The following is a 115343-nucleotide window of genomic DNA, read 5'->3' on the forward strand; positions in this document are numbered from 1 at the left end:
TTTAATTTTTAATTGATACGCTGGTGTAGCTCAATTGGCAGAGCAGCTGATTTGTAATCAGCAGGTTGCGGGTTCGAGTCCCATCACCAGCTCCAACCAAATCTGGAGGGGTTCCCGAGTGGCCAAAGGGGGCAGACTGTAAATCTGTTGTCGACGACTTCGAAGGTTCGAATCCTTCTCCCTCCACCATAATCACCTAACGGTGAGTGAAAAGTGAATAGTGTAAAGTTAATAGCAAGATAAGCATTTCTAACTTTTAACTTTTAACTTATTTATGCGGGTGTGGCGGAATTGGCAGACGCACTAGACTTAGGATCTAGCGGTTTATCCGTGGGGGTTCAAGTCCCTCCACCCGCACCAATTAATTGCGGAAGTGGCTCAGTGGTAGAGCATCGCCTTGCCAAGGCGAGGGTCGCGGGTTCGAGTCCCGTCTTCCGCTCCAATAGAATCATGGTGGGTGTAGTCAAGTGGTTAAGACACAGGATTGTGGCTCCTGCATTCGTGGGTTCGAATCCCATCATCCACCCCATAAAAAAACAATGAGTTATTAATAATTAGTAATGAAAAATTAAAAATTATAATCAAAAAATAAATATTTAATATAAAGTAAATTTACAATTTGTAAGTTTGCTTAATTAATTAAACATTACACATTTAACATTTCTCATTGATTTACATTGGGATATAGCCAAGTCGGTAAGGCAACGGACTTTGACTCCGTCATCCGCAGGTTCGAGTCCTGCTATCCCAGCCATAGGTTTGACCCATTAGCTCAGTCGGTAGAGCACCTGACTTTTAATCAGGGTGTCCCGCGTTCGAGTCGCGGATGGGTCACCATTTTTTGAATATTTAAGGCGGCATAGCCAAGTGGTAAGGCAGAGGTCTGCAAAACCTTTATCCCCAGTTCAAATCTGGGTGTCGCCTCCAAACATGCGCCCATAGCTCAGCTGGATAGAGTGCTTGACTACGAATCAAGAGGTCGGGAGTTCGAATCTCTCTGGGCGCACCATGGTAAACCCTGTAAGCATAATGATTACAGGGTTTTGTGATTTTTGTAATTAGTTGAATAAGATGTTAGCATGGGTTTGATAGGGAAGCTGATGAAGCATCAAGATTTTATCTGTCTGTATTTAAAATTCAATGCTAAAGCATAAAACCACTCTAAATAATACACCATCTGGAACAGTGGATAGATTATTTAAGTTTAAACCAGCAGTATCATTCTGAATTACCTGTAGCTCGAAGGAAGAGGTAACTATGGAAGGTATTGTTGGCGGAGGCAAATGAAATAAATTAAAAAGGTAAAATAAGTATAATCTATTAAACAGCTTAGGGTTCGAACCTAAGCTGTTTTAATTGTAGTTATTGATAAAACAAAATATTCTTGACAAAGGATAAACTCCCATGGTAGTATGGTGATAATGAATAGTGTATTAGGTGGTGTGAATATGGAGTGGATAATAGATCAACCCAGCAATGGTAATTCTGTAAGTGATTATGTATACGAAGTGTTGAAAAAAAACATTGTGGGCTTTAATGTAAAACCTGGTGATAGGATAAGTGAAAATGAAATTTCTGAATTACTTCAGGTAAGTAGAACACCTGTAAGAGAAGCATTTATTAAACTGGCAAAGGAAGATTTACTATATATTTTGCCTCAAAGAGGTACTTATATATCCTACATAGACTTAGATGAGGTTGAAGAAGCAAGATTTATCAGAGAAAGTTTAGAAAAATCAGTTATTGAGCTTGCAACAAAACAATTTTCTGAAGATGCATTATTTCTCTTAGAACAAAACGTAACAACCCAAAAAAATAAAATAGAAAAAAAGGCTTACGGAGAGTTTCTAGAATTAGATGAAGCATTTCATAAAACTATTTTTCAAGAATGCAATAAGGGAAGAACATGGTCTGTAATAGAACAGGTAAACAGCCAATATAAGCGAATTAGGGTTTTAAGCTTTATTGCTAACATCAATTGGGTTCAAACAATTGAACAGCATCAAAGTATAATAGAAGCCATAAGAAGCAATGATACAGAAAAGGGACTGCAAATAATTGGAGAACACTTGAAAAAACTTAACATAGAGAAAATGGAGCTAAAGAGAAAGTATCCTGAATATTTCAAATAATAAGTATTAAACAAGATGTTTTAACACAAGCAGTGAGTAACTTCCATGGTAGTGTGGTACCAATTAAACTGTATGATTTCTTGGTTTTTTCCTAGTAACTAAAATACATAATGGCAATATGTTCCAAGGAAAAAGCTTGAGATTTCAAATATAATGATTTTAAAACAAAAGGAGGAGAAGTATGAAAAAAATACTAAGTATTGGGATAACGGTTTCACTACTGGTGATGCTATTGATGGGATGTAGCTCAGATACTGGTGAGACTGCTGGAAGTAAAGGAGCCGATGATGTGGTTACTCTTAGACTAGCACATAACTTAAATGAGCAGCATACTGTTCATTTGGCACTAGCTGAGTTCGGAAGGTTAATCGGAGAAAAATCAGAAGGTAATATGAAGGTAGAAATTTATCCAAATGCACAGTTAGGGTCTGAAGAACAAGTACTAGAGCAATTACAAGTAGGTGGTATTGCAATGACTAAGGTTTCTGCCGCTGCCCTTACACCTTATGCAGATGGTTATAATGCTTTCACTCTACCTTATGTATTTGCTGATGAAGATCATTTCTTTACTTCTATGGAATCTGACGCTGTAAAGGAACTTTATCAAGACACTCATGATAAAGGGTTTATAGGTTTAACCTACTATACATCTGGTGCACGTTCCTTCTATACTGTTGACAAGCCTATTCTACACCCTAGTGATTTAAGAGGTGTAAAAATCCGTGTGATGGGCTTTCAATCTCAAACAGATATGATGCAAGCCCTTGGTGGTACCCCTGTTGGTATGCCTTACGGAGATGTGTACACTTCATTACAATCAAGAGTTATTGATGGCGCAGAAAGTAATGAAACAGCCTTAACAAATGGTAAACATGGAGAGGTTGCGAAGCATTTTTCTTATGATGAGCATACAATGATTCCCGATATAGTAGTAATCAGCTCTAAAGTATGGGATAGCCTTACTGCTGAGCAAAAAGCAATTTTACAAGAAGCAGCTGTAGAGTCAACTGAATATCATAAACCATTATGGAATGAAGCAATTGCAGAAGCTGTAAAGGAAGCAAAGAAAGATATGGGAGTAACCTTCCATGAGGTTGATAAGGGTCCATTCCGTGAAGCTGTAGCTTCTATGCTAGATGAATATGGAAAAAAATATCCTGAAGTGAAAAGTCTATTAGATAGCTTTAAGGCATTAGAGTAGCAACTTAAAAGTCCTAGCTTTATGCTAGGACTTTTACTAAAAAGGAGAGGAATGAAATGCTATATCCTAAAATAACAAACTCAAGAAACTTGATTAATTTATCTGGGGTTTGGAATTTCAAAGCTGATTATAGAGAAGAAGGCTATAAAAATCATTGGTATAAAAATGGATTAAAGGATTATGAACTAATGCCAGTACCAGCTAGCTATAATGATATTACAGTTGATGCAAAGCTGAGAGATTTTGTGGGAGATGTATGGTACGAGAAAAAGATTGTAATACCAAAACCATGGCAAAATGAAAATGTATTTATTAGAGTAGGAAGTGCCAGCCACAATTCAAAGGCTTGGATTAATGGTATCTTAGTAAAGGAGTATACCGGTGGTTTTTTGCCATTTGAAAGCAATTTAGAAAATGCAATAAAATATGGAGAAGAAAATCACATTGTTATTTGTGTTAACAATGAGCTAACATGGCAAACCTTTCCCCCAGGAGAAGTATATTATTTTGAAGATGCTGATGGTAACAAAAAGAAGAAGCAAAGGCAACAACATGATTTTTTCAATTATAGTGGTATACATAGACACGTATACTTATATACCACTCCTAAGACTTATGTTAAAGATATCACTATTAAAACTGATTTTGAAGAATCCTTAGGGAAAATACATTATGACGTTATTACTAATAAAATTGCAGAAGAAATTAAAATAGAGGTTTACGATGAAGAAAACCAATTGGTGGCAGTTTCAACTGGTGAAAGTGGAAAAATTGAAATTAAAAATGTAAAGCTATGGAAACCAAATAATGCTTATTTATATAGCTTTGTTGTAAAACTCAATTCAAATCATACATTGATAGATCAGTATAGCTTAAATATTGGCATTCGAAAAGTACAGGTAAAAGATGGCCAGTTCTTAATAAATAATGAACCTTTTTATTTTAAAGGATTTGGTAAACATGAAGATATGGATGTAAAAGGGAAAGGGTTGGATGATGCTATTAATATAAGGGATTTTAACCTATTAAAATGGATTAATGCAAACTCATTTAGAACCTCCCATTATCCTTATGCAGAAGAAGTATTAGACTTAGCTGATCGATATGGAATTGTTATTATAGACGAAGTTCCCGCAGTTGGAATGTTAGGACAAGCTGTTCCTGCTGTAGGAGAATTAGATGGTGTATTTACAGAAGAAAAAATAAATAACGAAAGCCTAAAAGAACATATAAGATTAACAAGAGAAATGATTGCCAGGGACAAAAACCATCCATCAGTAGTTATGTGGTCTCTAGCAAATGAAGCTTCTGTTATGGAACCAAAGGCGGAGTCATATTTTCAAAAGCTAGTAGAAGAAACAAGAAAAATCGATGACAGACCTTTATTAAATGTTAACTTAATGTTGATTGAGCCAGGAAAATGTAATGTATCAAAGTATTTTGATGTCATAGGGCTAAACTTGTACTTTGGTTGGTATTCCGAAAGAGGAGACATTGATGCAGGAAAAAAACGCTTAATGAAATGGTTAAAAGACTGTTATGAAGCAGACAATAAGCCTATTTTACTGTCGGAGTATGGGGTTGATACGGTTGCTGGACTCCATAAAGAACCAGCTATTATGTTTAGTGAGGAGTTTCAAGTTCACTTCTTGAAAGCATATCATGAAATCTTTGATCAACTTCCCTTTGTCATTGGGGAACATGTATGGAATTTTGCGGACTTTATGACGGGGCAGGATATCGTCAGGGTTGATGGGAATAAAAAAGGGGTTTTCACAAGGCAAAGACAACCAAAGATGGCAGCCCATTATTTAAGGGAGCGATGGGGAAGCTTAAAAAACACCTATACTAAGTAATTATGTATTGGAGGCAGAAAAATGAATAAATTCAAAAAAATTATGAATAACTTACTATCGTATCTTACAGCTTTTCTATTAATTGTTATGACAGCCCTAGTTTTATGGCAAGTGTTTACCAGGTATATATTAAATAATCCTAGTGTATTCACTGAAGAATTAGTTAGAATAATTTTAATATGGTCATCCTTCTTAGGAGCATCCTACGCCTTCGGAACAAGACAGCATATGGCACTAGTGTTTTTTAAAGAAAAGTCAAAGGGACTTAAGAAGAAAGCTATTTATGTATTTATTGATGTGATGATTTTGGGTTTTGCTATATTAGTTTTAATCAAGGGGGGCTATCAGCTAGCCTCAGGAGTTATGGGAATAAAGACCCCTATTTTAGGTATATCGAGGGGACTGATATATATGATAGCACCGTTTTCAGGAATTATCATTACCATCTATCAGCTTATGAATATAAAAGAAGATATTGAAATGGTAGATTAGTTAAGAAAAAATAGCTGTTAATGATTTTAATTTTAGTTTAAAGGAGTGAAAAAAATGGATGTAGCTTTACAGGCAGCATTGGTGCTATTTATTACATTTTTAATACAACTAGGCATTGGTATTCCTATTTCCATAAGTATAGTTATTTCTTCGCTAATAACAGCTTTAACGACTATACCAATGGATATTGCCTTATTCACAGCAGCACAAAAAATGGTAACAGGAATAGATAGCTTTTCATTATTAGCTGTTCCACTTTTTATTCTTTCTGGAAACATTATGAATAATGGTGGAATTGCAAGAAGACTCGTTAATTTTGCTAAGGTTATAGGTGGAAGACTACCAGGTTCATTAGCCCATGCGAATATATTAGGAAACATGCTATTTGGTTCGCTATCTGGATCTGCTGTAGCTTCGGCGGCAGCTATTGGTGGTACGATGACACCTATTCAAAAAAGTGAAGGTTATGACGTTTCATATTCTGCAGCAGTAAATATTTCATCATCTCCTACAGGTATGCTGATTCCACCTAGTGGTAGCTTGATTTTATATTCTTTAGTAGCTGGTGGAGTATCAATATCTGCATTATTTATAGCAGGATATGTACCAGGGTTCTTAATGGGGTTAGCAACCATGGTGGTAGCTTATATTTATGCAAAAAAGAATAATTACCCTGTATCTGAAAAGGTTAGCCTATTACAGGGGTTCAGAATATTTTTAGAGGCTATACCCAGCTTAATGCTAATAGTAGTTGTTATTGGAGGTATTGTATTTGGAATCTTTACAGCCACAGAAGGGGCAGGAGTGGCTGTAATTTATACATTAGTTTTGTCACTAATATATAGAAGTATAAAATGGCATGATATGAAGGAAATATTACTAAAAACAGGTGTGACAACAGGAGTAATTATGTTTTTAGTTGCTGCTTCTTCAGCAATGTCATGGATTATGGCATATACCGGAATACCTCAGGCAATCAGTCAGGGGATTATGTCTATATCAGAAAATCCCATTATTATTCTATTAATTATGAATATTACATTGTTAATTGTGGGCACATTTATGGATTTAACTCCTGCTATACTGATTTTTACGCCGATATTCTTGCCTATAGCAACACAGATTGGATTACATCCAGTACATTTTGGTATTATATTAGTATTTAATTTATGTATTGGAATTATTACACCTCCTGTAGGAAGTGTACTGTTTGTGGGATGCAGTGTAGCAGAAATATCTATTGAGGAAGTTATAAAGCCATTACTGCCATTCTTTGCTGCCTTAATAGTTGTACTGTTATTAGTGACTTATATTCCAGCTATTAGTTTATTATTACCTAAGCTATTTGGCCTAATATAAAAATATAAGGAGTGTAAAAATGATACTTAAAAATTATCCCTTTCAGTTATTAAAGGAAGAAAATAATGTTTTAGAATTCAAGTTGGTGGATGGTAATACTTGTGTAAAAGTATTTGTGTTGGAAGAAAATATAATTCGTGTGTTGTTTGTTGAAGAAGAGCTTAAATTAAACAAAAGCTGGCTAGTGGCACCTGGGATGGGTGACATAGAAAGAGAAGGTAGAGATAGATTAGATATTTCCCCCTTTTCACTCCCAAGTTATACATACCAATTAATTGATGATAAGTGTACTATTGAAACTTCTAAGATAAAGGTAATATTTAATTTAAATGGAATGAAGGCCACTTGGTATGCAAAGCTTGAAGGCAAAGAAGTGGAATTCGCAAAGGATAGAAAGACACAGGCATATAACTTAAATGATTCCTTGGGAAGGGGACCCTATCATTATCTAGAGAGAAATTTAAATGAGCAATATTATGGACTTGGAGAAAAGTGTGGCAAAACTGATCGACACGGAAAGAGATATAGAATGATGAGTGTTGATCCAATGGGATACGATGCAGAATTTACAGATCCCCTTTATAAGCATATTCCCTTTTATATAACTAGAAATAGTGACACAGGAATATCCTTCGGCTTGTTCTATGATAATTTATCCACTGCTATTTTTGATATGGGCAATGAGCTGGATAATTATCATGGCTATTACCGTTACTATAATGCAGAAGATGGAGACCTAGATTACTATTTAATCTTAGGGCCACAGTTGAAGGATGTAACAGAAAAGTTTTCATGGCTGACGGGTAACACTATTTTTTCACCAAAATGGAGTATTGGCTATTCTGGATCCACCATGTCCTATACAGATGCACCAAATGCACAGGAGCAACTACAGAATTTTATTAATGACTGTGAAAAACATGATATTCCTTGTGATTCCTTTCAGTTATCTTCAGGCTATACTTCCATAGGCAACAAGCGATATGTTTTTAATTGGAACTATGACAAAGTACCAACACCCAAAAATATGACAGAAAGCTTTCATGAAAAAGGTATTAAGCTCTGCGCAAACATTAAACCGGCCCTATTAATAGATCATCCTATGTTTGAAGAGTTAAAAAATAATAACATGTTTGTTTTAGATAGAGAAGGTAAAGAACCAGAAGTTGTTCAGTTTTGGGATGAATTAGGAACTTATGTTGACTTTACAAACCCTAAGTCCTACGACTGGTGGAAACAGCAAGTAACAGAAAAACTATTGGAATATGGCATTGACTCTACATGGAACGATAATAATGAGTATGAAATTTGGGATGCAGAAGCAAAGGCTAATGGATTTGGAAAGGAAATAAATATATCTCAAATAAGACCTCTACAGCCATTACTAATGATGAAGGCTTCCTATGAAGCTCAAAAAGAGTATGCACCTAATATAAGACCATACTTGATTTCCCGTTCTGGATGCCCAGGAATGCAAAGATACGTTCAAACCTGGTCGGGAGATAACAGAACCTCCTGGAAAACAATAAAATACAATATTCAAATGGGTATAGGACTAAGCATGTCTGGTATTTATAACATAGGACATGATGTAGGTGGGTTTGCAGGTGCTGCACCTGAACCAGAGTTATTTGTAAGATGGGTGCAAAATGGAATATTTAATCCTAGGTTTACTATTCATTCTTGGAATGATGACTCTACAGTTAATGAGCCATGGATGTATCCATCAGTTACACATTATATAAGAAACCTTATTAAATTTAGAACCAAAATCACACCATATATCTATAACCTGCTTCATCGATCTTACAAACACTACGAACCTATGATAAGACCAACATTTTATAACTTTGAAGAGGATTCCAATACCTTTGAAGAGAATGATGATTTCATGCTAGGTCCGGATATGCTGGTGGCTTCTGTGGTAGAAAAAGGTGCATACGAGAGAAGGGTATACTTACCTGTTAATCAAGTAGGTTGGTACGACTTTCATACAGGCTTATGGTACAGTGGTGGTGAAAGAGTTGTTATACCAGCACCTTTAGACTATACACCACTATTAGTTAAGGCTGGAGCAATTATTCCAATAAATGATGCCGCAATTCAATTTGATACAAAGAGCCATGACAAACGAGGGTTTAATTTATTCCCCCATAAAGAAAATGGAGAAAGCACCTATGAATTATATGAGGATGATGGTATCAGCAACAAGTACTTAGAAGATATATATACCATTGTGAAGGTAAAAATGATTTCTGATAAAGACACCATTACTGTAGAAATTTCTAAAGAAGGTAAATATCAGCTTCCATATAAAGAGGTAAGATTCTACCTTCCAAAGGGTGAAGTAAGAAGGTTGATAATCAACGAAAAGACATATGAATTTAACAATAATAATGTCTACAACGTACCAATAGACTAAATCTGAAGGTGATTGAAATGAAAAAATTTATGGATGACAACTTTTTATTGAATAATGAAGTAGCTATGGAGCTATATCATAAGTTTGCTAAAGAAATGCCAATTTATGATTATCACTGCCATCTATCACCTCAGGAAATCAGCTCAAATAAGCAATACCAAAATATTACAGAGCTATGGTTAAGTGGCGACCATTATAAATGGCGGGCTATGAGGAGTAATGGTATAGAAGAAAAGTATATTACAGGAGAGGCTAATGATTACGAAAAATTTATGGCGTGGGCAAAAACAATATCTATGTGCATAGGAAACCCTCTATTTCATTGGACTCATTTAGAACTTCAAAGGTATTTTGGAATATATGATGTATTGAATGAAGCTACAGCTGAAGATATATGGAAGAGATGTAACGAGCTTTTAAAGAGGGATGATTTTAGAGCAAAGGGCCTTATTGAAAAGTCAAATGTAAAGGTGATATGCACTACAGATGATCCAGTAGACTCCTTAGAGTATCATAAAAAAATAAAAGAAGATAAAGAATTTCAAACAAAAGTGCTACCTACTTTTAGGCCTGATAGAGGGTTAAATATTGAAAGAGATATATTTGACTCTTGGCTTCAGGAGCTTTCAGAAGTATGTCAAATGAGAATTGAAACCTATACTGAGTATTTAAAGGCTTTAGATAACAGAATAGAGTACTTTCATGAAGTAGGCTGTAGAATTTCTGATCATTCCCTTGAAGAAGTTAGTTATTTTGAAGCTAAATTAGAGGAAGTAGAAAAAATATTTTCTAAAAGATTAAATAAAGGAAATTTGAGTCGGGATGAAGTTAAAAAATTCAAAACCTACACACTAAATTATCTTGGTAAAAAATACAATGAATACAGCTGGGTTATGCAGCTTCACATGGGAGCTTTGAGAAACAATAATACAAGAATGTTTGCTTTGCTCGGCGGAGATGCTGGATTTGACTCAATAAATGATCAATGTATAGCAGAGCCTTTATCAAGAATCTTAGATGCCTTAGACACGGAGAACCAGCTACCTAAGACCATATTGTACTGTTTAAATCCTAAAGACAATTATGTAATTGGTACAATGCTTGGAAATTTCCAAGGGGGTAATGTAGGTGGAAAAGTTCAATTCGGTTCTGGCTGGTGGTTTAACGATCAAAAAGATGGCATGATTAATCAAATGACATCCTTGGCTAGTTTAGGACTGCTGGGTAGATTTGTTGGAATGCTAACAGATTCAAGAAGCTTTATTTCATATACTCGACATGAGTATTTCAGAAGAAGCCTATGCAATTTAATAGGACAGTGGGTAGTAGATGGCGAGGTCCCCTATAGCCTAGATCCTTTAGAAGATATGGTGAAGAATATCTGTTATAACAATGCTGTAAATTATTTTGACATTGAATTATAAGGGGCTGATAAAATTGGAAATGACTTTTAGATGGTATGGGGACAATGACCCTGTTACTCTCAAATATATTAAGCAAATTCCCAAAATGGCAGGGATTGTTTCTGCCATATATGATATACCAGTTGGAGAACCCTGGCCGATGGATAAAATCATAGAATTAAAAAATAAAATAGAGGCTGAAGGGTTAAAGTTATCTGTAATTGAAAGTGTACCAGTACATGAAGATATTAAACTCGGAAAATCAACTAGGAATCAATATATTGAAAACTACAAGACTACTATTAGAAGATTAGGAGAAGCTGGAATTAAGGTTGTATGCTATAATTTTATGCCAGTATTTGATTGGACAAGAACAGACCTAGAGTATCAGCTACCGGATGGATCTACAGCTTTAATTTTTAATGAAAATATGGTAGAAAAAATGGATCCATCAACAGGAGAGTTAAGTCTTCCAGGATGGGATACTAGCTATACTAAGGAAAGCATGAAGGCATTATTAGATGAATATAAAGAGATAGATGAAGAAAAGCTTTGGGGAAATCTTGAATATTTCTTAAAGGAAATTATACCAGTAGCAGAAGAATCAGATGTAAAAATGGCTATACATCCTGATGATCCACCATGGTGCATCTTTGGACTTCCAAGAATTATAACAAAAGAAGAAAATTTAGAGCGATTTTTAAGTTTAGTGGATAATCCTTATAATGGACTAACCCTTTGCAGTGGCTCCCTTGGTGTATCTAAAGATAACGATATGGCAAGGCTTGTAAGGAAATTTGGTAAAAAGATTCATTTTGCCCATACAAGAAACGTCAAAATTACAGGACCCAAATCCTTTGAAGAAGCAGCTCACCCATCTGAGTACGGTTCTTTAGATATTGTGGAAATCTTAAAGGCATATCATGAAGTGGGTTTTGATGGACCTATGAGGCCTGATCACGGTAGAATGATTTGGGGTGAGGAAGGAAAACCCGGATATGGTTTATATGATAGAGCTTTAGGAGCAATGTATCTAACTGGAATCTGGGAGACTTTAGAAAAGACCAAGAAATAAAAGGAGTGTTAATATATGTTACCCTTTAAAATTGATTTAGAAGAAAAAGTAATAGTAGTAACTGGTGGTGGTGGAGTTCTGTGTAGCATTTTTGCAGAAGCCTTAGCACAGTGTGGGGCTAAAATTGCTATATTGGACTTAAAGGAAGAAACAGCTGTAAAAACAGCTGATAAAATCTCAGGCAATGGTGGAACGGCAATTGGAATAGCTGCTAATGTACTGGAGATAGAAAGTTTAGAGAAAGCAAAAAAAATAATCAATGAAAAATTTGGGGCTGTTGATATATTAATTAATGGAGCTGGCGGAAATCACCCAAAGGGTACAACCACTAAAGAGTATTTATATAAAGAAGACTTAAAAGACCATAGTGATATAACAACCTTTTTTGATTTGGATCCAAAGGGAATAGAGTTTACCTTTAACTTAAATTTCATAGGGACTTTATTACCTAGTCAGGTCTTTAGTAAAGATATGATAGATAAAGAAGGAGCTTGTATCATCAATATTTCCTCTATGAATGCTTATACACCTCTAACTAAGATACCAGCCTATAGCGGTGCAAAGGCAGCTGTTAGCAATTTTACCAAATGGCTGGCTGTACATATGTCGAAGGTAGATATTAGAGTAAATGCTATTGCTCCTGGCTTTTTCTTAACAAAGCAAAATGAAAAGCTTTTATTAAATGATGATGGTAGTTTTACAGAACGAGCTGAGAAGATAATCAATCAAACTCCAATGGAGAGATTTGGAAAACCAGAGGAGTTAATAGGTACTCTATTATGGTTAGTTGATAATAAAGCATCAGGCTTTGTTAATGGTATTACTGTACCTGTAGATGGTGGTTTTTCATCATATTCTGGTGTGTAATTAGCTAACCTGTAGAAGTATAAGCTAATAACAATAAGCTAAATTATAGTTCAAGCTCTCTAAAAAAACTCATAGAAAACCTGCTAAATAGTAATTATTGGCAGGTTTTTGTTTTTCTACATGCATAATGTTTACTCTCTCATAACCACAAGGAAAACCTATTGGTGAAAATTTTATAAAGGAAATATGGGTTAAATGAAGAATATAGTAGATTTGCAATAAGTATTTGATAGAAAAATTCTACAGCCTATGATGAGAAAGGAGATAAGAGTTGAAACCATTTACAAAATCACTAAAGCTTATTTTGAACCTTAGTATGATAGGGATTACACTTCTTTTACTCTTATTTATTACTAATCAGATAATTCAGATTGTATCCTATGCATCAAATATAAATATTTTATTGGGGAGAACCCTTCTAGTTCTATTGATAGTTTTTTTTGGGAGTATAATACTTATACCAATTGTAGGTTTTATTAAGTTACCATCACCTTTAGTACCCCCAGATAGATCTGACGAAGGTGCCTATAAGAAATATCAAAAACAATTAATCTATAGATTATCTACAAATAAATATTTAAGAGAGGAAGGTTTGGCTGTAAATAAAAAATCAGAGTCAATGGACGATATACAAAAAGCCATGGAAACCCTTAATGCAAAGGCTACAGTTATTATAAAAGAAAGTGCATCTAAAACATTTTTTACAACTGCCATTTCACAAAATGGAGCATTAGATGGTATCTTCGTTCTAATGACCCTTTTACATATGGTGTGGAAGATTTCCCACCTATATAATCAGAGACCAAACTTTAAAGATATTTGGATACTATATGTAAATGTTGGAGCAACAGTTATTATGGCTAGAGAAATAAATGACCTGAATTTATTAGATGAACAACTTGAGCCAGTGATTACTTCTTTATTGGGGGGCACAATAGTCAACATTGTTCCAGGAACCACAATGGTTACTAATTTAATAGTTAACTCAATTATTGAAGGGTCTGCCAATGCTTTTTTGACCCTGCGGGTTGGAGCTATTGCTAAAGGCTATTGTAGTTCTATGGAGCCAGTGAATCGAAAAAAGCTTCGCTACTCTGCAACCTTAGAAGCCTGTAGTATGCTGGGTAATATAATTCATGAAAATTCTTTTGCTATTACAAAAGCCTTTGTGGAAGCAACAGGTAAAGCAGCTAATAACACTTTTAAATATGGAAAAACAAAAGTAGAACAGATGGTTAAGAATAAAAGTATGTTTAGAAAAAAAGATAAAGCAACTTTATAAAAGCCCTTATAAGCACAAGAGCTTTCTTGCAATAAAATCACATAAAAATAGCATTTGAAGATGGCTTAGAACCAAATATTCTAAGCTTTTATAATATTATATTGAGTATACCCCAAGCATATCTTAACAAGATTTAAAATATTTCAATAAAGGTTTTATCAAATTTTACATGGGTAATAATAAAATAATGTAGGAATGACCCTAAAGACTTAGGGACATATATCCCTAAGTCTTAGGGGGCATATGACTCTTTATGAAAAACCTTCTCAATATGAATTGAAAACAAAGAAACATTAACATATAATACTGTTTAGTAATTAACGATTAGATACTTACTAACAGATTCAAATTAGGGAGGAAAAAATTTATGAAAAAGTTTTTAGTTTTATTATTAGCTTTAGCTCTAACATTAACATTTGTTGGATGTACGTCCACAGACAATAGTGATCCTTCTGCACCAGCAGGGGAAGTTTCCACTTCATTGGAAGGACGATATGTTGGTTATTCATGGCAAGGAGAGTCTAAAGGAGAAACACTTGAAGACGCAAGCCAATATATTGAAACTATTCTTGAATTGGATGAAAAGGGTATTATAAAAGATGCAAAAATGCGCTTTTTTGTTAAGAAGGATGGATACTGGACTACTCGTCAAAGTGGAAATGCCTTCGTTGATGTAGATTTTTCAGTAGAGCCTACCTTTGCAGTACCAGGAGATGACTACAAAGCAGGAGATTCTATGTTTACTATTTATACAGCAGATATGATGTCCTTTTATGCAGTAGCTGTAGATAATAATGGTGTAGCAGCCTTTGCCATAGTTGATCCTATCACTAGATATCAGTATGAAATGAAGTTTACTACAGATTTTGATTTTGAAACAGCTGTCGGTGAGTTAACAATTGGAAGTGGTATGAGTGTACCAACAATCAGGACTTCTGGTTCTGGTATGGTGAAACCATCTGAATGGGATTCTTTAGCAGATAAAACGATATTCAACATTAGTCCATGGTCTCATGTTGTTAATGATGTAGGTGTTTTAGCTGGAATTACTAACGAATCTACAGCTAAGGAATTACTTGAAGCATTAGGAGTAGAATTTGATGGAAACAAGCCTCAGCCAAAATCTGTGGAATATGGATACTTTGGCTTAGGTGGATGGACTGGTAACTTCAGTGCTATAGAAGAATCGCTTATTGGTCAAGATGCAACTCAATTAACATCTCTAGTTGATTGGACTAATGCACGTTATGCTGGAGCTATTAACGATAAAAACCAGTTTGGAGTAGATGTTCAGTCAGGAGCAACAAGAACTGTACAAAACTCTATTGATGGGATTTCTGGAGCAACAGTTAGAATTTCAAGAGAAGCAACATCTTACCAAAGAGCATTAGTGAATGCTGGTATTATCGATGAAGCCGACGTTATTATCGGCAGATTCTAAATAAATTTACCCACCATAAGAATTAATATATAAATTAGGAGAACCCTGTAAGCTTTCTTACTGGGTTTTTCTAATAAGGAATTTTATACAGCTGTAATACGAAACAACCTTTATTTGTCTAATTTAGAAGAAAGTTATTAAAGGAAAAAACCACTGATTATAGAATAGTATACATTGCATATTAAATTATAAGGATATGGAGACTAATAGCATGAATATACCCTACAATGTTAAACGATTTATTTCATTTCTAATTATAGTATCTATTGGTATACTAATTATTTTTGGTATTGTTGTATGGCGGTATAACTGGAATATGAATTACTTCTTTAATGAGAAAACAATACCCTTAGAGGGAGAATTGGTAACGGATGATGAGTATCTGACCATTATTCCTAAAGAGATTGTATTAAACCATAAAGGAATAATTTTGAGGGCTGAGTATCGATTATCAGAAGAATTGAAGGAGAATGGATTTTATATAGGGGCATTCCATTTGCCTCGTTTAATGCTTGAAAAAAATCCCAAGGACAATCATATGTTATACTCTTATGCACCAGGGCAAATGGCTAAGTCGGCATACTCAAAGGATGGGGAGGAAGGGACATATTTAGAATACTTTTACCCCTATAAGGATATAGACTTTAAGGAGGGAGATAGTCTACAATTAAACTTAAGTTCTGCTGACCTTCTAAAAGAAATAGAGGAAGTATTTCCCATAGAGCTTAATAATTGGGTTGATATACCGATTGAGGAACTGGCGGAATACAAAATTCGCATAGTTAAACAAAAAGAAGATTCTTTAATAGTGGAGACTTCACTTAGGGGAAAGACAGGAAATTATATGAGTATTAAGGATAGTGTTTATAGTATTGTTGGTGATCAGGAGATTAAAACAGGTAATGGTGGAGGCAGTGGCACAGGGCAATTGAATTATTATAGCTTTAAAGGAAATTATCAAGTTGATCAGTCTTTTTGGCAAGGAGACCATTATGTGCATTTGTATTATATTTCAATGGAAATTGGGCCTTACTATGAAAACTATCCACGTTTAATGCTAATTGAGGGAGAATAGTGGATGATGTAAAGAAGTAATGATTTGTGGCGTAGCCACCATTGCAGCCAGCTTTCAAAATCTGTTGATTCAAAATACAATAGTGACGGATGGCAATTATCATGCATCCTTTTACAATGTAGCCTATGGTGATAGCAAATATATAACAAATAACGTGTCAACCATCCATTCAATATTAAGTAAGGGATTAGGCTATTCCAGTTTTCAACAGTCCAATAATGAAAATAAGCCATACATTTACTTGTATGCTTATAGTGAAACTGCTTTTAATAATTTGCCCATAAACCTTAAAGAGGGTTTTTCAGACTGCTGAAAAATTTTCTGCTTCTACATGAAAAAATTAAGGAGGTTCATTAATTTTTATTGATTTATATTATAAGAAAATATATCATCTAAGGAGGAGTTACAAATTACTTAGGAGGATTAAGATGATTAGAGAATTAAGAATAGAAGACAAAGCTTTGTTTATTTCAATGGTTAAGGACTTTTATGAATCAGAGGCGGTACTTCATAATATTCCTATTGAAAATACAATCAATACCTTCAATGAAATAAACTCCAGCTCACCCTATATTAAAGGATATTTAATGGAAGATCAAGGAGAAGCAGCTGGATATGGACTTGTAAGTTTTACATATTCTAACGAAGCCAATGGTTTGGTTGTTTTAATTGAAGAACTATATATAAGAGAAAATTTCAGGGGTTTAGGATTTGGAGGTAAGTTTATAGATTTTATAATAATGGAGTTTTCATCTCAAGCAAAACGATTTAGGCTTGAATTATCAAAAAAAAATAAATCAGCAGAAAAGTTATATTTACGAAAAGGATTTATACCATTGGAATATAATCAAATGATATATGATTTATAGTGTATTATATTGTTTGTTGAGAATAATAGTTTGTGTTCCTATTAAAGCAAATACTCATTGGTAATAATCACATTTCAATGGAAATAGGGCCTTACTATGAAAACTATCCACGTTTAATGCTAATTGAGGGAGAATAGTGTATGATGTAAAGAAGTATAAACTAAAAAGAGTGTGAATGGAGCTGCCTATTAATTATTAAGATAGGTAGCTTTTGTATTCTATAGGAGTATTAGGGATATATAAAGAATTAAGGCTTAGATAAAAATATTAATATTATATTTTAATTAGTATTGTATATATTTTATATCTGTTATATACTATGTATAACAGATATAAAACAGGAGTGGATAATATGTTTTTACAAATACAATTTGAATCAGAGATACCAATTTATCAACAAATTAAAAATCAAGTTATAAGAGGAATAGCTATAGGAGAATTACAGCTAGGTGAAGATCTGCCCTCCGTTAGGCAATTAGCATCCGATATTGGCATCAACTTTCATACTGTTAATAAGGTATATAACCAGTTGAAGCAGGAGGGCTGGGTAGTAATTCATAGAAAAAGTGGAGTTATGATAAATCCAGATTTGAATGTGGGAAAAACCCAAGAATATATTGAGTCACTAGATGACCTTTTAAAGATTACAACAGCAGAAGCATTTTTAAGGGGATTATCTAAAGAAGAGTTTATTGCGCTGATTGATAAAAATTATGATAGCTACAATTCTAAAGGGGGGAAATAATATGTTTTTTCATATATTTCTTATAAATTTATTTACAGTGTATATACCACTTTTAATTATAGGGTATTTTATGCCTAATTTAATAAAGAAAACCCTATTGTTTGGAGTTGTTATACCAGAGGAGGCAAGTAAAAGTGCCGAGGCTTTATATTTAACAAAAATATATAAAAGAAATTTTGGGTTATCGGCGGGACTATTCAGTATTTTAATAAATGTTATAGCCTTCAAAAACCAAAATCCAAACATTTTAGCCTGGGGTGTTATGATATTATTAGGCTTAATGTCTGCCAACTATGTTTATATACACAATAAAGCCAAGGAGTTAAAGATAGAAAAGGGATGGACAGTTAATAAAAAGCAAATAGTAGTTGTAGACACATCCCATTCAACAGATAAAGGCTTCATATCACTTCATTGGTTTTGGCTACCAACCAGTATATTTATATTTACATTATTATTTACTATGATCCAGTATCCCCATCTTCCAGAACAAATACCAACCCACTTTGACTTCTATGGCAACCCTACTACCTATAAAGCTACAAGTTTTACAGCTGCCTTTGGCTTACCATTAGCTCAAGCTGGAATGACAGCAATGTTTTACTTTATTTTAAAGATAATTAAAAGGGTGAAGCCCAACATAAATCCAGCTAAGCCTAAAACTTCTTCGATTCAAAATAAGATAGCAAAACGTTACTGGGGTATATATCTTTTATTTGTTTTGGCTGTTTTAAATACACAGTTTGCTTATATTCAGTTGAATGTATTGCAGGTACTAATACCATCTATGATAACAAATTTCATCATACAAGGATTCTCAATTGGTGCACCATTGCTGGGTGCAATAGTTGTGTCATTAAAGACAGGTCAAAGTGGTAATAGAATTAAGGTTGAAGAAGCAGAAGAAGCAAGCGACAATATCATCGATAGAGAGGACGATCAGTTTTGGAAATGGGGAATGATATACTATAACCCTCAAGATCCAAGCTTGTTTATAGAGAAGAGGTTCGGAATAGGATGGACCATCAACTTCGCTAGACCAGCGGGGATGGCATTTATCTGTATCACTTTATTAGTAATTTTGGCATCACTGCTTATACCTGTATTATCAAGATAGAAGTTAATAAAGGAGAGAATTTGAAAAATGAAAAGAGCAATAAAGTAATATATATGTATTTAAATAGTAATAACAGGTTTTATATTAAAATAATTGAGGTGTTTTTATGAATGGCATATTGATTGTAGAAGATGATAAGACCATCGCTATGGGAATAGAATACTCTTTAAAGCAGGAAGGCTTTGAAACTCATATTTGCCATAATGCTAATGATGCAATTGATATCATTGAGAGAACTGATTTTTTACTAATTATTTTGGATGTATCACTTCCTGATGGCAATGGCTTTGACTTATGCAAAATTATTCGAGAAAAGGGCGATACACCGGTTATTTTCCTCACAGCATGTGACGATGAAGTTAATATAGTTATGGGATTAGATATGGGAGCTGACGATTATATTATTAAGCCCTTTAGAGTGAGGGAGTTAATTTCCCGCATTAAAAGCATATTGAGAAGATCCAATAAAAAAGCTAATAGTGGTGAGTTTATCAACATAGGAGATATATCAATTAATACAGCCGCAGCAAAGGTATATAAAAAGGATAAAGATATTCTCCTTACAGCCTTAGAATATAAGCTTTTACTTACCCTTGCCAATAGTGAGGGTAAAATACTTTCAAGAAATCAAATATTAGAGGGAATATGGGATGTTGCTGGCGATTTTGTTAATGACAATACACTAACTGTCTATATCAAGAGATTAAGAGAAAAGATTGAAGATGATCCCCACAACCCGCAAATTATAAAGACCATTAGAGGTTTAGGTTATAAGGTGGGTGAGTAATATGAAGCTTTCAAAAAATCCTGAAGTGAAAAGGCTACTGATGATATTTGCAGGTATATTTATTTTATTTATAGCCATAGCAATGTTAATGATTTATACAAGCACATGGTATTACAATAAATCAGTTCAATATAATAATGCTGCTATTCTGGGTGCTATAGTAGAGAAATACCCAGATGCTGAAACAGAAATTATAAATCAGATAACCAGCATCGATACAGGTACTGCTGAAATTGGACAAGCAATTTTATCTAAATATGGAGTTGATGATGAAAATCAGTTATTTTTGGAATTGGATATTGTAAGAAGGAGCCTTAAAGTGAATCTCACTTTGTTTCTTCTACTTACAATACTTATATCTTCAGCGTTTATATTGTTATTTATAGTTTTTTTGAAGAAGCTTTACTCAAGAATTACTGAAGTAACAAAGTATGCAATGAATATTCAAGAGGGAAACTATACTCTAGATATTCGAGATAATTGTGAGGGAGATATAAGTATACTTAAAAATGAAATTTATAGAATAACCACTATGCTAAAGGAGCAAGCAGAAAGCCTAGAAATGGATAAAGTGGCCCTTGCTAATTCGATTGCAGATATTTCTCACCAACTCAAAACGCCAATGACTTCTATGAACATGTTAAATGATCTATTGGCAAATAACCCAACTGAAGAAATGAAAATTGAGTTTTTAAATAGAATAAGATCCCAGCTTACAAGAATGGAGTGGCTTGTTGTTTCGCTTCTTAAATTATCAAAGCTTGATGCAGGTACCGTAATCATGAAAAAAGATAGCATCAATGTCAAAAAACTAGTAGAAAAAGCTCTAGAAGCAGTTAGTATTCCTCTAGATATTAAAATGCAATTGGTTGAAGTTAAAGGAGATGGTGATTTAAATATTGTTGGTGATTTCAATTGGTTATGTGAGGCCATAATAAATATACTTAAAAATTCCATAGAGCATACCCCTGAAAATGGGCTAATACAAATAGAATTTGAAGAAAATCCAATATATACTATTATTTCGATTTCAGATAATGGAGCCGGCATTGCCAATGAAGATATACCTTACATATTTAATCGCTTCTATCGAGGGAAAAATGCAAGGGAAGAAAGTGTTGGTATAGGCCTTGCTATGGCAAATACCATAATAGAAAAGCAGGGTGGAAATATTAATGTAGTAAGTCAGCAGGGTAAAGGAACAGAATTCTCAATTAAATTTTATAAGAGTGTTTTCTAAGTCAATCCCTTTATTAAGGTGACAAAATAGTCACTAATAAAGTCACTGAATAGTCATTTTAGGCAGATATAATTGAGTTATAAAAATCAAAGGAGTAGAGGAAAATGGAAATATTAAAAGTAGAAAATCTGTCTAAAATCTATGGAAAAGGAGATATACAGGTAAAGGCTTTAGATGATGTATCCTTTAGTGTAAAAAAAGGTGAGTTTGTAGCAATAGTAGGAGCATCGGGATCTGGAAAGTCTACCCTTTTGCATGTTCTTGGAGGGGTTGATCGACCAACAAATGGCAAGGTATTTATAGATGGTACCGATGTATATGAAATGAATGAATCGAAGCTTGCAATATTTAGGCGTAGGCAAATAGGCCTCATATATCAATTTTACAATTTAATCCCTATTCTAAATGTTGAAGAGAACATAACATTACCATTACTTTTGGATGAAGGAGAAGTAGATAAAGATCAGCTAAGTGATATACTAGCAACATTAAATCTATCTAATAGGCTTCATCACCTGCCCAATGAGCTTTCAGGGGGACAACAGCAGAGGGTTTCAATAGGAAGAGCACTATTTAACAAACCTGCCCTTGTTTTAGCAGATGAGCCTACAGGTAACCTGGACAGTAAAAATTCAAAGGAAATAATTGATCTACTGAAATACTCAAATAAGCAATACAATCAAACCCTGATTATTATTACCCATGATCATCAAATAGCCCTCCAGGCAGATAGGATGATTACCTTAGATGATGGACACGTCATAAAGGATGAGGTGATCAGAGGATGAATGTATTAAAGAAACTTACATTGCAGAATTTGAGATTTAATAAAAAACGAACTATTGTAACTATTATTGGTATAATTCTTTCGGGTGCAATGATTTGTGGCGTAGCCACCATTGCAGCCAGCTTTCAAGACTTGTTGATTCAAAATACAATAGTGACGGATGGCAATTATCATGCATCCTTTTACAATGTAGCCTATGGTGATAGCAAATATATAACAAATAACGTGTCAACCATCCATTCAATATTAAGTAAAGGATTAGGCTATTCCAGTTTTCAACAGTCCAATAATGAAAATAAGCCATACATTTACTTGTATGCTTATAGTGAAACTGCTTTTAATAATTTGCCCATAAACCTTAAAGAAGGACGTCTGCCAGAGAAAAAGGGTGAAATACTCATAACAGAGGATATAGCCTCCAGTGGAGGACCTGCATATAAGATTGGGGAAACAATTTCATTAGCAATTGGTAACAGAAAGGGTAATGGGAGGTTTTTATATCAGGATACACCCTTGACAGAAGCCGAGGAAATAGATGTAATTTTTAATGAAGAATTTATAGTTACTGGAATAATATATCGTCCTCGAAATGAATATTATTCTACACCAGGATTTACTGCTGTATCTTATCTAGATGAAGATCTATTGGATAACGAGGATATTGTTAATGTATCCATCCTTGTAAAGAACCCCAAGAAAATTTTCGAAATAGTGCCTAAGATGGCAGCAGATGCAGGAGACGTAAGCTTTAGCTATAATAATGAGCTTTTGAAATGGATGGGTATAACTCAAAATAAAGCCTTTAATAATATGTTTAATACAATTTCATTAATAATAATAACCCTTGTTGTAATAGGCTCTGTGGCAGTAATCTATAATGCCTTTGCAATATCTGTTAGCGAGAGAAAAAAGCAATTTGGTATGCTCTCAAGCGTTGGAGCTACCTCTAACCAAATTAGAAAAATGATATTTTATGAAGGCGCAATATTGGGGTTAATTGGTATTCCTATAGGAATTATTTCTGGGATAATAGGTATTGGAATTACCTTGAAGATTGTTAATAAACTTTTGATCAATTCCATGTTTAATCATGACATTGTTTTAAGACTAATCGTTTCTCCATATGTAATTCTAACAACAGTTCTATTTATGACTATTACAATATTTATGTCTGTGTATATCCCAGCAAAAAGAGCTTCTAAAATATCGCCAGTAGAAGCCATTAGACTGAACACTGATATAAAAATAAAAGGAAAAAAACTTAGAACCTCAAAACTAACTAGATATTTATTTGGAATTGAAGGTGAGTTGGCCCTCAAGAATTTAAAAAGAAATCGTAGAAGATATAGAGCTACAGTTTTCTCACTATTTATTAGTATTGTGTTATTTGTATCCTTTTCATCCTTTATGAAGTATGGCTTCATAACAAGCAACATGTACTATGGAGGAATACATTATGATGTAATGGTGACAAAGAATGAAAACACAATAGAAGAGAAAATGGAGTTTTATCAAAATATTGCTGAGCTTAATGATGTGGAAAGATATTCTATATTAAGAAGAATCCATACTTCCACTAAGACTCCTTACTCGCAATTAAGCTCATTTGTTCAAAAACATATAGTAGATAATGAATCATACTCCATGAATGAAGATGGAAGCTACAATCATGAAATCTACATCGTAGCTGTAGGGGAGGAAGAATTTCAAAGGTTTGCAGCAGAAAACCAACTGGATATTTCTGTGTTTAAAGATACAAAGGAACCTAAAGGAATTCTAATTAATAAAAATATAATAGCTGGTCGTATTGAATATAATCCAATGAATATAAAAACGGGAGTGAACCTGTACCTAAAGGATAACTATGAGGATGGAATTAATCCACCTGCTAATATAGCAATCAATATAGGTGCAGTAACAGATAATATTCCTCTGGGAGTTCCCTACACATTTTATATGGCAGCCAATTTATTAGTTTCAGACGAAGTGTTTGACTCTATCAAAGCTTTACTTCATGAAGAAAGTAAAGTAATGGCAGATAACACAAATATGCTTATTCAAACAAATAATAGTGAGGATATTATTAAGGAAATAAAAGCTTTAAACCCAAATGATACAGAATCTTCCCTTTCTATTAGGGATATTACCCTAATGAAGGCTGAGATGAAGCGAATAATGACTTCCATTGCAATTTTTCTATATGGCTTTGTATCTCTAATCACCTTAATTGGTGTAACCAATATCTTCAACACCATCAGTACAAATGTAGCCCTGCGACGAAGGGAATTTGCAATGCTTAAATCAGTTGGATTAACACCTAGAGGCTTTAACAAAATGATTAACTATGAAAGTATTTTCTATGGACTTAAGTCTCTTTTATACGGATTGCCTGTTGGTGCTCTGATTAGTATGTGGATGTACAATGCCTTTGACAATATATTTGATTTTAGATTTGTACTACCTTGGCGGGAGATGATAATTTGCATTTTTGGAGTCTTTATAATTGTCTTTATGACGATGATGCATTCAAGTGCAAAACTGAAAAAAGAAAATATTATTGATGCCTTAAGGGAGGAAAATCTGTAGTATTTGTGTTAACAATAATATTATAATTATAATCAAAAAGGACCTAAGTTGGTTTTAGCCAACTGGGTCCTTTTTAGCGTATATTAGAAGCAAAACAAGAACTTATATGTGGAAATGTTTTCATTTCCAAATAGATTTACTGGAATTTTATCAGTTGTAATATTGGCGGAGAATAATATTGCAATTTGCAATTTCGTGAATAAGATAATATTATCAATGCTTTGGTGGGATGAACCGAAATATTGTGAAAATTATTTTTATAAAAGAAGGAGTTTTTGTTTATCTGTCGAATTTGATTATATGAAAACATTTTCATATTTTGACTAAACTTTAATATTGATAAATTAGCGTTTTCTAATTATATTTTAAGAAAATACTTACAGGAGGTAAATATGAATAGTATAAAAGATGTAGCCAAATTAGCTAGTACATCTATTACGACTGTATCGCGAGTAATTAATAACAATGGATATGTTAAAGAAGAAACCAGACAAAGAGTTTTAGAGGCTGTAAGAGAGTTAGAGTATAAGCCTCTAGAGAGGACTGATTTAGAAAAGGAGACAAAAGCTATAGGGCTTATAGTTCCCAATATTGAAAATCCTTTTTTTGGTAAGGTTGCAAAGTATATAGGAAAGGCTGCTAATCAATATAACTACAACATACTTCTCTTCAACATAGATATAAGTGAAAACCTTAAAGATGATTTTCTCTTAGATTTAATGGAAAAACGTGTAGATGGATTGATTTATGCATCCTCTCAACGATGCTTAGAAGCAATTAATAAAGCTAAAGAGAAAAATATTCCTTTTGTACTTTTAGATAGAGAAGTTAAAAATGAGAAAATAAGTACAGTATTTATTGATAATAATTATGGAGCATTTTTAGCAACTGAACATCTAATTAAACTTGGCCATAGAAACATTGCCTATATAGGTGGACCAATAGATATGGAGGTTTCCAATAAGAGAAAAGAGGGTTATATGAAGGCTCTTAATGAGTATGGAATAAATATCGATAAAAGCCTAGTAGCATACGGTAATTATAAGATGCAAAGTGGATATGATTGTATGAATAAATTATATATAGATAATAAAGGGATTACTGGTGTTATTGCTGCAAATGACTTGATGGCAATAGGTGCTCTGAATTACTTAAATCGATCTGGGGTCAAAGTGCCTGATGAGATTGCCATTGTAGGGTTTGATAACATTGAAATGTCTGAAAGCATAATACCTTCCCTTACTACTATTGAATATCCAATTGAAAGAATGAGTGAAAGAGTTATTGATTTAATTCTGAAGCAAATAAAAGATAAAAATACAAATGTTGAGATGGTAACTTTGTATCCTAAACTATTGGTAAGAGAAAGCAGTAATTATTCTAGAACTGTAGAGTTAGAAAATCAATTTTAGTTAATTGAGGAAGGAGGAAAATAATGAAAAAAAAGTGGGCATATCTTTTAATGGCTCCAGGCTTAATCGTCATAGTGGCATTTCTAATAATTCCGATACTAAGTAGTATATTGCCTACCTTTCATGACGGTGATTCTTTAACATTTAGTTCATATACTGATTTTTTTAAGGATAGCTACTATAATCAAATATTTATGAGAACCCTAAGAATATCAATAATAACTGTAGTTATTTGTGCTATCCTTGGTGTTCCTACAGCATATTTCGTATCAAAGAGCAATAAAAAAATCAGAGGTATTCTTATCGCTTGCACCATATTTCCTTTGCTTACAAACTCTGTAATACGTTCCTTTGCTTGGATAACTATATTAGGGAGGAATGGAGTCTTGAACAATGCTTTATTAACCCTGAATTTAATAGCTGAGCCCAAAAGGCTTTTGTATACAGAAGGTGCAATAATAGTTGGAAGTGTATATCTTTTTTTACCATTAATGATAGTATCCCTTGTTGGTGTAATGGAAAATATTGAAGGTGAGTTATTCGAGGCAGCAGAAAGCTTAGGGGCAAGTAAAATAAAAGCCTTCTTCAAGGTGATTCTTCCGTTAAGTGTTCCTGGACTTATAGTTGGATGTGTATTAGTATTTACAGGTGCCGCTTCAGCCTACACTACTCCTCAACTCCTTGGGGGTAATAGAAAAATGGTGTTATCAACATTAATTTATCAACAGACAATGACCCTTGGAGATTGGTATGGAGCTTCAGTGGTAGCTACAATAATGATAGTTACTAGTATATTGGTTATGGGAACCATCAACAGATTGGCAGCAAAGCTAAACGAAAGGGGTGTATAGAGTGAAGCAGAATAAAGGTTTATTTGCTTTTGTAATCTTAGTCTATTCATTTCTATTTATACCTATTATAATTATAGCCGCTACCTCCTTTGGCAGTGAAAGCTATGTTGCTTTTCCTCCAAGAGGCTTTAGTCTAAAGTGGTATCATAATGTTTTTACAACAGAGAGCTTTATAAGGACATTTAAAATTAGTATGGAGGTATCTGTTCTGGCAACACTTATTGCACTAGCTTTGGGAATCCCCGGTGCTTATGCGTTAACAAGGTTTGATTTCAAAGGGAAAACTCTTTTGAAGAATTTTTTCTTTTCACCTAAAATAGTACCGGGTGTAGTTACTGGGTTTGTAATGTTTCAGTTTATAGTGATTAACTTAAAATTACCTATATACTATAGTCTTTTGTTGGGGTTATCAATTTTTGAAATTCCATATGCAATCAGGGTAATTGGTTCAAGTTTAGAGATGGTGGACTATACAATGGAGGAAGCAGCCATGAGTCTTGGAGCCAGTAGGTTACAAACTTTTTTCAGGGTTGTATTTCCTAACATTACATCAGGAATTATTGCTTCATTTATGCTTTCTTTTATTAGTGCATTTAACAATGTTCCCGTGACATTATTTTTATCCGGGCCGGGGATTAGTACACTACCAATTACAATGATGAACTATGTAGAGTATAATTACGATCCTACAATATCTGCACTCTCTGTACTATTAATGCTTATGACAATTGGAATTATGTTTGTTGTTGAAAAAACTCTTGGAATAAATAACTTGTAAGCTAGGAGGGATTAAATGCCATTACTAAGTTTAAAAAACATAGATGTATCATATGACGGTAAAACTAACATATTAGAAAAACTTAACCTAAGCATTAATAAAGGAGAATTAGTATCTCTTCTAGGGCCCAGTGGATGTGGAAAAACTACTACCTTAAGGGTAATTGCAGGATTTATCGAGCCAGTTGGGGGACAGTTTATTTTAGAAGATCAAAATTTTACTAAAATACCAGTTCACAAGAGGAATTTTGGTATTGTATTTCAGAGCTATGCATTATTTCCACATCTTACGGTTTTTGATAATGTTGCTTTTGGTCTTAAGATGAAAAAAATATCTAAAGATAAGATTAAGGATTTGGTAGATTCAATACTTAATACTGTCGATTTATCCAGTCTATCACAAAGATACCCAAAGGAACTATCAGGTGGACAAAGACAAAGGGTTGCCATAGCTAGAGCACTTGTAATCGAACCTAAGCTATTGCTGCTGGATGAGCCATTAAGTAATCTTGATGCAAAGCTAAGGTTAAAAATGAGGGTTGAAATTAAAAAGCTACAGCGGCAAATGGGGATTACTACAGTATTTGTTACTCATGATCAGGAAGAGTGTTTTTCAATATCAGATAAGGTAGCAGTAATGAATGCTGGCGAGATAGAACAATTCGATACACCAGAGAACATTTATTCAAATCCTTCCACTGAATTTGTAGCAAGATTTGTTGGTTTTGAGAATTTCATAGATTTAAGTAATATATCAGGTAATGAGTTTCATGCCAAAGGAGGAAAGAAGTTTACCATCAATAGCAATAGAGATATTACTAAAGAGAATATAAAAGGTACCATTAGACCTGATGACATAGAAATTGTTGATGAAAATAGTAATAAAGAGAATTTAATTGATGGAAGCATTGATGTGAGAACTTATTTAGGAAAATCTTATCAATATAATATAAAGACCGATTTAGGCACCTTAGTTGTAAATGGTAGTAATAACAACGTTTACAGCCAAGGTGATAATATAAAGCTTTATTTACCATCAAGCAAAATTATTTTAGTTTAAAAAAGGAGGAAGTTGTATGAAAAAGTTTCTGTCGGTAGTTTTATTAGTTAGTTTGGTATCAATGATATTAGTGGGTTGTGGAGGCAAGGTGGAGACGCAAAATCCAGATGGACCTACAACATTAATAATTTCTAATTGGGGTTTTTCTGAGGATGAACTATTGGAAAATATATTTAAGCCCTTTGAAGAAAAATTCAATGCTAAGATTGTTCTAGATACAGGGAATAATTCAGAGCGATTAATAAAGATAAGAAGTAACCCCAACAATAATGTTGATCTTATTTATTTAGCACAAGCTTTCGCACAAGAAGGTTTTGATGAAGGGTTATTTGAGACAATTGATTACAATAAGATTCCTAATGCTAGTCAATTAAATGAAAAGGCTAAGGAATTAACTATTGAAGGTCAAGGACCAGCCTATACGGTAAATCGACTAGGAATAATTTATGATAAAGAAAAATTGGGCTTTGAAATTGAATCCTTTGAAGACTTGTGGAGACCAGAGCTACAGGGAAAAATATCAATTCCTGAAATAACTACAACATTCGGCCCTGCTGTACTTTACATTGCTTCACAAAAAGCAGGAGTTGACATAACAACAGATAACGGCGAGGCTGCATTTAAAGAGTTAGAAGCGCTAAAGCCCAATATTGTTAAAACTTATTCTAGATCTTCTGATTTAGTAAATATGATGGGTAGTGGAGAAATAGTAGCTGCTTTAGCGGCAGACTTTGCTTATGCATCAGTTAAAAATAGTTCGCCAGAGGTTGTATTCATCGATCCTATAGAAGGTTCCTATTTAAATTTTAACACTATTAATATAGTAAAAGGTTCTAAGCAAATAGATTTAGCTTATGAATTTATTAATTATTTAATCTCAGAAGAGGTACAAGTTAGAGCTGCTAAAACTATTCCAGATTCACCTGTTAATGTTAACGCAAATTTAACAGATGAAGAAGCTGAATTCTTAACCTATGGAGAACAAATAACTAAATCTAACCTTATAGATTTCAAATTTGTAAATGAAGTCATGGCTGATTGGGTTAACACATGGAATAGAACACTAAATCAATAAGCTAATAACATAAGTATCTACGACAAAAGCTCTAAACTCAATATATAATTACAGACTGAGGCTAATCCAATCCCCCGATAAAGGTAAAAAATCAACAGAATTCATTGTTCATAAAATCATAATAATTTGTTTAATGAATATAATGTTGAGGCTTCAGTCTGAGTCGTAGATATACTTAGCTATTAGAAAGTGGAAGGAATGAAGCTTGTGACCAAACTGATGATCAGGAATGTAAATATAGTAACTATGAATAAAGATAAAGAAATAATTGAAGATGGTTTTGTGATCATTGAGAGAGATAGCATCACATATATCGGCAGTAGTAATGAAACGAATGAACATAATGTAAGTAATGATTATAATATAATAGATGGAAAAGGTGGCATTCTAATGCCGGGTATGATCAATACCCATACTCACGCTTCCATGATTGCCTTTAGAAGTTTAGCAGATGATGTGCAGGACAGGTTAACAAAATATATATTTCCGTTAGAAAATATTATGGTGGATGAGAAACTAGTATATAGTGGAGCTAGATATGCAATCTGCGAAATGCTTTTAGGCGGGGTTACGACTTTTTGCAATTCGTATTATTTTGAAGATGAAGTTGCTAAAGCAGCAAAAGAGATGAGTATAAGGGCAGTTTTGGGTGAAACAGTTGTTAACTTTGTTGCTCCCGATGCTAAAGAGCCATATGAAGGATTAAAGTATGCTGAACGGTTTATTGAAAAATGGAAGGGTGATGATTTAATTACTCCTGCAATTGCCCCCCATGCTCCATATACAAATGATAGTAATAAATTAATAGAAGCATATTCTTTGGCAAGAAAGCATGATGTACCTATAATAATGCATGTTGCAGAAATGGATTATGAGCAGAAAAAATATGCTGAAGAATATAATATGACACCAGTGCAATATCTAGACAGCCTTGGAATACTAGATGAGAACTTTATTGGGGCCCACTTAATTAATGTATCAGATGAAGATTTAGATATTTTGGAAAATAAAGGAGTTGGAATAAGCCATAATGTAGGATCTAACTCCAAAGGTGCAAAGGGAGTTGCACCAGTAGTAAAAATGTTTAAAAGGGGAATGAAGCTAGGGCTTGGCACAGATGGACCAATGAGCGGTAACACTCTAGATATAATAACTCAAATGTCTTTAGTGGGTAAAATCCATAAACTTTATAACATGGATAGAACAATATTTCCTGCTATTGAAATTGTGGAGATGGCTACTATTGGTGGAGCAAGGGCTCTAAATATTGACAATGTAACTGGTTCTATAGAAGTAGGCAAAAAAGCAGACATGGTAATAATTGAAACTGAGTCTGTAAATATGTGTCCTATTTATGATTACTATTCTGCCTTAGTGTATTCAGCTAACCCTTCCAATGTAGAACTGGTAATAGTGAATGGTGAAGTATTAGTAAAGGATAAAAAGCTAATTAAAAATGATTTAATGGAAATTAAAAATGAACTACTTCAGATGAAGGATAAAATATTAGAAGTATCAAAAAGACTATAATTTGCAAATTGATATAAAAGAACTATGACTTCATAACTAAGAGGTTATAGTTCTTTTTATTATCGAAGTAAAATATTAAAATTCTTAAAATATACTAGGTAGTAATTTAATGGTATACATGGAAAAGACATAGAGTGCTGTATTTCTATTTAATATGTTATAATATTGTTAGATAATAATGAAAAATCAGTAGTTTAAGCATTATATTTGAAGTGTATCTTTTTTAAATAATACATATTGCTCTATATCATCAGATTTAAAGGAACAAGATTAATGAATATTAGAATTAAAAAATTTAACTCAAAATATTTACTTATAAATCCAGAATAGGAGTGACAAAAAAATGGAAAGAAAGATCAAAATATTAACATGGCTAGTAGTTGCCAGCTTGGCAGTTAATGTGTATAGTTTTTTACGAGCAGATAGGATGGAAAACAATTTTATAGATCGACTAAATAATCTTGAGCGGAATGTCACTCATACATTAGGAAATGAGACCAGGAGTTTTTATTACCACCTGAATGAACTAAAAAATGCAAATGAGTGGGTTATATCAAAAAGCTTTCAACCTATTGCTGAGGTCTCTTCTCCAAATGAGTTGCATTTTGATTTACAGTGGACATTAAGTGAGGTAGAAAAAGATGCCAATGTTTTACTTTTATATAGGTATAAAAATCAACCAGACTGGTTAAAAGTATTAGCAGACGATATAGGAATTAATGAGTTTTCTGCACCATTGATTTTGTCACCGGATAATGATTATGAATACAAAATAGTATCAGAAGGTAGTCTTATTAAAGCAACTGAGGCAATTGAAATTTCATCGGAATATTATAAGCCTACTCCCTTAAATAATAGTGGGTCAGGGTCGTCATCTTCCAATGGTAAGTTATCTAGCTTTGATATCTCATATTCTCAACTGCATCCAGCTTTATTTGATTTTTATATGATAAAGGACGTTGAGGCAAAACTTTATATTGACAATGAGTATGAGAGTATTCCATTAAGAGTGAGTAATATGTATGATAGAAAAGAATGGAGTCTTGATTTTCCTACTGAGTACCTAGTGACAAAACCTACGGCTATAATTCTAGTAATTGAATATGAAGATGGTGCTATTGTAGAAGAAGATCGTACAGATGAGGTATTAGAAGCCATGGAAAGGATGAGCCAGTGACCTATTATGTATTGCAAAAGGAGGAATATAATTGCGTAAAGATATAGTAGAGCTATGGGGTGTAATAATAGGACTAGTAATAGGCTTTATTGTAGCTAAGGTATACCAAATCTGGGCTATACTTTTTATATATCAGGGAAGTAGATATGCTGGAATAGATGGTTGGTTTAATACGGCACTATGGGATGTTGCCACTAGAAATCCCTTGGCTTTCTTAATTGTTGTGGAGATAATTTTTGCTGTGTTAGGATATCTGTTTGTTAAGACTTTTTTTAAACATATAATGTAATTCAGGACTTAGTCATCACTCTTTTGACTAAGTCCTTTTATTCTAGTTGGCCCTTCAAGATTTTAACAATTCAATAGGAGCCTTTTCCTTATTAACATTCAATCTACTATTCATATACACTGTAGCAACAGCAGTCAGTATAATCATAGATACAGCTGTAATTAGATGCGTAGAATGTATATCTCTAGAATCTTTTAAAATACCCATCAATGGCAAAGTTATGGCAGCTGCAATGTTGGTACCCAAGCTATGAAACGAAAGAATTGTAGCCCTCTTGTCGGTAGGTATATGTTTGTTAAGATACTTTGTTATAATTGGTCTGTAAAAACCTCGCGCAGCCTGTTGAAGAAGAATAGCCGCTACTCCAATCCACATCTTTATCAATCCAAGCAATATGAAAGATACTATTAATAATAGCGCCATAGAAACCAGTGTTCTTGGTTTGGTTTTTTCCATGAAAACATGACTTTGCTTTGAAGCAAACGCAGCTACAAAATTGAATATCATAAATATTACTCCAAAATATTTCACGGGTATGTTTACTGACTCCATGTAAGGCTGAAAAAACCAAAAGCCAGTTCTATAAAATGCAAAAAATACCATGGAGAATAAAACAATCGCCTTTAGTTTTTCATGGGTTAAAACATATTTTCCACTTTCAATAATTTGCTTCAAGTATTTTACCCTGGTATTTTTTTTATTGTGTATGGGAGGCTCCTTAAAAAATATAGTTATAAATATTGTTAAAATAACAAAGCCAATAGATATCATCAGTGGTAGATAAATGTTCTTTTCATAAACAAAGCCTGCAATAACCGAGCCAATAGCCTGGGCATATAAGGCTAGAGAACGGGCGGCTCCTTCAATCCTTTGGTACTCGCTTTCCTTGCGTAGTAATTTTAAAGAATCATATATAATTGCGTTATCTGCACCAGATTTAAAACATATACCTATACTAAATATTACTTCTGCTATAGCAAAGGTTAAGAAGCTACTTCCTACTATATACATAGTTAAGCTTACAACCCATAATGCAAGGCCGATTATAACACTCAGCTTTCGACTGTATCTATCTGCTATAGCACCAGTTGGCACTTCAAACAGTACAACTGCAAAGGCTGCAATTGATTGAAGCAGCATTATTTCTGTAAAAGAAAGACCTTTGCTTATTAAATACAATACAATTATAGGACCAAGTATCAAAAGCTCTGTGAATGTTGAGTAGAAATAATAGGTTTTTATGTTTCTTTCTAAATTCATTTCGATTCCCTCCCTTTAAATACCCATTAAACTCTCTGGATGTTCTTCAAAAAAGTGAATAAAAAAAGTCCACAGAATCACAATGGTAGTGACTCCGTAGACTTATCTACGTGTAGAAATGGACTTCCTGTACCGCTTACATAAATATTTATGCTTAGATACACTCACTAATATTAAATAATTTTAGCATATAAGGGAAATAATTGTAAAGGGGAAATTTTAGATATTTTAGAAACATGTTTAATTTCAATCAAAAGTACTGATTAATATAGTTATAATGGGTAAAAATAGAAAAAAATTCAATGGAGGTAAAATATGTATGGATGTTATTGAAAAAAATCTGAATTATTTTATTGAGAACCATAAGGAGATTTATGAGGCTTATGAAAGTTATGGACATAAACTGCATGAAGAGGGTGGACCTCTGGATGAAAAGACCCGTTGGCTCATTAAAATAGCTATTTCAGCCTCTTGTCAGTATGAGTTTGCCCTCAGAACTCATATTAGGAAGGCTCATCGTTGTGGATGTACAAGGGAAGAAATTGAACATGCCATTCTATTAGTAGCTCCCAGCGGCGGTTTTCCTAAGATGATGCAGGCATTACTAGTTATGAGGGATGAGCTGGAGAATTTATAAATACGTTTGAAATGGGTAAAGAAAAAGGCTTTTAAGAGGAGAATACATCTTAAAAGCCTTTTTTAATAAATATTATATTAATTAAATATTTGTATATAGCTGATCATAGGCGATAAATCCCATAGCATTAATATTCATGCCTGATAAATGCTTGTGATAGGCCACCCCTGACTTAGGATGAAATAGGTAAACCCAAGGTGCTTCTTCCTTTAATAATAAACTAATTTTAGTATATATCTCTAATCTTTTTGATGGATTTAGCATTTCTTTCGCCTGTGACATTAGCTCAGAAACCTCTGGATTATTGTAGCTAGTAAAATTACCAGTACCATTAGGAGTAAATATTGGTTGAAGAAAGTTATCCGGGTCACCATTATCAGCAACCCATCTTGAAACAAATATATCACAGGTTAAGTAGCGTTTGTTTCCAACAAAATCGCTGCTGGCATAGTCACTTAATTTTATTTTAATTCCTATAGCTTCTAAGTCTTCACATACACATTTTAATATTTTTTCAAATATTCCACCTTGATTTCCATCTCTTGCGGCAAGATGTAAAGAAAAGTTGCTTATACCTGCGTTTTTCAACATTTGTTTAGCCTTTTGAGGATTATACTCATATGGCTTTATTGCTTCTCCTCCCAGCATTAAGGAGGGCATAGGGGAGGAGGATATAGAACCTAATCCGCCTAATGCATTCTCTACAATTCTTTCTTTGTTTATTGCATAATTAAGTGCCTGTCGAGCCTCTTTATTATTAATAATAGGATGGTTGGAATGCATATTAAACCCAACGAAATAAGATGCCAGCATATCATTAACATCTAGATTCATATTTTTCTCCATAACAGCCTTATATAAAGTGGCATTATCAACCTTAATATAGTCGTACTCCTTATTAATAAACCGTTGACCTATGCTTTTTACGTCAATAATAAGCTCCAGTGATTCTATATATGGTTCACCAAGATAGAAATCCTTAAAGGCCTTCAAATGAATAACCTTATCATTAGCAACCTCGATGGTATAGGCTCCACACCCAACTATATCACCATTATTTTTGAAAGCTTTTTTTGAATATATAGGACACACCACTTGTCCTATATTCAATAGGAAGCCGGCGGAGGGAGATGTTAAACGAATTCTAATTACGTGAGGATTTATGATTTCTAACCCTGAAATTTTTTGAGCTTTTCCAGTTGAAAACTCCTCAGCACCTTCAATATCAAATAGCATCCAAGTATTAGGTGATTTCAGCTTCGGATCTAAAAGACGTTCATAAGAAAAAATAACATCATCTGCTGATAGAACATCTCCATTATGGAATTTTACTCCCTTGCGAAGCTGAAATTCCCAAGTAATCTGATCATCTAAGACTCTCCAGCATTTTGCTATTCCAGGAGAAACCTTTGTATGTTCATTTATTAATGTTAAAGTAGAATGTACATTTTTAAAGACTTCTGCCTCTGTTGCATCTAGACATTTCATTGCATCTATTGTACTTAATGGATAGGCAGCATTGGATTTTAACTTGGTACTAGAAACATCCTCAGATTTTAATTCCTTCATTAAACTATCATTATTAGAGTTCAGCTCAGTAGATAGCTTTTTAAGGGTTTTTAAAGATGTACTGGTGTATTCAGTATTAAGAAGGGTTGTTTCCACTTTATTAATCAGCATAGAAAATTGCTCGTTCATTGCATATGTTGATTCAACAACATGCTCTAGTGAAGAATTTTGCTTTGTAACAGCATGATTTATTTCATCTGACACTGCAGAAGTTTCTTCTGCTGCTTTAATTATGGTTTCAAAAACAGATCTGGAATTATTTGAAAGGGTTCTTCCAATATTTACCCTATCTTCGGTTTCATTCATTAAGGCACTTGTATTATTAATACTTTGCTTAATTTCAGTTAATATTTCATTAATATGAGTAACTGATTCTATGCTTCTGGTGGCCAGCTTTTTAACTTCATTGGCAACAACAGCAAAGCCTCTTCCTGCATCCCCTGCTCTAGCAGCTTCTATAGAGGCGTTTAAAGCTAATAAATTAGTACTATCAGCAATATCCTTAATTAATGTCAGTAATTCATCTACATTCTGAGATTTATTATATAGCTCACCAACTGCTTGCTTTACTGTTGTCATGGAGGACTGAATATTATCCATAGATTCTAGAGATTTATCGATTGTTTTTGATCCTTCCTTTGCTACAGTAAGGGTTTGATGAGTTATTCCCTTGGAATTTTCTATGCTTGCAAAAACCTCCTCTGCCAGTGCAGAGTAATTACTGATTTCATCGACAACTAATTCAATTGATTTCAATTGTGATTCTATAGCCTTACTAATTCCTTGAGTAGTGTCAATTAAACTACTTGCTATTACACCTGTTTCATCTATTCGATTAGTCAGCTTTACAACCATTTTCCTTTGATTGTCTTTTAATACTGTTATGCTGGTAGGGATATGCTTATTAACATCATATTTGGTTTCTGCCTGCTTTAACTGTTCATCTGTTATAAGATCCTTTTTTTTAAAAAACATACTATGCCCCCTTTAGGAAATCTTTGGATTTAACTAATTATGTTAATTTTCTACATATTTTAACATAATCCTTTATAATATTTTAATAACATATTATTAACTTAAATAATACTAAAAAGATTTCTAATAAGAAATAAAGCAAATTAAAAACATTAAATAGATAATACTTATGTGTTTTATATCACTCTAGTGATAACCAAATTAATTATATTAAAATTTTCAAAAAATATTGAAGAAATATTTTAGTATATGTATAATAATTATAATAATAATAAAAAAACTTGTAAATGCTGAAGATAGTTATTTATAAAAGATATATATGAGGGGAGAGGTTTAATGGATAAAGAATTAGGTATAAAAATAAAAACGTTAAGAACCTCTAAAAACTTTACCTTAAAGGATTTAAGCGAAAAGACTAATTTATCAATAGGTTATATTTCACAGCTAGAACGAGGGCTAACATCTGCTGCCATATCAACCTTAAATAATATAGCAAAGGTGCTGGAGGTGGATTTATCCTATTTCTTTTCTGTATATAAGGAAGATAACAAAAGAATTATACGAAGCTATGAACAAAAAGTTACCCTTGTAAGAGATCCTCTGTACATATATTATAGCTTAGCAAATAGAGGAGAATGTAAGGATTTTACCCCTGCTTTAGTCAACCTACTTCCCACAATAGATGCCTCTGAAGAAACATTACCCTATAGTCACGATGGAGAAGAATTTATTTATGTACTGGAAGGAATTCTTACACTATTTATTGGAGATGTTAGACATGACCTATATCCCGGAGATAGCTACCATATAAGCTCTAACACACCCCATAATTGGTGTAACTACACAAGTAAGCTGGTGAAAATACTTACAATTAACTCAAAATATAACTTTTAAATTAATTGGCTTAAGAATAAAAAAGGAGGATTTAAAAGATGAACACTGGTAAATTACAAGATTTAAGAAAGCTAATGGAAGTAATAGGACTTGACGCATATATCATACCAAGCGCTGATCCGCATCAAAGCGAATATATTCCTGATCATTGGAAGGCCAGAAGCTGGATTTCTGGGTTTACTGGCTCAAATGGTACTGTTGTAGTTACTAAAGAAGTAGCAGGTTTATGGACAGATGGAAGATATTTTATTCAAGCAGAAAAACAACTGGCTGGTTCTGGAATAGATTTGTTTAAAATGAATGAGCCAAATGTATTAAACTACCCAGATTGGCTTAATAGGATGTTAAATGAAGGATCTTCAGTTGGCTTTGATGGAAGAGTTATGTCGGTATCAAAAACTAAAGAGCTAGAAAAAAAGCTTAAGGGTAAGAATATTAAGCTCAAGAAGGATGTAGATCTTATAAGTCTACTATGGACTGATAGGCCAGAAACTCCTTTGACACCCATTTTTATACATGATACAAAATTTGCGGGACAAACAATTGAAGATAAACTTCAAGATGTAAGAAAAGAAATGAAAAATAAAGGTGTAGATTACTATATAATTTCAACCCTAGATGCTATTGCTTGGTTGTATAATATTAGGGGGAGAGACATACCCAATAACCCTGTTGCTTTATCCTATGCCATCGTTTCTGAAGAGAGTGCCCTGCTATTTATCGACGGTAGAAAGATAGATGATGGAATAAGAAAATACTTAGAAGATCAAGGTGTTTTAACAATTGAATATAATGATATAGTATCATACGTTAGATCTATCCCCGTAAACTCAACCATTTATTTTGATCCAGATAAAACAAATACAATGGTTCATGATGCTCTAGATGATGAATGTAATAAAAAGAAGGGTAAGGATATTATCACTTATCTTAAAGCAATAAAAAATACCACTGAAATTGAAAATTTAATAAACTGTCAAACAAAAGATGGGGTAGCATTGGTTAAATTTCTGCACTGGCTTGACTGTAATATAGACAAAGAGGAGATAACAGAAATATCAGCTGCAGATAAATTGGAATTTTTTAGAACTCAACAAGAAGACTTTGTTGAACCAAGCTTCCAATCAATTACTGCTTATAAGGACCATGCAGCTATGATGCATTATAATCCAACCTTAGAGGGGCAGTACTTATTGAAAAAGGAAGGTATGTATTTGATTGACTCAGGGGGACAATACCTTGATGGCACCACAGATATAACTAGAACTATTGTATTAGGGGATATTACGGAAGAAGAAATGCGAGACTTCACCCTAACTTTAAAGGGGCATATTGCATTATCTAAAGCTATTTTCTTATATGGAGCCACAGGCTCTAACTTGGATACTATAGCAAGGCAGCATCTGTGGACAGAAAAAATTAATTATAATTGTGGAACAGGTCATGGAGTAGGATTTTTCCTTAATGTCCATGAAGGACCCCACAATTTTAGTCAACTACCAAATAATACTAAACTGGAAAAGGGTATGGTTATTACCAATGAGCCAGGAGTATACAGAGAAGGTAAGCATGGCGTTAGAATAGAAAATACCTTACTTGTAATTGAGGATGAAAAGAATGAGTTTGGACAGTTTATGAAGTTCAAAACTATATCTTATTGTCCAATAGATTTAAATGGTATAAATGTTGATTTGCTTACTACTGAAGAAAAAACATGGCTAAATAACTATCATCAAGAGGTAAATAAGGTCTTGTCTCCTTATTTGGATGGTGAAGAAAAAGCTTGGTTAGATAGGAAGACTATGAAGATTTAACATATCAGTATATGGGAACCTAGAAATATAAAGCTTCAGACAAAAATTAATATAATAAAGGATATTAGGAGAGAATCTTCTAGTATCTTTTTTATTGCGTTTGAAAGTCCTAAATCAACCATCAAATTTTTCTATAGAACATTGAAGATTAATCAAATATTTCTATTTGTTGGCAACATAGCCATTTGTTATAATTCAATTGCTATGTATTTAACAAAAAACGGAGGTATAATCATGAAAAAAATTAACTTGTTAATATGTTTATTTCTAGTATTTAGTTTAATGCTAACAGGATGTAATAAAGCAGATACCACTTCAGGCAACGATGATTTTAAGGCTGAAATCATGTTTAGTGGTTCATCTACACTAGCTCCTGTAATTTCTAAAGCAGCTGAAGAATTTAAAGAGCTACATAAAACTTGGGATAATGTTGATAAATCTTTTCCAAATGAAGAAATATCAATATTTGTTTCTTCAGGAGGCTCCGGAGCGGGAATAAAGGCTGCAATAGAAGAAACCGCAGACTTTGGATTGACAGCAAGAGCAGTTAAGTCGGATGAAAAGGAAGCCCTTGGAGAGCATCAAGAATATACACTAGGGGTAGACGCTCTAACAATTTCGTTAAACCCTGAAAATCCGATTCTGGAATTTAAGGACAATTTCACTTCTGAAGAGCTTCAAAAAATATTTTCAGGTGAATATACTCATTGGAATGAAGTAGATGATAGGCTACCAAATACTGAAATAGTTGTTGTAATAAGAGATATTGGCGGAGGTGCCCACGAGGTTTTCCAAAGTAGTATAATGAAGGATATTGACGTTCGACAAGATGCAATACAATCTCCATCAATGGGTGCATTAGTTACTAAGATAATAGAGAATAAAGGAGCAATAGGATATGCTTCTTTTGGAGCAGTTAATATTAATGAAGGAAAAATTATTCCTTTAAAGGTTGATGATGTTGAGCCTACTATAGAAAATATATTAAATGGTTCATATAAAATAAGTAGACCCCTTATCGTTGTAAAAAAGGGAGAACCTACTGAAGCAGAACAAAAATTCATTGACTTTTTATTTTCTACAAAGGGTGTAGAAATAATTGAAGAATTAGGCTTTGTTCCATCCAATTAGTTTTAATTAATTATTAAATCAGAGGAATATATGTTCCTCTGATTTTGCTTGCTTTAGTAAAGTATTTATATCAGACTTAAAGGAAGTGGCTTTCTATGCATAAATTTATTGAAAAAGTATTTTCTTTATTTATTAGACTAATGGCATTTATGTCCATATTCCTTATCATATTTATAATCTTCTTTATATTAAAGGAAAGTTTAGTTTTTTTCAGACAGGTTTCATTTTTAAGCTTTATTACAGGGAAAATCTGGAGACCTGTATCTGTGAATCCTTCTTATTCAATTTTTCCTATAATATTATCTACAATTTTTGTGTCCTTAATAGCCATTATAATAGCTTTGCCCATAGGAATAGGTTGCGCACTTTTTATATCTAATTATTTAGATGAAGGCTTAAGGCATTTTGTAAAGCCATACATCAATATTTTATCTGGAATTCCTTCGGTGGTATATGGATTCATTGGATTTTTAGTCATCGTTAAAAATTTTGAGGTTAAACTAGCCTTCTCCTCAGGTGAGAGTATATTAGCAGGGGGAATACTACTTTCAATTATGATTCTGCCCTTTATAATATCCACCTGTGATGAGTCTATGTTTAATATTAAAAATAAATATTTAACAACATCTCAAGCTTTAGGTGTATCCAAATGGTATATGATAACAAAGCTTATATTGCCTACAGCAAGAAGGAGCATTATAGCATCTATAATACTGTGCTTAGCAAGGGCAATGGGAGAGACGATGGCAGTAATGATGGTTATTGGCAATTCACCAATTATGCCAAAGCTTTTAAGTAAGGGTCAAACAATCCCCTCCCTGATAGCACTTGAAATGGGTGGTGCCCAGGTTGGAAGCCTACACTACCATGGGCTTTTTGCAGCAGGATTAGTTTTAATGCTTTTATTACTCTGCATTAATATAATATTATACTTCTTACAAAGAAAATTAAATTTTTAGAGGGTGTAAATAATGAGAAGGTATGCACAAGGATATTTTATAAAGCTATGGTGTGTTTTAAGCGGAATTATTGTTTTATCACTTATATCATACATAATAATTTATATTATTATTAATGGAATCTCTGTCTTAAATCTCAGCTTCATTTTTGACAGTCCCAAGGGGATGCCCCTTGGTTCAGAGGGAGGTATATATCCAGCTATAATAGGCAGCCTATACCTTACCCTTATTGCATGCTTTTTTGCTTCAATACTAGCCATTTCTACAGCAATTTACCTCTTGTTTTATTGTAATAGCATTAAAATTTCCAATCTTATTCATCTTGTTATTGGATGTATTGCTGGAATACCTTCAATTATTATAGGAATGTTTGGATATACTCTATTGGTATATCAATTGAGGCTAGGCAGATCTTTAATCGCTGGGGGAATCACCCTTGGTATAATGATCTTTCCTGTGATTGAAGTTAAGGTAGAGAGAATAATATCTGAGATTGATAGTTATATAATTAGTTCATCATATGCATTGGGGGTTTCAAAGACCTATACTTTTTTTAGGCTAGTGCTGCCAGCCTGCAAAAGAGATATTATAGCCTCAATAGCCCTTGCAGGAAGCTATGCGATGGGTGCTACTGCTCCAATTATACTAACATCAGCGGTTATGTTTGCTCCAACTCCTAAATCCCTTACATCTCCAGTTATGGCGTTACCCTATCATCTTTACTTATTGATTTCAGAAAGCATTTCCATACAAAATGCATATGCTACAACATTTGTACTTATTTCTATACTACTTACTATAAATATTATAGCCAGCTTAGTCGCTAAAACTGGGAGGTAATAAAAAAATGGATACAATTATAAATATAAATAGTTTATCTGTTTCCTTTAATAATAAAAGTGTGCTTAAGGATATAGATTTAAATATTATAAAAAATAAGATTACTGCAATTATTGGACCTTCAGGGTGTGGTAAATCAACCCTATTAAAAACCCTTAATTATATGACCTATGAGGATCAATTTGCAAATATTAACGGAGACATATTATTCAATAAGATAAATATTAAAGAAATTCCAAAAGAAGACCTGAGAAGAAGAATAGGTTTAGTATTTCAAAATCCAACACCTTTTCCCATCTCTATATACAAAAACATGGTATATGGTCCTGTTTATTATGGAAAGAAGGACAAAAAAAGTCTTAACATTCTAGTAGAGGAAAAGCTGAAAATATCAGGCTTGTATGATGAGGTTAAGGAAGACTTAAATGCTTCTGCTTTAAAGCTATCTGGAGGTCAACAGCAAAGACTTTGTATTGCAAGAGCTTTAAGTGTTGAACCGGAAGTAATTTTATTAGATGAACCCTGCTCCTCATTGGACTTAAAAAATACTGCCAATATAGAAAAAATGTTAAAGAACCTTTCAGATGATTATACTATAATAATTGTTACCCATAATTTGTCACAGGCTAAAAGAATATCTGATTATACCGCCTTCATATTAAATGGAGAGCTAATAGAATATGGAGAAACTCAAGAATTATTTACTAAGCCTAAAGACGAGAGGACTCAAGAATACATCGATGGAATATTTGGTTAAGGGAGGGTATTAACATGCTTGAAATTAATGTGCCAGGAAGAGATACTTATCAAATAGCTAACATAGTTTTTGATTATAATGGAACCTTGGCAACTGATGGGATAATTAATGATGATATTAGAGAGGCTATAATACAGCTTAAAGAGCTTGCAAATGTATATGTAATAACAGCAGATACCCACGGAAATGTGAAGCAGCAGTGCAGTGGTTTAGGAGTAAATATAACTACATTTCCAACAGGGGATGCAGCAACCTACAAAAAGATAATTGTGGAAGAGTTAGGAGCAGATAAAACCCTATGTATAGGTAATGGATATAATGATATTGAAATGTTTAAGTCGGCCATCCTAGCCATTGCCATCATTGGCAGAGAAGGGTGCTCTGGTAAGCTAATAGAGGTAGCTGACATTGTTGTAACTTCAATAGAAAATGCTATTCAAATAATTTTAAAGCCCAAAAGAGCAATAGCTACTTTAAGGGGATAGAACCTCTTTAATCAAAGTATAAGCTAATTCTTACTTATATTAGTTCAAATTAAATAAATAAAGTAAAGGGCACATTAAAGGTGCCTTTTTGTTTTTAAAGATAAATAAGTGACGATGATGAATAGTGGAATGGCAGAAATTGTTTCTATTATTCCAGGTGTTAAGCTAACTGCACCAAACATAATTAGCTATAGAGCAAATACAATTACAGAGGCATATCAGGTTCTAATGTGTACCACATTAATTGCCAATAATACTTTATAGGAAAAATAAAAGAGCCATCCTCAAAGTTATTAATTTCTTTTTGGATAGCTCTTTTAAATTTTTTGCGATTATATTTTGAATCACCGATAACTCCACACCCGCTATAAACACCTGGCATACTTCGATTTAGTTTGTTGGCTGATTTGATGAATGCTTCCTTTCCACTTAATTTAATGCTTTCCTTCTTCATATTAAGATTTTTCTTTTTCCCCATTGTTCTACCTCCAATATTTTGGCTTCTTCTATATTTTATCATAAAATATCTATTTTATATAGATGCTAAGATATTCTACTTAACATAGTATAGTATATAAAATAAATTTCAAATAACATATTATCAAAATTAAGTCAATATATTGACAATTGGTAAGAAATTTTATATAATAATGATAATCATTATCGGTAAGAAATATACAAAGGAGGAATTTACATGAAAGCTCTATTGGTTGGTGCGGATCGACTTGGAAATATTCCTAATATACTTATGGAGTACGGAATTGAAGATTTTACCCATTGGACAGGAAGAAAAAAAGGAATGCGTAATTATGAAATACCCACAGAAACAGATATGGTCATTGTTTTTTATGATTTTATTGAGCACAATATAACACAAATTGTTAAAGAAAAGGCTAAGCAAAATAATATACCATGTGTTTTTTCAAGAAGGGCATGTAGTGATTTATCAAAACAACTAAATAACTGTAGTGGATGTGCATTCAATAAGAAACAATAAAAAATTTTTTTACTGACTGTTGAGAAGTGTTATCAATTGAATCCTACATAAATAGATAGTTGACTGCTGAAGGAGGGAGGAAAGCATAATGGGAGGAGAATTAAACCATTGTTATTGTCTGAATAAAAATAGCGAATATGAATTTATCAGATGGATTATTGAAGCTTTGGGTCCAGTTTTATTAGGTGTAAAGCCATCTGAAATCTTAAGCTTTCCTGGTAATGACCTTATTAGTATTAGAAAAAAAGAAGAAGTAAAAAGTATAATTAACATAAGCTCAAAGGTTTGTTATAAAGAGTTTAACACATTAAATGGATGTAGTAAGATACTGTTTTATAATTACCTACTGCTGGAGGACACCCTTAGAGAAAATAGGAATTTAAGATTTTTAAAGGGTCATAACTATCCAAAGGAATACAATTTAGACAATTATTTAAATCATATGATCGAAAAAATGCAAAATGGAGTAATACCCCATGAGATTGGTGTATTTCTAGGATATCCTTTGAAGGATGTAATTGGTTTTATGGGTCACCCCTCCTTAAAATTAACTAAGGTGTGTGGATGGAAGGTTTATGGTGACACAAGGCTATCAGACAAAAAATATAGGGAAATTATTAATGCTAAAAACCAAATAAGGACAATGCTTCAAATCAATGAACCTGAAGAAATAATTCAATTAGCTTAAATGTGTCTAGAATATCGGACACATTTTTTGTGTATAAACTACAAAGGTTGATCATTAAGTTGAGGGTTAGACTAGATTCTAGTTAAATCAGAGAAAATTTTTGTATGTAATAATATGGATTGTTGACAAGTGAAATATCCTATGCTATACTATCAATTACAGTGTTGAAATATAGTCATAGCCTTGGTAGTAGTGGGTTATGCAATAGGAATTGGAGAGGTGTCCGAGCGGTTTAAGGAGCTGGTCTTGAAAACCAGTGACTCCGAAAGGGGCCGTGGGTTCGAATCCCACCCTCTCCGCCATTTAGAAGTCAGAGGGCAGAAAGCAGAGTGCCAGAAAACATAAAAGATAAATTGAATTTCTGTAAGAAATTCAGACTTTGAAATCAGGCAAACTGAACTCCGACATCTGATATCCAATATGGAGAAGTACTCAAGTAGGCTGAAGAGGACGGTTTGCTAAACCGTTAGGTCGTGTATGCGGCGCGCGGGTTCGAATCCCGCCTTCTCCGCCATTAACCCAAAAACCCTATATTATAGGGGCCTTTAGCTCAGTTGGTTAGAGCGTCCGGCTCATAACCGGTAGGTCCGGGGTTCGAGTCCCTGAAGGCCCACCAATTAAATAACAGAAGGTAGATGGCGGAATGCTTATAACAAGCACTACCTAACGAGTTATATTCAAAAGTCAGAGTACGGATTATCCATTACTCTGACTTTTTATATATCTATTGAACATATGGAGTTCTTATAGCCATAGTTATTATTTCTAAAATTAGACCTTCAAAAGGTTGCAGGTTAGGTGAGTGTATGTCTACATGTAAAAAGTGTTCCTCATAAAGCTGCTCATTATTTTGATAGACTTGATTTTCTCTTGATATATTCAATACCCTTAAATCGATAAAATGAATTTTTTTACCACTGTTTAACTTTGTATTAAATAAAGGTATGTCTAGTTTGAAGCTACCTAAGGAAGGATCCCAAAAGAAACTAAAGCCTTGATGATAGTGCTTTAATTGAGGCAAATTATTATTTTTAGAAGATCTTCCAACTAATGTTATAGCTTTAGACTTAAAAGAAAAATCAGTGGGAAAAAATGAAAAGCTAATTGCTTCATCATCTAAGTGTACTATATGCTGCCATTTTTTATAAACTTCTTCAGGAATAAATTTAAATATATCTAGTACTTTCCCTAAATAGTAAATATCCTCATAGTTATGCAATAGTATTTTTTCTAATAACGCTGCTGACCTTTTTTTTGTAAACTGGTTATAAAGTCTAACACTATCTTCTCCGCTAATTATGTCTTTTCTGTTTATTCCTAAGTATTTTTCTACTGTTTTCAGCTTGAAGTTGTCAATTTTTAAATACTCTTTATTCTTCCTAAGGTGCTTTAAAATATCAATATGCTCTAAGGTCTCCCCGGGCCATTCTAATTTATGTTGAATAAAGCGTTCCTTTAAAAAAGGACAATCGAAGGTGGCACCATTATATGTTATCATTGTGTCGAAGTTACTTATGTCCTTCATGAACTCTAATAGTATTAAACCTTCTTCTGAAGAGTCTTCAGCAAATAATTGTCTAATTTTAATTTGACCATCCTCAGCAAATAAATAACCTATAAGAATTACTTTATTATGATATTTACTAAGCCCTGTTGTTTCTATATCGAAAATAACTGTGTTATTACAGCTTACATATTGATAAACGTATTTAGGTATAATCAATTGTTCTTTATGAGTATATTCTTTAATTATCATAATGACCTCCGAAGATTATCTATAATAATATAATATCAAAAAAAATCTGTTTGGGAAATAAGCTATAAAATATAGAAATTTCTAGTATATTGTTATAATATGTAAATTGAGGGTATAAGGATGAGGAAATATTATATGTCATACAAATGTAAAACAAAACTTCTGTTACATATGATACTATATAGCTGTAAATAATTTACAGCCTAGTACAAGGGGGTAGTACCTAATGAAGGGTGTTATTAGAACAATTCTATTAATTGCTTTGATTTGTATTTTCAGTATTCAGTTTACTATGTCAATGGTTATATTTACAGATTTGGATAATCATTGGGGTAAAGAGCACGTTAATTGGGCAGCAAATACAATGGAGTTAATTGATGGCTTTAATGATGGAACATTTAGACCTGATGACATAATGACTAGAATAGATTTTATTCTAGCATTAAATACATTACTTGTGAAAAAGAATATTTATCAAGATGTAGGGTTACATTTTGGTAAAGGTATTAATATATCTTACACTGATGTAGACAGGTATCACTGGGCATATGGTGAGCTTGCTATACTGGCAACCTACATTTCTGAATATGGCAATGCTGATATTGAGATTAAAGAAATTTTTACAGAGGATACATTTAATCCCAATAAACCTATTAATAGACATGAAGTGTTATTGTTATCTAGAGCAGTTACCACACCACCAATAGAGGATCATATTATTAGCTTTAAAGATGTAGATGCTAATATACCAAACTATAATCTGATAATTGAGTCGGTTAATAATGGAATTTTAAGAGGCTATTCTGATGGAACTCTAAGATTAGATAAAAACATTACAAGGGCTGAAGCTGCAACAGTTTTGCGTCGAGTAGCAACTGATGTAAATTATCTAGCAGACAAGTTTCTTGTCTATGAGGATATTAAATCCAGAAATATTGGAATAGAACTTCCAATATTTCAACAAATAGATGAACATGAATCTCAATCACAGCTTCATCAACGCTTCATTGATGCAATTACATCTATTCAATATAGTGCTTTTGTTGGACATATACCCTATCATGAAAGACACTTGTATGATATGCAGCCAATAGAAACCCTCTGGGGCTTAAAAAACCAAAACTATTACAATGTTATAGGAAACAATTATTATCTTATTAAGTATGACAAGGATTTAGTTATGGAAAGAAAAAAAGAATTGGTAAAGGAAGGTCTTCAGCATCTAAAGCTGAATGTAAACTCTAGTTTTGATGGATTAATAAGCTTTTTATCAATAGCAGCTGAACTACTTCCCATGGAGGAAACAATGAATGCTGCAGAAGCTACCTTTAGACAATCTGATAATAGCAAAACTAAGTTAGAAACTGGACTCTTTATTATGAGTCAATATATGGCTAATAATGAAATGGATAAAGGTTTAAACATACATAGAAGTCTTTTAGAATATGAATTTGCTGATGATATTAAAGCTCAAATAATTAGAAACTATGGATATCTATTATATAGTTTGAAGGGTGCAGATGAAGCCATCAGAATTTTAAAAGATCTGAAAGACGAAATGGATTTAGATTTCAATGAATTAAACCCTAATGCAATAGAATTTACTTTTAATGGTTTGATGAAACAAATATTAATACAGAGTAAAAATTAATAGTAATACTCTGTATATAATTTAATAAAACTAGTCATTGCCATTAGCAAATTAAGAAAATGAGTCGGACAATTGAAGTAAACCCCAAATGTCTGACTTATTCTATCTCACAACCTATAGCTTCTATTTGTCTTTCTAATTGAAATATGATAAACTTTAAAACTGCAGATTTAATTAAAATATGCTTGTAGAGGGTGTAAGCTTTGGATTTATATAAATATTCCTTAAACAATAAGCAGCTGGAGGCTGTAACTCATAAAGATGGACCTTGTATAGTCTATGCTGGTCCAGGCTCTGGAAAAACAACTATAATAACACATCGCATTGGTAATTTAATAAAAAATCATAATGTGTCTGGTGAAAACATACTAGTAATAACCTTTACCAAGGCTGCTGCTGAGGAGATGCGTTTGCGTTTTGGTAAGCTTATGGGAGGTAGCGATGGAAAAGGAGTTAATTTTGGCACCTTTCACGCAGTATTTTATAAAATTATTAGACGTTATTTTGGACTAGAAATGTCAAATATTATAAATGAAAAGGATAGAAGAAATGTAATAAAGAATATTATAAAAACACTTGAGGTGGAAAATCCATATAATGATGATTTAATTAAGGAAATTTTACAGGAAATAGGGCTTTATAAAAGTAATCACTATTTAGTTGGTAATTATTCTTCTAATGTACTATCAGACAATGATTTTCAAAGGGTAATTGATTGTTACGAAGCCTACAAAAAGGACTTAGGGAAAATAGACTTTGATGATATGTTAACTAAATGCTACGATATATTGAGTAAAGAGAGAAAACTTTTAGAAAACCTAAGAAATCAATTTCAATATATTCTGATTGACGAATTTCAGGACATTAATGCTATTCAGTTTGAAATTATAAAAATGCTCTCAGCACCAAAAAATAATATTTTTGTAGTTGGTGATGATGATCAATCTATTTATAGCTTTCGAGGTGCCAAACCAGAATTTATTTTGGAATTTGAACAGATCTATCCTGACTTAAATAAAATCTCCGTTCAAAGAAATTATCGCTCACAGCAGGCTATAATTATTGCTGCAAATCAGCTGATCTCAAATAATAATTTTCGTGTAAATAAAAATATGGAGCCGACTATTACAAGTTCAAAAACAATTGAATACTACTCACCTCTAAATAGAGAGGAGGAGAATAGAAGGGTTTTTGACATAATAACTGACGCTGTGAAAAGGGGACATCAGTATAAAGATATTGCAGTTATCTATCGTACTAACCTATTGGCAAATGGGCTGGTGGATATTTTATTAGATAATAAAATACCCTTTATCTGCAAAGATCAAATTGATAATATTTATGATCACTGGATAGCAAGGGATATTATTGCATATATGAAGGCCGCCCATAATCAACTGGACAATAATAGCATAATAGCTATAATAAATAGACCAACTCGCTATGTTACAAAGAAATCCATAAGAGAAGCCAGTGAATATCATAAGGACCTAATTACGTCTTTGAAGCTGAAGGGAGGACTTTTACCTTACCAGTTGAAGCTAGTTGAAGAGTTAGAAGTTGACTTGAAATCACTAAGGCACATGGAGTTTAAGGAAGCAATTTCTTTTATACGGAAAAAGATAGGCTACAATCAATATATAGTTAATTATTGCCTAGAGAAAAATATACCAAGCAATGGTTTTTTCGATATTCTTGATGAGTTTGAGGAAGCATGTGGAAAATATAAAGACCTTAATTCTTATTTTGCTGGTATGGAAGCCTTTAGAAATCAAATAAGAAATAAGCCAAAGGACAATGACGACAACAGAGTGTCATTACTGACCATGCATAGTGCAAAGGGCTTAGAATATGAAGTAGTTATTATAACAAGTGCTATTGAAGAAATTGTTCCCCATAGTAAATCTGTTTCTTGTAATAAAATGTTGGAGGAAGAAAGACGACTCTTCTATGTGGCTATTACCAGAGCAAAGGATGAGCTTTATATTTTATCACCTAAAAACAGATATGATAGAAAAGTGGAGGCTTCAAGATTTATTGAAGAAATGAAATGCTACCAAATGGAGAGAAGTAGGTTTTTTAAAGGAAAAGAAATAATTCATAAGGCATTTGGACATGGGTCAGTTATAGATATTATTGATAACATACTTAAAATACGATTTTCATCTAATGAAATCAAAGATTTTGATCTTGATACCTGTATAAAGAACAATATATTCAGATAAGATTATAAAAAAAAATCCCAATTTATTATTGGGATTTTTGCTATGGTTACTTAATATTAAGTCTATAACTCTTAGCTCTTATTTTAAATTTAGATTTTCATTCTTCAATTTTCAATTCTCAACTTTTCATTTTCAACTTTTAACTTTTAACTCTTATTTAGGCCCATATTGATTATGCTCCATTATCTGTTTGACTTCATTTAAGCTTTGAGTAACTGCCAAGGCTAGCATTAGTTTGATTCTAGCCTTTTGACCAGGCAAATCTCCACCTAAAATCACTCCTAAATTCCGTAGGCTTCTACCCCCACCCTCATATCCATAGGTATCTAATACCCGGCCAGTAGGGCACCTAGAAACCATTACCACGGCAACATCATTATTAATGGCATAGGTTATACCATCAATCATGCCGGGGGGAACATTACCTCTGCCCATAGCTTCCAGTATAATTCCTTTTGAGCCTGAATCAACACAGAACTTTAATAGGCGTGAATCCATTCCTGCCACACATTTAACTAGATCAACGTTTGGTATAATAGAGTCTGTATAAATATGTTGACGGCTTACTATATCCCTATGTAGAATTACTTCATCATTATCAACAATACCTAATGGACCAAATTCTAAAGATTTAAAGGTATCTAAGCTTAAGGTATTGGTTTTAGTGACTTCACTGGCAGCATTTACTTCATTATTCATAACCACTAAAACACCCTTGCCCTTAGTTTGTGGCGATATAGCAGTACATACAGCAGCGGCTAAATTGCTTGGACCATCATATCCTAGTTCAGAAGAATTTCTCATGGCTCCAGCTATTACTACCGATTTATTTGAGTCGATAGTTAGATCCAATAAAAATGCAGTCTCTTCCAAAGTATCTGTACCATGAGTTATTACTACTCCATCAATATCCTCCCTCTGAAGGGTATCCATCACTAAGCTTCTTAAATCCATCATCAGAAGGGGATCAATATGAGGACCAGGTAGAGTTGAAAAGTTAATTGTTTCAATGCTTGCATACTTATCAATATTTGTTACCAATGAAAGAATTTCTTGGTTAGAAAGTGATGGAATTGCAGCTCCGATTCGTGGATCTATAGACATAGATATAGTGCCACCTGTAAAAATAACAGCAACTTTGGGCTTATCCATAATAAACCTCCTTTAAAGAGTATATAAAAGCTTTTTTATTTGTTTCAACAATATTATATATTATAGTGTTGCATTTGTGAATTAGCATAAACCTCTTAGATCATTAATTTTTTGCAAAAAAAAAGAGCTGGGGTTCGTCGCCCAGCTTCACATCTATAACGACGTGAATCAAAAGGGGTATTGGGAAAATAAAAAATTTAATAAATCGAGGTTACCAGGGGGATAACCACAGCTTTATTATAGCAAATTTCGACAAAGTTCGCAACAATATAATTTATAATCATATTTAATTAATAAGCATTATTATAGCAAATAACAATGTTTTTTTATATTGTATAATATTGTATAATAACTTAAAGAGATTTAATTATGGACTGGGAGGTTTTGATATTGGGAAAAATAGAAATGATTATTAGTAATTTGCAAAAAAGGAAAATTCCAGCAAAGTATTTTGAAAAAGCAGAGGATGCGAAGAAGGCCATACTTGAAGAAATAAAGAAAGAAGAAGTAGTGGGTATTGGCGGCTCAATGACAATTCATGATATGAAGCTGCACGAAGATCTTATAAAGGCAGGGAATCCTGTTCATTGGCATTGGTTGGTTGAGCCTTCTGAACGTAATGGGGTTAGACAAAAAGCTGCTACAGCAGATGTATACTTAACAAGCACCAATGCATTAACTGAGGATGGAGAATTAATAAATATTGATGGTGTTGGTAATCGTGTAAGTGGTATGTTTTATGGTCCAAAGAGGGTAATTGTTATATGTGGAATAAACAAAATATGTAGTGACATTATTTCTGGAATAGATAGAATTAAAAACTCAGCCTGTCCACCAAATGCAAAAAGATTAGGACTTAAGACTCCATGTGCAGAAACTGGAATATGTAATGATTGTTTAAGTCAAGATAGAATGTGTAATATAACAACAATTATAAATCACAAGCCTATGACGGTGGATTTAAAGGTTTATATAGTAGGTGAAGAGCTAGGATATTAAGTAGGAAATCCCAATTATTATTGGGATTTTAGACTGATGAAAACCCCTCATCTTCTTCGTTGCTTCGAATACCTAGCACCCTTACGTATTACGTATACGCTGCAGTCGCTAGGTTTTCTTGAGCCTTGAATCTGTGGCATTTTGATCAGTCTTCATTTTGATGACTTTGTCATCAACCTGAAATCCCAATTGTTATTGGGATTTTTGTATGTACTAATTTAATCATATACAATTGTTAGATTAGAATTAAATCTAATGCTTAATGAATACAGCATTAAATGCTTTTATTAAGGCTTCTACAGCATCTCCTTCTTCAAAACCTGCATCTTGCAAGCTATCCTGAGTCATCACAGACGTCACCATTGGTGAGTGATCAATCATAATCAGTATCCTCATAAGATGAAACTATAATGTAGGGAATATGTAGCTACTTAAAAAAGCAATTTTGGTTATAATAAAACAAAGGAAAACTTTACAAATTAAGATTAATTAGATATCATAAAAGCTGTAATCTCATAGATTGAAGGTGAAGTTTTTGGAAGCATATTTAGATAACGCTGCAACAACAAAGGTAAAGCCCGAGGTAATGGATGTAGTAAAAATAGCCATGACTGAGATGTATGGAAACCCATCATCTTTACATAGAAAAGGTGTAGAGGTAGAAAAAAGTATTAAAGAGGCAAGAAAAATAGTCGCCAAAGCCATTGGAGGTAAAGATCAAGAGATTTATTTTACCTCTGGTGGGACAGAGTCAAACAATATAGCTATTAGAGGTATGGTAGAGGCTACTAGAAGAAGGGGTAACCATCTTATTACTACTAAAATAGAGCACCCTTCAGTGTTAAATACATTTCAGTATTTAGAAACAAAAGGCTGTAAGGTTACTTATCTGGACGTTGATAAAAGGGGCTTTATATCATTACAGCAATTGGAGGATACAATAGCTGAAGATACTGTATTAGTAAGCATAATGCATGTGAATAATGAAACAGGGTCGATTCAACCCATTAAGGAAATCTCACAATTAATCAAGAGGCGAAATAAAGAGATACTATTCCACATTGATGCGATACAGTCCTTTGGAAAAATACAATTTAACGTAGAAGAAATTCAGTTAGATGGATTATCTATAAGTGGACATAAAATTCATGGTCCTAAGGGTATAGGAGCCTTATATATTAAAAAAGGTGTGAAGGTAAAACCAATTGTAACTGGTGGAGGTCATGAATTAGGAATAAGACCAGGAACCGAAAATGTACCCGGGATATTTGGACTAGGTGAAGCTGTAAAATTAATTTTTACTGATCAAAATCAATACATAAAGAATATATCCTCTTTAAAAAATCATTTTTATAGCTGGCTTGATAACCAGTTAGAAGGAGTAACCTTTAATTCTGAAAATAATGATAGCTTTGCCCCCAATATACTTAATGTGTCTTTTAGTGGTGTAAAAAGCGAAGTGCTTCTCCATAGTCTCGAAGGGGAAGGAGTTTTTGTATCGTCAGGTTCAGCTTGTTCTTCAAAAAAAAGAGGCTATAGTCATGTTTTAACAGCTATGGGTTTAAAGGATGAACAAATTGATAGTGCCATACGGTTCAGTTTTAGTGATACTAATACAATTGAACAACTGAATTATGCTTTAGAAAAGATCGAAAAACATGTCAGCTATATCCGCAAAATTATGAAGAGGTGATCTGCTTGGAAAGAGTGGTAATAATAAGATATGGTGAAATTATGCTTAAAGGTCAAAATAAAAAGTTTTTTGAAGATAAATTAGTAAAGCATATACGATTTGCATTAAAGGATATGGGTGACATAAAAACCTATAAAAAGGATAGTCGTATTTATGTAAATGTAGAGGATTTTGACGAGAGACAAATCATACAACGGGTAAAAAAGATTTTCGGTGTTATTCTCGTTAGTGGGGCAATAAAGCTTCCTGTAGATTTTGATTTGATAAAAAAAATAGCCCATGAGGAAATTCAAAAAAAGATACTAACAGAGGGTGCAAAAACCTTTAAAGTAGACAGTAAAAGAGTTGATAAAAAGTTCCCATTAAAGTCACCTGAAATTAGCAGAGAAATAGGTGGGTTTATTCTTGAAAATCAAGAAAATATTACTGTAGATGTACATAAGCCGGATGTAACTGTTTATGTTGAGGTTAGAGAAGAAGCCTATATATTTACAGAAAAGGTCCAAGGCTATGGAGGACTACCTATTGGTTCAAGTGGTAAGGGCTTACTTTTACTTTCAGGGGGAATTGATAGCCCAGTTGCTGGATGGCTTGTTGGCAGAAGGGGTTTAGAAATTGATGCTATCCATTTTCACAGTTACCCATTTACCAGTGAGAGGGCTAAGGAAAAGGTTTTAGACTTAGCTAAAATATTAGCCATCTATATTGGCAAATTTAAGATATACTCTATTAATTTATTACCTATTCAGCAAGAGATTAATGAAAAATGTCGTGAAGAAGAGATGACAATTATATCTAGAAGATTTATGATGAAAATAGCAGAGAGAATAGCAGAAAAAACTGATGCAAAGGCTTTAATAACGGGAGAGAATATAGGTCAGGTTGCAAGTCAGACTATTGAAAGCTTACATACTACTAATTCAGCAGTCAATCTACCGGTTTTTAGACCTCTAATTGCTATGAATAAGGTAGACATAATAGACATAGCTAAAGATATTGGAACCTACGAAACCTCTATTCTACCCTTTGAGGATTGCTGTACAGTTTTCTTGCCAAAGAGACCCCTTACAAAGCCAAGGCTTGAAAAGATTTTAGCTTCAGAAGAAAAGCTTGATGTAGAGGCTTTAATTGAGGCCGCAATTGATAATATGGAGATTGAAAGAATTTATATTGATTAAATAGTAAATGAAGGGAGATGAAAGGGTGGATAATATAAATTTTACTCACTTTAATGAAGAGGGTAGAGCCAAGATGGTGGAGGTTGGCGAAAAGTTAAACACAAGGAGAGAAGCTATTGCAAAGGGAAGCATTTTTATGATGCCGGAAACCTTAGCTAAAATAATAGATAAAACAATAAGTAAAGGGGACGTTTTGGCAGTATCACAAGTAGCTGGTATTATGGCAGCAAAAAAGACAAGTGACTTAATCCCCATGTGCCACAATATTATTTTAACAGGGGCAGATATTAACTTTTCAATTGATAAAGACAATAGTAGAATTGATATTGAAGCAGTAGTTCGTACAACCGGTAAAACAGGTGTGGAAATTGAAGCATTAAATGCGGTTTCAGTTTCAGCTTTAACCATTTACGACATGTGCAAAGCTGTTGATAGAGGTATGAGAATCACTGATATTCGACTGGTGAAAAAAACTGGTGGTAAATCAGGGGATTATATAAGAGAAGATTAAAGAATAGGGAGATGCTTCTGCAGCTCCCTATTTTAACCAAGACTAACATCTAAAAACATCATAATAACAAAGCCGATCATCAAACCATATGTGGCTATTCTTTCATAGCCATGTTTTTGTGTTTCAGGTATTATTTCGTTACATATAACATACAGCATGGCTCCTGCTGCAAATGCTAAAGCATATGGTAAGACAGGACTGGCTATATGTACCAAGGCTACCCCTATAACACCACCAATTGGCTCAACTAAGCCAGTTGCTAAGGCAATTAAAAAAGCTTTTGTAGCAGAATATTTCTCCCGTATTAGAGCAAGTGCTACAGCCAAGCCCTCAGGAATATTTTGTAGACCAATAGCAATAGCTATTGTTAAACCATTACCGATATCTCCATTACCAAAGCCTACACCAACCGCCAGGCCTTCTGGAAAATTATGAAGGGTGATGGCGATAACAAAAAGCCATACCTTTCTTAACTGGTTAGATTCACTTCCATTGGGGAGTTTAAGAAAATAGTTATGGGGTGAATATTGATCCATTAAATCTAAAAAAATACCACCAAGAAGAATACCAATTACAGCAATGGTAGCTCCTCTTCTGCCATGTCCGCCATATTCAATGGCTGGAATAATTAGGCTAAAGCATGTAGCTGCCAGCATAACTCCTGCAGCGAACCCCAGCAGAATATCAAGTGCTTTATGGGAAATTTTTTTAGTGAAAAAAATAGGTATTGCCCCTAAACCTGTGCATAAGCCCGCCAAAATACTTGCAGCAAGACCTATGGTAATAATATTATATTGAGATAAGTAATCTACCACTAATTACACCTCCATATTTCACCGCTTAATATATATCATATTTAAGGCTACAAAATTTGGTTACCATAAACTTAATTACACAAATATTTTTTAGAGAATGCTATATAATAAAGATGTAAAGGATAGATTATTATGAATAAATTGACAAGAGAATTCTATAATCGAGATACTCTAGATGTAGCCAAGGAGTTACTAGGTAAGCATTTGATTATTATAGAAGGTAATAAATCCAGCACCAGCAAGATTGTTGAAACAGAAGGATATATAGGATCAATTGATAAAGCAGCCCATAGCTATCAGAATAAGAGGACTCCAAGAACAGAGGTTATGTTTGGTCCTCCAGGCTATGCCTATGTATACTTGATTTATGGAATGTATTATTGCCTAAACATAGTAACTGAGGCTGCTGGAGAGTCTGCAGCTGTATTAATTCGCGCAGTGGAGCCCATAAGTGGGGTAGAAGAAATGTCTATAAGAAGATATAAAAAAACCATTGACCAACTTAATAGAAAAGAAATTTCAAATCTAACCAGCGGCCCAGGAAAGCTTTGTATGGCCTTAGGGATTAATAAATCACATAATGGAATGGACATGTGTGGTGATTCAATTTACTTAACATATGGAAGTGATGAAGAACATGAAATAGTTACTTCTAAACGTATAAATATTGATTATGCTGAAGAGGCAGTGGATTATCCATGGAGGTTTTATATTAAGGACAATCCATTTGTTTCGAAATAATTGTAGAGGTTAAAATTAAATAATCTTCTGATAGTTAGAAAACGAAAAATAAAACAAAAAAAGGGAGTCAGAAGAATCTGACTCATTGAGAGTTGAACTACGATGTAGCTAATTGAATTTTTTCATAATCAAAGTCAAGGTTATTCTTTATAATTTTATAGGTCAAAACAGTCAGATCTGTCGATTTTTCGATATTATCGACATAAATGGGTTCTGAGATAATAACCTGTACTTTAGCAGGAGTTATTTTATTATTATTTGCCTCCATAATTTTATAGGAGCCTTTAATTGTTACTGGTATTATTGGAACATTTGCTTTTGTAGCCATTTTTAGACTTCCAGGCTTAAAGGGTTGAAGCTGACTACCCTTACTACGGGTTCCCTCTGGAAATATCACCATAGATTGACCAGACTTTAAAACTTCTATAGCCTTAGTAATAGCTCTTAATGATTGTCTTAAATCCTTTCTATCAATGAATACGCATTCTAAAAATTCCATCCATCGATTTATTATAGGTAGTTTCTTTAATTCAATCTTTGCTACGAAGCTAATAGACTTGGGCAAAGATGAAAGTAGTATAGGGATATCAAAATTACCCTGATGATTACTAACAAAAAGAACAGGGCCGTCAGGAATATTTTCCAAACCTAAAACTTCAACATTACTACCTGTCAATAGTACAAGCTTTTTAGCCCAGTTATGAGCTAAGTTTTGAGTAAAATCTCTTTTTTTCTGGATTTCATCTTTTTTAATAAAATACTTAACCCTTGGAATTGAAAAAGCAGTACCAAGAGTGTAAATCCAAAAATAAATAAACCATAAGATTGTCCGCATGATGGTCCCCCCTTACTTAACAAGAAAATATATAATATTATTTTAATATTAATGACATAAAATATCAAATATACAAAATAATTTTTAGAGGTTATTTAACATTGATATCGAAAAATCCAATATATGTTGGATGAATAAATTAAATGAAAGGATGAAATTATGAGTAACTTTAATATTGCTGTATGTCAAATGCTTGTGGGTGAAGATAAAAATAAAAATTTAGAAAAAGCAGAGAAGATGATTCGCAGGGCAGTATTAGAAAAAAATGCTAAAGTTATTGTTTTGCCTGAAATGTTCAATTGTCCATATGACAACTCGTATTTTCCTCAGTTTGCTGAAGAGGTACCTGGCCCAACTACTGAGATGTTGTCAAAAATAGCAAAGGAACTGAAGGTGTATATTGTTGGAGGGTCAATACCAGAACAATCAGGCTCAGAAATATATAATACTTCTTTTATTTTCAATGATGAAGGGGAAATAGTAGGGCGACATAGAAAAATACATTTATTTGATATAGATATTGAAGGGGGAATAGTCTTTAAAGAGTCTGATACTCTTGGTCGTGGCGACGAAATTACTGTAGTTGATACCCCCATGGGGAAAATTGGAGTTGCAATCTGTTATGATATTAGATTTCCAGAGTTGATTAGGCTTATGGCCTTGAATGAAGCAAAGATTATTATAATACCCGCAGCATTTAATACAACAACAGGCCCTGCCCATTGGAATGAGCTGATAAAGGTAAGAGCATTTGATAATCAGGTATATCTTGTGGCAGCATCTCCAGCAAGAGACCTGGAGGCTAGCTACCATGCATACGGCTATTCTTCAATTATAGATCCATGGGGCAAGATTATTGATCAATGCAGTGAAGTAGAGGCTATTATTAGCGGTGAGATTGATATGGATTATTTAAACAAGGTTAGGAAAGAACTGCCACTTTTAAAGCATCGCAGGACAGACCTGTACCATTTGGATTTAAGATAAAGGAAAAAAGTAATAGTTGGTGGGTCGTTTGATTAAACGACCTTTATCTTTTTGGAATTATATAATATAAGCATCAAAAAAAAGGAAAATGCTATACTCGTGTTTAATAATAAAATGGATAAAATTAACATAGGAGGTGTTTTATGAAGAAGGGGATTATAGATCGTTTCGAAGGGCAATATGCTGTGGTAGAAATTGATGGAGGCTTTCAACATATTGAAAGGGGTAGCCTGCCTAGGGGTGCCAAAGAAGGAGATGTCATAAAAATAGATGGAAGTAAAATACAAATAGATAGTGAAGAAACAAACAAACGAAGGGTAAATATAAAGAAATTGATGGATAGTTTATTTAAATAATCCAATGCTGGTAAAACTTACACCCGTTGATTTCATATACATTAACCGTTTTTTATGCTAAAATTTTTGTGACAGATAGAAAGGTTGATGATCATGATAAAACAGATTTTAAAAACAAATAAATATGTTTTGTATTCAATTGGTGCTATCCTGGTAATCTCTCTAATGGCTTCGTTTGTACTCTTTTTTCAAACTGAGGAAGCTAACAGTGATAATTTAATTGGTATTGAAGAGAAACAATATGATGAAACCAATGAAGAAGCCAATGGGTTAGAGTTGGCAGACTCAGCAGAGGATAAAGATGATGAGTTAGCAGAGGCGGAAGAGGAGAAGACAGATACATACCCGCCGGATAAATTGCAAAAGAACGAAAAAAATAAAACTGAAGTAAGTGTAGAGGTAGAAACAGAGATTATAGAAGCTGAAAAGCCTGAAACTGAGGAAGAAAAAGCTAATCTTAGTCCTATTACTTCTGATCAGTACATTGTGCAAAATAATGATACTCTATATGTAATTAGTCAGAGAGCTGGCTTATCTATAGAGGATATTAAGAGCTACAATAGAATGAATTCTGATAGTATAATGGTAGGACAAGTATTACTTCTGAAAAAGCCAGAAGCACCTGTAGGGGAAACCTCTCCACCTATCTCTAGGGGCACAGTGAGAGATGATGATCTTTATTGGTTAAGTAGAATTATACATGCCGAGGCACAGGGAGAACCTTATAAAGGCAAGGTAGCAGTGGGGAATGTAGTACTAAATAGAGTGAAAAGTGATGAGTTCCCCAATTCTATTTATGGAGTTGTATTTGACAAGCAGCATGGATATACTCAATTCTCCCCCGTAATAGATGGTACAATTTACAATACACCAAATAGTGAGAGTATCGAGGCTGCTAAAGAAGCATTAAATGGGGCAAAACCAGTAGGAGATGTTCTATATTTTCTTAACCCTAGAAAATCAACTAACTTTTGGATTGTAGAAAATCGTAAATTTTTCACTACTATTGCTGATCATGATTTCTATTATTAAACTACTTTTCTAAAACTCCAGATAAGGTCACTTATCTGGAGTTTTTTATTATTAATTGTAATCAATATGCTAGTTTTAGCCAGTATGGTACAATATAATAGTGTTTTTAAGTTCTTAAATATATTGGAGGTTAAATAGTATGGAATTGATAAAATGTAATAATTTAGGCTATGCCTATAAAGAAAATAAAGTTTTAGAGCATATTAACTTTTCTGTAGAAAAGGGAGAGGTGCTGGGGGTTTTAGGACCAAATGGTGCTGGAAAATCCACACTTATGACGATATGTGCAACACTTCTTAAGCCATCTGAGGGGGAAATAGTTTATTATGGTGACATCAGCATAGATTATAAAAAGCTAAGAAGAAAGATTGGCTTTGTACCACAGGAAATTGCATTATATGAAGAATTGACCCCAGCAGAAAATTTATATTTCTTTGGGAAACTTTATGGATTAAAAAGAGATGAGTTGAAGTTACAAGTTGCTCATGCAGCAGAGCTAACTGGTATAGCTATTAATGAAAGAAAAAAAATAAAAGAATTGTCCGGTGGAATGAAAAGAAGGGTGAATATTGCTGCTGCTATAATAAACTCTCCAGAAATTCTGATTATGGATGAACCAACTGTCGGTATTGATATTCAATCTAGAAGGGAGATTCTTATGGCGGTAGGGAATATGATGGAAAGTGGAAAGGCAATTCTTTATTCATCCCATTATTTTGATGAAATAGTAAAGGTATGCTCAAAAATATTAGTATTGAAGGATGGAAAAGTATCTGCCTATGGAACCAGTAACGAACTTATTCCTAAGCATGTACAAGGAGATGTATCCTTAGAAGAGAATCGTCTATTAGACTCATTTTTTCTTTAGATGTTGAGAAATAATAACTATTGTGTTACTATGAATAATGTAGAAAAATCACACTTAGGGGGAAAACAGATGAAAAAAAATAAAATAATGTCGATTATGATAGTGATGCTACTGGTGAGTGCACTTATTTTAACAGGTTGCACTAAAACTAGAAGCACTAAAGAAGTACTTAAAGATGTCTTTGCAAATGAAGTAGAAATTACTTCTGCTGAAGGCAAAATAGAAATGTCTCTGAATGTAAATATGGAAGGCTTTGATGTTACTACTGTAGACGATCCTCAAATGCTAATTGTAATGAATATGTTAAACAACTTAAAAATAACAATGAATTATGCTACTGATCTAGAGCTTGAGAAATCTGCTATAGACTTTAATGCTGATATGGGTGGAATGTCCTTCTCTGGAAAGATTTTTACATATGATGAGAAGATAGCAATTCATATGCCTTTCTTAACTCAATTTCTAGGTGACCCAAGATTAGCTAGTGGTTATATAGTTATGAGCCTAGAAGAAATAGCCGAAATGCAAGGTAGTACCTTAAATATTTCTGATACAGATAAAACTAAGGAATTGGTGATGAGCTTAATAAACTCAATTATCTCTGAACTAGATGATAAAGCTCTTAGTAATAATGGATCCTCTACTATAGAGGTTGGTGGGCAATCGGTTAAGGTTGACGAAATTCAAATTGATATCGGTAAAGAAGAAATAAAGAGCATTGCACTAACCACTATTAATCTATTGGAGGATAAAGATTTTAGAGATTTGGTATTTGAAATGGCGCAAGCCTATGATCCATTCTTATCAAGACAGGACTTTGATGAAGAACTAGACAGCTTAAATTCAGCAGAAGCTACTGAAGAAATAAACAATGCCTTAGAGGAAATAGGAGAAATTATTGACTTTAACAAGACAGGGATTAAAACCCAGCTATTCATTGATAAAAATGATAACGTGATTAGAACTATTATGAAAATGTCTCTGGCAATTAACGATGACGGAGAAGCATTCGAGGTTACCTTCAATGTAACAGATGACAAGTGGAACATAAATAAGCCTGTAACAATCGATATACCTGATATTAATGAAAGTAATAGCTTAGATTTATTTGAAATATTATTTGGTGGATTTTTGGGATATTAAAACTGTATTTCTTATAACACATTAAAAGATGAAAAGCTGGTTGCAATGCCAGCTTTTTTCTAACAAGAATTTTGGGGTGATGATATTTTGAAAACAATAATAGCTATAGCATTCAATCAAATAAAAACAATTTTCTACGACTGGAAAAAGCTATTATTATATGCTTTCATTCCCATAATACTTCTAATCTTTTTATCTATGGGTTTTAGCAATCTATTTGAACAGGGTATATATTTAGAACCCTTTGAAGTGATCGTAGTAAACCAGGATACCCATCATCTATCTTCTCTTCTGGTTTATCAGATTAAAGAAGATAAAAATCTTGCAAGTCTAGTAAATGTAACTGTATTGGATGGTGAAGAGGAGGCAATGGAGCTTGTTAGAGAGAATCAAGTGGTGGCAGCTGTCATTATTCCCGATGGCTTTATAAATAGCTTAGAGCGGGGAACAAACCATTCAGTGAAACTGATTACCAGCTTAACTCAACCGGTGAAGGCTCACATGATAAGGTCGATTATGGAAAGCTATATGAAAAGCGTATCGGCAGGCCAAAGCGCTGTAAATACAGTATGGGATTACTACATAGAAATGGGTATGGACAGTAATGAACGTAGAGAAAAAATTGAAAATGTAATAAATGATATAACATTAAGGGCTTATTTTGTAAGAGGAAATACAATACAGAAAAAAACTATACCAGGTGTAAATAGTATCCCGCCGTTGGTTTTTTATGGTGTCTCCATAGTTTTGGTTATAGTTATGTTAAGTGCAATATCTTATGGTAGGCAAATTATTGAAGATAGAAAAAAAGGGTAATAGAGCGTGTTATTCTGACTGGAATATCAGCAAATCTATATTTTATGGGTAAGTTTTTTGGATTGTTTGTTATTGGTTTAATTCAAGGGGCCATTTTGTTTATTCCTCTAGCATATTTGCTAGAGGCAAACTATAATATAGCATGGATATACACATGTGTAATACTAATAACTACAGCCTTTATAATTTCATCTGTCACAATGGCTGGAATAACTTTTATTACCAATGGTGAAAAATTTCAATATATAGGAAATTTTGCAATTCTTGTTTCTGCCATTATTGGAGGTGGCTTTATACCTCATATTTATCTGCCTGAGCTTGTTAAATCCATTTCACCATTAACTCTACACTATTGGGTAATGGGAAGTGTGATTAGTTTTTCTGGTAAGCAAAATTATGAAGGATTACAATCTCTGGCTACTGTAATACTCTTTGCTATATTTATTTTGATGCTATCCTATTTACGTTATACTAAAGCTAAGGAGTGGCAATTAGGATGAAGACCTTAAACATCGCATTTTTTAAGCTTAAGGCACTGGTGAAATTAAAATCTGCATGGCTTACAATACTGGTTATTCCTATAATATTTACATTTATTGCAGGTGGTATTTACAGCCCCAAAACAACAGCAGAAACTATTCCAATAGCCATAGTTGATGAAGATAATAGCCAATATTCTAATTTTCTCATAGGCCTTATAAAAGAAGAGGGGCTATTGGAGGTTATAGAAGCAGATATAGCTTACGGACTAGAGCTTGTAAAAGATCATAAGGTAGAAGGAACCTATATCATTAAAGAAGGCTTCCAAAGCTTAATTAGGAAGGATTTAAATCCCCAGATGGAGGTTATCAAGTCATCAAATTCCTATGGAGCAGATGCCATTAGTGAAATAATTGCCAGTGGATTAGTCAGACTTCAATCTAATGCAAGGGCCGCCAATATTATTATTAAAGAATATGAAAAGAGACAAGAACTTAATGATCAGGAAAAAGAGCGATTATGGGAAGAGATATTTAATCATTCAGAAGGGTATTGGTATCCTCAGCAATTAATGAAGCTGGATTATCAATCGTTATATTTTAATCAGGAATCAGCTGACAAAGGCAGCCCGGTTGGTTTTTCAGAAGGACCATTTGGTGTGATATTAGTTTTCATAGCGTTATCAGGCATATATGGGTTAGGGTCATTCTCAAATGAACTTAAATTAGGAACATTTAAAAGACTTTACTTAATTACCAATTCAACGAGGGCATTAATTATTGGTAATTTAGCACCGTTAGTAGTAATACTTTCTCTTCAAGCTTCAATTTTGTTTTTTGCTCTAAACAAATTTTATGGAATATACACAGATATTTCATTATTAAATCTAATAATAACTGTGTTAGCTTATATAATTCTAACTGCCTGCGGAGTGGTTTTATTATCAACATTTTCAATAAAGGAATCACAGCTACAAAATAGATATGCAATATTTGTTCTTATATCCTCTATAGTTGGAGGTAGCTTCTGGTCGGTAGACTTAATGCCATCGAACTTGAAAATGGTAGCAGGACTAACCCCCCAAGGTATTACAATGGAAATGTTCAAAATGGCAAATTTGGGCAATTTAAAAATGCTTATGATTTACTTTGTTGCAATTATTATTGTTTCTTTATTATTGCTATTATTAAGTAAAAAAAGAATAGAGACCTATCTTAAGTAAAAAAAAGCCTCCATAGTACACTCAAACTGTTGAAAATAACCCAGCATCCCTACGTATTTCGTAAAGGTGCTGGGTTTTCTTGATCCTGTTTGTAGTTAATTGACTTTTTTAACTTGCTTGCTCATTTTCCAGTGTACTAAATAATATTCTTCTTACATCACCGACTAAGTAAAGGGATCCGGTAAATATTGTTGCTTCTCCGGTTTCTACTGTTTGTAAAGCTGTAATTACTGAGTCTTCAATTGAATTGGTTATTAGAATCTCCTTGCCATAACCAGCAGCTAAAAAAGCTAATTCTGATGGATCGATGGCATTAGGATTATTTGGTTTTGTGACAATAACTCGCTGACAAAGCGGTACAAGTTTATTTAACACCCCTGTAACATCTTTATTATTAAGCATACCTATAACTAAATTAAGCTTCATATCCTTAAAATACTTTTCTATTGCCATTGCCAAAACCTCAGCCCCTTGAAGATTATGGGCTCCGTCAATTAAAACTAAAGGAGATTCATATACTAATTCCAGCCTACCAGCCCAGCTGTTTAATAATACCCCCCGACATATGTCATCGTCTGTTATATCAATCAAATTGTTATGACGTAATACAAGGGCAGTTTCAATTGCTATTGCAGCATTATAAATCTGATGAAGTCCTAACATTTGAATTTTAATATCCGGCAACGCAGAAAATCTATTTTCATATTTAAATACTTGTCCCTTTAAACTCTCTTCTATAAGAAGTATACCTTCTTTTTCAACTCTATAGGTTAGTGCACTTTTTTCTTCGGCAACTTTTTTAATTACAGCTTCTACCAAAGGCTCCTGCCAATGGTAAACTACTAATCCTTTTGGTTTAATAATACCTGCCTTATGAGAGGCTATAACCTCCAAGTTATTACCTAATACATCTATATGATCTATAGCTATAGGAGTAATTACTGAAATCAATGAGTCTTCAATTACATTAGTGGCATCATATAAACCTCCTAACCCTACTTCTAGTACAACATAATCTACATTTTGATTATTATAGTAAACGAAGGCTAGTAATGTCATTAAATCAAACATTGCAGGGTGAGGCATCCCTTCTTCTATCATAGGATCTATAATCTCTTTAATCATAGAAAAATTTAAAGCGAACTCATCTTGAAGAATATTTAGACCGTTTATTCTTAGTCTGTCAGTATAGCAATGGAGATGGGGAGATGTAAATAAACCAACCTGATATCCACCTGCTATTAATATACTGTGAATAAATGAAGAGGTTGAGCCTTTGCCATTGGTACCAGCGACATGAATGTATTTTAGATTTTTATGGGGATTATTTAATTTTGTCAATATAGAGCTAAGCATTTCCAGTGTTAATCTAGTACCATGGGAGTGAGAAAACTCAATGTATTGGATAGCCTCATAAAATTTCAATCGGATTCCCTCCTAATCATAATTTTTCTAAATTTATAGTGGAGCAAGATTAATTATACTACCAGCGTGTCTCTCCAGCAATAGGGAAAAAAAGAGAATTTATAGCTTGTTTTAGGGAAATTTGTTATATAAAAAAGAAATGAAGAAAATATCCTTAAAATTGGATGAAAAAAATAAAATAACTCTGAAAGCAACTATTTTGAAAGAAAGACATAAAGATTGGTTATTATAATAAGATATATTAAGAAAATTATGAAGGAGGATATTTAATGCCAAGTTTTGCTAATCCATTTCAAGGTAATATTAACAGGAAAATTTCTAAGGAAGAATTAATTCAAGCAGTTAGGTTAGATATTGCAGGTGAACTAGAAGCAATATTTGTTTATGATGCCCATGCCATGGCAACAGATGATCCAAGAGCAAAAAAAATATTAGAAGACATTAGAGACGAAGAAAAAGCCCATGTAGGAGAATTGATGGAGTTATTAAAAATACTTGATCCTAGAGAAGCTAAATTTTTTGAAGAGGGGGTTCAAGAGGTACGTGAAATGATGGAGGAGCTAGGAAATGAGGGATTTTTAATATCTGAGGAGAAGAAAAGTAAAGCCCTTAAAACCGTGGGAAGTCTGTTAGAAAAATAGGAGGTGCAATATATGGAATACTTATTAAGGGATGATAGTCCATTTAGCCATGAAGTGTGGGATGAAATAGATAAAATGGTTGTTAAGGTAGCCTCTGAGCAACTGGTGGGAAGGCGATTTTTATCTATTTATGGTCCGTTAGGTTCAGGTGTACAAAGTATTGCTTTTGATCAGATTAATTATCAAGAAAAGGGAGAAATTGATCTATTTGGAGATGAGGAATCATATGAAATTTCTCCTGAAAACAGAAAATTTGTTGCTCTGCCAATGATTTATAAAGACTTAATTATATCCTGGAGGGATGTTGAATATAGCAAGCAATTTCATATGCCCTTAGATTTATCAACTATTGCTGCAGCCACTGCTGCCTGTTCAATGAAGGAAGATTATTTAATATTCAATGGTAGTAAGGAATTCAGCAGTAAAGGACTTTTAAATGCAGAAGATAGACAGATTATAAAAAAGGAAGACTGGAAAATTGGAGAAAATCCCTTTAAGGATGTTGCCAAGGGTCTTCAACAATTAATTGGAAAGGGAGTATATGGTTCCTGTGCTTTAATTACCAGCCCGCAGCTATATGTTCAAATGCAGAGGATTCAAGAGGGCACTGGAATTTTAGAGCTAAATAGAGTTAAGGAGCTAATTGATGGGAGAGTGTATCAATCACCTGTAATTACAGAGAATAAAGCTGTTTTAGTAGCAATGGGGCCACAGAATATGGATTTAGTAATTGGACAAGATATGGTTACCGGTTACATTGGGCCAGAGCAATTAAACCATAAGATGAGGGTCATGGAAACACTAACATTTAGGATAAAAAGGCCTGAAGCTATAGTAACCTTTGAGTAGTACGCAAGATGATGAGAGTAGTATTTTTAACAAATAATATTGAAAATCAGTTGACAGGGTGTTTCTAGATATGATAAACTACCTACAATACACAGTTAAATACTAATTAATAGATAGAGGTGCACCGAAGAAGAGTATATGTTAGGTGTTAAGAGGGGAAGTCCTCAATACTAGCATAAAAAGGCTGACGTGCCGAAATAGTCAATTTACTTTCAATTTGACTGTTGGGTGTCTGGTTAATAACTAGGCAACTGTCATAGAATACATTCTATGGAGTGCTATTTGTTGATAGTGATAATATATATGCGTTGAAAACCATATTGTGGTTTTCATTCGTTATTTTTTTATTGCTTTAACAAACTCCTTTTAGAATATTCTAGGGAGTTTTTTTCTTTTTTTAGCACTTAATATACAATAGAAACTATATTTGTGCTATATCATAAGATAATAAGAACACAACCTATTCTATTAATGTAACAAAATTTATTTATCAATAAAATTATAAGACGGAAGGGGAATATTATTATGGGTTTAATTGTTGGTGTAGTTGGTGCAACAGGTGCAGTGGGAAGAAAGATGTTACAAATATTAGATGAAAGAAAATTGCCCATCGATCGATTAAGACTTTTTGCATCAGAAAAATCGGCAGGCACTACTGTTAGCTTTAGAGGGGAAGAAATTCAAGTTGAATTACTAACTGATGAAGTTATGAAGGATACTTTTGATTATCTATTGTTTTCAGCTGGTGGAGGAGTTTCAGAAAAATTTGCTCCAATTGCAGCTGCAGCAGGAAATATTGTTATTGATAATTCATCACAGTGGAGAATGACAGAAGGGATACCGCTAATAGTACCAGAAGTGAATCCTCATGTTTTAAAGGGGTACCGCGGTATAATTGCTAATCCAAATTGTTCAACTATTCAAATGGTGGTGGCTTTATCACCTCTCCATAAGAGATATGGAATGAAGCGTATAGTAGTATCTACTTATCAAGCAGTATCAGGAAGTGGTTTTAAGGCTATTCAGGAGCTGGAAAACCAAACAAAGGATGAAAACCATCCTAATGAAGTTTACACAAGAAAGATCTTTGGAAATTGCATACCTCATATTGATGTTTTCAACGAAAATGGATTTACTAAAGAAGAATTGAAAATGGTATATGAAACACAGAAGATATTTGATAATAAAGATATTCAAGTAAATGCTACAACTGTAAGAATTCCTGTTTACTATGGACACAGTGAATCGGTATATGTTGAATTTGAAGAAACACCAGATGTTAATGAAATTAAAGAGATCTTATCAAATTCAGAAGGAATTGTATTGATGGATAACCCTGAAGAAAACTGTTATCCAACACCACTTGAAGTAGAAAACACTGATGCTACCTATGTGGGAAGAATTAGAAAGGATTTATTTAATCCAAAGGGTATTTCTTTATGGGTTGTAGCAGACAATTTAAGAAAAGGTGCAGCTACTAATGCTGTTCAAATTATAGAGGCTATGGAAAAAAATAATTTATAAAAAGGAGCGGTTTTAGTATGTTTAATGGTTCTGGAGTAGCTATAGTTACCCCCTTTAAAGGGGCACAGATAGACATAGAAGCCTATAAAAAACTTATAGCGTTTCATCTTGAAAATAAAACACAGGCTTTAATTGTACTTGGAACTACAGGAGAAGCTTCAACCATAAGTCATAATGAACGAGAATTATTGATTAAGACCGCCATCGAAAAGGCAGGGGGGAAAATACCTGTAATTGTTGGTACTGGTTCAAATAGTACAGAAGCAACAATAAATTATACAAAAGAGGCAGAGCAACTGGGGGCAGACGGTGTATTAGTAGTTACACCCTACTACAATAAGGCTACACAAAAAGGTTTAATAGCCCACTATACAGAAATTGCTAAGTCAACCAAGCTACCAGTTATTTTATATAATGTGCCTTCACGAACAGGGGTTAATATTTTACCTGAAACAGTTGCAGAGCTGGCTAAAGTTGAGAATATCATTGCTATAAAAGAGGCTAGTGGAAACATATCTCAAATATTAGAGGTAAAGAGACTGACTCCTAATACCTTTAAAATATACTCAGGTAATGATGATCAGGTGATTCCTATTTATAGCTGTGGTGGTCATGGTGTAATATCTGTTTCAGCAAACATCATACCTGGTGAAATGCAAGAAATGTGTAGGGCATTTATGGAGGGTAGGGTAGATGATGCATTAAATCTACAGTTAAAATATAAGAAGTTAATAGATTGTTTATTTATTGAAGTAAATCCTATTCCAGTTAAGGCAGCTTTACATGAAATGAAATATATAGAAAATCAACTTAGATTACCTTTAACAATGATGGAAGAAGAGAATTTTAAAAAACTTAAAAATGAAATGAAGGCCCAAAACATTATTTAAAGGGAGTGATCTATTTGAATTTATATATATGGGGTATTAACGGCAGAATGGGACAGAACATTTACCGTTTAGGAAAAGAAGATTCATATTGGTCAAATATTGCTGGAGTTAATAGAAATAATCCAGTTGAGAGAATTGACTTCAAGGCTGATGTTGTTATAGATTTTTCTCATCCCTCCGCAATTGATCATGTACTGAAGTATTGTATTGATAACCAAACTCCATTGGTTATTGGTACTACTGGCTTTGAAGAGGAAGGACTGTTGAAAATAAAAAATGCATCAAAGCTTATCCCTATACTACATGCTACAAACATGTCCTTAGGAATGAACATAATGTTCTCACTGGTGGAACAGATTTCAGCTATGCTACAAAACAAGGTGGATATAGAGGTAATTGAAGCCCATCATAATAGAAAGATGGATGCACCATCAGGGAGTGCACGAACAATTGTTGAAGCCATAGAAGCAGGTCTGGGGACAAAGACAAAACACCAGCATGGTAGAGAAGGCCAGTGTCCACGGGAAAAGGGTGAAATTGGTATTCATGCCATTAGAGGAGGAAACATTGTAGGACTTCACGAGGCCCATTTCATAAACGATTTAGAAACGGTTAAAATTGTTCATGAAGCCCATGATCGGTCAGTATTTGCCCAAGGAGCATTAGAGGCAGCAAAATATATAGCAGGTAAGGCCAATGGTTTGTACAATATGAAGAATGTATTAGGATTAAACTAAGGAGTAGACTAAGGAATAGACTAAGGAGGAAAATATAATGGATGCAAAAACAATTATTGAATACATTGGTAATAGTGAAAAAAAGACTCCTGTTAAAGCCTATGTTAAAGGTGAAATGGAAAAGATAAATTGGAGTCAGTATGAAATAAAAAACTTTGTTACAGGAACCACTGCCATATTGTTTGGAGAGTGGAAGGAAGTTTCTCAACTCTTGGAGGATAATAAAGGACTTATAGAAGATTTTGAAATAGAGAATGATAGAAGGAATTCCGCAATTCCATTATTAGATTTAAAGAATATACATGCTAGAATTGAACCTGGTGCCTTCATACGTGAAAAGGTGGAAATAGGTAAGAATGCTGTTATTATGATGGGTGCTGTTATAAATATTGGAGCAATCATCGGTGATGGTACAATGATAGACATGAATGCAATAGTTGGAGGAAGAGGTATCATCGGTAAAAATTGTCATGTTGGTGCCGGAGCAGTTGTTGCTGGAGTTATAGAGCCTCCATCGGCTACTCCAGTTATTATTGAAGATGATGTTGTAATTGGTGCGAATGCTGTTATTCTTGAAGGTGTGAAGGTAGGGAAAGGATCTGTAGTAGCTGCTGGTGCTGTAGTTACACAAGATGTTCCTGAAAATGTTGTGGTGGCAGGTACTCCTGCAAGGATAATAAAAAATATTGATGAAAAAACCAGGTCAAAGACAGAGATTGTTGAAGTGCTTCGCAATTTAAAGGAAGCCTAATCCATGAATATAGTAGTACAGAAATATGGTGGAACCTCTGTAGGATCTGTTGATAAAATTAAAGCAGTTGCAGACAAAATCATAAAGAAGAGAGCTGAAGGCTTTCAAGTAGTAGTTATAGTATCTGCAATGGGAAAAACAACAGATGAGCTATTATCTTTAGCAAAAGCGATTTCTGATACACCTGATCCAAGAGAAATGGATATGCTATTGACAACAGGTGAACAGGTTGCAATTTCACTGTTGTCCATGGCTTTAATTTCAAAGGGACATTCAGCTGTATCCTTTACAGGACATCAATTAAATATTCAAACCACATCACTTCACCAAAAAGCACGTATTAAGGATATTAGTATTTCAAGGGTGATTGAAGCATTTGAGGATAATAAGATTGTTGTTGTTGCAGGTTTCCAAGGAGTAACTGACAATCATGAATATACTACATTAGGTAGAGGTGGCAGTGATACCTCAGCAGTTGCTCTGGCTGCCAAGCTGGGGGCAAGATGTGAAATCTACACAGATGTAGAGGGTATTTATACTATGGACCCTAGAAAGCTGACGAAGGCAAGGAAAATTAATAAAATAAGTTATGCAGAAATGATGGAAATGGCCAGTTTAGGCGCAGGGGTAATGCATTATAGAGCAGTAGAAATGGCAAATAAGTATAAAATACCTCTATATGTGGCTTCAACCTTTTCTGAAGAACCAGGCACCATCATACAATTTGAGGGGGAAGACTCGATGGAAGAAACAGTAATAACCGGTATGGCTTCTAACTTAGAGGATATTCAAGTTACAGTAATAAATCTACCATCCTCCACAGGTAATCTTTATAGATTGTTTGGACAACTGGCAGACAGGGAAGTCAATGTAGATATGATTTCACATATGATAACTGAAGATGGGAAAATGTATGTGAGTTTTACAATTCCCAAAGAAGATCTATCAATAGCAGAAGACATTATAAGTAATTGGCAGCAGGAAATTCCTGAGATTAAATGGGAGATCAATAAAAATATAGCTAAGATCTCTGTGGTGGGCTTAGGTATGCGGACTCATTCAGGGGTAGCTGCTGGAGTTTTCAAAATAATGGCTGAGAATAATATAGAAATTAAAATGGTAACAACATCTGAAATAAAAATTACCTGGGTAGTAGATAGTTGCCTTGAAGAAAAGGTAATCACTCTAATAGGTAAAGGATTTGGGTTGGTGACAGTAGAATGAAGGAAAAATGGATACAGCTAGATGCAGAATACCTTTTACCTACCTACGATCGCCTTCCCATTGTAGTGGAAAAGGCTAAAGGAATGTATATAACCGATGAAGATGGGCAGAGCTATCTTGATTTGTTTTCAGGACTAGCTGTAAACATACTTGGCCATTGTCATCCACTACTGGTGGAGGAATTAGAGAAACAATCCCAACAATTTTCACATATCTCTAATTTCCTTTATAATAAGCCCGCCATACTATTGGCTGAAACCCTTGTACAAAATTCTTTTGCAGGAAAAATTTTTTTTGCTAATTCTGGCGCAGAAAGTACTGAGGCAGCAATTAAATATATTCATAAATATGGAAAAGACAAAGGTAAAAATGGAATTATTGTATTTAAAAATAGCTTCCATGGTAGAACAAGTGGGGCAATGAAGCTAACAAGAATGGCTTCTGTTCAACAGGATTTTTCAACAATTGACGAGGCTGTTTATGAGCTTGATGAGCAAGATATTGAAAAGCTTAAGGATATCATATTAAACCAAAAGCCTGCTGCCTTTTTATTCGAGCCGATATCTGGTTCGGGGGGAATTGAAGTTATTACTAAGGAATTTATGGAAGCAGCAGAAGCCCTTTGTAAAGAACATGGAGTTCTTTATTGTGTTGATGAAATTCAGACAGGTATGGGAAGAACAGGAAAGCTGTTTGCCTATCAGCATACTTCTGTGAAGCCAGACATTCTTTTGTTTGCCAAGGGTGTAGGAGGAGGATTACCACTAGGAGGCATTTTGGTGGCCAATGAAATTTCTCATTATTTTAAGGTGGGCGACCATGGAACAACCTTTGCACCTAACCCAGTAAGTGCCTCTTTAGGACTGAAAACTATAGAAATTTTACAAAATGGACTTATTAACGAAGTGCCTGGCAAGGAGCTCTATTTAATTAATAAGCTAAAGGAAGTAAAGGAACAATTTCCCCAATATATTGGTGAAATTAGAGGTAAGGGCTTTATGCTGGGGGTAGTGATTAATGGTAATGCAAATCAATTAAGACTTCAATTTATGGAGAGAAACATTTTGGTTAATATTACCAATGGAAACATTTTGAGACTGCTTCCCCCACTAATAATTAATTATGATGAAATAGATACATTTGTTAATTATCTTATAGAAATACTAACAGAATGGAAGGGGCACTAATGATTAAATACTATAATAATCACCTTACTGTTGAAGACATAACAATAGCAGAGATAGCTAAGGATAGACCTACTCCCTTCTATCTTTACTCGTGGCAACAAATAGTTAAGAATATAGAAAGAATTAAAAGAACATTTGAGGGTTTAGACTATCACATATCATTTGCTGCTAAGGCCAACAATAATTTATATCTTCTTGAAGAGTTGAAAAATATTGGTATAGGAATTGATATTGTTTCTGAAGGAGAGTTTGAATCGGCTAAAAGAGTTGGCTATGATCCAGCCAATGTTATTGTAAATGGTAACGGAAAAACCAAGTCGTTTTTGATGGATATGCTTTATTACCAACCGAGGGCATTAAACATTGATTCCAAGGAAGAGTTAGAGAGGTTAGAAGAACTTGCAATTAAAGAAAATAAGTCGATAGTTATAGCCCTTAGGGTTAATCCTGATGTTGATCCTATTACTCATCCTTATATTTCTACAGGATTAAAGAAGAATAAATTTGGAATGGACTTAGATACAGCCAGCAGCTTGATTAATAAGTATTATCAACATCCACTGGTGCAGATTCAGGGGCTTCATATTCATATCGGTTCTCAAATACTAAATATAACACCCTATGAAGATGCTTATGGTAAGATTTATGAATTTATAAAAAGCTTAAATAATCATCAATTGACCTTCATAAATATCGGAGGTGGTTGGGGTATCGACTATTTAAAAAGTGGCAAGGAATTTCCACTAGAAGATTATCGTCTACGGGTAATACCAATCATTAAGCAGATGAATTTACCTGTTATTCTAGAGCTGGGACGTTTCATTATTGGTAATGCTGGAGTACTTGTAGGAAGGGTGGAGTATGTAAAGAAAACTCCCTATAAAACCTTTGTCGTTACTGATGCTTCAATGGCAGATTTAATTCGTCCAAGCTTATATGATAGCTATCATCACATATATCCCCAGCATGATACAGGGGATGAAGGCAAAATAGATATTGTAGGGCCTCTATGTGAGACAGGAGACCGTTTTGCAGAGGAAAGAGTTATACCTTTACCGAAAAATGATGAATACATTGTAATCGGTGATACCGGTGCCTACGGTAGAGTAATGAGCTCAAACTATAACTTTTCCTTAAGACCAGCGGAATATCTTATTAAGGATGGTGAAATTGAAGAAGTTCGTCCAAGGGAAGATTTTAAGGATGTAACATCATATTATATTAAAAGTCGCTAGAAATAGCGGCTTTTTTGACATGATATCTAAAAATTAAGACTAATTAGTATGGTTAATTAGTAATAAGCTTGATTTTAGAAAAAATTAAAAAAATAAATTTTTAGAAAATTATAATATATTTAGAAATTTTCGTTATAATTAGTATGAGGGAATATTTTAAGGGGGAGGTATAAATATGGCAGAAAACATGAATGACTCAAATATATTAGAAGATATTTATGTTTTTAAGGTATACTATCCTAAAGAACGGAAAATCAATTATAATGATTTTACTTGCCTAGAGATTATGAGAAAAATAATAAAGGATAAGAAAGACGTAAAACTGGAAGCAATGCATAAAGCCTTATTACAAATAATTAAAGAGGAGCATTATCAATTAGTTTATTATGATGGTCATATTCCAGAATTCACAAGATATTTATATGAAGTAATTGTAAATACTGTTGATATAGATCCAGCTAGCCATAAATTCCATATGTTTTTATGTGATTTAATCTATTGGACTAAAGAGTACTTTCATATTATGGAGGCTGTTGAAGCTACAAATTAGTTTTTTCAACTATGATATAGGGAAAGGAATTGAGTCTATGTATAAGCCCGTACCTCGTATTACAGGAAATTTGAGAAGCTATATGATAAAGGTACCTGAAATAATTCGTGAGGCATCTGGAATTGTTATTTTAGGAAGAAAAATAAAATCCCTGGCCTTTACAACAGATATAGCTATTATAGAAAACATTGATGCAGATGCCATTTGGGCAGTCTATCCCTTTACACCGCAGCCTACCATTACCCATGCCATAATGACATGCTCTGATGTACCAGTATTTTGCGGAGTAGGTGGTGGTGTTACCAATGGGCAGCGCTCAAGTAACCTAGCCCTACACGCAGAATTTCAAGGAGCAATAGGGGTAGTATTGAATGCACCATCATCAAACGATACTGTTAATATGATGAAGCAAACAATTGATATTCCTGTGGCCATTACTGTAGTTTCTGACAACCTGCAAAAAATAGAGGATAGAATTAATGCTGGAGCAGATATTTTGAACGTTGCCGCAGGAAAAAACACATCAAAGGTAGTGAAAATTATCAAGCAACATTTTAGTAATATACCTATTATAGCAACTGGAGGAGGAGACGAAGAGGTTATTAAGGAAACCATTGAAGCAGGAGCCAATGCAATTATATATAATCCACCTTCAACATTAGAAATCTTTAGAAGCAGAATGGATGTCTACCGAAATGAATATTAGGTTATATTTATGGCATTTAGAAGACAAACACGATTTTTAAAACTTAAGTAAACGATTAGTTAAGTTAGAATAAAAAGAGTGAAAAGGTAATCAGATAATAGTTTTCAACTGTTTGAGCAGATGCGAGTTTTGAAAACTACTGATTACCTTAAGCTCATTCCCGTTTTGGTTCTGAACGGGTTTAAGTAGTTTTGAAAATATCAGGGTTTGTTTTTATAGAATAATAATGCTCCACTTCAACTGAAGTGGAGCATTATTATTCTATTCAAATTTATCGTAAAAAATTCTGTCTTCAGAAAACCCTTTTGTCAATAGACTTTTAACCGTAGAATCTATCATTGGAGCACTTCCACAAAGATATGCTTCACGATTTGGAGCTTCATCCAAATATTCTGCAATAGCATCAGTTACTCTACCTTTAGCTCCCTCCCAATCATCCTCCTCTTGAGGACGGGAAAGGGTTGGAATAAACTTGAAATCGTATAGATTTTCTTCTAGCATCTTCATTTCATCCAACATAAAGAGGTCATCCTTTGAACGTGCTCCAAAGAAATAAACTGCCCTTCTATTTATTCCTTTATCAAGCATTTCATACAATATACTTCTTATAGGAGCCATTCCTGTTCCGACAGCAACCATTACCATTTCGGCATCAGTGTTCTGAAGGTAAAAGTCTCCATATGGTCCATTAAATGATACTTCATCTCCCTTTGATAAATGCTTATGAACATATGTGGTAAGTATTCCACCCTCTACATATCCAATAATCAAATCTATATAGTCCTGATGTTTAGTAGAAGATGCTATTGAATAAGCTCGATATACTTCTTCTTTATTACCAGGATACGCTGGTGCAATTAATTGAACATATTGACCTGCTTTAAATGATATTTCTTGACCATCTATAATTTTAAATCGTAAGAACTTAATTTTATCTGTTAAGTCTTGAGCTTCTTCTACTATTGCTCTAAACTGTTTTACGTTAAATAACTCCTCTGGTATTTCGATTTCCATATCTTCCTTTACCTTGACCTGACAAGATAGACGAACATTATTCTTTTGATCTTCGTCAGTTAAATAGGATAGCTCAGTAGCAAGAACAGGGCCTGCACCATTGTTAATTTTACATTTGCAATAGCCACAGCTCCCTTTACCACCGCAGGCAGAGGGAATAAATATGCTACTGCCAACAAGGGAAGAAAGAAGAGTATTTCCTCCATCAACTATTAGTTCTTTTTCACCATTGATTATAATCTTCTTTTCTCCATAATCTGCAATATAAACATCTGCTATTGTTAGGAGTAGTGCAAGAATGGTAGATAAGCCAGATATTACTCCAATTGTAACCAGTATGTTAATCATAGGGCTATCCCTCCCCTCTGTTATTGTATTCTAACAATTCCGGAAAAGCCTATAAAGGCTAATGCCATTAAACCGGTAATAATTAAGGTTATTCCTGGCCCCTGTAAACCTTTTGGGATTGGAGAATTTTTCATTTTTTGACGTATTCCAGACATCGCCAATATTGCAAGGAGCCAGCCTAAACCTGACCCGATTCCAAAGGCCACCGCTTGAATAAATGAATAGCTTCTAATAACCATAAATAGAGATACCCCTAATATGGCACAGTTTACTGTAATAAGGGGAAGGAATATTCCTAAAGAGTAGTAGAGGGTTGGTAAATAACGTTCCACTACCATTTCAACCAGCTGTACGAATGCAGCTATAGTTATGATAAATACAATAAACCTTAAATATTCTAAGTTGAAGGGAACCAGTAGATAATGATAAACTAGGTAGTTTATTATGGTAGTTCCTGTCAATACAAAGGTTACTGCTTGACCTAGCCCCAATGATGTTTTTATTTCTTTTGAAACCGCTATAAATGAGCACATTCCTAAGAAATTGCTTAGTATCATATTGCTTGTAAAAATTGAAGCGATAAGTATTACAAAAGGATTAATATCAGACACTATTCAACACCTCCTGCTTTTACTGTTGCTGGTGAAAGACTTTCCTCTTCGGCTTCAGGAACAAGTGAATTGGCAACCCATATTAAAATAGCCAGCATAAAGAAGGCGCCAGGTGGCATTATCATGAATATCCAATTTGGCCACCACGAACCAACAACTTGAATACCAAAAAGAGTACCAAAGCCCAAGAGTTCTCTAAAAAAAGCTATTGTTAAAAGAACAAATGTATATCCAATTCCTGATGCCACACCGTCTAGAAAAGCAGGTAGAGGGGGATTTTTCTGAGCAAAGGATTCACAACGACCCATGATGATACAATTGGTGATAATTAATCCAACATATGGTCCTAATGCTTCACTCATTGTAGGATAATAGGCTTTTAATATAATATCAACTATTATTACATAAGCAGATATTATTAGGGTCTGCACCATCATTCTAATATGCTTTGGTGTATATCTTCGTATAAATGAGACCGTTAAACTTGAAAAGGATGTAACAAAAATTAGCCCAATTCCCATAACCAGAGAGTTTAGCATTAGGTTCGTTACTGCAAGAGCAGAACAGATACCTAAAATTTGACGATATATAGGGTTATCTTTAAAAATAGCCATGGAAAATATATTCTTAATTTCTTTTATTTTAATCATTGGAAAGACCCCCTTTTTCCTTAAGGATGTCATTTAAGTTATTGTTTAAGATCCTTCTTACAGCATTGGAGGTGCCAGTAGCTCCAGTTATTGAGTCTACTTGTCCATCTGGGTGTGGTCGATAAAGGATATATTCATCCTCCTTGGTATGATCAATCTCAATGCCCCTAAATTGTTCTTTGAATTGTGTCTCGTCAATTCTACCCCCCAACCCCGGAGTTTCACTATGGGAGATGAAGTCAACACCAATGATTTCATTAAAATCTGGTGAAAGGGCAATAAAGCCCTTAAGGGTACCCCAAACTGCTTCACCTTCTATAGGGAATATATATCCAACCTTAAGATCATTTTTATACCCTTCGTAATATGTAAAATCATCAGTGTTTTGCTCAATGATATTATTATTAAAAAGGGAGCTTACTTCAGTAGCAGATTGCTTATCAGTAGGGAAATCTAGTACATATAAAAGGGATTTTTGCTGTTTTAGTTCCTGATTAAGCATTACTTGTTCACTGGTAAATTCATTAATAATTGCCAGGATACCAGTAAAAATAACAGATATAACAAGCATAAAAATTATGGCTTTATAATTGAATTTCTTCATGCTGCCTTCACCTGCTTTCGTTTCCTTGAATTCAAGTTTTTAAAACCAATATCTATGATGGGGGCAAAGGTATTCATTATTAGTACTGCAAACATAGCACCGCCAACAAAAATTCCATATACCCTTATTAATAAAGTAATAATTCCAATAAACAAACCATATATTATTTTTGCTTCTTTATTTTTGGGGGCTGTTATTGGCTCGGTGGCAAAAAATATTGCCACAAAAAGTATGCCTCCAGATAGTAGCCCGAAAAGTGGTCCAGGGTCATTTGCAACACCCATCAGTGTTAAGATACTACTTAAACCAACAAACCCAATAATAGGAGACACCATTAAACGCCAATCTGCAGCCTTTGTATAAAGGAGGATTACAGCACCAATTAGTATTAAGAAAACGCTTGTTTCACCCATTGAGCCTGAAACATTTCCCCAGAAAAGCTGTTGTAAAGGTAAGGCTTCACCCGTTTGCCTTAAAATTGTTAAGGGAGTTGAGCTGGACATTGTATCTACTGCAGGTGTCATATATTGAAGGAATCCACCTGGAAATGTGTCGGCAGCAACATTCCATCTAACTGTTAGGTATTCTGGAAAGCATACATAAAGAAAGGTCCTTCCAGCAAGGGCTGGATTAAATACATTATGTCCAAAGCCACCAAAGACTTCCTTTGCGAAGGCAATACCAAAAATAATTCCTATAATAGCAACCCAAAAGGGAGTAGACACCGGTAAGGTGAGGGTGAAAAGAATAGCAGATACTATTACAGCTTCAGTAACGGGTTTTTTTTGCTTTCTTTTAAATATTAATTCCGTTAAAAAACCAAATAGAACTACAACTGACATTAGTATGATTGTTCGCCAACCAAAGAAGTAAATAGCACCAAAGATTACTGGTATCAGACTATATAGAACCTTTCTCATCATGGGCTGCTTCATAAAAATATTTTTACTTATGGGCATTTTTTAACCTCCTTAATGTAATAATAAATGATAATATCCTTCTACCCAAGAAATAGCATTTCAAAACACGGAGGGTAAAATCTTGTACTGGTAATATATACGTTTTTAGAATTAGAATAATGAAAACTATATTAACAGAAAAATAAAACCTCAAATTAAATTTTAAATATAATATAATTAAACATTAACTTAATATATATTTCTTGAATTTCACTAATAAAGATGTTATTATAAATTATATTTATGTCGAATATTTTGGGCAATTAACTCAGCTGGTAGAGTGTTTCCTTGACGTGGAAGAAGTCATGGGTTCGAGTCCCTTATTGCCCACCAATTAGAAAAATAAAAAGCAAGGCATTCAGAGAATAATAATCTGACGCCTTGTTTTTTATTTGTTTGATATACCAAATAACAAAACTCGAATATATTATTATAAAAAATAATTGACCTTCATAAATAAGAGGTATATAATTAATATCAAATTTATTTATTCGCTGAGTTCATTTATGAAGCGGGGGACCCAATTTTAGGGGCGAATTCCATATGGATAGGATAACTCTTTCAATCCGAGCCCGTCAGCTAACCTCGTAAGCGTTGAAAGGGGAGCCTATGGCTAATTTTTTGACCATGACTCTTCATGGTTTTTTTATGTTTAAAAGATAAAATCAAGTGTAGGATGGTGATCTTTTGAAGAAGAGTATTAAAGCAAAAATGCTTATGATTTTTATACTTATATTTACTATACTTGCTACCAATAGTATCTGGGCAATAATCAATTTTAATAGGCTAAATAATTCAATAGACAATATTATGGAGTCAAACTATAGAACAATAGTTGCTGCACAAAATATGATTGTTGCTTTGGAACGACAAGATAGTGCTGAACTGACACAAATGTTTACTGTAGATGGAAGTGCCGAGAAAATCTTCTTAGAAAACGAAAAAGAATTTATTAAGTGGTTAGCAAGGGCAGAGGATAATATAACTGAAATAGGAGAAGCTGATATACTGATTATCATCAATGAAATGTATACACAATATATTAAGCAATTTAATGAATTAATAAGAATACAAACAAATGATGGACCAGGGGCTGCAAGAGACTACTATTACAATGAAATATTACCAGTATTTGAAAGTACTAAGGAAGAGTGTAGGAATCTTTTAAATCTCAATCAAAATGCTATGCTAGATCGTAGAGATAGAGCTAAAGCTATAGGTAAAAATGCCTCCTATTCTACTATCCTTTTATCAATCATTACAATTCTTATAGGTTTAATATTAGCTATTTATATTTCGAATAAAATGATAAAGCCGATATATAATTTAATAGAGAAAATCAAAGGTATAACTGAGGGTGACTACAGCCAACAGCTGGATATAGACAGTAGTGATGAAATAGGAGAATTGGCAAGAGAATTTAATACTATGACTAGGAAATTAGAGTCTTATGAAGTGCTTAATATAAAGAAGCTTATGAAGGAAAAGCAAAAAGCTGAAGCTATAGTAGAAAGCATAAGTGATGGAATAATTGTAACAGATGAAAACAATAAAATATTACTAGTAAACAGAGCTGCTGAAAAGGGCCTTGGTATAAGAGAAAAAGAAGTTTTAAATAGACATTTTCTTGAAACTATTAAGAGGGAAGAAATCTTTCAAATGATTGATGAGGTGAAAAACTCAGAAGATATAAAATCGTATAAGAAATATATAAATATTACAGTTACTACTGATGAGAAAACTAGACACTATCGTATTAATGTTAGACCAATTATGGATAAGGATGGTGATAATGTTGGAGTAGTAACGTTGATGCAGGATATAACAAAGCTTAAAGAAATTGATGATATGAAATCTGATTTTGTTTCTACAGTTTCTCATGAATTTAGAACTCCCTTAACATCTATTAGTATGGCAGCAGGGTTACTATTAGATAAAACCTCAGGAGAAATAAACGAAAATCAAGCAGAACTATTGGAGGCCATTATAGAGGATAATGAGAGACTTAAAAACTTAGTTAGTGATCTACTAGATCTTTCAAAATTTGAATCGGGTAAAGTTACAATGGATATAGAGCTTCAGGATATAAATGAAATGATCGAATACGCTGTTAAGCAGTTTAGGCAAAGAGCAAAGGATAGAAATATTTCATTGGAGATTGATGTAAAAGAGAATATGCCAAAGGTTAATGCGGATTTCAATAAAATATCCTGGGTATTAACGAATTTAGTTGGAAATGCGCTAAGGTATACACCTAGAGATGGCTCAGGAAAGATCGTAATTAAAGCAAAGGAAACTGCTAATAAAATATTAGTATCTGTAGCTGATAATGGGAAAGGCATAGCAGAAGAATATCAGGAGAGAATTTTTAGTAAATTTATTCAAGTTAAAGATGACAATGGGGATGAAAAGGGTGGCACTGGCTTAGGTCTTGCCATAAGCAAAGAAATTATAAATGCCCATGGTGGTGAGATATGGGTAGATAGTAAACTAGGAGATGGAAGTATATTCTATTTTTCACTTTATGTAGGCACCTAAGAGGGGGTACAGTATGAAAAAAGTTCTAATTGTTGAAGATGAAAAGAATATAATATTATCTTTAAAAATGCTACTAATGAAAGAGGGATATAAAATTGAAGTAGCAACTAATGGAATAGACGCTATAAAGCTAGCACAGGAAGCTTTACCTGATTTAATATTTTTAGATATTGTACTTCCTTACGTAAATGGATACTTGGTTTGTGAAGCATTACGGGAGGATCCAAATACTAAACATATACCAATAATCTTTACAAGTGCAAAAAACCAAGAAAAAGACATTCAAAGAGCCTTTGAGGTAGGTGGAAGTGATTATATTGTAAAACCTTTCACTCCGGCACAGATCAAAGAATTACTGATTAAATATCTTAAGGAGGAATAGAAATGAACAAAAAAATACTAATAGTAGATGATGAAAAAAACATAAGGTTAACCCTTAAGCAATGTCTGCAAAATGATGATTATGAGTTGGATACAGCAGTAAATGGAGAGGAAGCTGTTCCTAAGATACTAAATAATGAATATGATTTAGTGCTTCTTGATATTAAAATGCCCGGTTTAAATGGCATGGAGGTACTTAATAAATTAAGGGAAAAGAGTAATAAGGTAAATGTAATAATGATGACAGCCTATGGAACTATAGAAAATGCTGTAGAGGCTATGAAGATGGGTGCCATTGACTTTGTTAGTAAACCCTTTACACCCGAAGAAATAAGAGAAATGGTAACAAGAGTATTAAATAGAGAAAGCTTAAAGGAGGATAAACTTCAAACCTTTAAACAAATTATAGATTATGCTAAGAAATGTATTTTAACAAATGATATAAAAAAAGCTGAAGATTATTTGAAGAAAAGTATAATCTTAGATATAAATTCTCCTGAACCACACAACCTTCTAGGCGTAATAAATGAGTATAGAAATGAGATTAATCAAGCCCAAAAGCACTATAGAGCTGCTTTGGCTTTAGATCCAACCTATAAACCAGCAGATAAAAACCTTGAAAGAACAGCACAAATGAGATATACACAAGTAGGAATCAACATGGGAGGATTCAGTAATGAAGAAGAATAATGATGAATATATCATTATAGTTGGATGTGGTAGACTGGGGTCACACTTAGCTAGCCTTCTTTCAAAAACAAGAAGAAGTGTAGTAGTTATTGATAAAGAACAGCATGCATTCCACAGGCTTTCTGATGACTTTAGTGGATTTACAATCGAAGCAGATGCTATTGAGATAGATACACTACTAGAAGCAAAGATTAACAAGGCAGATGTATTAGTAGCTACAACTAATGATGACAATACAAATATTATGGTAGCACAAATTGCAAAAACAATTTATGGGGTACCAAAGGTTGTAGCAAGATTATTTGAACCTAGCAGAAAGATTGTTTATGAGGAACTCGATGTAGAAACCATAAGTCCTACAGTTCTCTCTTCTATAGCTTTTAAGAACATTATAGTAGGCTCAGAAATGGAGGATTAATAAATGAATATTATTATAGTTGGGGGAGGTAAAGAAGTTCATTTTCTTACCAAATCCTTTCTATCAAAGGGATATAGAGTAACAATTATTAATAAAGATGAGGAATATTGCAAAAAATTAGCAAGAATCCACGAAAGGGCAAATATTGTTCATGGTGATGGAACGAAACCATATATTTTAGAAGATTCTGGTGCAGCCTATTCTCAAATGGTTATAGCATTAACATCAAATGACCCCGATAACTTAGTCATTTGCCAAGTTGCCGAGAAAATGTTTAAGGTAATAAAAACCTTTGCTATTGTAAATGATCCAAGAAATATTGAGATATTTAAAAAGCTAGGAGTTGACACAGTAATAAGTACAGCTAATATTATATCATCTCTAATTGAGCAGAAAATTGCTGTAGATGATATTACTAATCTCATACCTATTGAAGAAGGTAAGGTATCTATAATGGAAATTGAAATAAGCAAAGGATATCCAGTTGTTGGTAATATTTTGAGTGATATAGCTTTTCCAAAGGAAGCAGTTGTTGGATGTATAATGCGCAATGGTATTGCAGTAATTCCTCGGGGGAATACAGAGGTAAAAGAAGAAGATAAATTAATTATATTATCATTACCAAATGTTCAGTCTGCTGTATTAAGGGTTATAAGAGGAAGGACTGATTAGAAATGATATATATACAACAATTAAGGGAAAGATATCAGTTAACTATAGGGTACCTAGGTACGATAGTTATTGGAATAGGTATAGCTCTATTAATCCCCCTTTTAATAGTACCTATTTATAAAGGTGAAGTAGAACAGATTAAGTATTTTTTAATACCATCAGTTTTTTCAATAGTACTAGGTTATATAATAAGAAAAGCAAATTTAGATAAAGAGGCTACTTTAACTCTACATGAAGGAGGCGTTATAGTTGTTTTTGCATGGTTTATTACTATAATAATATCAGCTACGCCTTTTATCCTATCTGGACAACTTAACTTTACCCAAGCAATGTTTGAATCTGTTAGTGGATGGACAACTACAGGATTATCAGTTGTTGATGTCACTAAAACACCGAATACTTTTTTATTATGGAGAAGTATAATGCAATTTTTAGGAGGGGCTGGACTTGCTGTTGTAATGCTTTCTGCAATAATTGGCCCCCATGGATTAGGTTTATATAATGCTGAAGGCCGTTCTGATAAATTGTTACCTGATGTTGCAAAGTCAACAAAATTAATTATGACTATTTATCTAAGCTATATAGTTGCAGGTATAGTTCTATATATTATAGCAGGAATGAACTGGTTTGACGCTATAAATCATGCAATAGCAGCTTTATCTACTGGAGGATTTTCAACAAAGGTAGATAGCATTGGTGAATTTAATAGTGTTGCTATTGAACTTATAACAATAGTACTAATGTTTTTAGGAACCATTAACTTTGCAGCACATTTTTTACTTTTGAAGGGTGAAATTAAGAGATTCTTTAAAATTGGTGAAATACGATTTATGTTTTTTATTTTATCCTTAGCAATTCCAATCACTATAGTTATTGCCCTTCTAGGAATCTATAACACATTAGGTAAAACAATTAGAGTAGGAGTTTTTGAACTAGTATCTGCTCTATCTACTACAGGCTTTTCAACTGTTGGATATGAAGGCTGGCCTAGCTTCGCTATATTTATAATGATAGCGCTTATGATAATAGGAGGAGGTGCTGGCTCAACAGCTGGCGGATTGAAGCAATACAGAGTATATATAATGTTAAAGTCTTTAATTTGGAATTTAAAAGGCTATCTAGTGCCTAGAAACACTGTAAGGCAGGAGTATGTCATCAGACCAGAAGGGAAGTACTATGTTCCTAAAAAACATATAGTTGAAATTACTGCATTTGCTACTATATATTTTATAGTCTATGTTATTGGAGTGTTAATAATGTTAGCTTATGGATTCCCATTACAAGAATCAATGTTTGAGTTTGCATCTACTTTAGGCACAGTTGGTTTATCTGTGGGAATAACATCACCTGATACTCCTGTGTTAATTTTGTGGTCACAGATTTTAGGTATGATGTTAGGAAGGCTAGAGTTCTTTGTATTCTTTTTTGCTGGTGTTAAGATTATTAGAGACACTAAATTGATGGCAACAAGTTTTAAAAGATAATGGGGGAATATAAGTGCTAATTAAAAGCTACGAAATTAAAAGAGGGAACTTGTTTTATAGAGAAGATAAGGAATTTATATCAATTTTTCAAGAAATAAGATGGATATTAAAAATGAGATTAAAAGGATTTAAAGTAAAAAAATTGTAAAACAAATAGTTAAATAATATAGAGGTGAAACCATGAGATTTGTAACTTTTATTCAAAATAACAAGGAAAAAGTAGGAGTTCATGTAGATAATGATTTAATACTTGACCTATCATTAATTGATGGGATTAAGTCATCAGCTAATATGCTTGAATTCATTTCTGGCTTTAATCAAGAGATATTAGAAATAATCAATTGGTTTTTAGAGGAAGAAAACACAAGCAGTTATATTAAGGCTGAGGATATAAAAGTTATAAGTCCAATTCCTAAGCCATTACGTAATATAATTTGTTTAGGATTGAACTATCATGACCATGTACTGGAATCGCAACAATTTAAGGGTAATAACTTTACTATACCCGATGCACCGGTATATTTCAGTAAAATGGCAGCATATTCAATTGGCTCTGGCGAGGAAATAATAAGTTATAAAGAACTAACTAACCAGCTTGATTACGAGGTTGAATTGGCAGTTATTATTGGAAAGGACGGAAGTAATATTCCAATAGAAAGGGCAGATGAATATATATTTGGATATAGCATACTGAATGATGTAACAGCACGAGATTTACAAAAAAAGCATACCCAGTGGTTAAAGGGAAAAAGCCTTGATACATTCAGCGTACTGGGGCCATGCATTACCCATAAAAGTGCTATTCCTTTTCCCCTTCAGTTAAATCTGGAAACCACTGTAAATGGTGAGTTAAGGCAAAGCTCCAATACCAATAAGCTTATTTTTGATATTCCCCACATTATAAACGACCTATCAAAAGGAATTACATTAAAGGCAGGAGATATTATTGCTACAGGAACACCAGCGGGAGTGGGAATGGGATTTCAGCCCCCAAAATTCTTAAAATCTGGCGATATAATAAGCTGTACCATAGAAAAAATTGGTACATTAACTAATACAGTAAAATAATTGAACACAACAAAAAACCAGCATAGGTATCATATCAGTGTGAACCAGCTGGTTTTTTGTTGTGTTATATTTTTATATTTTGATCTCTATAAATTTATTATCTTTTCAATTTTAATTCTTAATTTTTATCTTTTAGTTCTTTTGGACTTTTTATTACTTATTTATTTCATCCAACATTCAACATTCAACATTCAATTCTTAACTCTTAACTCTTAACTCATAACTCTCAACTCATAACTCTATTTTTCCTTCGTGTCTTCCTTCTCAGATGAAATTTGATTTTTTAGTATAACTATACAATCATCCATACTGGCATAACCCAGTACAATATCCTCTGCCAAGGCTCTACAGCGAGGTGCTCCACAGGCTCCACAATCTATATTTGGTAGAGAAGGAAGAACCTTTTCGATTTGCTCCATTTTTTTTATTGCTTCAGAAAGATTATCATCCAACTTAGTTACTTGTATAGGTGCAAGTGATTCAGTTAATTGATAATTTTCAAAGGATTGTATAGCTTTAGGTTCATAACCATAGTGGGCTTCTACAAGCTTTCTAATACGGTTTCTTGCAACAAATGAATTTTCAATGGTTAAACTACCTCCAACGCAACCATTAGTACAGGCATGACACTCTAAAAAGGTTAGGTCTCTAATTTTATGATATTCTATTTCCTCCAGTACACTTATTACATTTTGTATACCATCAACAGCTAGATATTCCTTTAAGCCTAAAGCTTGACTTTGGCCACCAGTTCTTGCCCAACCAATTCCTTTGCCAGAAGGATAAAAATCCTTATGGGTTGTTTGGTCTTTGTCTAGATTTTTACTAACCTCTAAAAAAACATCCTTTACAGATAGCGTTCCACTTACGTGGGACTTTTTTATTCCTACAGGTTTTTGAAAGCTATAGATTCTAGCAGGGCAAGGTGTAATATAATATACACCTATATCTTCTTCCTTTAATCCATGAGTAGTTTTAGCATTTTCACGGGCTAAATGGGCTGATATTTCCACAGGTGAATCTATCGGTAATATATGTTCAATCAAACTAGGATATCTAACCTGTATAAGTCTAACAATGGTAGGACATGCTGATGATATAATAGGTCTTTTAAACCCATTATCAACTTGTTTTTTGTAAATTCAGTTATAATATCTGCGCCCTTTGAAGTTTCAAAATAATCATTAAAGCCCATATTAAGTATACTACGAATAATTTGTGAAGGGGTAATACCTTCAATAAATTGTCCGTATAGGACTGGGTCTATTAGGGCAATTCTATATTTGAAGTTGTTGATGGTCTTTAAATCATCTGTAATACCGAATCTCGCATGGCGTGGACATACTTGAATACATTGACCACAATTGATGCAACGTTCTTTAATAATTTTAGATTGACCATTTTTAACCCTAATGGCTTCTGTTGGACAATGCTTAATACAATTAGTACATCCGACACATTTAGAGGGATCCAAAGCAATTGCATGGATTAATGAATGCATAATGATTCCTCCCAAAGATAATAATATATATATTCTACTATATCAATTATATAATAAAATCACAATCAACAAAAATAATTATTATTAAAACATTATAATTATTTGCAATTTTTCTACATTAGTTTTATAAGAAATATTATATATAAAAATTAAATAAACTATTGAAGCTGTCACCAATTTTGTTTAAAATTAGTAATGTTGACGTCAAACATATAACATGAGGAGGAAAAAACAAATGAAAAAATTTGGATTATTACCTAAACTACTAATAGGTATTGTATTAGGTATTATTATTGGTTCTACAGGAATAGAATGGTTAACAAGAATTTTTGTTACCTTTAGTGGTATATTTGGAAATTTTCTAGGATATATCATACCTTTACTTATTATAGGTTTTGTTGCACCTGGTATTGCTGAGCTTGGACAAAAAGCAGGAAAGCTTCTAGGAATCACTGCAGGGATTGCCTATCTATCAACAATTTCTGCTGGAATATTAGCCTTTGTTGTTTCTGCTTTAATTTTACCAGGAATTATTGCTGGTGGTGATGTAGCAGGAGGTGGACAAACCATTTCAGCTTTTTTTGAAATACAGATGCTGCCAATTATGGGAGTAATGACAGCCTTAGTTACAGCCTTTTTACTTGGTTTAGGAATGGCAGCAATAAAGGAAAAAACTATTTTTAACTTTATGCGTGAATTCCAAGAAATTATCAATAAAGTAATAGTGAATATAATCATTCCTTTATTACCACTACACATTCTAGGAATTTTTGCAAGAATGGCTTATACTGGTGAAGTTGCTAGAACACTGGCGGTATTTAGTAGAGTAATAATATTAGTTTTAGGGGTTCATTTAGCCTTTATTTTAATTCAGTATCTTATTGCAGGTGCTTTTACTGGTATAAACCCATTTGCGGCAATAAAAAACATGATTCCTGCGTATTTTACAGCGATAGGAACACAATCTTCAGCTGCTACTATTCCAGTTACAGTTCGTACTACAAAGCTTAATGGAGTAACCGATGAAGTAGCAGATTTTGCGGTACCTCTTTGTGCAACCATACATCTTGCTGGAAGTACAATTACCTTAACAATATGTGCTTTAGCTGTTATGGCATTAGAAGGCTCAATAGCAGGATTTTCCACAGTGCTTCCCTTCATTATGATGCTGGGTGTTACAATGGTTGCAGCCCCAGGTGTCCCAGGAGGAGCAATAATGGCGGCTTTAGGCTTACTTGAGACTATGCTTGGCTTTAATGAGCCTCAACTGGCATTAATGATGGCAATATATATTGCTCAGGATAGCTTTGGAACAGCTGCCAACGTTACAGGTGATGGAGCGATTGCTTTAATAGTAAATAAGATTGCAAGAAGATAAACAAAATTAACAATATTAAAGGAGGCAGAAATGCCTTCTTTTTTTGATGAATAGGATAATTGATGCAGAACTCAATTGCTTTTATTATTGAATATGTGATACTAATAAAGGGAATAAGAAATTTATGTAAAATATATTTAATATATATTTTATAGGGGTAATAAACTAATGTAAGAGAAAGGTGGCAAAAGAGATGAGAGAAGATAAAAAAAGCTCTAAAAAAATACTAGAGAGAGAAGATATCGATATCGCATATAAATGGGATATAGAAAAGATTTACAAAGATGATGAAGAGTGGGAACAGGATTTCAAGAAAGCAAAGGAACTGACAAATGATTTTGTACAATATCAGGGGAAGCTGAATGATTCAAAGAAGCTTTTGCAGGCATTACAGCTATATGAAGGCTTATTACAAAAAGTCTATAAGCTTTATACCTATGGAAAAATGAGACGAGATGAAAATAATCAAAATCCTAAATATCAAGCATTAACCGATAGAGCTCAGAGCTTACATATAGAAGTAGAGAGTGCCATATCCTTCTTCACTCCAGAATTACTCCAGATAAATGAAGAGGAAATAGAAAAATTCTTAAATGAAGAGGAAGGTTTGAAAAAATATCATCAATTCTTGATGGAAACACTGAGAAATAAACCACATGTTCTATCAGTTCAAGAAGAGAAGATAATTGCTCAAGCCGGTGACTTAGCCCAGGCTTCTGAGAACATATATGATATGTTAAATGATGCTGATATGAGGTTTCCTGAAATAGCAGATGAAAAGGGAGAAATAGTTGAATTGACAGCTGGCAATTTCACTCATCTAATGGAGAGTAAAAATAGAGAGGTACGAAAGACTGCCTTCTATCAGTTTTATGGCACATATTCAAAATATAAAAATACACTTGCAGCAACCTTCAACGCTAATTTAAAAAAGGATGGATTTTATGCTAAGGTAAGAAAGCATAACTCATCATTGGAGGCTAGTTTATTTGAAAGTAACATACCAGTAGAGGTTTATGATAAACTAATAGAAGCGGTTAATGAAAACCTCCACCTAATGCATCGTTATATGGCAATCAGGGAAAAAATGCTTAAGATTGATGATTTACATATGTATGATATATATACACCTATAGTGGAAGGGGTGGATATAAAAATTACCTACCAGGAAGCAAAAGATATGGTAATGGAAGGTCTAGCAGCTTTGGGAGAGGAATACTGCAATACTATAAAGTTCGCCTTCGATAATCGATGGGTAGATGTATATGAAAATAAAGGGAAGTCCAGTGGAGCATATTCTTGGGGTACCTATGATTCATATCCCTTTATACTTATGAACTATAAAGATAATGTGGATAATTTATTTACATTAGCTCATGAAATGGGACACTCTATTCATAGCTATTATACCGTTTTAAATCAACCCTTTATTTATTCAAACTATAAAATATTTGTAGCAGAGGTGGCATCAACTGTTAATGAAGCTCTATTAATGGACTATATGATTAGTAAAAATGAAGATAAAAAGGTGAAAATGTATTACATTAATCATTTTTTAGAGCAATTTAGAACAACTATGTTTAGACAAACAATGTTTGCAGAGTTTGAAAAAATAACCCATGAAATGGTGGCAAAAGGGGATGCTTTAACAGCAGAAAAGCTATGTGAGATATACTATGAACTAAACAGAAAATATTATGGTAGTGATATGACTATAAATAAAGAAATAGAAATTGAATGGGCTAGAATTCCACATTTTTATAGGAGCTTCTATGTATATCAGTATGCAACAGGTTTTTCTGCGGCTATAGCTCTTTCTAAGCAAATAAAGCAGGATGGGGAAAAAGCTGTAGATTCATATTTAAAGTTTTTAAAGAGTGGAAGTATAGATTATCCTATTAATTTATTGAAAAATGCTGGGGTTGATATGACCAGTAAAAAGCCTGTGGAAATGGCATTAAAGGTTTTTGCAGATTTGCTAGATGAGATGGAAAAGTTGGTTGAGGAGAATTAGAATAGAAATACAAATAAGCAATGAAAAATCCAAACCCCTTATGAGGCAAGCTACCTATAATAAGGGGCTAGATTCTTTTGGAGTATTATTTCATGGCTATAGGTAAAGCGTTAATTTACTATTATCATTTGTATAGGGTTCTTGAGAGGTTACTTTTTGCAAGTTATTTAACTTGCTTTCATGGTGCTGTTGAATTAGAATCTTGGTGAGGGGAATTATATTTTCCATTCTAACAACTTCCTTGTATGTGAAAAATTCAACTGCACTATTTTCAAAGCCATCAGATGTTGGATTTCCACAATTATAGGTTAGAAGGAAGACTATATAGCAATCTAGTGATTTGGTGCTTCTCTGACGAGAACGTACAGCTACTATATTGGTGGCGGTAGTGCTGACACCTGTTTCTTCATATACTTCCCTTTCAACGGCTTTATGCAAGTGTTCACCAGAATTCACATGACCACCAGGAATAATCCACATATTATTATACTCACCGTATGAATGCCGTACTAGTAAATATCCATTATTGTAATAAAGTAAGCCCCCAACACCGATAAAATTTGAATTCTTCATAGGATAACACCCTTTCATATTAAGTTTAGCATATCAAATTTAAACTGTTTTATGAATAATATACATCTTTATTTTATTGTTTAATCAATGAAAATTTTAACGAGACATCAAACTTCCGGCTTTTATATTATAAAAAGAGGTGATATTTATGATGAATGAACTTATAAAGCTAATAGAAGGCTATAGTATTGAAGACCTTTTGTTGATTGATATGGAGTCAATAAATTGGGTGTGGATAAACGAAGAAATTTTCTCGGATATTATAAATAATATTTCTGAACTTAACGATTATCAAGAATCAGATTTAGAAACCCTAGTAAGCTCTATTGATAAAAATAGATTTATTAATTCTATTCGCAATAAAATGAAGCAGAAAGGTTGGTTGGAGGTAAATCAGTTTTTTTTCACTGAAATTGATAAGGAGTTTATTCCAACCACTGATATCGAGACGTATGTTTTTGTTAACAGAAAATATTTTATTTCAAGAATGAATAAAATTACTTCGGAAATGGAGTGGGTTTTCAAGGCAATGGCCATTGATACATTCCAGCACTTGCTATCAGAAGAAAGTCTGACAAAGATTTACGATGAATATTTTAGTAATAACTACATGCTAATAGAAGATCTATTGGTAAAGGAAGAATATTGTCTTAATCAAGGTAAGTGGCATTATTATAAGAATAATGGAACATTAGTATTTTATAAGAATAGCAAAAAACATAGGCAATGGTCTGAAGGTAGCACTATTTCCACTTATAATGAGCTTAATAGATAAAATTATTAAAAATATACCAGAAGATTTTTATATAAATGAAATTTGATTAAAAAATAACAAAAATATTATATAATAGAATTAATTGTATAATCATTATTAGAGGGGGGATTACTTGATTAAAATCAACTCTAAAGCAAAGCAAATGCTTACTATTTGTTTTGTAACAACATTTATGGGACAGATATATTTAAATCCCTTTAGTAGTGATTTCCGTTTTTCCTTAAGTGTAGTGGCATTTTCGTTATTTATTTTTTGGTATAAGGAGCTTAGCATTATCCATACCTCCTTTTTTACTGGGGTATTCTTATTGATTTTTAGAGTATTTATTGAATTCCTCCAAAATCCTTCTACCAGCATAATAGGAGACTTAGTATTAGTACATTATCCAGTTATAATTTATTATACTTTTTTTGGGATTTTCTTAAGCATTTCAGGATATAGATTATTACAAGAAAAAAAAATTATGTTTATTGCATTATTAACCATGTCAGACGGTTTATCAAATATCGTCGAATTACTGATACGAATGGAATCTTTACATAATTTCACAGTAGTTTTTTTTGTTGGATTTATAAGGAGCTTTATTACTATACTTATAATTGAAGTCGTAAAGTATTATGAAATGCTTCTAATGAAGGAGCAGCACGAAGAGAGATATAAGCAATTGGTGCTTATAACATCAAATTTAAAATCAGAAGTATTCTTTTTGAAGAAATCTATGGATGACATAGAAAATGCAATGGAGAAAAGCTATCAACTATATCAGGATATTAAAATCCAAAATAGTGATGAAAAAAATGAACTTAGCTTTATGGCATTATCAATTGCACGTGATATACATGAAATAAAGAAGGATTATTTAAGGCTGACAGCAGGGCTAGAAAACATGCTGCCAGAAATAGGGTCACATGAAGGTATGCTTCTTGAGGACATTTTTAGTATTATTGAACCTAGCTTCGAGAAGAACATTCAGCTTATGAAAAAAGATATAAACATAGATTACCTTTGTAATGAAAATATTATGATAAACAACTCATACGAACTGATTTCAATCATAAATAATCTTATTACTAATTCCATTGAAGCAATACCTATAAAAGGAATTATTATAGTTAAGGGCGAAATAGTTGGACAAGAACTAGTGATAACGGTAAAAGACAATGGAGAAGGTATTTTACCAGATAACTATAGCATTGTTTTTGAGCCGGGCTTTACTACAAAATTTGATCAAGGCACAGGTAAGATGAGCTCGGGAATAGGATTAACACATGTTACTTATCTTGTAGTAAATCAATTCAAAGGGAAAATTGAGCTTACCAAAGAGAAGGATCATATCAATTCCTATACAGTCTTTACTATAAGGATACCTATGAAAAATATTTGATGGAGGATGATTTATGGATCTAAATATTTATATTATTGATGATGATATTAGTATAAGACAAATCCTTAAGAACATTATCCTTTCAAAAAAATTAGGGAATATTATTGGTGAAAGCGATGAAGGTGAAGATGGCCTAAATAAGATATTTTTAAGTAAGCCAAATATAGTAATAGTTGACTTGCTGCTTCCAAATCTTGATGGTATAGAATTAATTGAAAGAGCGAGGGAAATTAATCAGCAGATGCTCTTTATTATGATTTCTCAGGTTAGCTCTAAGGAAATGGTAGCTAGAGCCTACGAAAGTGGAATTGAATATTTCATTAATAAACCCATCAATGTAAATGAAGTAGAATCGGTTATGAAGAAGGTAATAGAGAAGTATAAGCTAACAGAAACCTTGAGACATTTTGAAAGTGCCTTTAAGCTATTAAAGGATATGAACAATAATCAAATGATGGACAACACTAAGCAATCAATTAAAGAGCCTGTTAAACTTATATTATCTCAACTGGGAATACTGGGGGAAGCCGGTAGTAAAGATATTATTGAGATTGTGTATATGCTTTCAAACAATAGAATACATAAAAATGAGAGCTTAACAACTTATAAAACCTCAGATATATATAAGCTATTATGTGATTACTATTGTAATAATTATAATCAAATGGAATGTAGCGAAAAAGCAATTGAACAAAGGGTAAGAAGGTCAATAGGAAAGGCATTACGAAATATTGCTAGCCTAGGATTAGAAGACTATGGAGATTTTACCTTCTCTACTTATTCAAATACATTATTTGATTTTCAAGAAGTACGAATGGAAATGGAATACTTAAAGGAAAAAAGCAAATATCGTGGAAAAATAAATGTAAAAAAATTCTTGGAAGGAATTATATTATTTGCAAACCAAGCTTAATTTACCAATTAAGACCTACTTGATACTATATAATATTTCTAAGTAAAATATTATAAAAATACCCCTTAGGCATAAGGAATAAATCCTGCCCTCTAAGGGGTATTTCTATAAAAACTTATCAATTACCTTTCCCCAAAATTCAAAGCCTTTTAACCTTAGCATTCGAACATTCAGCTCAGATAAATTGAGGGAGATTTCAGTGATACTGTTATATCGATGCTCCATTCCGTCACTTACAAGTACAATGGCATCTTCAAAGCGATACTCCGGATTAACTTTAATAGTGGCTTCATGGGGTAATATAACACTGGAAGTAAAGGACCTATACGCATTTGTATTTATTGGGGCAAGTGGAGTTACTTGTAGCACATTTAACCTAGGATCAACAATACTTCCTCCGATAGAGTAGTTATATGCAGTACTTCCAGTTGAGGTTGAAACCAATATTCCATCACCACTAAAACGTTGAATAAGTTGATCATCTACAGAAATATCAAGATGAACTGTTCGCGATTTATCACCTTTAATAACAATTTCATTTAAACCAAATGCGTTAATACAATCAGTCCTTGTGCAAATAACAGCTTCAATAGGATTTATATTATGTATAAAATAATCTTCCTTTATATATCGATCTAAAAAATTATCTATTTCATCAGGATTAATTTCCGCTAAAAATCCAAGGTGTCCTGTATTGATTCCTACAATTGGAATGTCTGGGAAGTCATACTGATGAAGTGCTCTCAAAAAAGATCCATCTCCACCGATACAAATAGTAAGCTCTGCTGTATAGTCAAAAACATCACTAATATGATAACCTAGCTTTTTCAACTTGTTTTCTAGATATTGGGATGTTTCAACAGAAAATGTTGATTCGTTATTAACAATATTAATAATCTTATTGAAATCCATGACCATTCTCCTTTAATGCTTTTGAATTATGACTTATTTACCTACATAAATAATTTATTAGTGGTTTTCAGAGTATACTAATAAAAAGCTACTCTATTTAATATATACCACAGATACACATTCTATAAAACTAGTAAAATTCCTTTCCCAATTTTTAATTGTTTTAAAACTCATGAAATACTTTTGTTCTTGATATAGTAAATATTTCATAATATAATAGCAATGCAAAAGAAAAAGAGGTGAAAAAATGCTTATAAAAGATTTGCAGACTGAAACCCTTATGGTGTACCAAGCAGAAGAGGATGACGAAGGAAAGCCAATTAAGCAAATCCTTAAAAATAAAATGGACTTTTCTAGTCGACTTTTAACAAAGCTTAAAAAGGAAAAAAATATTCTGATAAACAATTCTTATGCAAAGTACCATGAAATAGTTAAAGATAAGGACATAATAACTATTGATATGGAGGAGCCAGAAAATCAATTTATACCTCAAGACATCCCATTTAGTATTGTATATGAGGATGTTGATGTAATTATTATAAACAAACAGCCAGGAATTGTGTCTCATCCAACAAAAAGTCATTCTAAATATACTATTGCCAATGCTGCTGCTTATTATTTGCAAAAACAGGGAAAAAAATGCAGAATTCGCTTCGCAAATCGCTTGGATATGGACACCTCAGGGCTATTAATTATTGCTAAAAATCCTTATGCCCATCATGTGATTTCTCAAATGATGGCAGAAGATAGGATTCAAAAAAAATATATTACCTTTGTGGAAGGGTTAGTGAATAATGATGAAGGAATAATAGAAGAACCTATTTATAGGCCAACTGATGATTCCATTCGAAGAATAGTTGATAATCGAGGACAATATTCCCTTACAAAATATAAAGTGATAAACAGATTCAAAAATGCTACCATGCTGGAGGTAGAGCTTCTGACCGGTAGAACCCATCAAATACGTGTTCATCTGCATCATTTAGGACACCCCATAATAGGGGATACACTATATGGTGAGGAAGCTGGACAAATGATAGAGAGACAAGCTTTACACGCTGCATACTTAAAACTGTATCAACCTAGATATAAAAACCAACTGGAGGTAGTAGCAGAGCTACCTATGGATCTTAAGGAATTGCAAAGGAGGCTAAGTACTATATAGAATATAAGACTTTAGCGTTACCTTTACACTTATAGAAAGGCATAAAAACAAGCAGGGTACAATTACCCTGCTTTCTTGTATTTCCAATATTGGTGGAGCATAGCGGACTTGAACCGCTGACCTCTTGACTGCCAGTCAAGCGTTCTCCCAGCTGAACTAATGCCCCATAAATTCTTGCAATATCATTACCATGTAGATATTATTATATTATAAATATATTTTTTTGTAAATTAAAATTTATTTAAAACTAAATCCTTAATTAAAAAAAATTTGTAATTTAGGAAGGATTTTACTTTTCAATATAGAATAGTTATATCACTTTCACATATCGTTAACTGTTAAGCAATAATAATATCATTCTAAGGAATTTTATTCTTCTGGGTAAACAATATGTAAAAATTATACAATATAGCAGAATATTTTACATAATTCTTGGATATATTTACTTAAGAAGTGTTATTCTTTAGAATGAGGGGGAAGATCAATGTTAAATACCGAAGAATTTAATAAGGAATTAGAATTACAGGTAATAAAAGAAGAGCTCATAGAAGTATCGCAGCTATTCATTGAGTTATTGGAAAGATATCTTGATAAGGGACTGATTGATGAGCAAAGCTTTCAACATTTAATTAAACATAAAAAGGAGTTTATGCAACAATAATAAACATTACACAATTTTGGAGTATGGGCATACAATATATTATTGATTGATTAATGTAGGAGTGTATGCTTATGACAGAAATAGATTGGGTTACTGCTGACTTTTTAGCTACTTTCTATGGAGCAGTTTTTATTACCAACATTATTACACACTTTATTAAAGACTATATGCCGGAGGGGCTTGATAAAAAGATAATAACTCTGTTTGTTGCAATATTTGTTACACTGGCTAACCGTCTTATATATGCAGGAATTAGTATTAGCAATGTATATATTAGCATTATTAATTCATTCCTTGTAGCTGCTGCAGCAATAGGCAACTACGATATAATTATAAGCAAAATGAAAAAAAGAGAATTATTAGATCAAAATAAATTAGCCCCAAAAAAAGAAGTTAGCTCTAATATTAATTTAAATGAAAAGTAAGAATTAATAAAGCCAAGGGCTTTATTTTTTTTTGAATTTATGTTAATATATTATGTAAACCACGCTTCTGTTTGTATGCTCAAAATTATACATAGGCTAACCAATTAAATAATAAATCAGAGGTTAGTCTGAGATGCAAAATAGAAGGGGGTATTTCGAATGAAAACCTTAACAAAGAATAAGAAGTTAATTATAGCTACGGTTATAGTAATTATGGTATGTGTAGCGATATATGGAGCATATAGTTTTTTTAATAGGCCTGATCAAATTAAAATTACCTATAGTGATTTTATAGATAAGGTGGAGTCAGGGGAAGTATCAGAAGTATATTTATATGATGGACCACAATTACAGGGTCTACTAATTAATGGCGAAAGATTTACAACCGATAACCCTAGAATTGATAATTTAAAAGAAATGCTATTAATAAATTCTGTTGAGGTAGTTGAGGTTAATGAACAATACACAATAGGACAAGTTGTTACCTTTATTATACTCATTGGTGTCTTTATAGGCTTAGCTATATTTCTTTCACGTAATAATGGAAGACAAGCATCCAAAGAATATGATAAAATGTCTTCAATTGAGTTTTCAACAGAAAAGGAGCAACAGCTTACATTTAGCTCAGTAGCTGGTAATGATGAAGCTAAAGATAGCTTGATGGAGTTAGTTGATTTTCTAAAAAATCCTGATAAATATCAACGCTATGGAGCAAGAATGCCTAAGGGGGTTATTTTGTACGGACCTCCAGGGACAGGTAAAACTTTAATGGCAAAGGCCCTTGCCAGTGAGGCAAAGGTAGATTTTATGGCGGTTTCAGGCTCTGACTTTGTTCAAATATATGCAGGTTTAGGAGCAGCCAGAATTAGAAGCTTATTTAAGAGTGCAAGAGAAAAAAGAAAATGTGTTATATTTATAGATGAAATAGATGCTATTGGTAAGAAAAGGGATCGTGGTGGTTTAGGGGGCAGTGATGAATCTGATAGAACATTAAATGCTCTTCTTACTGAAATGTCTGGGTTTAAAGGAAGTGAAGGGATTATTATATTGGCAGCTACTAACCGTGTAGATACCTTAGATGATGCCCTACTAAGACCTGGAAGATTTGATAGACAAATTGAAGTAGGTTTACCAGACTTTAAAGCTCGTAAGGAAATATTAAAGCTTTATACTGAGAATAGACCAATAGCACCAACCATTGATTTGAGCCAACTGGCTCAGCAAACAGTATACTTTAGTGGTGCCAAGCTGGAAAGCTTGATGAATGAAGCAGCTATTTATGCAGCAAGGGAAAACGCTGAAAGTATATCTGATACTCATATTGATAAAGCCTTTTATACTGTAATTGCAGGAGAAGAAAAGAAGGATAGAAGTCAAATAGCTCATCAGGATCGTAAAATTACAGCCTTCCATGAGGCCGGGCATACCGTTGCAACTAAGCTATTGGCTCCACAAAATAAGGTGACAAAGGTTACTATTATACCAAGCACCAAGGGAGCGGGAGGGTTTAGCATGAATATTCCTCCAGATAAGATGTTCCACACAAAGATGGACATGTTAAATAATATTAAAATATCATTGGCAGGACGAGTAGTAGAAGAGATTATCTTCGGTAAAGACAATATTACTACAGGTGCAAGTAATGATATTCAAAAAGCTACAGAAACTCTAATGATGATGATCAAACATTTTGGAATGAGTGAAAAAATGGGAATGCTTAATTACGAAATGCTTCTAGGGCAGCAAACTGCTGATGGTAATTTAGTAAAGGAATGCAACCAAAGCATGGAAACATTATATAATGAAACAAAACAGTTGATTAATGATAATATAGACTTGGTAAATGATATAGCAAACCAACTGTTATTAAAGGAAACTTTAAAGGAAGATCAGATAGATATAATTGTACAGGAATGTATAGCCAAAAGAACCCATTAAGGGTTCTTAGACTGATGAAAAACCCCCATCTTCTTCGTTGCTTCGAAAACCTAGCACCCTTACGTATTACGTATACGCTGCAGTCGCTAGGTTTTCTTGCATCTTGAATCTGCGGTTTTTTGATCAGTCTGCATTTTGATGACTTTGTCATCAACCTGAGAACCCATTAAGGGTTCTTTTTTTAATAAAATAGTTCATTTATTTATCTTTAATGCCTTTATATCTGATATACAATATATCGAGAATATATAATATTTAAAAAAATTACTAAAAAGTAATAAATTGATGGATAATTATAGTTGAATAATATGAGATATGTGCTATACTAATAAATGAAATGAGACATACTTAATGCTTTCAAAAAAAATCAGACCGAGGTGACGGATGTGCAAATGAATAGAATTGTTGCAAAAAAGGTGATTGTGAATCCAACGGTGGAGGAATTAAGGAAGCTGGCAGAGCATCATGAACAAACTACTAAATATGAAAGTGCAGCTTATGTATCTAAAATAAGAAATAGAAGTGCAGGTCAATCCTTTATAGTGGACGATATTCCATTAGGTGTAGCACAAAGAGGAATTTCTAGGATGAAGGCAGATGAGATAAAAGATGAAGTTTTAGATTACTTAAAGGATAAGAATATAATACAGCTAGATAGACAAATGGGAATGAGTAGTAAATTCAATTTCCACTGTCGTTTATATATTACACAAGAGTATGCAAGAATTGCCCATATGTGGAATAATACTTTGCTTGAGCCAAACAAAACAAATGATCCTGATTTTATAAGTATTTATATTCCTGAGTGGCCTGAGAGAATTATTATTGCTGACCCAATCCAAAAGGTTACTTATATACTTGGAACAGATTATTTTGGGGAAGCAAAGAAATCCTTTTTAAGAATGGCTATGTATGAAGTTAAAAAGAATAATGGGTTAGGTCTTCACGCTGGAAGTAAAGTTCTTAAGGTAAAGGATAAAGACGGAAAACTGCAGGAGGTTGGATTTTTACTTTTTGGTCTTAGTGGAACAGGAAAAACAACATTAACTATCCACGATCATGGCTTAACGGGTGAAGAAACTGCAATAGTAAGGCAAGATGATGTGGTTTTTATGGATGAGACAGGAAGCTGCTATGGAAGTGAAGATGGCTTCTTTATTAAAACTGAAGGCTTAGATGAATCTCAAGAAGTTCTATATAAAGCAGCAATCCACCCTACCACCATATTTGAAAATGTAATGATTGATAATGAAGGGCATATAGATTTTGATAACACTGAGCTTACCTCCAATGGTCGAGGTGTTGTTTTAAGAAAAGAAATTGAAAATACAGATAACAGCATTGACTTGAAGAAGGCTAATAAAATGGTCTTTATTACACGTAGAAATGATATTATTCCACCTGTAGCTAAGCTAACAGCAAAACAGGCAGCTACCTATTTTATGCTGGGTGAATCCATAGAAACATCTGCTGGTGATCCTACCAAGGCAGGACAATCTAAAAGATGTGTAGGAACAAACCCCTTTATAACTGGACCTGAGAGTGAAGAAGGTCATAGAATTTGGGAAATAATGAAAAACAATCCAGATATGGAGTGTTATCTTCTTAATACTGGCAGTGTAGGGGCTAATGTGAATTTCAAGGGAGAAAAGATTACCATAAAAATATCCACTGAAATTATGAAGCAAATCGCAAAGGATGGCATAACATGGAAGCAGGATGAGGACTGGGGATATATGGTGCCTGAAGAGGTGAATGGGTTAGACCTAAGTAAGTATGAACCAAAGCAATACTATACCGAAATAGAATACAAAAATATAGTTAAAACCTTAAAAGAAGAAAGACAACAATGGTTAAGTCAGTTTAAGGAGTTAAAGGAAGAGTTAATAATGGTAATTGCGTCTTAAAATATATTAGCAATTGACCTAGACGCTTCACTTATAGGGATAATTAATTATTAATTTATATAGCAGACTCCTCATATTCCTCCCTCTAACCTTATGGTTAGTGCTTGTGACCATCCACGTTGCAAGTCAACTGCTATTGAATTAACATATTTCCAACTAGGTGAAAGATAATAAGGTAAAGGAGCAGACAGTCTGTTCCTTTTTTTTATAAATATTTTAAATAATTGAATTATAAAAAAATATATGTTAACATTATGATAAAATAAAATACTTATAAATTTCCGAGTGAAACAATCTAAAGCAAAGCTAAGGAAGGCTATGATTTTTCACCAATGGGTAAATAAAGAAATTTATTTACCTCCCACCCTTGGAAAGGAAATTTCTTTACTTCGTATACTAATACTGTAGTTAAAGCTAACCTTTAGGGTTAGCTTTTTATAATGTAAAATAAAGGGTTAAGCTTAACATAGCATGCTGTTAATTAATTAATGCAATAATAATAGATAACAGAGGAGGTAGTCTAATGGAATTATTCAATACCTTATCAATTGAGGAAGCAAAGGAGAAAATTGAAAATGTCTTTAAAAATTCCTCGCTTGAAATAGAAGAGGTTACTCTGATGGAGGCTGCAGATAGAGTGCTGGCAGATGATATTATTTCACCCATTAATGTACCAGAATTTAATCGCTCCACCGTAGATGGATATGCGGTTATAGCAAAGGAAACGGTGGGAGCCAGCGAAGGGTTACCTGGGTTTTTGAACATAATTGGAGAAGTGGAGATGGGCAAGTCTGCAATAAAAAGCATTAGATCTGGAGAATGCTGCTATGTACCAACTGGTGGTATGCTCCCTGAAGGCAGTGATGGCGTGGTAATGGTGGAATATACAGAACTATTGGATGATAAAACAATATGTATACAGAAACCAGTTGCTCCCCTAGAAAATTGTTTGCGCAAAGGGGATGACATAAAGGCGGGCGATAGGGTCTTGACTAAAGGACATTTGCTAAGAAGTCAGGATATTGGAATTCTTGCTGGTATGGGCTTTAGCAAAGTAAAGGTATATCAGAAGCTAAGGATAGGAATTATTTCTACAGGTGATGAAATTGTTGGTCCAGAAGACAACCTTAAATTAGGACAAGTTAGAGATATGAATACATATAGTTTAGCAGCTGCTGCAATAAAGGATGGTTGTCAAATATCAGCTAGAGCAGTTGTGCAGGATCAGTTAGAGCTTTTAACACAAAAAATAAAAGAGCTGCTAGAAATAAGCGATATAATTCTTATTTCTGGTGGTAGCTCAATGGGCACACGTGATATAACTAAGGATGCAATAAATCAATTGGGTCAGCCTGGTGTCTTTATCCATGGGCTTGCTGTTAAACCAGGTAAGCCAACTATAGTTGGAAAAATAGGGGAAACACCTGTATTTGGACTACCAGGACAGCCAGTTTCTGCTTTGGTTATTTATCATATATTAGTGAGTAATTTTATAAGAAACCTTCAACAGGTATCTATTAAGCAAACCTATATAGTTGGTGAATTAGCTGTAAATATTCCATCGGCTGCTGGTAAAGAACACTATATAATGGTGGATATTTCCCAGGAAAAGGAGAAAAATGTGGTATATCCTATTCATGGGAAATCAGGAATGTTAACAATGATGACAAAATCCAAAGGATATATAAAAATCGAAAAAAATCAAGAAGGGTTACATAAGGGAGAATCAGTTAAAGTATACATATTCTAGGAGGGGGCTATTGTAATGAAGGAAAAAAGAAATATATATCTCACTAATATTCCACTTAAGGAAGCCCAAGAAACATATTTTTCTCGAGTTGATATATTAAACTTAAACTCAGAGACTGAAGTTGTTCCTGTAAGAGAATCCTTAGACAAGGTATCGGTTAGCCCAATTTTTGCACGAAAATCATCACCAAATTATAATGCTGCAGCAATGGATGGAGTTGCAGTTGTTGCAGCTGAAACCTATGGTGCAACTGAAATAAACCCCTTGAGGCTAAAAAGGAATAGTGGCTTTGAATTTATTAATACAGGGGGTCATATTAAAGAGCCCTATGATGCAGTTATTATGATTGAAGATATTGTAGAAATCGATAAGGACTGGATAGAAATATATGAATCGGCAAATCTTTGGCAGCATATAAGGCCTATAGGTGAGGATATTGTTGAGGGTGAGTTGATTATTTCTGCAAATCATCAAATAAGACCTGTTGATATTGGAGCATTACTTGCTGGACAAATTAAAGAAGTTGAAGTATATAAATTGCCTAGGGTAGGAATTATTCCTACTGGTTCAGAAATTATTGATGTCTCTGAGGAGATGACAGCCGGAAAAATAATTGAATCAAATGCCAGTATGTTTGCTGCAATGATTAAACAGTATCAAGCTATTCCTAAACGTTATCCAGTGGTGGTTGACGAATATAATCTAATTAAAGAGCAGGTCCTAAAGGCTGTTGAAGAAAACCAGCTTGTAGTAGTAAATGCAGGATCATCAGCCGGATCTAAAGATTATACCGTTGATGTATTAAGAGAAATTGGTGAAGTTGTTATACATGGAGTGGCAACAAAACCTGGTAAGCCTGTTATTTTAGCCATTGTAAAGGGAAAACCTGTGGTTGGCATACCTGGGTATCCAGTATCGGCATATTTTACCTTTGAGTTCTTTGTTAAGCCTTTAGTAGCAAAACTTAATCATAGACCACTACAGCAGCCCACAACATTAAGAGCTTATCTTTCGAGAAGAGTGGTTTCATCCTTGAAATATGAAGAGTATATTCGTATCAAGCTGGGGTTAGTTAATGATAAAATGATTGCTACACCTTTAGAAAGAGGCGCTGGAGTAACAATGTCTTTGGTAAGGGCAGATGGTGTGTTGGTGATACCACAGCAGTCTGAAGGATATGAAGGTGGTACAGAGGTAGAAGTACAACTTTTAAAATCAACCAACGAGATTCAAAATACTATTGTATCAATTGGAAGCCATGACTTAGTTATGGATTTGCTAAGTGACCAGCTACACTATAATCATAATAATATATATCTTTCTTCAGCCCATGTTGGCAGCTTAGGTGGTATAATGGCTATGAAAAAAGGAGAGTGCCACATTGCACCTGTTCATCTATTAGACACAGTTTCTGGTAACTATAATGAAGCATATGTAAAGCGATACTTAAACGATCAGCAAATTGCATTAATTAAGTTTGTGGGTAGAAGTCAGGGCTTAATGCTTAAGGGGGGAAATCCTAAAGGGATAAAGGGAATTAAGGACCTTCAGCGACCAGAAGTCACCTTTGTTAATCGTCAAAGGGGTGCTGGTACAAGAGTTTTATTAGATTATCACTTAAGTAAAGAAGAAATAGAAAGCTCACAAATACAAGGATATGAGAGGGAAATGACTACTCATATGGCTGTAGCAGCTGCCATTGCAGGAGGTACAGCTGATTGTGGTTTGGGAATATACTCAGCCGCTAAAGCAATGGGTCTTGACTTTATTCCTATTGCTTGGGAGGATTATGATTTACTGGTTACACAAGAAGCTTTAAAGGATGTAAAAATATTAAGTTTACTTGAAACATTAAAAAATACTGAATACATCAAAAAAATTGAAGCTTTGGGTGGTTATAAAACCGATAGGATCGGTGAAATTATTATACTTTAAGGAGGAGTAATAGATGGCAAAGGTTGTTTCAATCAATATCAGCAGTGAAAAGGGGATTCCTAAAGACCCGATAGATAAGGGAGAATTTTTAATTGATTTTGGATTAAAGGAAGATTCCCATGGAGGTGACTGGCATAGGCAGGTAAGCTTGTTGGCTCAAGAAAGTATTGAAAAGATAAAGGATATGGGAGTAAAAGATTTATCTCCTGGTAGATTTGCAGAAAACATTACAACAGAAGGTATTTGTTTATATGAGCTGCCAGTTGGAACACAGCTAAAGATCGGGGATACAATACAAGAAGTAACTCAAATAGGAAAAGAATGTCATACTAGGTGTGCAATTTTTCATACAGTAGGAGATTGTGTTATGCCAAAGGAAGGAATTTTTACTAAGGTTATTAAGGGTGGAACTGTTAAAGCTGGAGACAGTATAGAAGTAATGAGTAATAAGTAATGAGAATAATATGAGGGCTATCTAAAGATAGCTCTCAGACTGATGAAAAACCCCCATCTTCTTCGTTGCTGCAAAAACCCAGCACCCTTACGTATTACGTATACGCTGCAGTCGCTAGGTTTTCTAGCGCCTCGAATCTGTGGCTTTTTCATCAGTCTGGATATTGTTGACTTTTTCAACAACCTCAGGGCTATCTAAAGATAGCTCTATTTTTTTAAAATTACAAGAAAATAAGCAAAATAAGTTTAAAAACATAGCTATGTAGGTATTATAATTCTATGTACTAACTCTAAAGGACGGTGTATTTATGGATAAAAATGAAATTAGTATAATTCTTGAGGAAATAGGTACCCTCCTTGAGCTAAAGGGAGAGAATCCATTTAAAGTAAGAGCATACTATAATGGGGCTAGAACAGTCGAGATGCTGGAGGAGGATTTAAATCAACTGATTAAGGAGAATAGACTCCAGGAAGTAAAAGGAGTTGGTAAAGCACTTGTAGAAAAAATTACAGAGCTGGTTACTACGGGTAAGCTGGCCTTTTATGATGAATTAAAGGAATCTACTCCCCCTGGATTACTGGAAATGTTAAGAATACCAGGGGTTGGTCCTAAAAAGATTAGTGTTTTATACAAGGACCTAGGAATAAAGGCTGTTGATGAATTGGAGGATGCGTGCCTTCAGAATCGTTTAGTTAGCATTAAAGGCTTTGGTGAGAAAACTCAAAAGAAAATTTTAGAGGGTATTGAGAATTATAAAAACTATAAGAATCAATTCTTGATATCGACAGGACTTAATTACGGCACCTATATATATGAGCAACTTAAGGAACTTCCACAGGTGCAACGAATAAGCCTGGCTGGTAGCATAAGAAGATTTAAAGAGGTTATTAAGGATATTGACTTAATCGTTAGCTGTGAAGAAAACAATATAGATTATATAATGGATTACTTCACCAACCTTGAAGGTGTTGCAAGGGTGACAGGGAGAGGGATAACAAAATGTAGTATTACTTTAGATGTAGGAATGAACGTAGATATGCGGATAGTCAATGATGAAGCTTTTCCTAATGCTTTACAGCATTTTACAGGCAGTAAAGAGCACAATACTGCCCTAAGACATAGAGGAAAGCAGATGGGATACAAAATTAATGAATACGGATTATTCAACGGTGAAGAGAAGGTTTATGTAGGAAGTGAAGAGGATATTTATAATATTCTTAAGCTACAATATATTCCACCTGAAATTAGGGAGAATAATGGAGAAATAGAGGCAGCCGAATTAAACGATATTCCCAAATTAGTAGATTTAGATTTAATAAAGGGAGTATTTCATGTTCATAGTAATTACAGTGATGGTAAAAATACTATTGAAGAACTGGTTAAAGCAGCCATTGATAAGGGATTTAAGTATATAGGCATATCTGACCATAGTAAAAGCGCCATTTACGCTGGTGGCCTTAAGGAGCAGGATATAGTTAGACAGCATGAGGAAATTAATAATCTAAGAGTAAAATATTCTAATATTACTATTCTAAAGGGAATTGAATCTGATATTTTACTGGATGGATCTTTAGATTATGATGAAAATACTTTGGAATCCTTTGATTATGTTATTGGATCAATTCATTCCAGCTTCAATATAGATGGTGATTTAATGACGGAAAGAATGCTTCGGGCTATAAAAAATAAGCATTTAAAAATATTAGGGCATGTGACAGGTAGACTACTGCTTTCAAGAAATGGTTATGGGCTAGATTTAAAAAAGATAATTAATGCATGTGCAGAGAACAAGGTTGCAATTGAGATAAATAGCAACCCCCATCGATTAGATTTAGATTGGCGGATGTGTAGATATGCTAAAGAACAGGGAGTAAGGCTGGTTATTGAGCCAGATGCCCATAAGATTGAAGGATTAGATCATATTTTTTATGGTATTGGAGTAGCTAGAAAAGGGTGGCTTGAGGCAATTGATGTACTAAATACCAGTGACATAAATGAGGTGAGGGAATTTTTTAAAGGATAGCAAAAAATGCTATCCCTTTATAGCCTTTAAAAATGCTTCAATATCTATTGTTTTTGTTAATGCAAGAGATATAATATAAACGAGTCCTCCTGCAACAAAAACTGTAGCTCCCTTAATGTTTGGATTAGTGAAGGCTTCTATATTTTTTATAAAAATCATAGTACCAATCATTATCAAGGAGCAAATTAAAGGTTTAATGACACTTTGAAGAAGAGGTAGCTTAAGAGGAATAAAACGATGTAGTGTAATGAGATGCAACACAAAAATGACAAAAGATGACATGATAAAGCCAATAAAAAATCCATTAATACCATAACGCGGATTGGGCACTAAAAAATATGTGCAATAAAGCTGAATTATCATACCCAATAGAAAATTTATGGTTGTAATTACCTGCTTACCTAAGCCGTGAAGAATCCCAGAAAGAGTATGCTGCATACACATGAATAAGGTTGAATAGCTAATTATTTGTAAATATATACCAACATCTTTTTGATGATATACTAAGCCAGCCAGCTCCTTACCTAAGATTGTATAAATTAACGTAATTGGAATCGCAACTAATAGAGTGATTTTTAGTGCAAGATTTGACTTGTAGGATACATCCTTTAGATTATTTACAGCAATTTGTTCGGATATATTAGGTATTACATTAATAACAAGAGCACTGGTAACAGTAAAAGGGAGAAAAAGAAGGGGCATTGCCATACCAGATATTTTACCAAAAATTTCAATTGCAGCTACTGAAGAATATCCTGCTACCACTAAACGATGAGGTATTAATATAGAGTTAATGGTTTGCATAAAAACTGATAAGAGTCTACTAATTGTAATTGGAACTGAAATATACATGATGTCTTTAAAGATATTCACGGGTGAATTATCAATAATACCTAAAGATAGCTTTCTATTTAAAAGCTTTTTAAGATTAAAGCTTACGATTAAGTAAAGGAGTCCAAAAAATTCACCAATTGAAACTCCAATTATTGCAATTGTAGCCATTGTTATAGGGTGAGTAGGTCTCTTGTAAATGAGATATGCCAATACAAACCCAATGCGGGTAAGCTGTTCTAAGATTTGAGCTGTTGCAGCAGGCTTTAAATCCTTAAGACCATAAAAATAGCCTCTTAATATACTGGAAAATGCAATTAAGCTGATGGCTGGAGTAACCCAAATAATTGGTAGATGCAAATCATTATTTTTAAGTATGCTTGTAACAATAAAATTTGTATTTAAAGAAACTAAAACGGTTAGTAATAATGAAATTCCCCCACCAATAATAAGTGAAATTGATAGTATCCTATAAATCCCCTTTCTATTATTAAGGGAGTTTTCTTTTGCTACAAGCTTGGATACTGCAATTGGTATACCTGCTGTTGGTATAGTTATTAACACCATCAAGAAAGGAAATACCAACTGATACAAACCAATAGCTTGAGGACCAATCATCCTTGAGAGAACTATTCTATAAATAAATCCAAGGGACCTAACTATAAAGTTTATGAAGGTTAATAAAATAATACCTAATACAAATGAAGTCTTTTTCAAACTATCACCCCATAATTTTTTTCATATTCAATAATTATTCGAATTCAAAAGGCTTTATTACCTATGTTAATTTAATAATTAGTTGAATTAGATCAATAATTAGATTATTATGGATGTGAATAAATGATTAATGTGGGTACATATAAATATGTCAAATAGAAAAATATACTGGTAGATAACCAAAATCCAAAGGGGGCGGATTTGCTTGATAAATAATATTGATGGAATACTACACAAGGATGATTTTATAAAAGAAATAGAAAATAAGATAGCATGTGGTACCGAAAGCTTTACACTTGCTACAATAGATATAGATAACTTTGAAACAGTCAATACCTATTATGGAGAGATAGTAGGAGACGAGGTTATTAAGAAAATTGCATCTATATTAAAGCATAATATTTTGTCAAATGATATGGTATGTCGTAGCAATAAGGATGAGTTTAATATCTTATTCGATAATACCTCGATTGAAACCACCTTTATCATGGTTGAGGAAATAAGAAAATATTTAGATAAGCACACCTTTCAATTAGGTGAGAAGAAAGCTGATATTGATATTAAGATTAGTGGTGGTTTAGCTAATTACCCGAAGCATGCAAGAAATGCTGTTGAACTATTCAGAGCTGCTGATAGTGCTCTTTTTAGAGCAAAACGTGAAGGGAAAAATCGAGTTTGTCTCGCTGCAGATGAGAATATGATTACTAGATCAAATTATTATACAAAAACACAGCTAGAGAGGTTACTTGTACTTTCGAGAAAAACTGATAAAACAGAGGAGTTTTTGTTAAGGGAAGCCTTGGATGATCTATTAGATAAATATAGTAAGTAGAAAATCATTAAGAGTTGAGAGTTAAGAGTTGAGAGATAAAGAGAAATTGAAAATTGAAAATTGAGAATTGAGAGTTAAGAGTTAAGAGTTGAGAGTTGAAAATTGAGAATTAAGAGCATAAAAATGGAATGTTGAATGTGGTTAGTTTTGTGTCATTCTGAACTTAGTGAAGAATCTATGTGGTAAACAACATAGGGGGACGACCCTGTAGGCCCTAGAAATAATAATATTACGAGGTGATAAAATGGACAAGCCAGTAATTGGCGAAATTGCCCCTGATTTTCAGGCAAAATCTACGAACGAAGAAATGATCTCACTTAAAGATTTCAAAGGGAAAAGTAATGTTATTTTGTTCTTCTATCCAAAGGACAATACACCTGGTTGAGCAAGTGAAGCCTCTGAGTTCAGAGATCATTATGAAAAATTTAAAGCATTAGATACAATAATTTTTGGTATTAGTAAAGATAGTATCAAAAGTCATGCCAAATTTAAGGAAAAATTAAATTTACCCTACCAGCTTTTGAGTGATGAATCAAAGGAAGTTCTTAATTTGTATGGTGTACTAAAGCCTAAAAAGATGTTTGGTAAAGAGGTTGTAGGTACAGAAAGATCTACCTTCATAATAAACAAAGAAGGAATGTTAGTTAAGGAATTTAGAAAGGTAAATTTGAAGGGTCATGTTAAAGAGGTTCTTGATTTTTTAATTGAAGTTAACAACAAGTTGGTTTTAGATAAAAAGTAGTGCTAAGCTCTTTATTAAGAGTAAAGGATGGAAAAAGGCCGATATGCAAATAATAAAATTACAAAATTTAAGGAGGTTGCATATGGCGAGAAAAGCATTAATAATTAAACAACAACGAAAGGCTAAATATAAAACAAGAGAGTATACCCGTTGTAACATTTGTGGACGTCCACATGCAGTATTGCGTAAATTTGGAATATGTAGAATTTGCTTTAGAGACTTGGCATATAAAGGACAAATACCTGGAGTTAAAAAGTCTAGTTGGTAAGGAGGAAAATTATGGAGTCTGTTTGTCCCGTATGCAATTGTTTGGCTAGTTATATTGTTAAATGCCATAGCTGTGGTAATGTTATGAAGGATTATGGTGTAATTCAAGATTACTTTGATGATTATAGTCCATATTTAGATAGGGATATTACAGAACGGTTGGATGGAGCAACTAGAAATGAATGTATGCATGTTTTCTTTTGCGAGATATGTAACTGGGATAGTAGGATTCCAATTAACCGAATAATGATGTGAAAAATAAATATTGAAAAAAACTGAATAGCTTGTTAGTATTATAAAAAGGGTGCAACATTTTAAAAGGGGGAATTAAGATATGGAAAATTTTGCTAAGAAGCAGAAGTATGTACCTGAGATAAAAGGGGTTTTGAGAAGTAAATATCTTGAACTTCCCCAATGCATTGCAAATGCCAGTGGTATTAAGATATTTGGAAGAAGAATTAAATCCATCTTATTTAGCACCGATGTTGCTATAATTAAAAATACCAATGCAGATGCTGTTATTGCCGTTTATCCCTTTACCCCACAACTGGTTATAACACAATCTATAATGCTGGCGTCGGATATGCCTGTCTTTTGCGGTGTAGGCGGCGGATTAACAACAGGGGATAGGGTTGTAAATTTAGCAAATCATGCAGAAGCTCAAGGGGCTGTTGGTGTAGTTGTTAACAAGCCAACTCCAAATGAAATAATAAAAGC

General features: G+C 33.4%; 108 protein-coding genes, 14 tRNA genes, 1 pseudogene and 3 riboswitches (1 of these 126 running past the window's edge). Of the genes and pseudogenes, 103 read left to right on the forward strand and 20 right to left on the reverse strand.

Annotation, left to right across the window (positions count from 1 at the left end):
- Positions 1–19: 19 nt before the first annotated feature.
- The 37 genes from BLP68_RS02855 (at position 20) to BLP68_RS03035 (ending at position 32907) form a co-directional block, all read left to right on the forward strand.
- Positions 20–95, forward strand: a tRNA-Thr gene (locus tag BLP68_RS02855).
- A 9-nt stretch (positions 96–104) separates the two neighbouring features.
- Positions 105–189: transfer RNA gene (locus BLP68_RS02860), tRNA-Tyr, on the forward strand.
- Between the two features lie 87 nt (positions 190–276).
- Positions 277–360 (forward strand) — tRNA-Leu (locus tag BLP68_RS02865).
- A gap of 7 nt (positions 361–367) precedes the next feature.
- Positions 368–442: transfer RNA gene (locus tag BLP68_RS02870), tRNA-Gly, on the forward strand.
- Between the two features lie 11 nt (positions 443–453).
- A tRNA-His gene (locus BLP68_RS02875) sits at positions 454–529 on the forward strand.
- A gap of 149 nt (positions 530–678) precedes the next feature.
- Positions 679–754: transfer RNA gene (locus BLP68_RS02880), tRNA-Gln, on the forward strand.
- Between the two features lie 7 nt (positions 755–761).
- Positions 762–837: transfer RNA gene (locus BLP68_RS02885), tRNA-Lys, on the forward strand.
- A 16-nt stretch (positions 838–853) separates the two neighbouring features.
- Positions 854–927: transfer RNA gene (locus BLP68_RS02890), tRNA-Cys, on the forward strand.
- 5 nt (positions 928–932) lie between these two features.
- Positions 933–1009, forward strand: a tRNA-Arg gene (locus BLP68_RS02895).
- A 439-nt stretch (positions 1010–1448) separates the two neighbouring features.
- Positions 1449–2132: a GntR family transcriptional regulator gene (locus tag BLP68_RS02900; RefSeq protein ID WP_091539805.1), complete on the forward strand. Its 684-nt coding sequence runs from the start codon at positions 1449–1451 to the stop codon at positions 2130–2132.
- Positions 2133–2313: 181 nt separating this feature from the next.
- Positions 2314–3333, forward strand: a complete 1020-nt coding sequence (locus tag BLP68_RS02905) for a TRAP transporter substrate-binding protein (RefSeq protein WP_091539807.1) — start codon at positions 2314–2316, stop codon at positions 3331–3333.
- Positions 3334–3389: 56 nt separating this feature from the next.
- Positions 3390–5189 (forward strand): beta-glucuronidase, encoded by a 1800-nt coding sequence (uidA, locus tag BLP68_RS02910; RefSeq protein WP_091539809.1) that lies wholly within the window; start codon positions 3390–3392, stop codon positions 5187–5189.
- Positions 5190–5210: 21 nt separating this feature from the next.
- Positions 5211–5681, forward strand: coding sequence for a TRAP transporter small permease (locus BLP68_RS02915; RefSeq protein WP_091539811.1), 471 nt, complete (start codon positions 5211–5213; stop codon positions 5679–5681).
- A gap of 54 nt (positions 5682–5735) precedes the next feature.
- A complete protein-coding gene (locus BLP68_RS02920; RefSeq protein WP_091539813.1) occupies positions 5736–7040 on the forward strand; it encodes a TRAP transporter large permease in 1305 nt (434 codons plus the stop codon).
- 19 nt (positions 7041–7059) lie between these two features.
- Positions 7060–9462, forward strand: a complete 2403-nt coding sequence (locus BLP68_RS02925; RefSeq protein WP_091539816.1) for a glycoside hydrolase family 31 protein — start codon at positions 7060–7062, stop codon at positions 9460–9462.
- A gap of 17 nt (positions 9463–9479) precedes the next feature.
- Positions 9480–10886, forward strand: a complete 1407-nt coding sequence (gene uxaC / locus BLP68_RS02930; protein WP_091539818.1) for a glucuronate isomerase — start codon at positions 9480–9482, stop codon at positions 10884–10886.
- A gap of 19 nt (positions 10887–10905) precedes the next feature.
- Complete coding sequence (gene uxuA, locus BLP68_RS02935) at positions 10906–11940, forward strand: mannonate dehydratase (RefSeq protein ID WP_330389050.1); 1035 nt, start codon at positions 10906–10908, stop codon at positions 11938–11940.
- A gap of 15 nt (positions 11941–11955) precedes the next feature.
- The gene (locus BLP68_RS02940; protein WP_091539822.1) at positions 11956–12807 is read left to right on the forward strand and encodes an SDR family oxidoreductase; all 852 of its coding nucleotides are present in this window, start codon (positions 11956–11958) and stop codon (positions 12805–12807) included.
- Between the two features lie 271 nt (positions 12808–13078).
- Positions 13079–14089 (forward strand): DUF697 domain-containing protein, encoded by a 1011-nt coding sequence (locus tag BLP68_RS02945; RefSeq protein ID WP_091539824.1) that lies wholly within the window; start codon positions 13079–13081, stop codon positions 14087–14089.
- 367 nt (positions 14090–14456) lie between these two features.
- Positions 14457–15530 carry a hypothetical protein gene (locus BLP68_RS02950; RefSeq protein WP_091539827.1) on the forward strand — a complete coding sequence of 358 codons (1074 nt, stop codon included), beginning with the start codon at positions 14457–14459 and terminating at the stop codon, positions 15528–15530.
- A 211-nt stretch (positions 15531–15741) separates the two neighbouring features.
- Entirely contained in the window at positions 15742–16605 is an 864-nt protein-coding gene (locus BLP68_RS02955) for a hypothetical protein (protein WP_091539829.1), read from the forward strand.
- A gap of 19 nt (positions 16606–16624) precedes the next feature.
- Positions 16625–16918 (forward strand): hypothetical protein, encoded by a 294-nt coding sequence (locus tag BLP68_RS02960; RefSeq protein ID WP_091539832.1) that lies wholly within the window; start codon positions 16625–16627, stop codon positions 16916–16918.
- 115 nt (positions 16919–17033) lie between these two features.
- Positions 17034–17474: a GNAT family N-acetyltransferase gene (locus BLP68_RS02965; RefSeq protein WP_091539834.1), complete on the forward strand. Its 441-nt coding sequence runs from the start codon at positions 17034–17036 to the stop codon at positions 17472–17474.
- 352 nt (positions 17475–17826) lie between these two features.
- Entirely contained in the window at positions 17827–18219 is a 393-nt protein-coding gene (locus BLP68_RS02970) for a GntR family transcriptional regulator (protein ID WP_091539836.1), read from the forward strand.
- A 1-nt stretch (position 18220) separates the two neighbouring features.
- On the forward strand, positions 18221–19336 hold the full coding sequence (locus tag BLP68_RS02975; RefSeq protein ID WP_176758842.1) for a DUF1648 domain-containing protein: 1116 nt from the start codon (positions 18221–18223) through the stop codon (positions 19334–19336).
- Positions 19337–19442: 106 nt separating this feature from the next.
- The gene (locus BLP68_RS02980) at positions 19443–20123 is read left to right on the forward strand and encodes a response regulator transcription factor (RefSeq protein ID WP_091539841.1); all 681 of its coding nucleotides are present in this window, start codon (positions 19443–19445) and stop codon (positions 20121–20123) included.
- Position 20124: 1 nt separating this feature from the next.
- Complete coding sequence (locus BLP68_RS02985) at positions 20125–21363, forward strand: sensor histidine kinase (RefSeq protein ID WP_207647858.1); 1239 nt, start codon at positions 20125–20127, stop codon at positions 21361–21363.
- A gap of 104 nt (positions 21364–21467) precedes the next feature.
- Complete coding sequence (locus BLP68_RS02990) at positions 21468–22151, forward strand: ABC transporter ATP-binding protein (RefSeq protein WP_091539842.1); 684 nt, start codon at positions 21468–21470, stop codon at positions 22149–22151.
- Positions 22148–24736 carry an ABC transporter permease gene (locus BLP68_RS02995; RefSeq protein WP_091539844.1) on the forward strand — a complete coding sequence of 863 codons (2589 nt, stop codon included), beginning with the start codon at positions 22148–22150 and terminating at the stop codon, positions 24734–24736. Before BLP68_RS02990 ends, BLP68_RS02995 begins: the two co-directional genes overlap by 4 nt.
- A 392-nt stretch (positions 24737–25128) precedes the next feature.
- On the forward strand, positions 25129–26148 hold the full coding sequence (locus BLP68_RS03000) for a LacI family DNA-binding transcriptional regulator (protein WP_091539847.1): 1020 nt from the start codon (positions 25129–25131) through the stop codon (positions 26146–26148).
- A gap of 23 nt (positions 26149–26171) precedes the next feature.
- Positions 26172–26999 carry an ABC transporter permease gene (locus BLP68_RS03005; RefSeq protein WP_091539849.1) on the forward strand — a complete coding sequence of 276 codons (828 nt, stop codon included), beginning with the start codon at positions 26172–26174 and terminating at the stop codon, positions 26997–26999.
- A gap of 1 nt (position 27000) precedes the next feature.
- Positions 27001–27777, forward strand: coding sequence for an ABC transporter permease (locus tag BLP68_RS03010; RefSeq protein WP_091539851.1), 777 nt, complete (start codon positions 27001–27003; stop codon positions 27775–27777).
- A gap of 15 nt (positions 27778–27792) precedes the next feature.
- A complete protein-coding gene (locus BLP68_RS03015; RefSeq protein WP_091539854.1) occupies positions 27793–28836 on the forward strand; it encodes an ABC transporter ATP-binding protein in 1044 nt (347 codons plus the stop codon).
- Between the two features lie 16 nt (positions 28837–28852).
- On the forward strand, positions 28853–29911 hold the full coding sequence (locus BLP68_RS03020) for an ABC transporter substrate-binding protein (protein WP_091539856.1): 1059 nt from the start codon (positions 28853–28855) through the stop codon (positions 29909–29911).
- A gap of 198 nt (positions 29912–30109) precedes the next feature.
- Complete coding sequence (locus tag BLP68_RS03025; RefSeq protein WP_091539858.1) at positions 30110–31441, forward strand: amidohydrolase; 1332 nt, start codon at positions 30110–30112, stop codon at positions 31439–31441.
- A gap of 343 nt (positions 31442–31784) precedes the next feature.
- Positions 31785–32618 (forward strand): hypothetical protein, encoded by an 834-nt coding sequence (locus tag BLP68_RS03030; RefSeq protein ID WP_091539860.1) that lies wholly within the window; start codon positions 31785–31787, stop codon positions 32616–32618.
- A gap of 31 nt (positions 32619–32649) precedes the next feature.
- The gene (locus BLP68_RS03035) at positions 32650–32907 is read left to right on the forward strand and encodes a hypothetical protein (protein WP_091539863.1); all 258 of its coding nucleotides are present in this window, start codon (positions 32650–32652) and stop codon (positions 32905–32907) included.
- Positions 32908–32961: 54 nt separating this feature from the next.
- Here BLP68_RS03035 and BLP68_RS03040 read toward each other — a convergent pair whose 3' ends face one another.
- Complete coding sequence (locus BLP68_RS03040; RefSeq protein WP_091539865.1) at positions 32962–34167, reverse strand: MFS transporter; 1206 nt, start codon at positions 34165–34167, stop codon at positions 32962–32964.
- A gap of 319 nt (positions 34168–34486) precedes the next feature.
- Here BLP68_RS03040 and BLP68_RS03045 point away from each other — a divergent pair, with 319 nt between their 5' ends.
- Positions 34487–34804: a carboxymuconolactone decarboxylase family protein gene (locus BLP68_RS03045; RefSeq protein ID WP_091539868.1), complete on the forward strand. Its 318-nt coding sequence runs from the start codon at positions 34487–34489 to the stop codon at positions 34802–34804.
- An 81-nt stretch (positions 34805–34885) separates the two neighbouring features.
- Here BLP68_RS03045 and BLP68_RS03050 read toward each other — a convergent pair whose 3' ends face one another.
- On the reverse strand, positions 34886–37348 hold the full coding sequence (locus BLP68_RS03050) for an ABC transporter substrate-binding protein (RefSeq protein ID WP_091539870.1): 2463 nt from the start codon (positions 37346–37348) through the stop codon (positions 34886–34888).
- Between the two features lie 336 nt (positions 37349–37684).
- Here BLP68_RS03050 and BLP68_RS03055 point away from each other — a divergent pair, with 336 nt between their 5' ends.
- The 7 genes from BLP68_RS03055 (at position 37685) to BLP68_RS03085 (ending at position 44228) form a co-directional block, all read left to right on the forward strand.
- Entirely contained in the window at positions 37685–38242 is a 558-nt protein-coding gene (locus tag BLP68_RS03055) for a helix-turn-helix domain-containing protein (RefSeq protein WP_091539872.1), read from the forward strand.
- Positions 38243–38280: 38 nt separating this feature from the next.
- On the forward strand, positions 38281–40056 hold the full coding sequence (locus BLP68_RS03060; protein WP_091539874.1) for an aminopeptidase P family protein: 1776 nt from the start codon (positions 38281–38283) through the stop codon (positions 40054–40056).
- A gap of 234 nt (positions 40057–40290) precedes the next feature.
- Positions 40291–41187: a phosphate ABC transporter substrate-binding protein gene (locus tag BLP68_RS03065; protein ID WP_091539876.1), complete on the forward strand. Its 897-nt coding sequence runs from the start codon at positions 40291–40293 to the stop codon at positions 41185–41187.
- Between the two features lie 95 nt (positions 41188–41282).
- Positions 41283–42146, forward strand: a complete 864-nt coding sequence (gene pstC, locus BLP68_RS03070; protein ID WP_091539879.1) for a phosphate ABC transporter permease subunit PstC — start codon at positions 41283–41285, stop codon at positions 42144–42146.
- Between the two features lie 12 nt (positions 42147–42158).
- Entirely contained in the window at positions 42159–42986 is an 828-nt protein-coding gene (locus BLP68_RS03075) for a PstA family ABC transporter permease (protein ID WP_091539880.1), read from the forward strand.
- A 7-nt stretch (positions 42987–42993) separates the two neighbouring features.
- Positions 42994–43743: a phosphate ABC transporter ATP-binding protein gene (locus BLP68_RS03080; protein WP_091539883.1), complete on the forward strand. Its 750-nt coding sequence runs from the start codon at positions 42994–42996 to the stop codon at positions 43741–43743.
- A 14-nt stretch (positions 43744–43757) separates the two neighbouring features.
- The gene (locus BLP68_RS03085; protein WP_091539885.1) at positions 43758–44228 is read left to right on the forward strand and encodes an HAD family hydrolase; all 471 of its coding nucleotides are present in this window, start codon (positions 43758–43760) and stop codon (positions 44226–44228) included.
- Between the two features lie 205 nt (positions 44229–44433).
- Here the strand turns inward: BLP68_RS03085 and BLP68_RS03090 are convergent, their stop codons facing one another.
- Positions 44434–44706, reverse strand: coding sequence for a hypothetical protein (locus BLP68_RS03090; RefSeq protein WP_091539887.1), 273 nt, complete (start codon positions 44704–44706; stop codon positions 44434–44436).
- Between the two features lie 216 nt (positions 44707–44922).
- On the opposite strand from BLP68_RS03090, the gene BLP68_RS03095 reads away from it, so the two are divergent.
- The 5 genes from BLP68_RS03095 to BLP68_RS03115 all read left to right on the forward strand — a co-directional run bounded on the left by BLP68_RS03095 (position 44923) and on the right by BLP68_RS03115 (position 46529).
- A complete protein-coding gene (locus BLP68_RS03095) occupies positions 44923–45225 on the forward strand; it encodes a DUF2325 domain-containing protein (RefSeq protein WP_091539889.1) in 303 nt (100 codons plus the stop codon).
- 88 nt (positions 45226–45313) lie between these two features.
- On the forward strand, positions 45314–45913 hold the full coding sequence (locus BLP68_RS03100; RefSeq protein WP_091539892.1) for a DUF3793 family protein: 600 nt from the start codon (positions 45314–45316) through the stop codon (positions 45911–45913).
- A gap of 213 nt (positions 45914–46126) precedes the next feature.
- Positions 46127–46215, forward strand: a tRNA-Ser gene (locus tag BLP68_RS03105).
- A 120-nt stretch (positions 46216–46335) separates the two neighbouring features.
- Positions 46336–46427 (forward strand) — tRNA-Ser (locus tag BLP68_RS03110).
- Between the two features lie 25 nt (positions 46428–46452).
- Positions 46453–46529 (forward strand) — tRNA-Ile (locus BLP68_RS03115).
- 108 nt (positions 46530–46637) lie between these two features.
- On the opposite strand, the gene BLP68_RS03120 is transcribed toward BLP68_RS03115, so the two are convergent.
- A complete protein-coding gene (locus BLP68_RS03120; RefSeq protein WP_091539894.1) occupies positions 46638–47669 on the reverse strand; it encodes a ribonuclease H-like domain-containing protein in 1032 nt (343 codons plus the stop codon).
- Positions 47670–47895: 226 nt separating this feature from the next.
- Here BLP68_RS03120 and BLP68_RS03125 point away from each other — a divergent pair, with 226 nt between their 5' ends.
- Positions 47896–49320, forward strand: coding sequence for an S-layer homology domain-containing protein (locus BLP68_RS03125; protein ID WP_091539896.1), 1425 nt, complete (start codon positions 47896–47898; stop codon positions 49318–49320).
- Positions 49321–49523: 203 nt separating this feature from the next.
- Positions 49524–51545: an ATP-dependent helicase gene (locus BLP68_RS03130; RefSeq protein ID WP_091539898.1), complete on the forward strand. Its 2022-nt coding sequence runs from the start codon at positions 49524–49526 to the stop codon at positions 51543–51545.
- Positions 51546–51698: 153 nt separating this feature from the next.
- On the opposite strand, the gene BLP68_RS03135 is transcribed toward BLP68_RS03130, so the two are convergent.
- Positions 51699–52697, reverse strand: coding sequence for an asparaginase (locus tag BLP68_RS03135; RefSeq protein WP_091539901.1), 999 nt, complete (start codon positions 52695–52697; stop codon positions 51699–51701).
- Between the two features lie 390 nt (positions 52698–53087).
- Between BLP68_RS03135 and BLP68_RS03140 the strand changes: the two genes are divergently transcribed.
- Positions 53088–53696 (forward strand): lactate utilization protein, encoded by a 609-nt coding sequence (locus tag BLP68_RS03140; RefSeq protein WP_242876892.1) that lies wholly within the window; start codon positions 53088–53090, stop codon positions 53694–53696.
- 252 nt (positions 53697–53948) lie between these two features.
- Here BLP68_RS03140 and BLP68_RS22215 read toward each other — a convergent pair whose 3' ends face one another.
- Positions 53949–54077 carry a hypothetical protein gene (locus BLP68_RS22215; protein ID WP_278278179.1) on the reverse strand — a complete coding sequence of 43 codons (129 nt, stop codon included), beginning with the start codon at positions 54075–54077 and terminating at the stop codon, positions 53949–53951.
- A 145-nt stretch (positions 54078–54222) separates the two neighbouring features.
- On the opposite strand from BLP68_RS22215, the gene BLP68_RS03145 reads away from it, so the two are divergent.
- From BLP68_RS03145 to moaC, 3 genes are read left to right on the forward strand one after another with little or no spacing between them, the layout of a single operon-like run.
- Positions 54223–55389 carry a cysteine desulfurase family protein gene (locus BLP68_RS03145; RefSeq protein WP_334292590.1) on the forward strand — a complete coding sequence of 389 codons (1167 nt, stop codon included), beginning with the start codon at positions 54223–54225 and terminating at the stop codon, positions 55387–55389.
- A gap of 5 nt (positions 55390–55394) precedes the next feature.
- On the forward strand, positions 55395–56567 hold the full coding sequence (gene thiI / locus BLP68_RS03150; RefSeq protein ID WP_091539906.1) for a tRNA uracil 4-sulfurtransferase ThiI: 1173 nt from the start codon (positions 55395–55397) through the stop codon (positions 56565–56567).
- 34 nt (positions 56568–56601) lie between these two features.
- The gene (gene moaC, locus BLP68_RS03155; protein ID WP_091540239.1) at positions 56602–57078 is read left to right on the forward strand and encodes a cyclic pyranopterin monophosphate synthase MoaC; all 477 of its coding nucleotides are present in this window, start codon (positions 56602–56604) and stop codon (positions 57076–57078) included.
- Between the two features lie 32 nt (positions 57079–57110).
- On the opposite strand, the gene BLP68_RS03160 is transcribed toward moaC, so the two are convergent.
- Positions 57111–57893: a ZIP family metal transporter gene (locus BLP68_RS03160; RefSeq protein WP_091539907.1), complete on the reverse strand. Its 783-nt coding sequence runs from the start codon at positions 57891–57893 to the stop codon at positions 57111–57113.
- Between the two features lie 132 nt (positions 57894–58025).
- Here BLP68_RS03160 and BLP68_RS03165 point away from each other — a divergent pair, with 132 nt between their 5' ends.
- Positions 58026–58634, forward strand: a complete 609-nt coding sequence (locus BLP68_RS03165) for a DNA-3-methyladenine glycosylase (RefSeq protein WP_091539909.1) — start codon at positions 58026–58028, stop codon at positions 58632–58634.
- 97 nt (positions 58635–58731) lie between these two features.
- On the opposite strand, the gene BLP68_RS03170 is transcribed toward BLP68_RS03165, so the two are convergent.
- Positions 58732–59469: a lysophospholipid acyltransferase family protein gene (locus BLP68_RS03170; protein WP_091539912.1), complete on the reverse strand. Its 738-nt coding sequence runs from the start codon at positions 59467–59469 to the stop codon at positions 58732–58734.
- 159 nt (positions 59470–59628) lie between these two features.
- On the opposite strand from BLP68_RS03170, the gene BLP68_RS03175 reads away from it, so the two are divergent.
- The 7 genes and pseudogenes from BLP68_RS03175 to BLP68_RS03210 all read left to right on the forward strand — a co-directional run bounded on the left by BLP68_RS03175 (position 59629) and on the right by BLP68_RS03210 (position 66373).
- A complete protein-coding gene (locus BLP68_RS03175; protein WP_091539913.1) occupies positions 59629–60456 on the forward strand; it encodes a carbon-nitrogen hydrolase family protein in 828 nt (275 codons plus the stop codon).
- Positions 60457–60599: 143 nt separating this feature from the next.
- A complete protein-coding gene (locus BLP68_RS03180; protein WP_091539916.1) occupies positions 60600–60812 on the forward strand; it encodes a DUF3006 domain-containing protein in 213 nt (70 codons plus the stop codon).
- Positions 60813–60905: 93 nt separating this feature from the next.
- Positions 60906–61844 (forward strand): cell wall hydrolase, encoded by a 939-nt coding sequence (locus BLP68_RS21945; RefSeq protein WP_207647860.1) that lies wholly within the window; start codon positions 60906–60908, stop codon positions 61842–61844.
- Between the two features lie 139 nt (positions 61845–61983).
- The gene (locus tag BLP68_RS03190) at positions 61984–62712 is read left to right on the forward strand and encodes an ABC transporter ATP-binding protein (RefSeq protein WP_091539920.1); all 729 of its coding nucleotides are present in this window, start codon (positions 61984–61986) and stop codon (positions 62710–62712) included.
- A 69-nt stretch (positions 62713–62781) separates the two neighbouring features.
- Positions 62782–63855 carry a hypothetical protein gene (locus BLP68_RS03195; protein ID WP_091539923.1) on the forward strand — a complete coding sequence of 358 codons (1074 nt, stop codon included), beginning with the start codon at positions 62782–62784 and terminating at the stop codon, positions 63853–63855.
- Between the two features lie 198 nt (positions 63856–64053).
- Positions 64054–65171: pseudogene (locus BLP68_RS22065) on the forward strand (ABC transporter permease).
- A complete protein-coding gene (locus tag BLP68_RS03210) occupies positions 65168–66373 on the forward strand; it encodes an ABC transporter permease (protein ID WP_091539932.1) in 1206 nt (401 codons plus the stop codon). Before BLP68_RS22065 ends, BLP68_RS03210 begins: the two are co-directional and overlap by 4 nt.
- Positions 66374–66481: 108 nt before the next feature.
- Here the strand turns inward: BLP68_RS03210 and BLP68_RS03215 are convergent, their stop codons facing one another.
- Positions 66482–67798 carry a bifunctional folylpolyglutamate synthase/dihydrofolate synthase gene (locus BLP68_RS03215; RefSeq protein ID WP_091539934.1) on the reverse strand — a complete coding sequence of 439 codons (1317 nt, stop codon included), beginning with the start codon at positions 67796–67798 and terminating at the stop codon, positions 66482–66484.
- Positions 67799–68067: 269 nt separating this feature from the next.
- On the opposite strand from BLP68_RS03215, the gene BLP68_RS03220 reads away from it, so the two are divergent.
- From BLP68_RS03220 to BLP68_RS03270, 11 genes are all read left to right on the forward strand, one after another.
- A complete protein-coding gene (locus BLP68_RS03220; RefSeq protein WP_091539936.1) occupies positions 68068–68439 on the forward strand; it encodes a demethoxyubiquinone hydroxylase family protein in 372 nt (123 codons plus the stop codon).
- 12 nt (positions 68440–68451) lie between these two features.
- On the forward strand, positions 68452–69288 hold the full coding sequence (locus BLP68_RS03225) for a family 1 encapsulin nanocompartment shell protein (protein WP_091539939.1): 837 nt from the start codon (positions 68452–68454) through the stop codon (positions 69286–69288).
- A 106-nt stretch (positions 69289–69394) separates the two neighbouring features.
- Positions 69395–69577, forward strand: a riboswitch (Lysine riboswitch).
- Between the two features lie 236 nt (positions 69578–69813).
- On the forward strand, positions 69814–70812 hold the full coding sequence (locus BLP68_RS03230; protein ID WP_091539940.1) for an aspartate-semialdehyde dehydrogenase: 999 nt from the start codon (positions 69814–69816) through the stop codon (positions 70810–70812).
- 17 nt (positions 70813–70829) lie between these two features.
- The gene (gene dapA, locus BLP68_RS03235; RefSeq protein ID WP_091539943.1) at positions 70830–71702 is read left to right on the forward strand and encodes a 4-hydroxy-tetrahydrodipicolinate synthase; all 873 of its coding nucleotides are present in this window, start codon (positions 70830–70832) and stop codon (positions 71700–71702) included.
- Between the two features lie 14 nt (positions 71703–71716).
- Entirely contained in the window at positions 71717–72439 is a 723-nt protein-coding gene (gene dapB / locus BLP68_RS03240; RefSeq protein ID WP_091539945.1) for a 4-hydroxy-tetrahydrodipicolinate reductase, read from the forward strand.
- 37 nt (positions 72440–72476) lie between these two features.
- Entirely contained in the window at positions 72477–73190 is a 714-nt protein-coding gene (gene dapD, locus BLP68_RS03245; RefSeq protein WP_091539948.1) for a 2,3,4,5-tetrahydropyridine-2,6-dicarboxylate N-acetyltransferase, read from the forward strand.
- Between the two features lie 3 nt (positions 73191–73193).
- Positions 73194–74414 (forward strand): aspartate kinase, encoded by a 1221-nt coding sequence (locus BLP68_RS03250; RefSeq protein WP_091539950.1) that lies wholly within the window; start codon positions 73194–73196, stop codon positions 74412–74414.
- The gene (locus BLP68_RS03255; protein ID WP_091539952.1) at positions 74411–75601 is read left to right on the forward strand and encodes an aspartate aminotransferase family protein; all 1191 of its coding nucleotides are present in this window, start codon (positions 74411–74413) and stop codon (positions 75599–75601) included. Before BLP68_RS03250 ends, BLP68_RS03255 begins: the two co-directional genes overlap by 4 nt.
- Positions 75601–76836, forward strand: a complete 1236-nt coding sequence (gene lysA, locus BLP68_RS03260) for a diaminopimelate decarboxylase (protein ID WP_176758843.1) — start codon at positions 75601–75603, stop codon at positions 76834–76836. Before BLP68_RS03255 ends, lysA begins: the two co-directional genes overlap by 1 nt.
- 175 nt (positions 76837–77011) lie before the next feature.
- Positions 77012–77386 (forward strand): hypothetical protein, encoded by a 375-nt coding sequence (locus BLP68_RS03265; RefSeq protein WP_091539957.1) that lies wholly within the window; start codon positions 77012–77014, stop codon positions 77384–77386.
- Positions 77370–78092 (forward strand): beta/alpha barrel domain-containing protein, encoded by a 723-nt coding sequence (locus tag BLP68_RS03270; RefSeq protein WP_330389040.1) that lies wholly within the window; start codon positions 77370–77372, stop codon positions 78090–78092. The genes BLP68_RS03265 and BLP68_RS03270 overlap by 17 nt, the downstream gene beginning before the upstream one ends.
- Positions 78093–78353: 261 nt before the next feature.
- Here BLP68_RS03270 and BLP68_RS03275 read toward each other — a convergent pair whose 3' ends face one another.
- Genes BLP68_RS03275 through BLP68_RS03295 form a run of 5 tightly spaced genes read right to left on the reverse strand, consistent with a single transcriptional unit; the run spans position 78354 to position 82278 of the window.
- The gene (locus BLP68_RS03275; RefSeq protein WP_091539959.1) at positions 78354–79454 is read right to left on the reverse strand and encodes an NADH:ubiquinone reductase (Na(+)-transporting) subunit F; all 1101 of its coding nucleotides are present in this window, start codon (positions 79452–79454) and stop codon (positions 78354–78356) included.
- Between the two features lie 20 nt (positions 79455–79474).
- A complete protein-coding gene (locus tag BLP68_RS03280; protein WP_207647861.1) occupies positions 79475–80065 on the reverse strand; it encodes an NADH:ubiquinone reductase (Na(+)-transporting) subunit E in 591 nt (196 codons plus the stop codon).
- Positions 80065–80715, reverse strand: coding sequence for an NADH:ubiquinone reductase (Na(+)-transporting) subunit D (locus BLP68_RS03285; RefSeq protein ID WP_091539963.1), 651 nt, complete (start codon positions 80713–80715; stop codon positions 80065–80067). The genes BLP68_RS03280 and BLP68_RS03285 overlap by 1 nt, the downstream gene beginning before the upstream one ends.
- Positions 80708–81319 (reverse strand): RnfABCDGE type electron transport complex subunit G, encoded by a 612-nt coding sequence (locus BLP68_RS03290; RefSeq protein WP_091539967.1) that lies wholly within the window; start codon positions 81317–81319, stop codon positions 80708–80710. The genes BLP68_RS03285 and BLP68_RS03290 overlap by 8 nt, the downstream gene beginning before the upstream one ends.
- Complete coding sequence (locus tag BLP68_RS03295) at positions 81316–82278, reverse strand: RnfABCDGE type electron transport complex subunit D (RefSeq protein ID WP_091539971.1); 963 nt, start codon at positions 82276–82278, stop codon at positions 81316–81318. Before BLP68_RS03295 ends, BLP68_RS03290 begins: the two co-directional genes overlap by 4 nt.
- Before the next feature lie 257 nt (positions 82279–82535).
- Between BLP68_RS03295 and BLP68_RS03300 the strand changes: the two genes are divergently transcribed.
- The 9 genes from BLP68_RS03300 (at position 82536) to BLP68_RS03335 (ending at position 89529) form a co-directional block, all read left to right on the forward strand.
- Positions 82536–82611, forward strand: a tRNA-Val gene (locus BLP68_RS03300).
- A 149-nt stretch (positions 82612–82760) separates the two neighbouring features.
- Positions 82761–82887: riboswitch (cyclic di-AMP (ydaO/yuaA leader) on the forward strand.
- A gap of 78 nt (positions 82888–82965) precedes the next feature.
- Positions 82966–84816 carry an ATP-binding protein gene (locus tag BLP68_RS03305; RefSeq protein ID WP_207647862.1) on the forward strand — a complete coding sequence of 617 codons (1851 nt, stop codon included), beginning with the start codon at positions 82966–82968 and terminating at the stop codon, positions 84814–84816.
- Between the two features lie 13 nt (positions 84817–84829).
- Positions 84830–85198 carry a response regulator gene (locus tag BLP68_RS03310; protein ID WP_091539975.1) on the forward strand — a complete coding sequence of 123 codons (369 nt, stop codon included), beginning with the start codon at positions 84830–84832 and terminating at the stop codon, positions 85196–85198.
- A gap of 2 nt (positions 85199–85200) precedes the next feature.
- Positions 85201–85887: a response regulator gene (locus BLP68_RS03315; protein ID WP_091539979.1), complete on the forward strand. Its 687-nt coding sequence runs from the start codon at positions 85201–85203 to the stop codon at positions 85885–85887.
- The gene (locus tag BLP68_RS03320) at positions 85874–86305 is read left to right on the forward strand and encodes a potassium channel family protein (protein ID WP_091539983.1); all 432 of its coding nucleotides are present in this window, start codon (positions 85874–85876) and stop codon (positions 86303–86305) included. The genes BLP68_RS03315 and BLP68_RS03320 overlap by 14 nt, the downstream gene beginning before the upstream one ends.
- Positions 86306–86308: 3 nt before the next feature.
- Complete coding sequence (locus BLP68_RS03325) at positions 86309–86977, forward strand: potassium channel family protein (protein ID WP_091539987.1); 669 nt, start codon at positions 86309–86311, stop codon at positions 86975–86977.
- A 2-nt stretch (positions 86978–86979) separates the two neighbouring features.
- Positions 86980–88461 (forward strand): TrkH family potassium uptake protein, encoded by a 1482-nt coding sequence (locus BLP68_RS03330; protein ID WP_091539991.1) that lies wholly within the window; start codon positions 86980–86982, stop codon positions 88459–88461.
- Between the two features lie 13 nt (positions 88462–88474).
- Complete coding sequence (locus tag BLP68_RS22220; RefSeq protein ID WP_278278182.1) at positions 88475–88609, forward strand: hypothetical protein; 135 nt, start codon at positions 88475–88477, stop codon at positions 88607–88609.
- Between the two features lie 32 nt (positions 88610–88641).
- A complete protein-coding gene (locus BLP68_RS03335; protein ID WP_091539994.1) occupies positions 88642–89529 on the forward strand; it encodes a fumarylacetoacetate hydrolase family protein in 888 nt (295 codons plus the stop codon).
- 239 nt (positions 89530–89768) lie between these two features.
- Here the strand turns inward: BLP68_RS03335 and BLP68_RS03340 are convergent, their stop codons facing one another.
- Both BLP68_RS03340 and BLP68_RS03345 read right to left on the reverse strand, forming a co-directional pair.
- The gene (locus BLP68_RS03340) at positions 89769–90671 is read right to left on the reverse strand and encodes a [Fe-Fe] hydrogenase large subunit C-terminal domain-containing protein (protein ID WP_330389052.1); all 903 of its coding nucleotides are present in this window, start codon (positions 90669–90671) and stop codon (positions 89769–89771) included.
- On the reverse strand, positions 90572–91030 hold the full coding sequence (locus BLP68_RS03345) for a 4Fe-4S binding protein (protein ID WP_091539998.1): 459 nt from the start codon (positions 91028–91030) through the stop codon (positions 90572–90574). The genes BLP68_RS03340 and BLP68_RS03345 overlap by 100 nt, the downstream gene beginning before the upstream one ends.
- A 235-nt stretch (positions 91031–91265) precedes the next feature.
- Here BLP68_RS03345 and BLP68_RS03350 point away from each other — a divergent pair, with 235 nt between their 5' ends.
- On the forward strand, positions 91266–92408 hold the full coding sequence (locus BLP68_RS03350) for a dicarboxylate/amino acid:cation symporter (protein ID WP_091539999.1): 1143 nt from the start codon (positions 91266–91268) through the stop codon (positions 92406–92408).
- A 193-nt stretch (positions 92409–92601) separates the two neighbouring features.
- Positions 92602–94422: an oligoendopeptidase F gene (gene pepF, locus BLP68_RS03355; RefSeq protein WP_091540002.1), complete on the forward strand. Its 1821-nt coding sequence runs from the start codon at positions 92602–92604 to the stop codon at positions 94420–94422.
- Positions 94423–94518: 96 nt separating this feature from the next.
- On the opposite strand, the gene BLP68_RS03360 is transcribed toward pepF, so the two are convergent.
- Positions 94519–94995, reverse strand: a complete 477-nt coding sequence (locus tag BLP68_RS03360; protein ID WP_176758844.1) for an NUDIX domain-containing protein — start codon at positions 94993–94995, stop codon at positions 94519–94521.
- Between the two features lie 148 nt (positions 94996–95143).
- Between BLP68_RS03360 and BLP68_RS03365 the strand changes: the two genes are divergently transcribed.
- The 3 genes from BLP68_RS03365 to BLP68_RS03375 all read left to right on the forward strand — a co-directional run bounded on the left by BLP68_RS03365 (position 95144) and on the right by BLP68_RS03375 (position 98067).
- Complete coding sequence (locus BLP68_RS03365) at positions 95144–95770, forward strand: hypothetical protein (RefSeq protein ID WP_091540006.1); 627 nt, start codon at positions 95144–95146, stop codon at positions 95768–95770.
- Positions 95771–95882: 112 nt separating this feature from the next.
- Complete coding sequence (locus BLP68_RS03370; protein ID WP_091540009.1) at positions 95883–97154, forward strand: ATP-binding protein; 1272 nt, start codon at positions 95883–95885, stop codon at positions 97152–97154.
- Between the two features lie 13 nt (positions 97155–97167).
- Positions 97168–98067, forward strand: a complete 900-nt coding sequence (locus BLP68_RS03375; protein ID WP_091540012.1) for a response regulator — start codon at positions 97168–97170, stop codon at positions 98065–98067.
- A 105-nt stretch (positions 98068–98172) separates the two neighbouring features.
- Here BLP68_RS03375 and BLP68_RS03380 read toward each other — a convergent pair whose 3' ends face one another.
- On the reverse strand, positions 98173–98979 hold the full coding sequence (locus BLP68_RS03380; RefSeq protein WP_091540015.1) for an NAD(+)/NADH kinase: 807 nt from the start codon (positions 98977–98979) through the stop codon (positions 98173–98175).
- Between the two features lie 247 nt (positions 98980–99226).
- Here BLP68_RS03380 and BLP68_RS03385 point away from each other — a divergent pair, with 247 nt between their 5' ends.
- Positions 99227–100144: an RluA family pseudouridine synthase gene (locus BLP68_RS03385; protein ID WP_091540016.1), complete on the forward strand. Its 918-nt coding sequence runs from the start codon at positions 99227–99229 to the stop codon at positions 100142–100144.
- A 90-nt stretch (positions 100145–100234) separates the two neighbouring features.
- Here BLP68_RS03385 and BLP68_RS03390 read toward each other — a convergent pair.
- A tRNA-Ala gene (locus BLP68_RS03390) sits at positions 100235–100310 on the reverse strand.
- A 318-nt stretch (positions 100311–100628) separates the two neighbouring features.
- Between BLP68_RS03390 and BLP68_RS21615 the strand changes: the two genes are divergently transcribed.
- The 8 genes from BLP68_RS21615 to polX all read left to right on the forward strand — a co-directional run bounded on the left by BLP68_RS21615 (position 100629) and on the right by polX (position 111237).
- Positions 100629–100805 (forward strand): hypothetical protein, encoded by a 177-nt coding sequence (locus BLP68_RS21615; protein ID WP_176758845.1) that lies wholly within the window; start codon positions 100629–100631, stop codon positions 100803–100805.
- 71 nt (positions 100806–100876) lie between these two features.
- Positions 100877–101230, forward strand: a complete 354-nt coding sequence (locus BLP68_RS03395; protein ID WP_091540018.1) for a hypothetical protein — start codon at positions 100877–100879, stop codon at positions 101228–101230.
- A gap of 159 nt (positions 101231–101389) precedes the next feature.
- Positions 101390–103168 (forward strand): ATP-dependent metallopeptidase FtsH/Yme1/Tma family protein, encoded by a 1779-nt coding sequence (locus tag BLP68_RS03400; protein ID WP_091540021.1) that lies wholly within the window; start codon positions 101390–101392, stop codon positions 103166–103168.
- A gap of 392 nt (positions 103169–103560) precedes the next feature.
- Positions 103561–105075 carry a phosphoenolpyruvate carboxykinase (ATP) gene (locus BLP68_RS03405; RefSeq protein WP_091540023.1) on the forward strand — a complete coding sequence of 505 codons (1515 nt, stop codon included), beginning with the start codon at positions 103561–103563 and terminating at the stop codon, positions 105073–105075.
- A 267-nt stretch (positions 105076–105342) separates the two neighbouring features.
- A riboswitch (molybdenum cofactor riboswitch) is annotated at positions 105343–105469 on the forward strand.
- A gap of 129 nt (positions 105470–105598) precedes the next feature.
- Positions 105599–106825 carry a molybdopterin molybdotransferase MoeA gene (locus BLP68_RS03410; protein WP_091540026.1) on the forward strand — a complete coding sequence of 409 codons (1227 nt, stop codon included), beginning with the start codon at positions 105599–105601 and terminating at the stop codon, positions 106823–106825.
- 15 nt (positions 106826–106840) lie between these two features.
- Positions 106841–108760 (forward strand): molybdopterin biosynthesis protein, encoded by a 1920-nt coding sequence (locus BLP68_RS03415; protein WP_091540028.1) that lies wholly within the window; start codon positions 106841–106843, stop codon positions 108758–108760.
- 13 nt (positions 108761–108773) lie between these two features.
- A complete protein-coding gene (locus tag BLP68_RS03420; RefSeq protein ID WP_091540034.1) occupies positions 108774–109214 on the forward strand; it encodes an MOSC domain-containing protein in 441 nt (146 codons plus the stop codon).
- A 307-nt stretch (positions 109215–109521) separates the two neighbouring features.
- Positions 109522–111237, forward strand: coding sequence for a DNA polymerase/3'-5' exonuclease PolX (gene polX, locus BLP68_RS03425; RefSeq protein ID WP_091540037.1), 1716 nt, complete (start codon positions 109522–109524; stop codon positions 111235–111237).
- A 9-nt stretch (positions 111238–111246) separates the two neighbouring features.
- Here polX and BLP68_RS03430 read toward each other — a convergent pair whose 3' ends face one another.
- Positions 111247–112785, reverse strand: a complete 1539-nt coding sequence (locus tag BLP68_RS03430; protein ID WP_091540039.1) for a putative polysaccharide biosynthesis protein — start codon at positions 112783–112785, stop codon at positions 111247–111249.
- Between the two features lie 205 nt (positions 112786–112990).
- On the opposite strand from BLP68_RS03430, the gene BLP68_RS03435 reads away from it, so the two are divergent.
- From BLP68_RS03435 to BLP68_RS03455, 5 genes are all read left to right on the forward strand, one after another.
- Positions 112991–113617: a GGDEF domain-containing protein gene (locus BLP68_RS03435; protein ID WP_091540042.1), complete on the forward strand. Its 627-nt coding sequence runs from the start codon at positions 112991–112993 to the stop codon at positions 113615–113617.
- 244 nt (positions 113618–113861) lie between these two features.
- Positions 113862–114359, forward strand: coding sequence for a peroxiredoxin (locus BLP68_RS03440; protein WP_091540044.1), 498 nt, complete (start codon positions 113862–113864; stop codon positions 114357–114359).
- A gap of 82 nt (positions 114360–114441) precedes the next feature.
- Positions 114442–114627, forward strand: coding sequence for a type Z 30S ribosomal protein S14 (locus BLP68_RS03445; RefSeq protein ID WP_091540046.1), 186 nt, complete (start codon positions 114442–114444; stop codon positions 114625–114627).
- An 11-nt stretch (positions 114628–114638) separates the two neighbouring features.
- Positions 114639–114881 carry a hypothetical protein gene (locus BLP68_RS03450; protein WP_091540048.1) on the forward strand — a complete coding sequence of 81 codons (243 nt, stop codon included), beginning with the start codon at positions 114639–114641 and terminating at the stop codon, positions 114879–114881.
- 79 nt (positions 114882–114960) lie between these two features.
- On the forward strand, positions 114961–115343 hold the 5' portion of the coding sequence (locus tag BLP68_RS03455) for a beta/alpha barrel domain-containing protein (protein WP_091540050.1). 298 nt of this gene lie beyond the right edge of the window; only the first 383 of its 681 coding nucleotides appear in the window; its start codon is at positions 114961–114963; its stop codon lies beyond the right edge, outside the window.

This window comes from Alkaliphilus peptidifermentans DSM 18978 (assembly GCF_900101495.1).
Taxonomy (GTDB): domain Bacteria; phylum Bacillota; class Clostridia; order Peptostreptococcales; family Natronincolaceae; genus Alkaliphilus_C; species Alkaliphilus_C peptidifermentans.

Excerpts from the sequence above, each read along its gene's own strand:
- BLP68_RS02900 (WP_091539805.1), top strand. The coding sequence starts at position 1,449 with ATGGAGTGGATAATAGATCAACCCAGCAATGGTAATTCTGTAAGTGAT.
- BLP68_RS02905 (WP_091539807.1), top strand. The coding sequence starts at position 2,314 with ATGAAAAAAATACTAAGTATTGGGATAACGGTTTCACTACTGGTGATG.
- uidA (WP_091539809.1), top strand. The coding sequence starts at position 3,390 with ATGCTATATCCTAAAATAACAAACTCAAGAAACTTGATTAATTTATCT.
- BLP68_RS02915 (WP_091539811.1), top strand. The coding sequence starts at position 5,211 with ATGAATAAATTCAAAAAAATTATGAATAACTTACTATCGTATCTTACA.
- BLP68_RS02920 (WP_091539813.1), top strand. The coding sequence starts at position 5,736 with ATGGATGTAGCTTTACAGGCAGCATTGGTGCTATTTATTACATTTTTA.
- BLP68_RS02925 (WP_091539816.1), top strand. The coding sequence starts at position 7,060 with ATGATACTTAAAAATTATCCCTTTCAGTTATTAAAGGAAGAAAATAAT.
- uxaC (WP_091539818.1), top strand. The coding sequence starts at position 9,480 with ATGAAAAAATTTATGGATGACAACTTTTTATTGAATAATGAAGTAGCT.
- uxuA (WP_330389050.1), top strand. The coding sequence starts at position 10,906 with ATGACTTTTAGATGGTATGGGGACAATGACCCTGTTACTCTCAAATAT.
- BLP68_RS02940 (WP_091539822.1), top strand. The coding sequence starts at position 11,956 with ATGTTACCCTTTAAAATTGATTTAGAAGAAAAAGTAATAGTAGTAACT.
- BLP68_RS02950 (WP_091539827.1), top strand. The coding sequence starts at position 14,457 with ATGAAAAAGTTTTTAGTTTTATTATTAGCTTTAGCTCTAACATTAACA.
- BLP68_RS02955 (WP_091539829.1), top strand. The coding sequence starts at position 15,742 with ATGAATATACCCTACAATGTTAAACGATTTATTTCATTTCTAATTATA.
- BLP68_RS02960 (WP_091539832.1), top strand. The coding sequence starts at position 16,625 with ATGATTTGTGGCGTAGCCACCATTGCAGCCAGCTTTCAAAATCTGTTG.
- BLP68_RS02965 (WP_091539834.1), top strand. The coding sequence starts at position 17,034 with ATGATTAGAGAATTAAGAATAGAAGACAAAGCTTTGTTTATTTCAATG.
- BLP68_RS02970 (WP_091539836.1), top strand. The coding sequence starts at position 17,827 with ATGTTTTTACAAATACAATTTGAATCAGAGATACCAATTTATCAACAA.
- BLP68_RS02975 (WP_176758842.1), top strand. The coding sequence starts at position 18,221 with ATGTTTTTTCATATATTTCTTATAAATTTATTTACAGTGTATATACCA.
- BLP68_RS02980 (WP_091539841.1), top strand. The coding sequence starts at position 19,443 with ATGAATGGCATATTGATTGTAGAAGATGATAAGACCATCGCTATGGGA.
- BLP68_RS02985 (WP_207647858.1), top strand. The coding sequence starts at position 20,125 with ATGAAGCTTTCAAAAAATCCTGAAGTGAAAAGGCTACTGATGATATTT.
- BLP68_RS02990 (WP_091539842.1), top strand. The coding sequence starts at position 21,468 with ATGGAAATATTAAAAGTAGAAAATCTGTCTAAAATCTATGGAAAAGGA.
- BLP68_RS02995 (WP_091539844.1), top strand. The coding sequence starts at position 22,148 with ATGAATGTATTAAAGAAACTTACATTGCAGAATTTGAGATTTAATAAA.
- BLP68_RS03000 (WP_091539847.1), top strand. The coding sequence starts at position 25,129 with ATGAATAGTATAAAAGATGTAGCCAAATTAGCTAGTACATCTATTACG.
- BLP68_RS03005 (WP_091539849.1), top strand. The coding sequence starts at position 26,172 with ATGAAAAAAAAGTGGGCATATCTTTTAATGGCTCCAGGCTTAATCGTC.
- BLP68_RS03015 (WP_091539854.1), top strand. The coding sequence starts at position 27,793 with ATGCCATTACTAAGTTTAAAAAACATAGATGTATCATATGACGGTAAA.
- BLP68_RS03020 (WP_091539856.1), top strand. The coding sequence starts at position 28,853 with ATGAAAAAGTTTCTGTCGGTAGTTTTATTAGTTAGTTTGGTATCAATG.
- BLP68_RS03025 (WP_091539858.1), top strand. The coding sequence starts at position 30,110 with ATGAAGCTTGTGACCAAACTGATGATCAGGAATGTAAATATAGTAACT.
- BLP68_RS03030 (WP_091539860.1), top strand. The coding sequence starts at position 31,785 with ATGGAAAGAAAGATCAAAATATTAACATGGCTAGTAGTTGCCAGCTTG.
- BLP68_RS03040 (WP_091539865.1), bottom strand. The coding sequence starts at position 34,167 with ATGAATTTAGAAAGAAACATAAAAACCTATTATTTCTACTCAACATTC.
- BLP68_RS03045 (WP_091539868.1), top strand. The coding sequence starts at position 34,487 with ATGGATGTTATTGAAAAAAATCTGAATTATTTTATTGAGAACCATAAG.
- BLP68_RS03050 (WP_091539870.1), bottom strand. The coding sequence starts at position 37,348 with ATGTTTTTTAAAAAAAAGGATCTTATAACAGATGAACAGTTAAAGCAG.
- BLP68_RS03055 (WP_091539872.1), top strand. The coding sequence starts at position 37,685 with ATGGATAAAGAATTAGGTATAAAAATAAAAACGTTAAGAACCTCTAAA.
- BLP68_RS03060 (WP_091539874.1), top strand. The coding sequence starts at position 38,281 with ATGAACACTGGTAAATTACAAGATTTAAGAAAGCTAATGGAAGTAATA.
- BLP68_RS03065 (WP_091539876.1), top strand. The coding sequence starts at position 40,291 with ATGAAAAAAATTAACTTGTTAATATGTTTATTTCTAGTATTTAGTTTA.
- pstC (WP_091539879.1), top strand. The coding sequence starts at position 41,283 with ATGCATAAATTTATTGAAAAAGTATTTTCTTTATTTATTAGACTAATG.
- BLP68_RS03075 (WP_091539880.1), top strand. The coding sequence starts at position 42,159 with ATGAGAAGGTATGCACAAGGATATTTTATAAAGCTATGGTGTGTTTTA.
- BLP68_RS03080 (WP_091539883.1), top strand. The coding sequence starts at position 42,994 with ATGGATACAATTATAAATATAAATAGTTTATCTGTTTCCTTTAATAAT.
- BLP68_RS03085 (WP_091539885.1), top strand. The coding sequence starts at position 43,758 with ATGCTTGAAATTAATGTGCCAGGAAGAGATACTTATCAAATAGCTAAC.
- BLP68_RS03090 (WP_091539887.1), bottom strand. The coding sequence starts at position 44,706 with ATGGGGAAAAAGAAAAATCTTAATATGAAGAAGGAAAGCATTAAATTA.
- BLP68_RS03095 (WP_091539889.1), top strand. The coding sequence starts at position 44,923 with ATGAAAGCTCTATTGGTTGGTGCGGATCGACTTGGAAATATTCCTAAT.
- BLP68_RS03100 (WP_091539892.1), top strand. The coding sequence starts at position 45,314 with ATGGGAGGAGAATTAAACCATTGTTATTGTCTGAATAAAAATAGCGAA.
- BLP68_RS03120 (WP_091539894.1), bottom strand. The coding sequence starts at position 47,669 with ATGATAATTAAAGAATATACTCATAAAGAACAATTGATTATACCTAAA.
- BLP68_RS03125 (WP_091539896.1), top strand. The coding sequence starts at position 47,896 with ATGAAGGGTGTTATTAGAACAATTCTATTAATTGCTTTGATTTGTATT.
- BLP68_RS03135 (WP_091539901.1), bottom strand. The coding sequence starts at position 52,697 with ATGGATAAGCCCAAAGTTGCTGTTATTTTTACAGGTGGCACTATATCT.
- BLP68_RS22215 (WP_278278179.1), bottom strand. The coding sequence starts at position 54,077 with ATGATTGATCACTCACCAATGGTGACGTCTGTGATGACTCAGGATAGC.
- BLP68_RS03165 (WP_091539909.1), top strand. The coding sequence starts at position 58,026 with ATGAATAAATTGACAAGAGAATTCTATAATCGAGATACTCTAGATGTA.
- BLP68_RS03170 (WP_091539912.1), bottom strand. The coding sequence starts at position 59,469 with ATGCGGACAATCTTATGGTTTATTTATTTTTGGATTTACACTCTTGGT.
- BLP68_RS03175 (WP_091539913.1), top strand. The coding sequence starts at position 59,629 with ATGAGTAACTTTAATATTGCTGTATGTCAAATGCTTGTGGGTGAAGAT.
- BLP68_RS03180 (WP_091539916.1), top strand. The coding sequence starts at position 60,600 with ATGAAGAAGGGGATTATAGATCGTTTCGAAGGGCAATATGCTGTGGTA.
- BLP68_RS21945 (WP_207647860.1), top strand. The coding sequence starts at position 60,906 with ATGATAAAACAGATTTTAAAAACAAATAAATATGTTTTGTATTCAATT.
- BLP68_RS03190 (WP_091539920.1), top strand. The coding sequence starts at position 61,984 with ATGGAATTGATAAAATGTAATAATTTAGGCTATGCCTATAAAGAAAAT.
- BLP68_RS03195 (WP_091539923.1), top strand. The coding sequence starts at position 62,782 with ATGAAAAAAAATAAAATAATGTCGATTATGATAGTGATGCTACTGGTG.
- BLP68_RS03210 (WP_091539932.1), top strand. The coding sequence starts at position 65,168 with ATGAAGACCTTAAACATCGCATTTTTTAAGCTTAAGGCACTGGTGAAA.
- BLP68_RS03220 (WP_091539936.1), top strand. The coding sequence starts at position 68,068 with ATGCCAAGTTTTGCTAATCCATTTCAAGGTAATATTAACAGGAAAATT.
- BLP68_RS03225 (WP_091539939.1), top strand. The coding sequence starts at position 68,452 with ATGGAATACTTATTAAGGGATGATAGTCCATTTAGCCATGAAGTGTGG.
- BLP68_RS03230 (WP_091539940.1), top strand. The coding sequence starts at position 69,814 with ATGGGTTTAATTGTTGGTGTAGTTGGTGCAACAGGTGCAGTGGGAAGA.
- dapA (WP_091539943.1), top strand. The coding sequence starts at position 70,830 with ATGTTTAATGGTTCTGGAGTAGCTATAGTTACCCCCTTTAAAGGGGCA.
- dapD (WP_091539948.1), top strand. The coding sequence starts at position 72,477 with ATGGATGCAAAAACAATTATTGAATACATTGGTAATAGTGAAAAAAAG.
- BLP68_RS03250 (WP_091539950.1), top strand. The coding sequence starts at position 73,194 with ATGAATATAGTAGTACAGAAATATGGTGGAACCTCTGTAGGATCTGTT.
- BLP68_RS03255 (WP_091539952.1), top strand. The coding sequence starts at position 74,411 with ATGAAGGAAAAATGGATACAGCTAGATGCAGAATACCTTTTACCTACC.
- lysA (WP_176758843.1), top strand. The coding sequence starts at position 75,601 with ATGATTAAATACTATAATAATCACCTTACTGTTGAAGACATAACAATA.
- BLP68_RS03265 (WP_091539957.1), top strand. The coding sequence starts at position 77,012 with ATGGCAGAAAACATGAATGACTCAAATATATTAGAAGATATTTATGTT.
- BLP68_RS03275 (WP_091539959.1), bottom strand. The coding sequence starts at position 79,454 with ATGATTAACATACTGGTTACAATTGGAGTAATATCTGGCTTATCTACC.
- BLP68_RS03285 (WP_091539963.1), bottom strand. The coding sequence starts at position 80,715 with ATGATTAAAATAAAAGAAATTAAGAATATATTTTCCATGGCTATTTTT.
- BLP68_RS03290 (WP_091539967.1), bottom strand. The coding sequence starts at position 81,319 with ATGAAGAAATTCAATTATAAAGCCATAATTTTTATGCTTGTTATATCT.
- BLP68_RS03295 (WP_091539971.1), bottom strand. The coding sequence starts at position 82,278 with ATGCCCATAAGTAAAAATATTTTTATGAAGCAGCCCATGATGAGAAAG.
- BLP68_RS03310 (WP_091539975.1), top strand. The coding sequence starts at position 84,830 with ATGAAAAAAGTTCTAATTGTTGAAGATGAAAAGAATATAATATTATCT.
- BLP68_RS03315 (WP_091539979.1), top strand. The coding sequence starts at position 85,201 with ATGAACAAAAAAATACTAATAGTAGATGATGAAAAAAACATAAGGTTA.
- BLP68_RS03320 (WP_091539983.1), top strand. The coding sequence starts at position 85,874 with ATGAAGAAGAATAATGATGAATATATCATTATAGTTGGATGTGGTAGA.
- BLP68_RS03325 (WP_091539987.1), top strand. The coding sequence starts at position 86,309 with ATGAATATTATTATAGTTGGGGGAGGTAAAGAAGTTCATTTTCTTACC.
- BLP68_RS03330 (WP_091539991.1), top strand. The coding sequence starts at position 86,980 with ATGATATATATACAACAATTAAGGGAAAGATATCAGTTAACTATAGGG.
- BLP68_RS03335 (WP_091539994.1), top strand. The coding sequence starts at position 88,642 with ATGAGATTTGTAACTTTTATTCAAAATAACAAGGAAAAAGTAGGAGTT.
- BLP68_RS03345 (WP_091539998.1), bottom strand. The coding sequence starts at position 91,030 with ATGCATTCATTAATCCATGCAATTGCTTTGGATCCCTCTAAATGTGTC.
- BLP68_RS03350 (WP_091539999.1), top strand. The coding sequence starts at position 91,266 with ATGAAAAAATTTGGATTATTACCTAAACTACTAATAGGTATTGTATTA.
- pepF (WP_091540002.1), top strand. The coding sequence starts at position 92,602 with ATGAGAGAAGATAAAAAAAGCTCTAAAAAAATACTAGAGAGAGAAGAT.
- BLP68_RS03360 (WP_176758844.1), bottom strand. The coding sequence starts at position 94,995 with ATGAAGAATTCAAATTTTATCGGTGTTGGGGGCTTACTTTATTACAAT.
- BLP68_RS03365 (WP_091540006.1), top strand. The coding sequence starts at position 95,144 with ATGATGAATGAACTTATAAAGCTAATAGAAGGCTATAGTATTGAAGAC.
- BLP68_RS03375 (WP_091540012.1), top strand. The coding sequence starts at position 97,168 with ATGGATCTAAATATTTATATTATTGATGATGATATTAGTATAAGACAA.
- BLP68_RS03380 (WP_091540015.1), bottom strand. The coding sequence starts at position 98,979 with ATGGATTTCAATAAGATTATTAATATTGTTAATAACGAATCAACATTT.
- BLP68_RS03385 (WP_091540016.1), top strand. The coding sequence starts at position 99,227 with ATGCTTATAAAAGATTTGCAGACTGAAACCCTTATGGTGTACCAAGCA.
- BLP68_RS21615 (WP_176758845.1), top strand. The coding sequence starts at position 100,629 with ATGTTAAATACCGAAGAATTTAATAAGGAATTAGAATTACAGGTAATA.
- BLP68_RS03395 (WP_091540018.1), top strand. The coding sequence starts at position 100,877 with ATGACAGAAATAGATTGGGTTACTGCTGACTTTTTAGCTACTTTCTAT.
- BLP68_RS03400 (WP_091540021.1), top strand. The coding sequence starts at position 101,390 with ATGAAAACCTTAACAAAGAATAAGAAGTTAATTATAGCTACGGTTATA.
- BLP68_RS03405 (WP_091540023.1), top strand. The coding sequence starts at position 103,561 with ATGAATAGAATTGTTGCAAAAAAGGTGATTGTGAATCCAACGGTGGAG.
- BLP68_RS03410 (WP_091540026.1), top strand. The coding sequence starts at position 105,599 with ATGGAATTATTCAATACCTTATCAATTGAGGAAGCAAAGGAGAAAATT.
- BLP68_RS03415 (WP_091540028.1), top strand. The coding sequence starts at position 106,841 with ATGAAGGAAAAAAGAAATATATATCTCACTAATATTCCACTTAAGGAA.
- BLP68_RS03420 (WP_091540034.1), top strand. The coding sequence starts at position 108,774 with ATGGCAAAGGTTGTTTCAATCAATATCAGCAGTGAAAAGGGGATTCCT.
- polX (WP_091540037.1), top strand. The coding sequence starts at position 109,522 with ATGGATAAAAATGAAATTAGTATAATTCTTGAGGAAATAGGTACCCTC.
- BLP68_RS03445 (WP_091540046.1), top strand. The coding sequence starts at position 114,442 with ATGGCGAGAAAAGCATTAATAATTAAACAACAACGAAAGGCTAAATAT.
- BLP68_RS03450 (WP_091540048.1), top strand. The coding sequence starts at position 114,639 with ATGGAGTCTGTTTGTCCCGTATGCAATTGTTTGGCTAGTTATATTGTT.